Annotated in this window: 100 protein-coding genes, 13 tRNA genes, 6 rRNA genes, 4 pseudogenes and 4 riboswitches (2 of these 127 cut by a window edge); of the genes and pseudogenes, 13 read left to right on the top strand and 110 right to left on the bottom strand. The window is 40.4% G+C overall.

The window, feature by feature from the left end; all coding sequences use genetic code 11:
* The 9 genes from purF to MKX65_RS01860 all read right to left on the bottom strand — a co-directional run.
* Window positions 1-1,062, bottom strand: the 5' portion of a protein-coding gene (gene purF / locus MKX65_RS01900) for an amidophosphoribosyltransferase (RefSeq protein WP_160548540.1). The gene continues 351 nt to the left of window position 1, outside the view; the window shows 1,062 of its 1,413 coding nt (coding positions 1-1,062); its start codon is at window positions 1,060-1,062; its stop codon lies beyond the left edge, outside the window.
* Window positions 1,047-3,266 (bottom strand): phosphoribosylformylglycinamidine synthase subunit PurL, encoded by a 2,220-nt coding sequence (gene purL / locus MKX65_RS01895; RefSeq protein WP_160548541.1) that lies wholly within the window; start codon window positions 3,264-3,266, stop codon window positions 1,047-1,049. Before purL ends, purF begins: the two co-directional genes overlap by 16 nt.
* Entirely contained in the window at window positions 3,250-3,933 is a 684-nt protein-coding gene (purQ, locus tag MKX65_RS01890) for a phosphoribosylformylglycinamidine synthase subunit PurQ (protein WP_340902015.1), read from the bottom strand. Before purQ ends, purL begins: the two co-directional genes overlap by 17 nt.
* On the bottom strand, window positions 3,930-4,184 hold the full coding sequence (gene purS, locus MKX65_RS01885) for a phosphoribosylformylglycinamidine synthase subunit PurS (protein ID WP_119706435.1): 255 nt from the start codon (window positions 4,182-4,184) through the stop codon (window positions 3,930-3,932). Before purS ends, purQ begins: the two co-directional genes overlap by 4 nt.
* A complete protein-coding gene (gene purC, locus MKX65_RS01880; RefSeq protein WP_340902014.1) occupies window positions 4,177-4,896 on the bottom strand; it encodes a phosphoribosylaminoimidazolesuccinocarboxamide synthase in 720 nt (239 codons plus the stop codon). The genes purS and purC overlap by 8 nt, the downstream gene beginning before the upstream one ends.
* Before the next feature lie 70 nt (window positions 4,897-4,966).
* The gene (purB, locus tag MKX65_RS01875; protein ID WP_160548542.1) at window positions 4,967-6,259 is read right to left on the bottom strand and encodes an adenylosuccinate lyase; all 1,293 of its coding nucleotides are present in this window, start codon (window positions 6,257-6,259) and stop codon (window positions 4,967-4,969) included.
* A 3-nt stretch (window positions 6,260-6,262) separates the two neighbouring features.
* Window positions 6,263-7,417, bottom strand: coding sequence for a 5-(carboxyamino)imidazole ribonucleotide synthase (gene purK / locus MKX65_RS01870; RefSeq protein WP_340902013.1), 1,155 nt, complete (start codon window positions 7,415-7,417; stop codon window positions 6,263-6,265).
* Window positions 7,404-7,943, bottom strand: a complete 540-nt coding sequence (gene purE / locus MKX65_RS01865; RefSeq protein ID WP_445677938.1) for a 5-(carboxyamino)imidazole ribonucleotide mutase — start codon at window positions 7,941-7,943, stop codon at window positions 7,404-7,406. The genes purK and purE overlap by 14 nt, the downstream gene beginning before the upstream one ends.
* 72 nt (window positions 7,944-8,015) lie before the next feature.
* A riboswitch (purine riboswitch) is annotated at window positions 8,016-8,117 on the bottom strand.
* A gap of 86 nt (window positions 8,118-8,203) precedes the next feature.
* Complete coding sequence (locus MKX65_RS01860) at window positions 8,204-8,404, bottom strand: NETI motif-containing protein (protein ID WP_160548543.1); 201 nt, start codon at window positions 8,402-8,404, stop codon at window positions 8,204-8,206.
* A 156-nt stretch (window positions 8,405-8,560) separates the two neighbouring features.
* A riboswitch (cyclic di-AMP (ydaO/yuaA leader) is annotated at window positions 8,561-8,689 on the top strand.
* A gap of 113 nt (window positions 8,690-8,802) precedes the next feature.
* Between MKX65_RS01860 and MKX65_RS01855 the strand changes: the two genes are divergently transcribed.
* Window positions 8,803-10,629, top strand: a complete 1,827-nt coding sequence (locus MKX65_RS01855; RefSeq protein WP_340902008.1) for an APC family permease — start codon at window positions 8,803-8,805, stop codon at window positions 10,627-10,629.
* A gap of 463 nt (window positions 10,630-11,092) precedes the next feature.
* Here the strand turns inward: MKX65_RS01855 and rrf (MKX65_RS01850) are convergent.
* The 10 genes from rrf (MKX65_RS01850) to MKX65_RS01805 all read right to left on the bottom strand — a co-directional run bounded on the left by rrf (MKX65_RS01850) (window position 11,093) and on the right by MKX65_RS01805 (window position 27,716).
* A 5S ribosomal RNA gene (gene rrf / locus MKX65_RS01850) occupies window positions 11,093-11,208 on the bottom strand.
* A gap of 78 nt (window positions 11,209-11,286) precedes the next feature.
* Window positions 11,287-14,241, bottom strand: a 23S ribosomal RNA gene (locus tag MKX65_RS01845).
* Between the two features lie 202 nt (window positions 14,242-14,443).
* Window positions 14,444-15,995, bottom strand: a 16S ribosomal RNA gene (locus MKX65_RS01840).
* The 16S, 23S and 5S rRNA genes sit together here, the layout of an rRNA operon.
* Window positions 15,996-16,728: 733 nt before the next feature.
* Window positions 16,729-18,759: a glucose-specific PTS transporter subunit IIBC gene (ptsG, locus tag MKX65_RS01835; protein WP_340902007.1), complete on the bottom strand. Its 2,031-nt coding sequence runs from the start codon at window positions 18,757-18,759 to the stop codon at window positions 16,729-16,731.
* A gap of 192 nt (window positions 18,760-18,951) precedes the next feature.
* Window positions 18,952-19,794, bottom strand: coding sequence for a glucose PTS transporter transcription antiterminator GlcT (glcT, locus tag MKX65_RS01830; protein ID WP_340902004.1), 843 nt, complete (start codon window positions 19,792-19,794; stop codon window positions 18,952-18,954).
* Between the two features lie 155 nt (window positions 19,795-19,949).
* Window positions 19,950-21,281: an NCS2 family permease gene (locus MKX65_RS01825; protein WP_340902003.1), complete on the bottom strand. Its 1,332-nt coding sequence runs from the start codon at window positions 21,279-21,281 to the stop codon at window positions 19,950-19,952.
* A 95-nt stretch (window positions 21,282-21,376) separates the two neighbouring features.
* Window positions 21,377-21,478, bottom strand: a riboswitch (purine riboswitch).
* 94 nt (window positions 21,479-21,572) lie between these two features.
* Window positions 21,573-23,126: a glutamine-hydrolyzing GMP synthase gene (gene guaA, locus MKX65_RS01820; RefSeq protein WP_340902001.1), complete on the bottom strand. Its 1,554-nt coding sequence runs from the start codon at window positions 23,124-23,126 to the stop codon at window positions 21,573-21,575.
* 99 nt (window positions 23,127-23,225) lie between these two features.
* Window positions 23,226-23,327, bottom strand: a riboswitch (purine riboswitch).
* Window positions 23,328-23,362: 35 nt separating this feature from the next.
* Window positions 23,363-25,570, bottom strand: coding sequence for a DUF4129 domain-containing transglutaminase family protein (locus MKX65_RS01815; RefSeq protein WP_340901999.1), 2,208 nt, complete (start codon window positions 25,568-25,570; stop codon window positions 23,363-23,365).
* Entirely contained in the window at window positions 25,570-26,775 is a 1,206-nt protein-coding gene (locus tag MKX65_RS01810) for a DUF58 domain-containing protein (protein ID WP_340901997.1), read from the bottom strand. The genes MKX65_RS01815 and MKX65_RS01810 overlap by 1 nt, the downstream gene beginning before the upstream one ends.
* Window positions 26,775-27,716, bottom strand: a complete 942-nt coding sequence (locus MKX65_RS01805; RefSeq protein ID WP_377058841.1) for an AAA family ATPase — start codon at window positions 27,714-27,716, stop codon at window positions 26,775-26,777. The genes MKX65_RS01810 and MKX65_RS01805 overlap by 1 nt, the downstream gene beginning before the upstream one ends.
* Before the next feature lie 334 nt (window positions 27,717-28,050).
* Here MKX65_RS01805 and MKX65_RS01800 point away from each other — a divergent pair, with 334 nt between their 5' ends.
* Both MKX65_RS01800 and pgmB read left to right on the top strand, forming a co-directional pair.
* Complete coding sequence (locus MKX65_RS01800) at window positions 28,051-30,345, top strand: glycoside hydrolase family 65 protein (protein WP_340901996.1); 2,295 nt, start codon at window positions 28,051-28,053, stop codon at window positions 30,343-30,345.
* A 41-nt stretch (window positions 30,346-30,386) separates the two neighbouring features.
* A complete protein-coding gene (gene pgmB / locus MKX65_RS01795; protein ID WP_340901994.1) occupies window positions 30,387-31,067 on the top strand; it encodes a beta-phosphoglucomutase in 681 nt (226 codons plus the stop codon).
* A 109-nt stretch (window positions 31,068-31,176) separates the two neighbouring features.
* On the opposite strand, the gene MKX65_RS01790 is transcribed toward pgmB, so the two are convergent.
* The 14 genes from MKX65_RS01790 to MKX65_RS01725 all read right to left on the bottom strand — a co-directional run bounded on the left by MKX65_RS01790 (window position 31,177) and on the right by MKX65_RS01725 (window position 47,460).
* Window positions 31,177-35,352, bottom strand: coding sequence for a 5'-nucleotidase C-terminal domain-containing protein (locus MKX65_RS01790; protein WP_340901993.1), 4,176 nt, complete (start codon window positions 35,350-35,352; stop codon window positions 31,177-31,179).
* Window positions 35,353-35,792: 440 nt separating this feature from the next.
* Window positions 35,793-36,083 carry a hypothetical protein gene (locus MKX65_RS01785; RefSeq protein WP_340901992.1) on the bottom strand — a complete coding sequence of 97 codons (291 nt, stop codon included), beginning with the start codon at window positions 36,081-36,083 and terminating at the stop codon, window positions 35,793-35,795.
* 320 nt (window positions 36,084-36,403) lie between these two features.
* On the bottom strand, window positions 36,404-36,697 hold the full coding sequence (locus tag MKX65_RS01780) for a hypothetical protein (protein WP_340901991.1): 294 nt from the start codon (window positions 36,695-36,697) through the stop codon (window positions 36,404-36,406).
* A gap of 21 nt (window positions 36,698-36,718) precedes the next feature.
* A complete protein-coding gene (locus tag MKX65_RS01775) occupies window positions 36,719-38,296 on the bottom strand; it encodes a hypothetical protein (protein WP_340901990.1) in 1,578 nt (525 codons plus the stop codon).
* 33 nt (window positions 38,297-38,329) lie between these two features.
* The gene (locus MKX65_RS01770) at window positions 38,330-39,064 is read right to left on the bottom strand and encodes a pilus assembly protein TadG-related protein (RefSeq protein ID WP_340901988.1); all 735 of its coding nucleotides are present in this window, start codon (window positions 39,062-39,064) and stop codon (window positions 38,330-38,332) included.
* Window positions 39,054-39,440, bottom strand: coding sequence for a TadE/TadG family type IV pilus assembly protein (locus MKX65_RS01765; protein ID WP_340901987.1), 387 nt, complete (start codon window positions 39,438-39,440; stop codon window positions 39,054-39,056). Before MKX65_RS01765 ends, MKX65_RS01770 begins: the two co-directional genes overlap by 11 nt.
* 26 nt (window positions 39,441-39,466) lie before the next feature.
* The gene (locus MKX65_RS01760) at window positions 39,467-39,670 is read right to left on the bottom strand and encodes a hypothetical protein (RefSeq protein WP_119706414.1); all 204 of its coding nucleotides are present in this window, start codon (window positions 39,668-39,670) and stop codon (window positions 39,467-39,469) included.
* Between the two features lie 460 nt (window positions 39,671-40,130).
* The gene (locus MKX65_RS01755) at window positions 40,131-41,069 is read right to left on the bottom strand and encodes a type II secretion system F family protein (protein ID WP_160548006.1); all 939 of its coding nucleotides are present in this window, start codon (window positions 41,067-41,069) and stop codon (window positions 40,131-40,133) included.
* 3 nt (window positions 41,070-41,072) lie between these two features.
* Window positions 41,073-42,005: a type II secretion system F family protein gene (locus tag MKX65_RS01750; protein ID WP_160548007.1), complete on the bottom strand. Its 933-nt coding sequence runs from the start codon at window positions 42,003-42,005 to the stop codon at window positions 41,073-41,075.
* Window positions 42,002-43,342 carry a CpaF family protein gene (locus MKX65_RS01745; protein ID WP_340901981.1) on the bottom strand — a complete coding sequence of 447 codons (1,341 nt, stop codon included), beginning with the start codon at window positions 43,340-43,342 and terminating at the stop codon, window positions 42,002-42,004. Before MKX65_RS01745 ends, MKX65_RS01750 begins: the two co-directional genes overlap by 4 nt.
* Window positions 43,343-43,348: 6 nt before the next feature.
* Window positions 43,349-44,476 (bottom strand): AAA family ATPase, encoded by a 1,128-nt coding sequence (locus MKX65_RS01740; RefSeq protein WP_340901979.1) that lies wholly within the window; start codon window positions 44,474-44,476, stop codon window positions 43,349-43,351.
* Window positions 44,477-44,527: 51 nt separating this feature from the next.
* Window positions 44,528-45,145 (bottom strand): hypothetical protein, encoded by a 618-nt coding sequence (locus MKX65_RS01735; protein WP_340901977.1) that lies wholly within the window; start codon window positions 45,143-45,145, stop codon window positions 44,528-44,530.
* Between the two features lie 225 nt (window positions 45,146-45,370).
* On the bottom strand, window positions 45,371-46,060 hold the full coding sequence (locus MKX65_RS01730) for a hypothetical protein (RefSeq protein WP_340901976.1): 690 nt from the start codon (window positions 46,058-46,060) through the stop codon (window positions 45,371-45,373).
* Window positions 46,061-46,119: 59 nt separating this feature from the next.
* Window positions 46,120-47,460 carry a VWA domain-containing protein gene (locus MKX65_RS01725; protein ID WP_340906133.1) on the bottom strand — a complete coding sequence of 447 codons (1,341 nt, stop codon included), beginning with the start codon at window positions 47,458-47,460 and terminating at the stop codon, window positions 46,120-46,122.
* A 437-nt stretch (window positions 47,461-47,897) separates the two neighbouring features.
* Here MKX65_RS01725 and MKX65_RS01720 point away from each other — a divergent pair, with 437 nt between their 5' ends.
* The gene (locus MKX65_RS01720) at window positions 47,898-49,079 is read left to right on the top strand and encodes an MFS transporter (protein ID WP_340901974.1); all 1,182 of its coding nucleotides are present in this window, start codon (window positions 47,898-47,900) and stop codon (window positions 49,077-49,079) included.
* 355 nt (window positions 49,080-49,434) lie between these two features.
* Here MKX65_RS01720 and MKX65_RS01715 read toward each other — a convergent pair whose 3' ends face one another.
* On the bottom strand, window positions 49,435-51,177 hold the full coding sequence (locus tag MKX65_RS01715) for a methyl-accepting chemotaxis protein (protein WP_340901973.1): 1,743 nt from the start codon (window positions 51,175-51,177) through the stop codon (window positions 49,435-49,437).
* Window positions 51,178-51,380: 203 nt separating this feature from the next.
* Between MKX65_RS01715 and MKX65_RS01710 the strand changes: the two genes are divergently transcribed.
* The 4 genes from MKX65_RS01710 to MKX65_RS01695 all read left to right on the top strand — a co-directional run bounded on the left by MKX65_RS01710 (window position 51,381) and on the right by MKX65_RS01695 (window position 54,668).
* The gene (locus tag MKX65_RS01710; RefSeq protein ID WP_340901968.1) at window positions 51,381-51,608 is read left to right on the top strand and encodes a DUF1858 domain-containing protein; all 228 of its coding nucleotides are present in this window, start codon (window positions 51,381-51,383) and stop codon (window positions 51,606-51,608) included.
* Window positions 51,609-51,621: 13 nt separating this feature from the next.
* The gene (locus MKX65_RS01705; protein WP_340901966.1) at window positions 51,622-52,854 is read left to right on the top strand and encodes a DUF438 domain-containing protein; all 1,233 of its coding nucleotides are present in this window, start codon (window positions 51,622-51,624) and stop codon (window positions 52,852-52,854) included.
* 87 nt (window positions 52,855-52,941) lie between these two features.
* The gene (locus MKX65_RS01700) at window positions 52,942-53,340 is read left to right on the top strand and encodes a YbaN family protein (RefSeq protein WP_340901964.1); all 399 of its coding nucleotides are present in this window, start codon (window positions 52,942-52,944) and stop codon (window positions 53,338-53,340) included.
* A gap of 146 nt (window positions 53,341-53,486) precedes the next feature.
* Window positions 53,487-54,668, top strand: a complete 1,182-nt coding sequence (locus tag MKX65_RS01695) for a DUF4317 domain-containing protein (RefSeq protein WP_340901963.1) — start codon at window positions 53,487-53,489, stop codon at window positions 54,666-54,668.
* Between the two features lie 381 nt (window positions 54,669-55,049).
* On the opposite strand, the gene nikE is transcribed toward MKX65_RS01695, so the two are convergent.
* The 6 genes from nikE to MKX65_RS01665 all read right to left on the bottom strand — a co-directional run bounded on the left by nikE (window position 55,050) and on the right by MKX65_RS01665 (window position 60,893).
* Window positions 55,050-55,868, bottom strand: a complete 819-nt coding sequence (gene nikE / locus MKX65_RS01690; protein ID WP_340901961.1) for a nickel import ATP-binding protein NikE — start codon at window positions 55,866-55,868, stop codon at window positions 55,050-55,052.
* 31 nt (window positions 55,869-55,899) lie between these two features.
* Window positions 55,900-56,730, bottom strand: a complete 831-nt coding sequence (gene nikD / locus MKX65_RS01685; protein WP_340901960.1) for a nickel import ATP-binding protein NikD — start codon at window positions 56,728-56,730, stop codon at window positions 55,900-55,902.
* 20 nt (window positions 56,731-56,750) lie between these two features.
* Window positions 56,751-57,581, bottom strand: coding sequence for a nickel ABC transporter permease subunit NikC (gene nikC / locus MKX65_RS01680; protein ID WP_340901959.1), 831 nt, complete (start codon window positions 57,579-57,581; stop codon window positions 56,751-56,753).
* On the bottom strand, window positions 57,578-58,522 hold the full coding sequence (nikB, locus tag MKX65_RS01675) for a nickel ABC transporter permease subunit NikB (protein WP_119706396.1): 945 nt from the start codon (window positions 58,520-58,522) through the stop codon (window positions 57,578-57,580). Before nikB ends, nikC begins: the two co-directional genes overlap by 4 nt.
* A 19-nt stretch (window positions 58,523-58,541) precedes the next feature.
* Window positions 58,542-60,167 (bottom strand): nickel ABC transporter substrate-binding protein, encoded by a 1,626-nt coding sequence (gene nikA / locus MKX65_RS01670; RefSeq protein ID WP_340901957.1) that lies wholly within the window; start codon window positions 60,165-60,167, stop codon window positions 58,542-58,544.
* A 153-nt stretch (window positions 60,168-60,320) separates the two neighbouring features.
* Window positions 60,321-60,893 carry a helix-turn-helix domain-containing protein gene (locus tag MKX65_RS01665; protein ID WP_340901955.1) on the bottom strand — a complete coding sequence of 191 codons (573 nt, stop codon included), beginning with the start codon at window positions 60,891-60,893 and terminating at the stop codon, window positions 60,321-60,323.
* A 239-nt stretch (window positions 60,894-61,132) separates the two neighbouring features.
* On the opposite strand from MKX65_RS01665, the gene MKX65_RS01660 reads away from it, so the two are divergent.
* Window positions 61,133-62,323: an aminotransferase-like domain-containing protein gene (locus MKX65_RS01660; protein WP_340901954.1), complete on the top strand. Its 1,191-nt coding sequence runs from the start codon at window positions 61,133-61,135 to the stop codon at window positions 62,321-62,323.
* A 436-nt stretch (window positions 62,324-62,759) separates the two neighbouring features.
* Here MKX65_RS01660 and MKX65_RS01655 read toward each other — a convergent pair whose 3' ends face one another.
* From MKX65_RS01655 to groES, 34 genes and pseudogenes are all read right to left on the bottom strand, one after another.
* Window positions 62,760-63,716 carry a hypothetical protein gene (locus MKX65_RS01655; protein WP_340901952.1) on the bottom strand — a complete coding sequence of 319 codons (957 nt, stop codon included), beginning with the start codon at window positions 63,714-63,716 and terminating at the stop codon, window positions 62,760-62,762.
* An 88-nt stretch (window positions 63,717-63,804) separates the two neighbouring features.
* A pseudogene (locus MKX65_RS26990) lies at window positions 63,805-63,912 on the bottom strand (DUF2089 domain-containing protein); the annotation flags it as partial.
* Window positions 63,913-64,099: 187 nt separating this feature from the next.
* Window positions 64,100-64,798: an urea ABC transporter ATP-binding subunit UrtE gene (gene urtE / locus MKX65_RS01650; RefSeq protein WP_340901950.1), complete on the bottom strand. Its 699-nt coding sequence runs from the start codon at window positions 64,796-64,798 to the stop codon at window positions 64,100-64,102.
* Between the two features lie 4 nt (window positions 64,799-64,802).
* Window positions 64,803-65,558, bottom strand: coding sequence for an urea ABC transporter ATP-binding protein UrtD (gene urtD, locus MKX65_RS01645; RefSeq protein ID WP_340901949.1), 756 nt, complete (start codon window positions 65,556-65,558; stop codon window positions 64,803-64,805).
* A complete protein-coding gene (gene urtC / locus MKX65_RS01640; protein ID WP_340901947.1) occupies window positions 65,512-66,603 on the bottom strand; it encodes an urea ABC transporter permease subunit UrtC in 1,092 nt (363 codons plus the stop codon). Before urtC ends, urtD begins: the two co-directional genes overlap by 47 nt.
* 21 nt (window positions 66,604-66,624) lie before the next feature.
* On the bottom strand, window positions 66,625-67,530 hold the full coding sequence (gene urtB, locus MKX65_RS01635; protein ID WP_340901945.1) for an urea ABC transporter permease subunit UrtB: 906 nt from the start codon (window positions 67,528-67,530) through the stop codon (window positions 66,625-66,627).
* 155 nt (window positions 67,531-67,685) lie between these two features.
* Complete coding sequence (urtA, locus tag MKX65_RS01630; protein WP_340901944.1) at window positions 67,686-68,954, bottom strand: urea ABC transporter substrate-binding protein; 1,269 nt, start codon at window positions 68,952-68,954, stop codon at window positions 67,686-67,688.
* A 183-nt stretch (window positions 68,955-69,137) separates the two neighbouring features.
* The gene (locus MKX65_RS01625) at window positions 69,138-69,800 is read right to left on the bottom strand and encodes an urease accessory protein UreH domain-containing protein (RefSeq protein ID WP_340901943.1); all 663 of its coding nucleotides are present in this window, start codon (window positions 69,798-69,800) and stop codon (window positions 69,138-69,140) included.
* 48 nt (window positions 69,801-69,848) lie between these two features.
* Window positions 69,849-70,664 (bottom strand): urease accessory protein UreD, encoded by an 816-nt coding sequence (locus MKX65_RS01620; RefSeq protein ID WP_340901942.1) that lies wholly within the window; start codon window positions 70,662-70,664, stop codon window positions 69,849-69,851.
* The gene (ureG, locus tag MKX65_RS01615) at window positions 70,661-71,275 is read right to left on the bottom strand and encodes an urease accessory protein UreG (RefSeq protein WP_340901940.1); all 615 of its coding nucleotides are present in this window, start codon (window positions 71,273-71,275) and stop codon (window positions 70,661-70,663) included. Before ureG ends, MKX65_RS01620 begins: the two co-directional genes overlap by 4 nt.
* Before the next feature lie 26 nt (window positions 71,276-71,301).
* Window positions 71,302-71,991, bottom strand: a complete 690-nt coding sequence (locus tag MKX65_RS01610; protein WP_340901939.1) for an urease accessory protein UreF — start codon at window positions 71,989-71,991, stop codon at window positions 71,302-71,304.
* On the bottom strand, window positions 71,984-72,430 hold the full coding sequence (gene ureE / locus MKX65_RS01605; RefSeq protein WP_160549458.1) for an urease accessory protein UreE: 447 nt from the start codon (window positions 72,428-72,430) through the stop codon (window positions 71,984-71,986). Before ureE ends, MKX65_RS01610 begins: the two co-directional genes overlap by 8 nt.
* A 10-nt stretch (window positions 72,431-72,440) precedes the next feature.
* Window positions 72,441-74,150, bottom strand: coding sequence for an urease subunit alpha (gene ureC / locus MKX65_RS01600; protein ID WP_160549460.1), 1,710 nt, complete (start codon window positions 74,148-74,150; stop codon window positions 72,441-72,443).
* 4 nt (window positions 74,151-74,154) lie between these two features.
* Window positions 74,155-74,469 (bottom strand): urease subunit beta, encoded by a 315-nt coding sequence (locus tag MKX65_RS01595; RefSeq protein WP_340901936.1) that lies wholly within the window; start codon window positions 74,467-74,469, stop codon window positions 74,155-74,157.
* Between the two features lie 18 nt (window positions 74,470-74,487).
* Window positions 74,488-74,790, bottom strand: coding sequence for an urease subunit gamma (locus MKX65_RS01590; RefSeq protein ID WP_160549463.1), 303 nt, complete (start codon window positions 74,788-74,790; stop codon window positions 74,488-74,490).
* Between the two features lie 349 nt (window positions 74,791-75,139).
* Window positions 75,140-75,389 (bottom strand): annotated as a pseudogene (locus MKX65_RS01585) (fructose-6-phosphate aldolase); the annotation flags it as partial.
* 29 nt (window positions 75,390-75,418) lie between these two features.
* Window positions 75,419-76,111, bottom strand: a complete 693-nt coding sequence (locus MKX65_RS01580; protein ID WP_160549856.1) for an ATP-binding cassette domain-containing protein — start codon at window positions 76,109-76,111, stop codon at window positions 75,419-75,421.
* The gene (locus MKX65_RS01575; RefSeq protein WP_160549857.1) at window positions 76,112-77,755 is read right to left on the bottom strand and encodes an ABC transporter permease subunit; all 1,644 of its coding nucleotides are present in this window, start codon (window positions 77,753-77,755) and stop codon (window positions 76,112-76,114) included. It lies immediately after the preceding gene.
* A 160-nt stretch (window positions 77,756-77,915) separates the two neighbouring features.
* On the bottom strand, window positions 77,916-78,998 hold the full coding sequence (locus MKX65_RS01570) for an extracellular solute-binding protein (protein WP_160549858.1): 1,083 nt from the start codon (window positions 78,996-78,998) through the stop codon (window positions 77,916-77,918).
* 222 nt (window positions 78,999-79,220) lie between these two features.
* Complete coding sequence (locus MKX65_RS01565) at window positions 79,221-79,823, bottom strand: DUF421 domain-containing protein (protein ID WP_340901930.1); 603 nt, start codon at window positions 79,821-79,823, stop codon at window positions 79,221-79,223.
* A 37-nt stretch (window positions 79,824-79,860) separates the two neighbouring features.
* Window positions 79,861-79,986: a hypothetical protein gene (locus MKX65_RS01560; protein WP_263479876.1), complete on the bottom strand. Its 126-nt coding sequence runs from the start codon at window positions 79,984-79,986 to the stop codon at window positions 79,861-79,863.
* A 45-nt stretch (window positions 79,987-80,031) separates the two neighbouring features.
* Window positions 80,032-80,931, bottom strand: coding sequence for an IS3 family transposase (locus MKX65_RS01555; RefSeq protein ID WP_040344397.1), 900 nt, complete (start codon window positions 80,929-80,931; stop codon window positions 80,032-80,034).
* An 11-nt stretch (window positions 80,932-80,942) separates the two neighbouring features.
* On the bottom strand, window positions 80,943-81,254 hold the full coding sequence (locus MKX65_RS26985; RefSeq protein WP_016205489.1) for a transposase: 312 nt from the start codon (window positions 81,252-81,254) through the stop codon (window positions 80,943-80,945).
* A gap of 678 nt (window positions 81,255-81,932) precedes the next feature.
* Window positions 81,933-83,066 carry an IS110 family transposase gene (locus tag MKX65_RS01550; protein WP_160549954.1) on the bottom strand — a complete coding sequence of 378 codons (1,134 nt, stop codon included), beginning with the start codon at window positions 83,064-83,066 and terminating at the stop codon, window positions 81,933-81,935.
* Window positions 83,067-83,484: 418 nt separating this feature from the next.
* Window positions 83,485-84,021: pseudogene (locus tag MKX65_RS01545) on the bottom strand (phospholipase D-like domain-containing protein); the annotation flags it as partial.
* Window positions 84,022-84,168: 147 nt separating this feature from the next.
* A pseudogene (locus MKX65_RS26980) lies at window positions 84,169-84,258 on the bottom strand (hypothetical protein); the annotation flags it as partial.
* A 344-nt stretch (window positions 84,259-84,602) separates the two neighbouring features.
* A complete protein-coding gene (locus MKX65_RS01540; RefSeq protein ID WP_160548787.1) occupies window positions 84,603-85,088 on the bottom strand; it encodes an SEC-C metal-binding domain-containing protein in 486 nt (161 codons plus the stop codon).
* Window positions 85,089-85,162: 74 nt separating this feature from the next.
* Window positions 85,163-86,005 (bottom strand): DUF6398 domain-containing protein, encoded by an 843-nt coding sequence (locus tag MKX65_RS01535; RefSeq protein ID WP_340901919.1) that lies wholly within the window; start codon window positions 86,003-86,005, stop codon window positions 85,163-85,165.
* A gap of 46 nt (window positions 86,006-86,051) precedes the next feature.
* Entirely contained in the window at window positions 86,052-86,336 is a 285-nt protein-coding gene (locus MKX65_RS01530) for an RQC domain-containing protein (RefSeq protein WP_340906131.1), read from the bottom strand.
* The gene (locus MKX65_RS01525) at window positions 86,336-86,641 is read right to left on the bottom strand and encodes a hypothetical protein (protein WP_340906130.1); all 306 of its coding nucleotides are present in this window, start codon (window positions 86,639-86,641) and stop codon (window positions 86,336-86,338) included. Before MKX65_RS01525 ends, MKX65_RS01530 begins: the two co-directional genes overlap by 1 nt.
* Before the next feature lie 115 nt (window positions 86,642-86,756).
* A complete protein-coding gene (locus MKX65_RS01520) occupies window positions 86,757-87,164 on the bottom strand; it encodes an SEC-C metal-binding domain-containing protein (RefSeq protein WP_340901916.1) in 408 nt (135 codons plus the stop codon).
* Between the two features lie 258 nt (window positions 87,165-87,422).
* Window positions 87,423-87,755 (bottom strand): Rho termination factor N-terminal domain-containing protein, encoded by a 333-nt coding sequence (locus MKX65_RS01515; protein ID WP_340901914.1) that lies wholly within the window; start codon window positions 87,753-87,755, stop codon window positions 87,423-87,425.
* A 254-nt stretch (window positions 87,756-88,009) separates the two neighbouring features.
* Window positions 88,010-89,635, bottom strand: a complete 1,626-nt coding sequence (groL, locus tag MKX65_RS01510) for a chaperonin GroEL (protein ID WP_160548777.1) — start codon at window positions 89,633-89,635, stop codon at window positions 88,010-88,012.
* A 74-nt stretch (window positions 89,636-89,709) separates the two neighbouring features.
* On the bottom strand, window positions 89,710-89,994 hold the full coding sequence (gene groES / locus MKX65_RS01505; RefSeq protein WP_066057304.1) for a co-chaperone GroES: 285 nt from the start codon (window positions 89,992-89,994) through the stop codon (window positions 89,710-89,712).
* A 302-nt stretch (window positions 89,995-90,296) separates the two neighbouring features.
* On the opposite strand from groES, the gene MKX65_RS01500 reads away from it, so the two are divergent.
* Together MKX65_RS01500 and MKX65_RS01495 are read left to right on the top strand one after the other, a co-directional pair.
* Complete coding sequence (locus MKX65_RS01500; RefSeq protein ID WP_160548778.1) at window positions 90,297-91,034, top strand: CPBP family glutamic-type intramembrane protease; 738 nt, start codon at window positions 90,297-90,299, stop codon at window positions 91,032-91,034.
* The gene (locus MKX65_RS01495; RefSeq protein WP_160548779.1) at window positions 91,031-91,243 is read left to right on the top strand and encodes a YdiK family protein; all 213 of its coding nucleotides are present in this window, start codon (window positions 91,031-91,033) and stop codon (window positions 91,241-91,243) included. Before MKX65_RS01500 ends, MKX65_RS01495 begins: the two co-directional genes overlap by 4 nt.
* A gap of 27 nt (window positions 91,244-91,270) precedes the next feature.
* On the opposite strand, the gene MKX65_RS01490 is transcribed toward MKX65_RS01495, so the two are convergent.
* The gene (locus MKX65_RS01490) at window positions 91,271-91,930 is read right to left on the bottom strand and encodes a redox-sensing transcriptional repressor Rex (RefSeq protein WP_160548780.1); all 660 of its coding nucleotides are present in this window, start codon (window positions 91,928-91,930) and stop codon (window positions 91,271-91,273) included.
* 27 nt (window positions 91,931-91,957) lie between these two features.
* Entirely contained in the window at window positions 91,958-92,452 is a 495-nt protein-coding gene (gene moaC, locus MKX65_RS01485) for a cyclic pyranopterin monophosphate synthase MoaC (RefSeq protein WP_160548781.1), read from the bottom strand.
* Window positions 92,453-92,591: 139 nt separating this feature from the next.
* Here moaC and MKX65_RS01480 point away from each other — a divergent pair, with 139 nt between their 5' ends.
* Window positions 92,592-94,514, top strand: coding sequence for an ABC-F family ATP-binding cassette domain-containing protein (locus MKX65_RS01480; protein WP_340901903.1), 1,923 nt, complete (start codon window positions 92,592-92,594; stop codon window positions 94,512-94,514).
* 218 nt (window positions 94,515-94,732) lie between these two features.
* On the opposite strand, the gene tsaD is transcribed toward MKX65_RS01480, so the two are convergent.
* The 21 genes from tsaD to MKX65_RS01375 form a co-directional block, all read right to left on the bottom strand.
* A complete protein-coding gene (gene tsaD / locus MKX65_RS01475) occupies window positions 94,733-95,758 on the bottom strand; it encodes a tRNA (adenosine(37)-N6)-threonylcarbamoyltransferase complex transferase subunit TsaD (protein WP_340901900.1) in 1,026 nt (341 codons plus the stop codon).
* Window positions 95,755-96,231: a ribosomal protein S18-alanine N-acetyltransferase gene (rimI, locus tag MKX65_RS01470; RefSeq protein WP_340901897.1), complete on the bottom strand. Its 477-nt coding sequence runs from the start codon at window positions 96,229-96,231 to the stop codon at window positions 95,755-95,757. Before rimI ends, tsaD begins: the two co-directional genes overlap by 4 nt.
* Window positions 96,218-96,925 (bottom strand): tRNA (adenosine(37)-N6)-threonylcarbamoyltransferase complex dimerization subunit type 1 TsaB, encoded by a 708-nt coding sequence (gene tsaB / locus MKX65_RS01465; RefSeq protein WP_340901896.1) that lies wholly within the window; start codon window positions 96,923-96,925, stop codon window positions 96,218-96,220. The genes rimI and tsaB overlap by 14 nt, the downstream gene beginning before the upstream one ends.
* Entirely contained in the window at window positions 96,925-97,380 is a 456-nt protein-coding gene (gene tsaE, locus MKX65_RS01460; RefSeq protein ID WP_160548785.1) for a tRNA (adenosine(37)-N6)-threonylcarbamoyltransferase complex ATPase subunit type 1 TsaE, read from the bottom strand. Before tsaE ends, tsaB begins: the two co-directional genes overlap by 1 nt.
* Window positions 97,381-97,695: 315 nt before the next feature.
* Window positions 97,696-97,771: transfer RNA gene (locus MKX65_RS01455), tRNA-Asp, on the bottom strand.
* A gap of 42 nt (window positions 97,772-97,813) precedes the next feature.
* A tRNA-Met gene (locus MKX65_RS01450) sits at window positions 97,814-97,887 on the bottom strand.
* Between the two features lie 26 nt (window positions 97,888-97,913).
* Window positions 97,914-98,029, bottom strand: a 5S ribosomal RNA gene (rrf, locus tag MKX65_RS01445).
* An 82-nt stretch (window positions 98,030-98,111) separates the two neighbouring features.
* Window positions 98,112-101,045, bottom strand: a 23S ribosomal RNA gene (locus tag MKX65_RS01440).
* Window positions 101,046-101,247: 202 nt separating this feature from the next.
* Window positions 101,248-102,799: ribosomal RNA gene (locus MKX65_RS01435) — 16S ribosomal RNA — on the bottom strand.
* Window positions 102,800-102,909: 110 nt separating this feature from the next.
* A tRNA-Gly gene (locus tag MKX65_RS01430) sits at window positions 102,910-102,983 on the bottom strand.
* 21 nt (window positions 102,984-103,004) lie between these two features.
* Window positions 103,005-103,081: transfer RNA gene (locus MKX65_RS01425), tRNA-Pro, on the bottom strand.
* A gap of 10 nt (window positions 103,082-103,091) precedes the next feature.
* Window positions 103,092-103,168 (bottom strand) — tRNA-Arg (locus MKX65_RS01420).
* A gap of 74 nt (window positions 103,169-103,242) precedes the next feature.
* Window positions 103,243-103,328 (bottom strand) — tRNA-Leu (locus MKX65_RS01415).
* Between the two features lie 61 nt (window positions 103,329-103,389).
* Window positions 103,390-103,474, bottom strand: a tRNA-Leu gene (locus MKX65_RS01410).
* A 30-nt stretch (window positions 103,475-103,504) separates the two neighbouring features.
* Window positions 103,505-103,580 (bottom strand) — tRNA-Lys (locus tag MKX65_RS01405).
* A gap of 36 nt (window positions 103,581-103,616) precedes the next feature.
* A tRNA-Gln gene (locus MKX65_RS01400) sits at window positions 103,617-103,691 on the bottom strand.
* A 6-nt stretch (window positions 103,692-103,697) separates the two neighbouring features.
* Window positions 103,698-103,773 (bottom strand) — tRNA-Asp (locus MKX65_RS01395).
* 27 nt (window positions 103,774-103,800) lie between these two features.
* Window positions 103,801-103,872 (bottom strand) — tRNA-Glu (locus tag MKX65_RS01390).
* Window positions 103,873-103,899: 27 nt separating this feature from the next.
* Window positions 103,900-103,990 (bottom strand) — tRNA-Ser (locus MKX65_RS01385).
* A gap of 4 nt (window positions 103,991-103,994) precedes the next feature.
* Window positions 103,995-104,070, bottom strand: a tRNA-Asn gene (locus MKX65_RS01380).
* 141 nt (window positions 104,071-104,211) lie between these two features.
* Complete coding sequence (locus tag MKX65_RS01375) at window positions 104,212-104,673, bottom strand: SprT family protein (protein ID WP_340901892.1); 462 nt, start codon at window positions 104,671-104,673, stop codon at window positions 104,212-104,214.
* A gap of 103 nt (window positions 104,674-104,776) precedes the next feature.
* Here MKX65_RS01375 and cmpA point away from each other — a divergent pair, with 103 nt between their 5' ends.
* On the top strand, window positions 104,777-104,893 hold the full coding sequence (cmpA, locus tag MKX65_RS01370; RefSeq protein ID WP_119706371.1) for a cortex morphogenetic protein CmpA: 117 nt from the start codon (window positions 104,777-104,779) through the stop codon (window positions 104,891-104,893).
* A 559-nt stretch (window positions 104,894-105,452) separates the two neighbouring features.
* Here cmpA and MKX65_RS01365 read toward each other — a convergent pair.
* The 13 genes from MKX65_RS01365 to MKX65_RS01305 all read right to left on the bottom strand — a co-directional run.
* Window positions 105,453-107,612 (bottom strand): Tex family protein, encoded by a 2,160-nt coding sequence (locus MKX65_RS01365; RefSeq protein ID WP_377057523.1) that lies wholly within the window; start codon window positions 107,610-107,612, stop codon window positions 105,453-105,455.
* Window positions 107,613-107,736: 124 nt separating this feature from the next.
* Window positions 107,737-108,324: a PP2C family serine/threonine-protein phosphatase gene (locus MKX65_RS01360; RefSeq protein ID WP_445677937.1), complete on the bottom strand. Its 588-nt coding sequence runs from the start codon at window positions 108,322-108,324 to the stop codon at window positions 107,737-107,739.
* Complete coding sequence (gene sigB, locus MKX65_RS01355) at window positions 108,318-109,112, bottom strand: RNA polymerase sigma factor SigB (protein ID WP_160549381.1); 795 nt, start codon at window positions 109,110-109,112, stop codon at window positions 108,318-108,320. The genes MKX65_RS01360 and sigB overlap by 7 nt, the downstream gene beginning before the upstream one ends.
* Window positions 109,090-109,563 carry an anti-sigma B factor RsbW gene (gene rsbW, locus MKX65_RS01350; protein ID WP_160549382.1) on the bottom strand — a complete coding sequence of 158 codons (474 nt, stop codon included), beginning with the start codon at window positions 109,561-109,563 and terminating at the stop codon, window positions 109,090-109,092. The genes sigB and rsbW overlap by 23 nt, the downstream gene beginning before the upstream one ends.
* A complete protein-coding gene (locus tag MKX65_RS01345; RefSeq protein ID WP_160549383.1) occupies window positions 109,560-109,889 on the bottom strand; it encodes an anti-sigma factor antagonist in 330 nt (109 codons plus the stop codon). Before MKX65_RS01345 ends, rsbW begins: the two co-directional genes overlap by 4 nt.
* A gap of 57 nt (window positions 109,890-109,946) precedes the next feature.
* Window positions 109,947-110,957 (bottom strand): SpoIIE family protein phosphatase, encoded by a 1,011-nt coding sequence (locus MKX65_RS01340; RefSeq protein WP_160549384.1) that lies wholly within the window; start codon window positions 110,955-110,957, stop codon window positions 109,947-109,949.
* A 12-nt stretch (window positions 110,958-110,969) separates the two neighbouring features.
* A complete protein-coding gene (locus tag MKX65_RS01335) occupies window positions 110,970-111,371 on the bottom strand; it encodes an anti-sigma regulatory factor (RefSeq protein WP_340901877.1) in 402 nt (133 codons plus the stop codon).
* A 4-nt stretch (window positions 111,372-111,375) separates the two neighbouring features.
* Entirely contained in the window at window positions 111,376-111,732 is a 357-nt protein-coding gene (locus tag MKX65_RS01330; protein WP_066060023.1) for an STAS domain-containing protein, read from the bottom strand.
* Window positions 111,729-112,562, bottom strand: a complete 834-nt coding sequence (locus tag MKX65_RS01325) for an RsbT co-antagonist protein RsbRA (protein WP_340901873.1) — start codon at window positions 112,560-112,562, stop codon at window positions 111,729-111,731. The genes MKX65_RS01330 and MKX65_RS01325 overlap by 4 nt, the downstream gene beginning before the upstream one ends.
* Before the next feature lie 299 nt (window positions 112,563-112,861).
* Window positions 112,862-113,212, bottom strand: a complete 351-nt coding sequence (gene ndoA / locus MKX65_RS01320; RefSeq protein ID WP_019156408.1) for a type II toxin-antitoxin system endoribonuclease NdoA — start codon at window positions 113,210-113,212, stop codon at window positions 112,862-112,864.
* Between the two features lie 4 nt (window positions 113,213-113,216).
* Window positions 113,217-113,498: a CopG family ribbon-helix-helix protein gene (locus MKX65_RS01315; RefSeq protein WP_066060032.1), complete on the bottom strand. Its 282-nt coding sequence runs from the start codon at window positions 113,496-113,498 to the stop codon at window positions 113,217-113,219.
* A gap of 199 nt (window positions 113,499-113,697) precedes the next feature.
* A complete protein-coding gene (alr, locus tag MKX65_RS01310; RefSeq protein WP_340901863.1) occupies window positions 113,698-114,867 on the bottom strand; it encodes an alanine racemase in 1,170 nt (389 codons plus the stop codon).
* A gap of 124 nt (window positions 114,868-114,991) precedes the next feature.
* Window positions 114,992-115,343 carry the 3' portion of a LolA family protein gene (locus MKX65_RS01305; protein WP_160549389.1) on the bottom strand. It continues 665 nt past the right edge of the window, so the window shows 352 of its 1,017 coding nt (coding positions 666-1,017); its start codon lies beyond the right edge, outside the window; the stop codon is at window positions 114,992-114,994.

Raw genomic sequence — 115,343 nt, 5'->3', positions numbered from 1 at the left:
CACCATAATGACACGCTTGCCCTCAACCACTCCACGAACGGGAGAAAGCTTCATCTTCACTCCCTGTTCACGCAAAGTTTGAGATGGCTGAATAAACGTACGACCCACATAACGGTTTTTAATTAAACCCATTTCATAAGGAATACCAGATTGCTCTGCATAACCAATCGCTGCGGAAATACTAGAATCAGGTACACCCGTTACGACATCCGCTTCAATCGGTACTTCCAAGGCAAGTTTTTTCCCCATTGCTTTTCTTGCCGTATGAACATTAATTCCTTGAATATTGCTATCCGGTCTTGAAAAATACACATATTCCATCGTACACATCGCTTGGTTTGATGCAATGGAATACATTTCTGAATGAATGCCATTTGCATTAATGGTAATTAACTCACCTGGCAATACATCGCGAACGAATTCCGCACCAACTACGTCAAAGGCACAAGTCTCTGATGCCACCACATACGCGTCACCCAGTTTAGCAATGGATAATGGTCGCATGCCGTTCGGATCAAGAGCAACCATTAACTCATCTTCTGTCATAATCAAGAAGGCGTAAGCTCCTTTTAACATCGTTAAAGCGGTTTTTACACGATCTTTAATCGATGAAAATCCACCGCGACGAATTAAATGGGCTAGCACTTCTGTATCAGAACTCGTTTGAAAAATACTTCCTTGTCCCTCAAGCTGAAGCTTCAGCTGATTCGCATTCACAAGGTTTCCATTGTGCGCAAGAGCAAGACTGCCCGTCTGTGAGTTGAAGAGAAGCGGTTGAACATTCTCGTAACCGCCTCCTCCAGCTGTTGCATAACGAACATGCCCAATTGCCGCACAGCCCGTCATTTCTTCCATCGCCTTGGCCGTAAAGATCTCGGCAACAAGACCTTCCCCTTTTAAGCCCTTCAATCTCTTTTGATCAGAAACGACCATTCCCGTTCCTTCCTGACCACGGTGTTGAAGGCTATGCAATCCGTAATACGTGAGTTGTGCAGCGTCCGGATGTCCCCAAATACCAAAGATACCACACTCTTCATTTAACCCCTTTAGCTCAGCAAGCATGGGATTGCCCCTTTCCAAGCCTTTTCTAGCGTAGAAACTGGTTGTGTAACGACCAATTCATCACCACAAGTTATTTTTAAATCAGAAGTATCTGTTACTGTACCGATATAAGTTGCATCTACTAAACTCTCAAATTGAGCTTGGTTTTCTTTTTTCACCGTTAATACGAAGCGAGATTGTGACTCACTAAATAGTGCCGTTGTTGCTTCGCCTTGAAGGGTAACTTCTGCTCCTAGTTCTGAGCTACCCATTAAGCTTTCAGCAAGTGCTACTGCTACTCCACCTTCAGACACGTCATGAGCAGATGCTACCACTCCTGCACGAATCGCTGAAAGAACTTGCTTTTGAGCTTTCTCTTCTACCTCAAGGTTAAGCTCTGGCGCTTTACCAAAGATATTGTTGTGTGTCAGCTTTTGAAGCTCACTTCCACCAAATTCAGGCTTTGTTTCCCCGATTAGATAGATTAAATCTCCCGCATCTTTAAAGCTTTGCGTAGTAATATGATCGATGTCCTCGATTAATCCAACCATTCCAACAACCGGTGTTGGATAAACAGCCGTTCCACTTCTTTCATTGTAAAGTGATACGTTCCCACCAATTACTGGTGTGCTTAAAACGTTACACGCTTCACTCATACCATCAACCGATTTTTCAATCTGCCAGAAAATTTCTGGCTTCTCTGGATTTCCGAAGTTTAAGCAGTCCGTGATCGCAAGTGGTACCCCACCAGAAGCAACAATATTACGTGCCGCTTCAGCCACTGCGATTTTTCCGCCTGTTTCTGGATCCAAGTAAATGTAGCGAGAGTTACAGTCCGTTGTCATCGCTAGTGCTTTTCTAGTTCCACGAATACGAACCACTGCTGCATCACTTCCTGGCGCAACCACTGTACTTGTACGAACCATATAATCGTATTGATCGTAAACCCACTCTTTGCTTGCAATCGTCGCTTGCTTAAGAAGATTTACTAACGTTTCGTTATGATCTTTAACTTCTGGCACTGTGTTCTCCATCGCTTGGAACTCACGGAAGTACGCAGGTTCTAAAGATGGCTTGTGGTAAACTGGTGCTTCTTCTGCAAGAGCATCAGCAGGAACATTCGCAACAACCTCACCGTTATGAACTAAACGAAGCATTTTATCGTCTGTAACTACACCGATAGCCACTGCATCTAAATCGTACTTACCAACGATATCAGCAATTTCTTGTTCACGACCCTTTTCAACAACGATTAGCATACGCTCTTGAGACTCAGAAAGCATCATTTCGTAAGCGGTCATTCCTTTTTCACGCTGTGGAACAAGGTCAAGATTCATCTCAATTCCTGAGCCTGCTTTACTTGCCATCTCCGCTGATGAGCTAGTAAGACCCGCTGCTCCCATGTCTTGAATTCCAACAAGAGCATCACATTTAACCAATTCAAGGCAAGCTTCTAGTAAAAGCTTCTCCATGAATGGATCTCCTACTTGAACTGCTGGACGATTCTCATCTGATGTCTCCGTTAGTTCTTCTGATGCGAACGTTGCACCGTGGATTCCATCACGACCAGTTTTAGCTCCTACGTACATTACTGTGTTACCAACACCGTGCGCTTGACCTTTTTTAATATCCTTATGGTCAATTAAGCCGACACACATGGCGTTAACAAGTGGATTGCCTTCGTAGCATGCATCAAACTGAATTTCTCCACCAACCGTTGGGATACCGATACAGTTTCCGTAACCCGCGATTCCAGCAACCACTTCTTTAAACAAATATTGAACACGGCTCGATGCGTCTAACTCACCGAAACGTAGAGAATTTAACAATGCGATTGGTCTTGCACCCATAGAGAATACGTCACGGATGATTCCGCCTACTCCTGTCGCTGCTCCTTGGTAAGGCTCGATTGCCGATGGGTGGTTATGACTTTCGATTTTAAAAACAACTGCCTGCTCGTCTCCGATATCCACAATTCCAGCACCTTCTCCAGGACCTTGAAGAACACGTGGACCTGATGTTGGGAACTTACGAAGAACCGGTTTTGAGTTCTTGTAGCTACAATGCTCTGACCACATAACAGAGAACAAACCTGTTTCTGTGTAGTTCGGCGTGCGTCCAAGAATGTCTTCTACCATTTGAAATTCTTCGTCAGACAAGCCCATTTGTGAATAAATTTTCTCTTGTTTAATTTGCTCCGGACTTGGCTCAAGCTTTAACAACATGTGAGTCCCTCCATTGTTTAACGATCGATTGGAATAACTTTACTCCGTCTGCTCCACCTAATAGCTCATCAACAGCTCTTTCAGGGTGTGGCATCATTCCTAGTACATTTCCTTGTTCGTTCATAATTCCAGCGATATCCGCTAAGCTACCGTTAGGATTATTCGTATATGTGAAAACGATCTGCTTGTTTTCTTTTAATCTAGTTAATGTCTCTTCATCACAATAATAGTTTCCTTCACCATGAGCGACAGGAATTTGGATGGTTTCTCCTTGCTTATAGCTACCAGAGAACATCGTTTCGTTGTTTTCCACACGAAGTTCAACATTTTTACAAATGAACTTTAAGCTTTCGTTACGACGCATCGCTCCAGGTAGTAAACCTGCTTCTAATAAAATTTGGAATCCGTTACATACACCGAGTACCGGCTTACCAGCTTCAGCTGCCTTCACGACTTCCTGCATGACGTTACTAAAGCGAGCAATAGCACCTGTTCTTAGGTAATCACCGTAAGAAAATCCACCTGGTAAAAGGATGGCATCAAATCCGTCTAAGCTGGTTGCGTCATGCCATACGTATTCTACTTCTTCTCCTAGTTCATCCTTAATCGCATGATACATATCGATGTCACAGTTTGAGCCAGGAAACACGATTACCGCAAATTTCACTGTGCAACACACTCCTCAATCTCATAGCGATAGTCTTCAATAACTGTGTTAGCTAGGATTTTTTCACATACTTCTTTGACTACTTCTTCTACATCACGATCTGATTTTTCTACTGTTAATTCCATATATTTTCCGATACGAACATCTGATACCGCCTGATAATTTAACGAATGTAGTGAATGAACAACTGCAGTTCCTTGTGGATCTAATACACTCTCTCTTAACGTTACAAACACTTTAACTTTATACATGTTGTGGTCCTCCTAATTTTTCAAGAATTGTTTCATATGCATCCGTTAAACTTCCTAAATCGCGGCGAAATACATCCTTATCAAACTTTTCATTTGTGACTGCATCCCAAAGGCGGCATGTGTCAGGCGAGATTTCATCAGCAAGTAATAATTCTCCTGCAGCATTCTTCCCGAATTCTAGTTTGAAATCGATTAAGCGAATTCCTAGCTCTTTGAAAAAGCTTGATAAAGTCGCATTTACAGTCAGTGCTTTTTCCTTTAATTGCGCTACCTCTTCAGGAGTGGCAAGCTTTAATTCTTCTACATGATCATCTGTGATAAGCGGATCACCTAATGCATCATCCTTTAAATAAAACTCCACTAAAGGCTTTGACAGCTCCTTGCCTTCTTCTACTCCAAGGCGTTTTGAAAAGCTTCCAGCTGCCACATTACGAACGACTACTTCAAGAGGAACAATGTCCACCTTTTGAACAAGCTGCTCAGTCTCAGAAAGGCGCTTTACAAAGTGAGAAGGAATACCTGCGTCTTGAAGCTTTAAAAATAACAAACTAGTAATCTCGTTATTCAAGCGACCCTTCCCATCGATTGTTGCCTTTTTTTCACCATTAAAAGCAGTAGCTGAATCTTTGTACTCAATCCAAACAATTTGTTCATCATCCGTTTTGTACACCCGTTTCGCCTTGCCTTCGTATAATAAGGAACCTTTTTCCATTAGCAATCGTACCTCCTGAATCGGAATATTGGCAATTTTTTGAGTAGAAGCGCCGCTGGGACGCTTCTTTTTATAAACCTAATCTTTCAAAAATGGTATCTACGTACTTAATATGGTAGTTGTAGTCGAAGCAATCATCGATTTCAGCTGGGCTTAACTTGCTAGTAATCAGTTCGTCACTTTCGATAAGTGAGCGGAAATGAACTTGCTTTTCCCAAGCTTCCATTGCTCTAGGTTGAACCGTATCGTATGCTTGCTCACGAGTTAATCCTTTGTCGATTAGCGCAAGAAGAACACGTTGTGAGTAAATCAAGCCAAGTGTACGATCCATGTTTCTCTTCATATTCTCAGGGAAGACCGTTAAGTTTTTCACAATGTTTCCAAAACGGTTCAACATATAGTTGAGTGCGATCGTTGCATCTGGAAGAATGACTCTTTCAGCAGAAGAGTGGGAAATATCTCTTTCATGCCAAAGCGAAACATTTTCGTATGCAGTCATCATGTATCCACGAATCACACGAGCAAGTCCAGTCATATTTTCAGACCCAATTGGGTTTCTCTTATGTGGCATAGCAGAAGATCCTTTTTGACCTTTTGCGAAAAATTCTTCCACTTCACGTGTTTCACTCTTTTGTAATCCACGAACTTCAGTTGCAAATTTTTCAATTGAAGTAGCAATTAGAGCAATCGTGCTCATATAGTGTGCATGACGGTCACGTTGCAAGGTTTGAGTAGAGATTGGAGCTGGCTTGATTCCAAGCTTTTCACAAACATATTTCTCAACGAACGGATCAATGTTTGCATAGGTTCCAACTGCACCAGAAATTTTACCGTATTCGATGCCTTCAGCTGCCTGCTTAAAGCGATCTAAGTTACGTTTCATTTCCTCGTACCATAGAGCAAGCTTTAAACCAAATGTCGTAGGTTCTGCGTGTACTCCGTGTGTACGACCCATCATAACCGTATGCTTATGTTCTTGAGCTTTATTTTTTAAGATCTCAACAAAGTTCTCTAGGTCTTTTAAAAGGATATCATTCGCTTGCTTAAGCATATAAGACAGTGCCGTATCCACCACATCTGTTGAAGTTAGGCCGTAATGTACCCATTTACGCTCTTCTCCAAGTGTTTCAGAAACAGCTCTAGTAAAAGCGACTACATCATGACGTGTTTCTTGTTCAATTTCATTAATACGGTCAATATTGAAAGAAGCATTTTGACGGATTTTTTCAACGTCCTCTTTCGGAATTTCACCAAGCTCTACCCATGCTTCACATGCAAGGATTTCTACTTCTAGCCAAGCCTTAAAGCGATTTTCCTCTGTCCAAATAGCTCCCATTTCCGGGCGTGTGTAACGATCAATCATGTTTTATCCTCCGATCAATTCTTCAATTTTACTCCAAATCCCACTGTCTTCAATTTCTGCTAGCGCATCTTCTACGTTCTCTCGAAGCAAGGTAATATGCCCCATTTTCCGCTTAAACTTCGGTTCGATCTTTCCATAAAGATGAATTTTCCAATCTGTTACGGATGGAATGGCTTGAAGCACAGCTTCTTGATGCTCTCCTAAAATATTTACCATGACTGCTGGTTTTAAAAGAGTCGTACGTCCTAACGGCAAGTTACATACCGCACGCACATGCTGTTCAAACTGTGACGTTTCACAAGCTTCAATCGTGTAATGACCTGAATTATGAGGCCGTGGTGCCAATTCATTGATATAAATATCGTCCTCTTTTGTAAGAAACATCTCAACCGCTAGCGTGCCGACCAACTGCAAGGCCGAGGCTAGCTTTTCAGCAAGCTCTAATCCCTTTCTAGCTGCATCTCCACTTATTCGAGCCGGAACAATGGTCTCATGTAAAATATTGTCTCGATGTATATTCTCTCCAATTGGGAACACTTCAGTCTGCCCACTTGCACTGCGAACAACGATTACTGAGATTTCCTTCTCAAAAGGAATCCACTTCTCTAACACACACGAACCATGTTCTAGTAACTTCTCAGCCAATAGCAGATCCTGTTCTGTCTTGATGACCAGTTGACCTTTGCCATCGTATCCACCAGTAGCTGTCTTTAAAACAGCAGGAAATCCAAGCCTTTTTATATTATCATAAATGTCTTGTACAGAATGGATGACCGCATAAGGAGCCACTTTCACTCCAGCCTTTTCAATAGCTGCTTTTTCAGTGATTCGGTTTTGAGTGACCTCTAGCAATTGGGTTCCTTGTGGTACATAAGCATGCTCTGCCAGCCATTTTAAAGCTTCTGCATCAATATTTTCAAACTCATAGGTGATCACATCACTTACACTCGCAAGTTCTTTGATTGCCTCAAGATCGTTATACCCTGCCACGATGCTCATATCAGATACTTGAGCACAAGGAGAGTCTTCCGCAGGATCAAGGACAGCCACTCGGTACCCTTGAGCTTTTGCCGATAAGGCCATCATTTTGCCTAACTGTCCACCACCGATAATCCCAATCGTTTGTCCTGGCAAAATCACTGGATTAGACAAGCTCATCACTACTTTCCAAAACAGTTTGTTTGGTTGCTTCTCTTTTCTCCTGAAGCTTTAAAGCAATCTCTTCGTTAAATGCTCCTAATATTTGAGCGGCAAGCAATCCCGCATTCGTCGCACCAGCTGTTCCAATGGCAACCGTTGCTACCGGAACCCCTCCTGGCATTTGTACAATCGATAGTAGGGAGTCTAAACCGTTCAACGCCCTTGATTGAACTGGAACACCGATAACCGGTAAAGTCGTTTTTGCTGCCACCATTCCAGGAAGGTGAGCTGCTCCGCCTGCTCCTGCAATAATGACCTTTATTCCACGATCACGAGCCGTTTCTGCATATTCAAACATCAAGTCAGGTGTTCGATGGGCAGATACCACCTTTTTCTCATACGGTATATTTAAATCGTCTAGCACGGAACACGCTAGTTTCATAGTTTCCCAATCAGATTTGCTTCCCATAATAATTCCAATTTGTGCTTCCACTGTACCCCTCCTAGCTAAATAATATAAAAAGCCCACACAGATTCTTTCCATGACGAGGAAAGGAATCTGTCCGGGCTTGTTCATACAAGATGGAAGAGACACAAAAGAAGCGCCTCTTACTCCGGGCATATCACATTTCCTCATAGTCCGATCATTTACGGTAATCGGGTAGAAACTCATGGGCCATATTCCCATTATTATACGAGGGCTATTTCTGAATCTTAATCTCATGTATATATTACATTCTGTTATATAATCTGTCAATGAAATTGTCGAACGTTTATAATTTATGTATAGTTAATGTTCGTGTTTTACTCTATTAACCGCGCTTCGAATACAATTTTCCTGGCGATCGGCTCATAAGTAACCTCTCCCGCCTCTTTTACTTCTTGAAAAACGGGCTTTTCTGTCCGCTTTACAGGAGTATACCCTTCTTTCGCCATACGTTCAAGACAATCACTTAATGTTTCGTTTTCCTCAACTTCGAAAATGGTTTTTTTTGGTTTTGTCATGTTACATGGTCCTTTCAGTGTCCTTTAATAGTAACCTATTATACCCATTAATACGGGGGAATAGAAGTCTACTTATGCTTACTTACGTTCAAAAATAGTTAACAAAATTTTCATTTACATTTTTAAAGGGTGGGAGTATGATAATCAAAGTTTCATATTCTTAAATCGCTGAAACCATTGGTACGGGGGACCCAACTCTTCTGGGGTGAATCCTTTTAAAAGGTAGGGCTACTCATGAGGCCCGAATCCGACAGCTAACCTCGTAAGCGTTTTTTGAGAAGGAAGGTGGAGCTTGTGGAGCAAAATGGCTAATGTCTACAAGTCTTATTTCGTGATGACTTTGTAGGCTTTTTTTGTGGATTTTTTTAGTTAAATCTTACTAGATGGTGGTGTCAAACATGATCTCTTCTATAAAGAGATTACTTATAGGTAGACCTTTGAAGTCTGCCCAGTTAGGTGAACAAAAGTTAAATAAAACAAAAGCTTTAGCGATTTTATCATCGGATGCTTTATCATCCGTTGCCTATGGACCCGAGCAAATCCTGATCGTTCTCGTTTCTATAGGAGCCATCGCTTTTTGGTACTCTATTCCAATAGCGATTGGAGTACTTCTTCTTTTAACCGCTTTGATATTGTCTTACCGACAAATCATATATGCCTACCCTCAAGGGGGTGGAGCGTATGTGGTATCTAAGACCAATCTGGGTGTGAACCCAGGGTTAGTGGCCGGAGGATCCTTATTGGTGGACTATATATTAACAGTGGCTGTAAGTGTGTCAGCAGGTACCGATGCCATTACTTCAGCCTTCCCAGCCTTACATGACTATAATGTGGAGATTGCGATTGTATTTGTTATCTTTTTAACACTTCTAAACTTAAGAGGGGTAACAGAATCTGCCTCCATTCTTGCCTATCCGGTTTATTTATTTGTTCTAGCCTTATTTATCTTAATCGGAGTAGGTCTATTTAACGTGATCACAGGTCAGGTGCCTCCTGAACTGCATACACCCATTGGAACACCAGTAGCAGGAATTAGCTTATTCCTATTGCTTAAGGCCTTTGCGTCAGGGAGCTCTGCGTTAACAGGAGTCGAAGCGATATCAAATGCCATTCCAAACTTTAAAGATCCTGCTCCAAAAAATGCGGCAAGGACACTGATGCTAATGGGTACATTACTAGCGATTTTATTATCTGGAATTGTCGTTTTAGCTTATTATTACGGCATTACTCCAAAGGCAGAAGAAACCGTCGTCTCCCAAATTGCTAGTCAAACCTTTGGTCGAACCTTTATGTATTTCTTCATTCAAGGGACAACCGCGTTAATTTTAATACTAGCAGCAAATACAGGATACTCGGCGTTCCCATTATTAGCTGTAAACATAGCCAATGATAAGTTTATTCCTCGTATGTTTACACTTCGAGGCGATCGACTAGGCTATTCAAATGGAATTATGATGTTAGGTTTTGCTTCTATCTTGCTCATTATTACTTTTCATGGACATACAGAAAATTTAATCCCATTGTATGCCGTTGGTGTCTTTATCCCCTTTACCCTTTCCCAAACTGGAATGATGGTAAAATGGATTCGCGAAAAGCCCTCTGGTTGGGTATCAAAGCTCATGATTAACTCGGCTGGCGCTCTGATAAGTTTCGTGGTTACAATGATGTTTTTTATCACAAAGTTTAGCCAGGTATGGCCGGTTCTTGTTTTTATTCCTGTGATTGTATTGGTCTTTCACAAAATCCATAAGCACTATGAAGCAATTGCGGATCAGCTTCGTGTGACCACTTGCGAAGCAGCACTCCCCATCGAAGGGAACGTCATCATCGTACCTGTAGCTGGCATTACCCATGTTGTGGAGAACTCGATTAACTATGCTAAGTCACTATCAGCAAGCCAAGTCATTGCTGTGCATGTGGCCTTTGATCGGGAAGAGGAAAAACGCTTTGAGGAAAAATGGAAAGAGTGGCAGCCTGACGTACGATTGGTCACCTTACATTCTCATTATAGAAGCATGATTCATCCACTCTCCAAATTTGTCGACACCGTCGAACATAAAGCAAGTGAGTCCAATTACCGAGTAACCGTGTTAATCCCCCAGTTCATACCGAAAAAAGGCTGGCATAACATGCTTCATAATCAATCTAGCCTTTTGATCCGTTCCTTCTTGCTTTATAGAAAAAATGTAGTTGTTTCGACCTTACCGTATCATTTGAAGCATTAGTTTGGGGCGGGGTTGGAAAAAGCACCTGTGAGGGTGCTTTTTTGTTTTATGAGACCGAAGATTGAACTCTGGCATTGGAAATGGAGATGCTCATGGGCACATAGAGCCTTTCTATTTTACCACTTGAGGCAATTCGAGTTACTCATGGGCAAATAGAGACATTCTATTTTACCACTTGAGGCAATTCGTGGTGCTCATGGGCAAATAGAGACATTCTATTTTACCGCTTGAGGCAATTCGAGTTGCTCATGGGCAAATAGAGGCATTCTATTTTACCGCTTCTAAGGTTTATCCTCTCTTACGGGCAGATAGAACATCTCTATATACCCGTTTTAACATTCAACTATTGTATTTGGTCAAATAGAGGCATTTGTTTTAACTATTCAATTCTAATTTCATATCTAAAGAGTAGATAGAAAATAAATACAACAAAAAAAGCACCCAATCAGGTGCTTTTTTCTTTGCCTAGCGACGTCCTACTCTCACAGAGGGAAACCCTCAACTACCATCGGCGCTGAAAAGCTTAACTTCCGTGTTCGGTATGGGAACGGGTGTGACCTTTTCGCTATCGCCACTAGACCAGTATTCAGTTGAAGAAAATCATTCCTTCAAAACTAGATAATGAATGAAGAAGAAAGAAATACGTTTCATCGTAATTTGGTTAAGTCCTCGATCGATTAGTATCAGTCAGCTCCACACGTCGCCGCGCTTCCACCTCTGACCTATCAACCTGATCATCTTTCAGGGATCTTACTAGCTTGCGCTATGGGAAATCTCATCTTGAGGGGGGCTTCATGCTTAGATGCTTTCAGCACTTATCCCTTCCGCACATAGCTACCCAGCGATGCCTTTGGCAAGACAACTGGTACACCAGCGGTGCGTCCATCCCGGTCCTCTCGTACTAAGGACAGCTCCTCTCAAATTTCCTACGCCCACGACGGATAGGGACCGAACTGTCTCACGACGTTCTGAACCCAGCTCGCGTACCGCTTTAATGGGCGAACAGCCCAACCCTTGGGACCGACTACAGCCCCAGGATGCGATGAGCCGACATCGAGGTGCCAAACCTCCCCGTCGATGTGGACTCTTGGGGGAGATAAGCCTGTTATCCCCGGGGTAGCTTTTATCCGTTGAGCGATGGCCCTTCCATGCGGAACCACCGGATCACTAAGCCCGACTTTCGTCCCTGCTCGACTTGTAGGTCTCGCAGTCAAGCTCCCTTGTGCCTTTACACTCTACGAATGATTTCCAACCATTCTGAGGGAACCTTTGGGCGCCTCCGTTACTTTTTAGGAGGCGACCGCCCCAGTCAAACTGCCCACCTGACACTGTCTCCCACCCCGATCAGGGGTGAGGGTTAGAATTTCAATACAGCCAGAGTAGTATCCCACCGACGCCTCCACCGAAGCTAGCGCTCCGGCTTCTCAGGCTCCTACCTATCCTGTACAAGCTGTACCAAAATTCAATATCAGGCTACAGTAAAGCTCCACGGGGTCTTTCCGTCCTGTCGCGGGTAACCTGCATCTTCACAGGTACTATAATTTCACCGAGTCTCTCGTTGAGACAGTGCCCAGATCGTTACGCCTTTCGTGCGGGTCGGAACTTACCCGACAAGGAATTTCGCTACCTTAGGACCGTTATAGTTACGGCCGCCGTTTACTGGGGCTTCGATTCAGAGCTTCGCGTGAGCTAACCCCTCCTCTTAACCTTCCAGCACCGGGCAGGCGTCAGCCCCTATACTTCGCCTTGCGGCTTCGCAGAGACCTGTGTTTTTGCTAAACAGTCGCCTGGGCCTATTCACTGCGGCTCTTCTGGGCTATTCACCCTGAAGAGCACCCCTTCTCCCGAAGTTACGGGGTCATTTTGCCGAGTTCCTTAACGAGAGTTCTCTCGCTCACCTTAGGATTCTCTCCTCGCCTACCTGTGTCGGTTTGCGGTACGGGCACCTGTTACCTCGCTAGAGGCTTTTCTTGGCAGTGTGGAATCAGGAACTTCGGTACTATATTTCCCTCGCCATCACAGCTCAGCCTTTTGATCACGGGATTTGCCTCGTGATCAGCCTAACTGCTTGGACGCGCATATCCAACAGCGCGCTTACCCTATCCTCCTGCGTCCCCCCATCACTCAAACGGTAATTTGGTGGTACAGGAATATCAACCTGTTGTCCATCGCCTACGCCTTTCGGCCTCGGCTTAGGTCCCGACTAACCCTGAGCGGACGAGCCTTCCTCAGGAAACCTTAGGCATTCGGTGGATGGGATTCTCACCCATCTTTCGCTACTCATACCGGCATTCTCACTTCTAAGCGCTCCACCAGTCCTTCCGGTCTAGCTTCAACGCCCTTAGAACGCTCTCCTACCACTGACATCGTGTGACGCCAATCCACAGCTTCGGTGATACGTTTAGCCCCGTTACATTTTCGGCGCGGAGTCACTCGACCAGTGAGCTATTACGCACTCTTTAAATGGTGGCTGCTTCTAAGCCAACATCCTGGTTGTCTAAGCAACTCCACATCCTTTGCCACTTAACGTATACTTTGGGACCTTAGCTGGTGGTCTGGGCTGTTTCCCTTTCGACTACGGATCTTATCACTCGCAGTCTGACTCCCATGGATAAGTCTTTGGCATTCGGAGTTTGTCTGAATTCGGTAACCCGATGAGGGCCCCTAGTCCAAACAGTGCTCTACCTCCAAGACTCTTACTACATGAGGCTAGCCCTAAAGCTATTTCGGAGAGAACCAGCTATCTCCAAGTTCGATTGGAATTTCTCCGCTACCCACACCTCATCCCCGCACTTTTCAACGTGCGTGGGTTCGGGCCTCCATCCAGTGTTACCTGGACTTCACCCTGGACATGGGTAGATCACCTGGTTTCGGGTCTACGACCACATACTCATTCGCCCTATTCAGACTCGCTTTCGCTACGGCTCCGTCTTATCAACTTAACCTCGCATGTAATCGTAACTCGCCGGTTCATTCTACAAAAGGCACGCTATCACCCGGTATTTATCCAAAGGAAAAATACACAGGGCTCTAACTACTTGTAGGCACACGGTTTCAGGATCTCTTTCACTCCCCTTCCGGGGTGCTTTTCACCTTTCCCTCACGGTACTGGTTCACTATCGGTCACTAGGTAGTATTTAGCCTTGGGAGATGGTCCTCCCTGCTTCCGACGGAATTTCACGTGTTCCGCCGTACTCAGGATTCACTCAAGAGGGAACGAAGTTTCAACTACAGGGTTGTTACCTTCTATGACTGACCTTTCCAGATCGATTCGTCTACTTCATTCCTTTGTAACTCCGTATAGAGTGTCCTACAACCCCAAGAGGCAAGCCTCTTGGTTTGGGCTAATCCCGTTTCGCTCGCCGCTACTCAGGGAATCGCGTTTGCTTTCTCTTCCTCCGGGTACTTAGATGTTTCAGTTCCCCGGGTCTGCCTTCATTACCCTATGTATTCAGGTAAAGATTCTATCCCATTACGGATAGAGGGTTTCCCCATTCGGAAATCTCCGGATCAAAGCTTACTTACAGCTCCCCGAAGCATATCGGTGTTAGTACCGTCCTTCATCGGCTCCTAGTGCCAAGGCATCCACCGTGCGCCCTTTCTAACTTAACCTACAGTTAAAAAGTTTCTCTATATAATATAGAGAGAAAACTAAAATGGCGATTACTCGGTATTTCTTGGTTTTCTTCATTTATCATTATCTAGTTTTCAAAGAACGATTATCATAGAGAGATTGCTCTCTCAAAACTAAACAAATCATATCATCAACGGTTGTTAGCTTTGACCGAAGGTCATAAGCCTCAATTTTCCTTAGAAAGGAGGTGATCCAGCCGCACCTTCCGATACGGCTACCTTGTTACGACTTCACCCCAATCATCTGTCCCACCTTAGGCGGCTGGCTCTCTTGCGAGTTACCCCACCGACTTCGGGTGTTACAAACTCTCGTGGTGTGACGGGCGGTGTGTACAAGGCCCGGGAACGTATTCACCGCGGCATGCTGATCCGCGATTACTAGCGATTCCAGCTTCATGTAGGCGAGTTGCAGCCTACAATCCGAACTGAGAGTGGTTTTATGGGATTGGCTCGACCTCGCGGTTTTGCTGCCCTTTGTACCACCCATTGTAGCACGTGTGTAGCCCAGGTCATAAGGGGCATGATGATTTGACGTCATCCCCACCTTCCTCCGGTTTGTCACCGGCAGTCACCTTAGAGTGCCCAACTGAATGCTGGCAACTAAGATCAAGGGTTGCGCTCGTTGCGGGACTTAACCCAACATCTCACGACACGAGCTGACGACAACCATGCACCACCTGTCACTCTGTCCCCCGAAGGGGAACGTCCTATCTCTAGGAGTGTCAGAGGATGTCAAGACCTGGTAAGGTTCTTCGCGTTGCTTCGAATTAAACCACATGCTCCACCGCTTGTGCGGGCCCCCGTCAATTCCTTTGAGTTTCAGCCTTGCGGCCGTACTCCCCAGGCGGAGTGCTTAATGCGTTTGCTGCAGCACTAAAGGGCGGAAACCCTCTAACACTTAGCACTCATCGTTTACGGCGTGGACTACCAGGGTATCTAATCCTGTTTGCTCCCCACGCTTTCGCGCCTCAGTGTCAGTTACAGGCCAAAGAGTCGCCTTCGCCACTGGTGTTCCTCCACATCTCTACGCATTTCACCGCTACACGTGGAATTCCACTCTTCTCTCCTGCACTCAAGTCTCCCAGTTTCCAATGACCCTCCCCGGTTGAGCCGGGGGCTTTCACATCAGACTTAAGAGACCACCTGCGCGCGCTTTACGCCCAATAATTCCGGACAACGCTTGCCACCTACGTATTACCGCGGCTGCTGGCACGTAGTTAGCCGTGGCTTTCTGGTTAGGTACCGTCAAGGTACCGGCAGTTACTCCGGTACTTGTTCTTCCCTAACAACAGAGTTTTACGATCCGAAAACCTTCATCACTCACGCGGCGTTGCTCCGTCAGACTTTCGTCCATTGCGGAAGATTCCCTACTGCTGCCTCCCGTAGGAGTCTGGGCCGTGTCTCAGTCCCAGTGTGGCCGATCACCCTCTCAGGTCGGCTACGCATCGTCGCCTTGGTGAGCCGTTACCTCACCAACTAGCTAATGCGCCGCGGGCCCATCTATGAGTGATAGCCGAAACCATCTTTCAGCTTTTCTACATGTGTAGAAAAGAATTATCCGGTATTAGCCCCGGTTTCCCGGAGTTATCCCAGTCTCATAGGCAGGTTGCCCACGTGTTACTCACCCGTCCGCCGCTAACCTTTGGGAGCAAGCTCCCAAAGGTCCGCTCGACTTGCATGTATTAGGCACGCCGCCAGCGTTCGTCCTGAGCCAGGATCAAACTCTCCAATAAAGAGTAAGATTAGCTCTTAAAGATAAAACGTTGGCTAGTGTATTTTTCAACACTAATCATTTTTGTTGACGTATGATTTGTTTAGTTTTCAAAGAACAATTTCGCTTCGTTAGAAGCAACTATATTAGAGTAACATTTCAATCACTCGAAGTCAACAACTTTTTAAAAGTTTTTTTAGTTTGTTGTCTCGTCATCAGCGACTGTTTTTATATAATACCATCGTGAGCCTAGAGAGTCAACAAGATATCCGTGGTAATAATATCCAAATTAATCTTTACAACAATATCATTCACAATGTTTTTTAAAGGGTAACTACATGAGCACATATACTCCTTAACATTGGTGGACTGGGCAGACCACGTAATGCGAAGCTACCTGTGACGCATTTAATTTAAGGTTCAATAGTTTTTTTGATAAACCAGTAATTTTTTAAGCGGAGATTTTTCGGTTAGACTACAGAATTGAGCTTAGTTCGGGCTATATAAGCGGAGTTTTTCCGATTAAGCAACGTAAATTTACCCAATTTCATGTTTTTTGAGTCAATAGTCGGAATCTTTCCGTCTATTTTAGCTATTTTCAGTCCAATTTCCTAAATAAGAGAAATTTCTCCGCCTATTTATCGATTTGCACCACCTCACAAGTAAACCTGTTACTACTTTCTCCAGTCTTTATTTTACCCACCAAAAAACCAGCCTTCCCTAGGAAAGACTGGTCGCGTTTCTTCTATAATATATTACTTAGTGATTGAAATGATGTTTTGATCCTTAAGTGTTACAGCACCTTGCTTGTTGATGGTTACTTTTTCGCCTTCAGCAAGGTTTGTGAATACTACAGGAGTAATCGTTGATGTTGCATTTTTCTTAATAAACTCAAGATCTACCTTAAGTAATGGTTGACCTGCAACAACTTTATCATTTTCACCAACTAACGCTTCAAAACCTTCTCCTTTTAGGTTTACTGTATCAATACCGAAGTGGATTAGGATTTCGCGTCCGCTATCAGACACAATTCCGATTGCGTGCTTAGTTGGGAATAGGTTAACGATTTTTCCGTTTACAGGTGAGACAACTGTGCCTTCTGTTGGCTCAATTGCAAATCCATCACCCATCATTTTACCAGAGAATACCGCATCAGGAACTTCTGTGATTGGCTTTAGGTTACCTGTTAACGGAGATATAAATGCATCTTCACCAGAAACTGGTGTGCTTACTTCATTTGTTGTTTCAGTAGCTTTTGCTGCTGGAGTTGGTCTTTTTCCAGCCATAATGTCTTTCATTTGACCTTTAATCGTTTCAGAACGAGGACCAAAGATTGCTTGAATGTTATTACCTACTTCAAGTACTCCTGCTGCTCCTAGTTTTTTCAGTCTATCTTTATCAACAGATCCGATATCATTTACAGATACACGAAGACGAGTGATACATGCATCAAGGTGAGAGATATTCTCTTTTCCACCCATTGCTTCTAAAATATCGTATGGAAGGTCGCTAGTTTGTCCAGCAGCTCCTTCTGTTCCCTCTTCTTCCACTTCACGACCTGGAGTTTTTAAGTTAAACTTACGGATCGCAAAACGGAAACCAAAGTAGTAAATAACTGCAAACACAAGACCAACTGGAATAACTAACCAAGCATTTGTTTGTGGATTGATTAGACCAAATAGAATGTAGTCAATTAAACCACCAGAGAATGTCATACCGATTTTTACATCTAAAAGATGCATAACCATAAATGATAGACCAGCAAATACAGCGTGGATAGCAAATAGAATTGGTGCAACGAATAAGAATGAGAATTCAATTGGCTCCGTAATACCTGTTAAGAAAGCTGTTAAACCAGCAGAAGCCATAAGTCCACCAACAACCACTTTTCTTTCAGGACGAGCTTCATGATAAATTGCTAATGCTGCTGCAGGTAAACCGAACATCATGAACGGGAACTTACCAGTCATGAATGTACCTGCTGTTAGGTTTTGAACATTATCTCTGATTTCTGCCATGAAGATACGTTGGTCACCACGTACCACATCTCCAGCTAGTGTTGTATATTGACCAAACTCATACCAGAAAGGTGAGTAGAAGATATGGTGTAATCCGAATGGAATTAATGAACGTTCAATAACCCCAAAGATAAACGCTGATAATGTTAAGTTTGCATGAACCATGTTTTGCGAGAATGCATTTAGACCATTTTGAATTGGTGGCCATACAATTAACATCACAAGACCTAGGATAACTGCAGTAGCAGCTGTGATGATTGGTACGAAACGCTTACCAGCAAAGAATCCTAAATAAGATGGCAATTCAATTTCATAGTACTTATTGTAAAGACCTGCTGCGATAATACCGACGATGATACCACCGAATACCCCAGTTTGTAGAGTTGGAACTCCTAGAATACTTGAGTAGTTTAATCCGTTTACATCTTCAGCCGTTAAGCCTAAAGCTGTACCCATTGTTACGTTCATAATTAAGTATCCGATGATAGCAGCTAATCCAGCTACTCCATCTCCACCTGCTAAACCAACAGCAACCCCAACCGCAAAGAGGACTGGAAGGTTTCCGAATACGATATCCCCCGCACTTTGCATGATTGAAGCAACCATCGCTACTCCATTGTTATCTAAAAATGGAGCTAACTCCAATAATGCAGGGTTTTTAAGCGCTGCTCCTAATGCAAGTAAAATACCTGCTGCAGGAAGTAAAGCAACTGGTAACATCAATGCTTTACCAACTTTTTGTAAAACACCAAACACCTTTTTAAACATGGTAGAACCTCCTAAATAATTTATTTCGCTCATTGTCGCTTCCCAATTTGCAAAAGAAAACAAAAAAGGCATGAGGGAAAAAGGAATCAAAATAGAGCTTACAAGGTTATAATACCCGTAAATCTCCATTTCAATTATCTTCTTCACTCATGCCTGATCGAATCAGTAACACGTATAAAAGATAAGTTCGAATTATTTAACTTTCTTTTGAAGCCTTTGCAAATGCATCGTTAGATACACTGCTTCTGCATCAAATACCGTTTTCTTTAATGCTTGTTGCATCACTTTAATGAGCTTCCACGAGAGATTGTAACACACCGGATACTCCTCTTTCAAGAGGTTTGCAATTTTTTCTGGTTCTTCTACTTTTTCTCCGCTATGAACACGCTCAATGGTGAACCGTATATGTCGAACAAGCCTCATATAATCAATACTTTCCTTATCGATTGAAAGTTCAAGTTGCTCCTCAATCATATCGATCAAACGAGTAACCAATTGAGAGTGCTGATTCACTTCTGATAGATTTCGATTCATCACAGCACTATGAATATGCAGAGAAATAAATCCTACTTCCCCTTCAGGAAGCTCCAGCCCTGTACTCTCTTTGATCAAATTAACAACTTCTTTAGCTATTTCATATTCAAAAGGATAGAGTGCTTTCGTCTCTATTAAGAAAGGATTTCTCATTTCCATTCCGTTCGAAAGCCGACTGACAGCAAACATTAGATGGTCGGTTAAAGCGACATGGATATGCTCATTTAATTCTGCATTCGCTCGTTTCTTTATAAGCTCGATCGCAGAAATGAACACTTCATGAAGATTGCTTTCAACAAATGGAAGGAGTTTTATATAATTTTCTTGTTCCTTTTCATTTCTTAATACAAAAAGCTTTTCCGCTGACGCCTCGTCGATGACATCTCCCGTTTTACGGTTAAATCCGATGCCTTTACCGATCACAACAACCTCTCCATAGTCCGAGTGGTCAGCTATCACTACATTATTATTTAAATTCTTACTAATGATAAGTCCAGACATCATAATTCCCCGCTTTATTTTGAGAGCTTCGACATAATAAGTTTAATCATATATAGGGGACAAAAGCTTGTCAATTAGAATACGCAAACGCATTCATGTTTTTCAAAAAAACGTCATAATAAAAGGGGTTGACTACAAGTAGCCAACCCTAAATCCTATTCAGTTAAGAACATAAAGTATAATACGAAGATAACAAAGAATACATACATCACTGGGTGAATTTCTTTTGTACGCCCTTTTACCATCATCGTAATTGGGTAGAAAATGAATCCAGCTGCGATACCTGTTGCAATGCTATACGTTAGTGGCATAGCAATGATGGTTAAGAAAGATGGTACAGCAATCTCAAAACGATTCCACTCAATTTTTCCTAAAGAAGATACCATGAGTACCCCTACAATAATTAGAGCCGGCGCAGTTACAGGTGATGTAACAACCGATAATACTGGGAAGAAAAATAATGATAATAGGAAAAATCCTGCTGTTACAAGTGCCGCAAAACCTGTTCTTGCTCCTGAAGCTACCCCTGCAGATGATTCAATATAAGAAGTCGTTGTTGACGTTCCAAAAATCGAACCTAGTAATGAAGCAATAGAATCTGCAAACAGTGCTCTTCCTGCATTAGGAAGTTTATTTTCTTTCATTAGTCCCGCTTGGTTTGCAACGGCTACAAGCGTTCCTGCGTTATCAAAGAAGTCAACGAATAAGAAAGTTAATATGATTCCAAGCATCGTTGCAGTGTAGAAAGATGGATCACCAAACGCTGAGAATAGAGAACCGAATGTTGGTTCAAGACTTGGTACAGGACCAACAACCGTTTCAGGTGCATCAATTAAGTTAAAGATCATACCAACGATAACCATAATAATCATTCCGAAGAATACGGCTCCGTTAATACCTCTTGTCATCATGATCACTGTGATTAGAAGACCAAAAATAGCAAGTAGTGTATTTCCAGCGGTTAAATCACCAAGTCCAACCAATGTTGCCTCATTATTTACGATAATGCCTGCATTTTTTAAACCAATAAAAGTAATGAACAATCCGATACCAGCACCCACTGCGTGCTTTAATTCTACCGGAATCGCGTTAATGATTTTTTCACGTAACCCTGAGATGGTTAATAATAAGAAGAACACACTTGAAATAAATACTGCTGCTAATGCATGTTGCCATGGGGCTCCATGTGTTAAGACAACTGAGTAAGCAAAGAATGCATTCAGACCCATACCAGGTGCTAATGCAATCGGGAACTTACCTATGAGTCCCATAATGATTGACCCTACTGCTGCTGCTAATGCTGTAGCGACAAAGACCGCTCCATAATCCATACGCATCGTATCAGGAAGATCCGGTACATCTGCTAGTGTCAACGTAAGTGGGTTGACTACTAAAATATATGCCATTGCTAGGAAGGTAGTTAATCCACCCATAAACTCGCGACGATAGTTCGTTCCAAGCTCTTCAAATTGAAAGTATTTTTTCATTTCTTTCTTTTCCTCCATTTTTAGAAAAATAAAAACGCTCCAACAACGAGGAGCGCCTGACAACAAAGATTCGCGAAATAAAGGCCAAGAAAGAGCCCATTTATCACTCACCTCGTAGTCAAGCTATTTACGGTAGCTCGGTAGAAACTTCTGGGCCATATCCCCAAGATTATACGACGAAAAACGACATTTATTAGTACTTTTTCATCATACCAAGGTCTCGGATTTTCGTCAATATAAAAACGAACATTTTTTCAAATGTCCGTTTTATTGTTCGTATTTTGTTAGATTTTATTCCCACTCAATTGTTGCTGGTGGCTTACTTGTGATATCATAGACGACTCGGTTTACATGGCTAACTTCGTTAACAATACGAGTAGAAATGATTTCTAATACTTCCCACGGAATTCTTGCCCAGTCAGAAGTCATCCCATCAATAGAAGTAACCGCACGAATACCGATCGTATAATCATACGTACGAGCATCTCCCATTACACCTACTGAACGAATGTCAGGTAGGACAGTGAAGTATTGCCAAATATCACGATCCAGTCCAGCCTTCTTAATTTCCGCACGTAAAATCGCATCCGATTCACGAACGATTTCAAGCTTATCATCAGAAATTTCTCCAAGCACACGAATGCCAAGTCCTGGTCCTGGGAAAGGTTGACGCCAAACAACTTCATCAGAAATTCCAAGTTCCGTACCAAGCGCACGTACTTCATCCTTGAATAGTGTGCTAAGTGGCTCAATTAATGTGAATTGCATGTCTTCAGGAAGACCACCCACATTGTGATGTGACTTAATCGTTTGAGCTGTAGCCGTACCACTTTCAATAATATCAGTATATAGTGTACCCTGTGCTAGGAAATCAATTCCCTCAAGTTTTGCCGCTTCATCATCAAACACATAAATAAACTCATTACCGATGATTTTACGCTTTTGTTCTGGGTCACTTACTCCAGCCAACTTCCCTAAGAAGCGCTCCTTCGCATCCACCTTAATCACGTTCATGTTAAAGCCTTCTGCAAAAGTTTTCATTACACTTTCAGCTTCCCCTTTACGAAGTAAGCCGTGGTCAACGAAGATACATGTTAATTGGTCACCAATTGCTTTATGAATAAGTACCGCTACAACGGATGAATCCACCCCACCACTTAGTGCACAAAGAACTTTTTTGTCCCCCACTTGCTGGCGGATTTTTTCCATTTCAACTTCGATAAAGTTTTCCATCGACCAGTTTCCAGCACATTCACAAACACCGAATACGAAATTCTTTAACAGCTCATTTCCATAAACAGAGTGGCGAACCTCTGGATGGAATTGTACCCCGTATAACTTACGATCCGCATCACTCATAGAAGAAATCGGACAAGACGGACTAACTGCATCGACTGTAAAGCCTGGAGGAGCTTCTACTACTAAATCTCCATGGCTCATCCAAACGATTTGCTCCTGTGGAAGGTCAGCAAATAATTTCGAATTGTTTTCAATTTGAATAGCCGCTTTTCCATACTCACGGTGCTTTGCTGGCTCCACTTTCCCATTAAAATGAGTTGTCATTAGCTGCATGCCATAACAAATTCCTAGGATTGGCAAGCCAAGTTCAAAAATCTTCTCATCGCAACGGAATGATCCTTCATCGTACACGCTGTTTGGACCACCAGATAAAATAATCCCCTTTGGATTCATTTGACGGATTTCATCTGCAGTAATCGTATGCGGGTGCAGTTCACTATACACACCAAATTCACGAATCCTTCTAGTAATCAACTGATTGTACTGACTTCCAAAGTCCAATACAACGATCATTTCCTGACCTGATAAACCTACCTTTTCAGACATTCAATTCACCTCATAATTATTATTCCAAATAAAAAAGCTAGAATTCTTCCCCCAAAAAAAATTTTGAAGGCAGAATTCTAGCTTGATATCTCTAACAACCATAGAAAGCTCCGCCTTCATAGTCAAATCATTTACGGCGATTTGGTAGAGACTCTCGAACCATATTTTCGAGGATATATGAAGAGATACATTTTTATAATATTAGAGATTATTGTAACAACATGTCGTTTTATCGGTCAAGCAATTGTCTTTTTAATTAAATTTTCCCACAATTCTCGCGTTCGGTCCCAGCTTCCTTCTTCAAGCGTCCCTTTGTACACATATCTCTCGTATAGAGAAGTAAGTGTCCCCATATCTTTCGAGGAAAAGAAGTAATCAACATACTCGGCGTAGTCTCGGAGTGTTTGATGTTCCTTTCTCTTAATCCCATATCGATCGAGCTGCTTCAACAAGGCCAAATAGGCTCTTTGGAAGTCATCATCTTTTTTCCTGAACCTAAAAATGAGAACCAGTACATATGGAAGCCATTTTAACCTTAGTTTATAGGCAATGTAGGCAACTAGTCCCATCACACTCAAAGTGATCAGTCCCCGTTTCCAGTGTTTAACAAAACCTGCCTCCATTTTAGACCATAATTCCTTCCAAGAAAAAGAGCTTTCAGTGGAAGCTGCTTCTTCAGGAGCTTCTTCTGGTCTTTCTACTTCAGGCTGTTCCTCCGTTTCAGGTGTCTCTACCTCCGTTGAGTTCTCAGTGGTTGAATCAAAATTTAGTTGAACATTACTTGAAAAACCTTGCGTAGGCTCAAAAGGAACCCAACCTACCTCAGGAAAATATACCTCAACCCACGAGTGCGCATTGTTATTGGTAATCGTATAGCCTCGTTTCCCTGATACCGTTGGCCCTTGATACTCCCCTTCTGTATATCCCTTAACCCAGCGAGAAGGAATACCTACTGAGCGTAATAAAACAACCATGGAGGTGGAATAATTATCACAATATCCTCTTAGCGTTTCAAATAAAAACTGATCCACGTAATCCTCATCCGCCCCTGGTACAGCCACATCAATCTGATCATACGTAAATCCGTTCTGCCCAAAATATCTTTCTACTGCTCTAGCTTTATCAAACCATGTTTCTTGTTCACCTGTAATTTCAAGCGCCAAGTCCTTCACTCGTTGCGGCAATGTTTCAGGAAGTTGCGTATATTGATAGATAAACTCTGGACTTAACCCAGCTTCCTCTAAGCTCTTGGTCGCCTTCATTGCCGTTACACTATATCTCGGAATATCGTATGAGACAGTGTATTCTTCCAACGGCGCTGTTCGATCAGCTTCTAAAGTATATACCTTTTCGAGTCCTTCATTGACCCGGAAAGAGTAGCTTACATTCTCGGTACTAACAGATTTCAACCCTAACGGATAAATAATATGAGGATAACTTCGAACAGAAGATACATTTGCTGTTAGCTCCTTTACCTCTAATCCTTCCTGATTAAAGGAGCTAATTGGGAACACATCATTTTGAGTGAATGGAACTGGATCATCAAAGCTCGATACCTCCCAGCCCTTTCCCGTATAAATATCCTTTGTTTCTACTCTCCAGTAATGCCTTTGGTCCACTTCCGTCTCGTAAACAACGGTATCATCTCCAATAAACGGACCTCCTAGACTCGTATCATCGGTACCATAACCTACCCTTTGTCCACCCGCTCCTCCTCCACTATCTTCTGAATAGGAAGTCAGGTACGGAACAGGATCCGGCCAAATCGGTTCCGCTTTTGGCCCACCGAAACCTAGGGCCACACTGGCTCCAATCATTAATAATAGAGGGAGCCCCCACTTACCTTTGGAGGATACCCCCTTCACAATAGCTTCTCTCTCAACCAAACGGTGAAATGTTAACATTCCCATCACTGCAAAACCAACAACTACAGTTCGAACAATCGCACCGTCTGCTTCGTAAGGGGTAAACGTGTCTAATACGGTAATGTAAACAAGCGTCATAAAAAAGAAAATAAACATTTGTCTACGAATAATCAGCCAATAGTGGATCAAATAAGCCATAAGCCAAAGCAAAATAAAGAACAGAAGGCTTCTAAATTCAAAGGTTAGCGCATTCCATTCCATCTGGAACGAATAACTGATATTGAGGATCAAATCATCCCAAAACTGTGAGAACCATGATAATTGAAAAAATGACCCTTCAAAATAATAGCGATGAATAAAATAAAGGATATAAACGACCTTCAACAGTGCTCCTAATAACATCTGAACCTTCGTAAAGGAAATCACTAAGCATAACAACAAAAACCCGAGAAAGATATAAACATTTCCTGTATCGGTTAATTCGTCAACTGGCCGTAACCACTCCCACAGTAATAAAAACCCAAGCAAGTAAAGAAAGAGAGTGGTCGTCGTTTCTTTTTTCTTATTCCCTTTTATCATTACCTGCTCACCTCCGAAAACACCTCAGAAAAATGCCCTGCATGAACAAGCACCACTCGAACGCCTCTAGCATTTGCGGAACTTTTCAAAGAAATTTCTAACGGATTCAAGGACTCTCCTTGGTTTTTCACCAAATAGAGGGTCACTGCTCCTTTTTTCACAGAGAAAAAGCTTGCTTTTTCAATTAGTGGCTTGGTTAGTTGAGAAGTCACCAGCATAAAGGAGACGGTTTGGTTTCCAAGAAAGCTTTCTCCCCCAAGTACTCTATCTAAGGGTACTTGACTCTCTGCTTTAATTTTAGCCAGATGATAAAAAAGGCTCTGTTGATGATCTTCCCCACTACGGACAGGAAAGAATTGGCGATCCTTACCCAAGGTTAATAGCCCCACCTGTGCTCCTTTTCGAAGAATTCCCTTTACTAAAGATGCCGTAAAGGAAACCACCGTCTCAAACCCTGCGGATGGTACACAGTCCATAATCAGGCAAATATCATGTGATTGACGCTGTTCAAATTCCTTCGTCATAAGATCATTCCGCTTCGCACTTGCTTTCCAATTGATCCAAGAGAACTTATCTCCCGGCTGGTATTCTCGGAGACCAATCGCCATCGTCGTATCTCTCTGCACTCGTTCTTTGGAAGCGGTCATCCCTTGGTCAAACTGGTTTTCATGCGGACGATAGACCAGCTCCTCTATTTGAGGATAAACAATGAACCGATCCGTTAAGTCAAAGTCTACTTCTCTCTCTATTAAACCTAAAGGATCTCCAAGCTTCAGGCGAACACTCTGAAAAATATGTTCCCCTCGAGGTAACTGTGGAATCTCGTATTCAAATGTAAACTGCTTTTTAAAGCCCGGGAATAAAAGCAGTTTTGCGTTTTGATTGCCACGAAGTTGTTCACTTAATAGATCCTCTGCAACCAGGTAAAACAGTGGAAAAGCATTGGTTCTCGTCAAATGAATTTTCACCTTTAAGGTTTCGCCTGCACTGTATTCAAATCTAGAAAACTCTCTACTAACCTGAAACTTTCGAGTAGAGTAGGCGGCCAAAAAAAGAGCGTACAAAGCAAACGGGACAAAGCTATAAAATAAAAACCAGCTAACAAATCCACCTTGGAACATGGCATACGAAAACGTGACAGCGATTAGAAACAGCAAAATGATCAGTTTCCAAATATGTTGTATCGATAGAAAAATTTGTCTCATTACTTCACAAGCCTTTTCACAGGAACAGGAACTCTTTCCACCACTCGTGACATAACATCCTCCGCCGTAATTCCTTCAAACTTCGCCTCTGACTTGAGGATAATCCGGTGCGCAAGTACATATGGCGCTAAATACTGGACATCATCAGGTAACACATAATCGCGATTATGCATAAATGCATACGCCTGTGCGGCCTTCATTAACCCGATCGATCCACGCGGACTCGCACCTAAGTACACACTGCTATGCGTTCGTGTGCGATGAGAAATATCCACGATATAGCGCTTGATCGTATCATCTACCACTACATTTTGTATTTCTTCCTGAAGCTGTCTTAATTCCTCTAGGTCGATAACAGGCTGTAATTCCGAAATGGGTGATCTCTTTTCCGCTCGAGCCAGAACTTCCATCTCCTCTTCTAACTCTGGGTATCCCATTCTCATTTTTAAAAGAAATCGGTCAAGCTGAGCCTCAGGAAGCGGATACGTGCCTTCGTACTCGATTGGATTTTGCGTCGCCATAACAAAAAATGGCCGTTCAAGCTTATGTGTCACGCCATCAATAGTGACACTACTTTCTTCCATTCCCTCTAACAGAGCCGATTGCGTCTTTGGACTCGTTCGGTTAATCTCATCGGCAAGAATGATATTCCCCATAATCGGACCTGGTCGGAATTGAAATTCCAATTCTTTTGGATTATATATCGATACCCCTGTCACATCGGATGGAAGAAGGTCCGGAGTAAACTGAATCCGACGAAATTCTGCGCTCACAGACTTCGCCAACGCACGGACCATCATCGTTTTCCCGACACCTGGCACATCCTCTAGCAGTACATGTCCTTCAGCTAGTAATGCTACTAGACTTAACTCCGCAACATTTCTTTTCCCAATCATTACTTTTTCTATATTTTGAAGAATTCGGTTTATCACTGGATTCATTTGACTCACTCCTATAACAACCTCCTGTTAATAGCAAAAATTTCATACCTTCTACATATATTCGAGATATATTTGTCAATTTCCTGTAAAAAACGAATATTATTGATCAATCCCGCCTTTTTTAATAGACGTTTATCCTATGACAGAAGTTTCAACCCTACACCATTTGGAAAATATTGATAAAATCGTAGAGTAAAAAGTTTGTCAAAAAAATATAACAATTTTATAAGGCATTTTTCTATGAAATCCTTTACAATATAGATGTGTAGCTCTTTGCATTTTTTTATCGTTTGGTGCAAACGTTTGCGCATTTAAAATATTTTGAGGTGATTACATGAAAAGATTATTTAGCATCGATCCATGGAAGATCGTTGAAACAACCGTAAACAAAGAAGACTTTCGACTAGCAGAAAGTATGATGAGCCTTGGAAATGGTCATATGGGAATGCGCGGAAACTTTGAGGAAACATATACAGGAGACTTTCACCGCGGCTCCTACATCGCAGGAGTTTGGTTTCCAGACAAAACAAGGGTTGGCTGGTGGAAAAATGGCTATCCTCACTATTTTGGAAAGGTAATTAACTCCATCAACTACATCGGCATCCGAGTAGCGATCGACGGAGAAGAAATGGATTGTTACGAAAACCAGGTCACAAGCTATTATCGAGAGCTCGACATGCAGCACGGCGTGTTAACCCGTCGCTTTACTATCAATCAAAACGGCAAGGAAACCGATGTAGAGGTCGTTCGTTTCCTATCGATTAGCCATCCAGAGCTTGCTGTCATCAAGTATCAGGTAACCCCGAAAAATTATTCCGGGAATGTAACGTTCACCCCTTACTTAGATGGAGATGTGAGAAATGAAGACTCCAACTATGACGAAGATTTCTGGTTGGAAGTGGAACGAGGCGTTAGTCACAGCAACGGTCATCTAGTCATGAAAACGAAGGATAATCCGTTTGGCACTCCTACCTTCCATGTCGCAGCTAGTATGCGTCTTGTAGTGGAGGGAGAAATTTTGTCTCATTCTACAGCTGAGCGTGAAGAATATGTTGAAAATACGATTTCTGTTCAAGCTTTAGAAAATACACCTGTCTCATTGATCAAATATGTCGCTGTCACAACTGACAGAGATTATGAAGTGGCACAGTTGATAACGAAGGCAGAGGAAGTACTTACCCATTCGGATGAATTAGGCTATGATTCCCTTCTCCAAGAACATAAAGAAGCTTGGCTTAAGCGTTGGAGCATTGCGGATGTTGAAATCAATGGAGATGACGAAGCACAGCAAGGCATCCGATTCAATTTGTTCCAGTTGTTCAGTACCTACTACGGTGAAGATGCACGTTTGAATATCGGACCAAAAGGATTTACGGGAGAAAAATATGGCGGCGCCACGTATTGGGATACCGAAGCATACGCTTTACCACTCTATTTATCTACTGCAAATCCAGAGGTAGCTCGTAATCTATTAGTATATCGTCACAACCAACTGGATGGTGCTTATCATAACGCCCAGCAGCAAGGTCTAAACGGCGCCCTCTACCCGATGGTTACGTTCAACGGAATTGAGAGTCATAACGAATGGGAAATCACGTTTGAGGAAATTCACCGTAATGGTGCCATCGCCTACGCCATCTACAATTATGTCAATTACACAGGTGACAAAGACTATTGGAACGAATATGGCATAGACGTACTTACAGGTATTTCTAGATTTTGGGCAGATCGTGTTCACTACAATAAAAAGAAAAATGTCTACATGATGCATGGCGTAACCGGTCCAAATGAGTATGAAAATAACGTAAACAATAACTGGTACACCAATACGATTGCTCGTTGGACCCTTCGATATACATTAGAAGTCATTGATGCACTTAAAGCGAGTGGTCATGAAACACGTGTATCCGATCTTCAAATCACAGAAGATGAAATGGCCAAATGGCAGGAGATCATCGATAAAATGTATCTTCCATATGATGAAGAACTGGATGTATTCATTCAACATGACACGTTCCTTGATAAAGACTTAAAAACGGTAGACGAGTTGGCACCGGAAGATCGTCCACTAAATCAAAAATGGTCATGGGATAAAATCTTGAGAAGCTGCTTCATCAAACAAGCAGACGTTCTTCAAGGCTTGTATTTCTTAAATCACGAGTACACTTACGAAGAAAAGGAAAGAAACTTTAACTTCTATGAGCCAATGACCGTTCATGAATCGTCTCTTTCTCCTTCCGTCCATGCCATTCTAGGCGCAGAGCTTGGAAAAGAGGAAAAGGCTTACGAGATGTACCATCGTACCGCGCGTCTAGATTTAGATAACTACAACAATGACACAGAGGACGGTCTTCATATTACTAGTATGACGGGCGCTTGGCTTGCGATCGTTCAAGGCTTCGCAGGAATGAGAACTGCCCATGAAACTCTTTCATTTGCACCATTCGTTCCAAAATCATGGTCTTCTTATTCCTTCAAAATCGTGTATCGTAACCATCTCTTAACGATCCATGTGTCAAAAGATGGTGTGACGATTGCACAAGAAGGACCAGAATTATTCATGAAGCTTTATGGCGAGGAACTAGTGCTACCAGAAAACGGAACAACGACCGTTACTCTTAAAAAATAAGGACATGAGGGGCTTGCCCCTTTTTTATAGGGAGAGATCTTATGAAATTAGATGCGTTTATTTTTGACCTTGACGGAGTAATCACCGACACTGCTGAGTATCACTTTTTAGCTTGGCAAGCCCTTGCTGGTGATATAGGGATTACCTTTACCCGTGAAGATAACGAGCTGTTAAAAGGCATCTCACGAATGGAATCATTAGAGAAAATCCTTGAGATTGGTGGACGATCTGGTGATTTTTCAGCAGAAGAGAAAGAAGTGCTTGCTTCAAAAAAGAACGACCATTATTTATCGCTCATTACAAAAATTAGCCCGTCTGATATCCTGCCTGGAATCAAAGAATTACTAGTTGCGATTAAAGCAAACGGACTAAAGCTAGGGCTAGCTTCAGCAAGTAAAAATGCCTTTACCGTTATGGAATCACTTGGTCTGAAAAATAACTTTGACGTCATCGTTGACGCCAAAACGGTTATAAACGGAAAGCCGCACCCAGAAGTGTTTTTAACAGCGGCTAAACTACTGGGAGTTGAGCCTGAATCTTGCATTGGAGTCGAGGATGCCGTTGCAGGTGTGGAAGCCATTAAGGCAGCGAATATGTTTGCTGTTGCGATCGGACCTAAGGAATCCTTTCCTTTAGCAGATGTGGTCTATAGCGAGACAGGAGCGCTTTCTTTTGAGAAGGTTAAGGAGCTTTTTGAAAAAGAAAACGGTGATTTTGAGTAGGAAATTGAGTGTTTTTAATAAAGTGGCTTACATTTTTCTAGTCTTGCTCAGATCACCCCTCTAGACATACTAAAAGGCAGGTTGCCCCAACAGCAACCTGCCTTCTCTATTACTTCTTGTTTTTCTTTAGTACGTCAACAGTAGTTGCTTTGCTTTCATTTCCAGCAGCATCTGTTGCGGTTACGGATAATTCATTTTTGTGTTTTTGCTTTGTTACTGTTACTGATAATTTTCCTTTACTATCAGCGACAACCGTACCAAGCTCCTTGTCACCCATCCTCACTTTCACCGTGGCTCCTGCTTCAGTTGTTCCAGTAACCACGGTGTCATTATGAATGACTGAATTCACTTTTGGTGCATTAGGAGCTGTTACATCTAGAACCGTCACTACTGCGGCCTCACTCTCATTACCAGCCGCATCTGTCGCCTTTACTGAGACTTGTGTACCAGCTGTTAACTTTGAAATGACAATGCTAAAACTTCCATTTTCTGATGAAGCTGTTCCCGTTCCAATCACCGTTCCATCAGCAGACACTTCAACAACCGCACCTGCTTCTGTCGTTCCTGTGACCTCAACCGATTGGTCCGTAACATCGTTCACAACAGGAGCATCTGGTGCCACACGATCAGACACCTCTTGAACGATTCTCCCTTCAACTACCGGTGAAACAGGACTGTATTTTTCCAGATAGGAAGTAAATACTTCAAAGTCAACAATGTATAACTCAGCGATACGACCTTCATCCTTCGCTGTTTTAAACATCGTGTAACCATCTCCACCATCAGCAGTGAACGCATTTGTCGCAACACGGTATGTTTGATCCAACTGCAGCTCTTCATACCCATTAGCCGTCATCGCTTCCACATACCACACTCGCTCACCAATTGGCTTAGCAACGTCATATTTGAATTTCAGACCGGCTACTTGCATGAATGCACCCGCACCAGGTGCACTCACACTGTGCTCTAAGGCAGCGAGGATTTCTTCTCCGGTTAAATCAAGTGTAACTAGGTTGTTTCCGAACGGTAATACCGTTAATACTTCACCAAGAGTAATATCACCGGTATCAATGGAAGCACGAATTCCCCCACCATTTTGCATCGCAATATACGTTGGAATGAATTCATTCGCTTTTGCTACCATTCCATCTGTAATTAAGTTTCCTAAGTTGGTTTCCTTGCTGCGCACATCATCACGTACCCCATTTAACGCAACAGATGTGCTACCGACTACCTGCTTTTGAAGCTCAGTTAAAGGCACTTTGTACTCTTCTACCTTTGCCTTCGCTGCAGCATCTTCATCATAACCGCTTAACGCTTTTAATTCGCCAGCGTAATCCGCGACCACACCATTTTCATCAAAAGTGACATCAAGCACACCAAGGTATTTCAAATATTCATTGGCTTGAACGATTAACGTTGGCTCTTCTTTTTCAATAACAACTGGTTCAGTTAGCGTGGTATGAGAATGCCCACCAACAATGACGTCAATTCCATCCACTTTACCAGCTAGCTTAACATCTGGCTGATAACCTAAATGCGAAAGCGCAATAATCTTATCTACACCTTGTGCTTCAAGCATATCCACTGTTTCATTTGCTTTTTCAACCGCATCTTCAAATACAACATTATCACCAGGATTGGCTAGGAATGCCGTATCTTCCGTTGTTAATCCAAAAATACCCACTTCTTCCCCATCCACTTGTTTAATAATCGCTGGGAAAATCTCACCTTGTTCATTCGTTCCACCAATTGAATCATTGAACAATGGCCCGAGTTCAGAATCATTTGTCATGTTCACGTTAGAAGACACGATTGGGAACTCCGCTTGCTTGATAAAGTTCGCTAAAGTTGCTGAATCCTTATCAAATTCATGATTTCCAAGAGTCATAGCATCAAAGCCCAATTGATTCATAAAATACAAGTCAGCTAAACCTAGATATTGCCTAAAATACAAGGTTCCTGAGAACACATCCCCTGCATTCAGCAATAAGCTATTTTCCTTTTGAGCACGCAGCTCATTCACTGCAGTAATAAGTCGTGGGAATTGCTCCACATACGCATGTGTATCATTCGTGTGAAGAAGTGACAAGGTGAACGGCCCTTCTTCTACCGCTAAATCTAATTGTGCCACTAGTGCGTCATGATCACTAGCACGTCCATGCTCTTCCATATATGGAGAGTTAAAGTTCACGATATCAAGTTCTGCTGCTGCAGCTAAATTATTGGATACTAAAATATGATCAAGAACCTGTGCATTTCCTTGGTAGTTGTATGTGTATCTCTCATTTGCAGGTAACGTTTCAACTAAGTTTGTTAAAACATCGCCTTTTAAAGCGGAAAGTGGTGCTGAGAATTCAAAATCGTTCAAGTCTCCTAAAACGACTACATTCGCATCCTCATTTTTTTCTTTGATGTCAGAGACAAAGCCATTAACGATGTTTGCAATTTCCACACGTTGCGCTTCACTTTCAAGGTAAGGTGGTTGATTTTTCCCGAATAATGGTTCGTCTCCACCTTTTGAGTTGAAATGATTGTTGATGACAATTACTTCTTCACCTTGGAAAGTAAACTCAGCGGCAAGTGGTTTACGGCTACTATTGAATGCCGAATTTGTTGGGTCAATACGACCCGGGTTTAATGTTAGGGAGCCGTCTTCGTATCCAACCGCTGTTGTCGCATCTCCCTTTGGTGCCTCGTTTAGAGTCACTCGGTCAGGGTTATAAAGATATCCTACGCGGATGTTTCCACCAGGAACTCCACCGTCCTTACCGTTTTCAGGAGCGATTTCTGTCCATGCGTACGTTGGACCGCCAAATCCAGCAATCGCATCGCTTAGTGCTTTGTAGTTCGCGTCTGCTTTGACCACACCGTTATTGGTTTCTCCGCTTTCATCAAGTACCTCAACTAAGCCGATAATATCTGGTGAACCTAGGTTGTCTACCATCGACCTTGCTAGCTTATCTCGCTTCACTGTGTCTGAAGCAACGAAATTCTCGATGTTATAAGCTGCAACTGTTAATTTATCTTCCTCTTCTTGAATCGTAGTTACTTCATTTATTCTTTCACTTTCTACTAGTTCTGGAAGATCAGCTGCTTTTGTGAGAATCTTAAAGTTACTAAAGGTATAGCTCACCACTCCTGTGACAGTTCCGTCAAAAGAGTCACCCGCTTTTGTGACATAACTGCGATCATCAAGCTGAAGAAGCATTTTTTCAGGATTTTGATTCTCTTTTGGTAAAAGAGGAATGCCTTCCTTGGTATACGCTTTTCCTTCCACTTGACCCGTAATGATAGGAACTTCTCCATATTTCTGCGGACCAGTTACGGATGGGTTTTCAATAGACACGAGCATGCCTTCAAGACTCTCATAAAAATCAATGCCATCTTCAGCTGGATCGAACGTTTCAAATTTGTCATTATCGATGACAGATGATGGTGGAATAACGTCCTTACCGATGACGATCGGAGCAGGAAGTTCATTACCACTAGAAACTTTCGTAATCTTTCCTGATTGAGCGTTAATTTCTGTCATTGCTAAGTCCGTTTCTAGCTTTTCTGCGTATCCATCCAGAACCCACTCTTTAACAAGACCAGAAACGGTTACACTATCGCCGACAGCAACACCATGAGATGGCTTGTAGACTAGTAATCCTTCTGCTGTATTTGGGTTGTCATCTGGATTTGGATCCTGAATATAGAAATTACTACCGTCTACAACGTAAGTTACTACGCCCGGTACATCTACTACATTTTTATCTTTATATGGTGAAGTATGAGATTGACCTTGGATGTCGCGAATTTTTAAGCCTTTTTCGCCTGTTACAGGGTCTTCCTCATCTGGAGGTGGAGTTGTGCCGTCGAATGAGATGGCTGAAGGTGACTTTAAACCTGGAACTGAAAAGTATAACTCCAGTGAACCAGTGATAACTACCTTTTCCCCAATAATTGAGGGATTAGTAAGCAATCCAAATGTTGGACGATACGATGATGTAAGCTGAACTGGCAATATTTTTGTAGCATCTCTTTCATCAGGGCTATCTGCAATAGCAAAATTCAAATCATCTTTAAAAGGCGCCTCAAAATCATATGTAGCCTTTCCACCGCTGCCACTTATTGTATAACCTACAATATACCCAGCAACTGTTGCTGTCCCCGTATTATTCGCAATCGCCTCCGCAACCGTAATCGGTTCAGCCGCTTGTGCCCGATATGGGAGAACCATGCTAATTAACATGACAATCATGGTTGTTACTGCAAAAAGCTGTTTCCTAAGCCTCTTCAAGTGTGTTCCTCCTCTAAATCTCTTTTATAGTTAACCTCAAATAAGTACTCCCAACTAACCAAACCAACCAATTCATTATTCCTCCTTTCTCTTGGAAGGAAGTACTTGAGGTATTACTATCAACTTACCATTTTCATCTCTTTTATCGTTCTTTTTAACGAAATCTTAACCCTATCTATACAAGCAGCTAACAATATTTACATCAGTAAATACTTCATTTCCAAATTTACACTACTATTATACTATTAATCACTCGTTCTATAATCAGAACAAATACCTATGTCCAACCTCCTGTCATGTAAGAAATTTACTAATAAAATGACCTTTGACACATATCTTTGCTCACACAAAAAAAAGCGACGCTTTAACACGTCGCATTAACTCACATCCTATCTAGAGGAAATCCTGAGATTGATCTTAATCTACTTATCTTTTTCAGCCTAAAATAATCCTAATGCTAGCCTCCATGTGAAAAATACAAGGGCAAAGGCTACGCCCCAGTAAATAGCCTTCTTGGAAATTGTTTTTTCGTTACCTGTTGAGGCTTTTAGCTCTACTGCTGATAACGCTCCACCTAAAAGTAGAAGGATGACAAAGCCTATTAACGTGTATTTCTCTTCTGAAACATCTATTCTCCAATTTTCTTGTACATTATAGGCATAGATAATAAATGCAGCTACAACGACAAGTTGATATAGATTTGTAATTTTTGAGAATTTTTTCTTATCCATAAGATATTACCTTCCTGAAAGGTTTCATCTACTTTAACCCTATTTAAAAAAGGCTCCATCCTTAAGAATAATATTCCTAAAGCATAGAGACCCTCATAATAAAGTTTATGTTATAGATGTATAAATTAAAATATCACCATTGCTACTCGCCATACGAGGGAAAACAAGGCTATTAAAGACCCACCATGATTTGCCCCCCTGGTTCCACTCTCTTCTGGAGCTGAGTATCGTTATGCTTTTATAGCTTGTAGAAACTCCACCAACTAGAAGGACATTGAAATAGGATGTCTTATTCTTTGATGTTTATGCTTATTTACCTCTTAGAAAATAACCATACCAACTCTCCAAACTAAAAAGAAGCAAGCTATTACCAGTCCTCCTAATATTGTCTTTGAGTCAATTCTACCTTCTTTATCTGTCTTAGTTGCAGCCATCATCACACCTAAAAGTACTAATCCAACTGCCAAAAGAATAATAAACCATAAAATATTATCCTTTTGCCCAACGGGGTTTATATAACCATTTTCCTGAACTTTGAACAAATATATAACTAAAGCAACAGAAACTAGAGTTATATAAGACCAAGCTATCTTCGAAAAGGTACTTTTTTTCATATAGTAATCTCCTATCCATAATTATTGAATGGGTGCAACAGTGTGATTCTTCGGGTTTTGTACTTCCGTTTGTTCTTGATTAGTTGGATTTAAACCATCCTGGTTTAAACTACTATTATTTTCTTTTGTCTGATTATTTCTAGATGGATCAGGTTTTTTGGGTTCTTCTATTGGTTGATTTGAATTACTCTTGATAGTATCCTCTACATAATTATATATCTCAGGAAGCTTTTTGGTTATTTCTTCCGTTGTCTTTATTACAATTTCGGCAGGTGCTTCAACTGTAAATACCTTTTCCCATAGCGGACCGAATACCTTAAGTGATATTACGGTAACTCCTGCACCAATTGCAAAAGTTTCTAGACTTAACCATCCTTCTTCACCTTTAAGTAGATCCCCAAGCATATTTTCCATTCCACCATAAATACCCAGACCTGTTACTACTTTCCAAGTTAAACTAGCACCATTCATTAGAGCCCCTAATAGTCCCCCAGAAATAGCACCAATACCAGCATCAATTAGAATACTAGTTAGAGAAATCGGTTCTTGGGAAGTATATAAACTAATAAGACTTCCCATTGTTGATGAAAATGCCCCTGCCACAAAGCCAATCCCTGCTTTTTTGGCAATCGGAGATTGTTTTAACCAATTCCATCCTCCAGCAATAACCTTCCCGCGAACCCAAGGAAAAGCAGTTGTTCGCACCCAGTTCATCCCAGCAGTAAATTTCGTACGAACAAAATTCACCCCAGCCGTAAACTTGGTTCGGATGAACGGAAAAGCAACGGTTCTCGCCCAGTTTACACCCGCTTGCCATTTGCCGGTGATCCACGGAACCGCTGTATTTCTAACCCAGCCTTGGACAGCTGGCCAGGCGGTTGCTCGTAGCCATCCCCAGGCAGAAGCAAAGGCACCAGAGGCCATACCCAAATATCCAAGAACTCCTCCAACTGTCGAGCTTCCTAATGCCCCCCAAAAGCTGTAGTCATCTCCCGCTATCCACTGATAAATAAAACCTCCAGCGATGGCTCCTACTGCGATGACCGCTACAACAGCAAGAGAAATCGCTCCAACGACACCAAGTGCCGCCAAACCAGCCAAAACAGCCACTATGACTACCGTTGCAATCACTGCAGCAATAAGGGTCTGTGCCCATTTATTACGATCTAGCCAATCTCCGGCCTCGTTCCATTTCTGATCAATCCAGTCTCCCGCTTCATTCCACTTTGTATCAAGCCAGTCTCCGGCTTCATTCCATTTTGTATCAAACCAATCAGAAACATCCGAAAAGACTTCCTCTGATGAATCTAGGAAATCATTCCACTCGTTGCTGATATCTTTCCCAATTTCACCCAATTGGTCTTTCCAGTCTGATCCAACATCTACTACCTTATCCCAGGCTTCTTCCCACCAAGGAACATCCTCTCCACCTCCACCGGCGGATTCATCTGATCCATCGCTAGGATCTGTTTCATTAATTCCTCCATTGTCGGTGATTACATCATCTACATCTGCGATGACCGACTGCAAAGGAATGAATAACAACATCCACAGGGTACAAAGAGTGAATAGTATTCTTAGGTTTTGTCTATCACGCACCTATCCAGTCCTCCTCATCTTAGTTTATAAGATTTAACTACAAGATATGTCGAATCCAGCAGGTTCGCCAATTCGTGCTGAAGACTCTGAGCTGATAGCTGGCACACCCTCATCTGATACAGTTGTGTATTTCCCCTTCCTGTCGGTTTCCACATACATCCGAAACTGATCAGGTATAAATTGAAAATCTATGACTCTGTCATTATCGTTTTTCTCAGCAAACTTTTCCGCTTCTTCTCTAGCCTCATCTAAGTTGTCCCGTACTGCTTTACAGGACATATCACTTACTTCCGCATCGCTAAAAAAGAACTTCATCGCTTCCTCTGCCTCTACACTCACACTATGGTTAAGGAGCCAACGCTCAATGGATCCCGGCATATTTTTGCCTTTCTGCCTCTCTACCATTTCAATAAAAGCCCTTAAGAGCTCATCTGTTGTAGGTGCTGGAGGAGGCGTTTCTCCTTCAGCAGGCGGTTCCCCTGGTGCATTCGCTGCTTCTAAAAAATCCTCCCAGCGTTCCCCAAGCTCATCGAGTTCCTCTTGCGTTTCTTCCTTCAATTCTTCCCTCATGGAGATGGTTGAAGATTTTGCTGCCGCGAGCGCCGCAGCATCTGCTCCCGTTTGCGTGACGCGCTTGTTCACAAAGATCGTGGAAAAATCAAAAAAGATGATGGCCAAAAAAAGAGCAGCGAGAACCATGCCAACCATAAACACGGTTGTTCCGCTGCCTTTTTCATTTTTCAAATGCGCATTTAGTCTAATCCTCATCTGGCTTTTCCTCCATAGGCATGACCGCATCAACGGTAAAAGTAAAGTCAATATCCGCTATTAGAGGAAGCTTAACAATAGGAGCCTTTACATCAAGGATGACCTCAGCTTCATCTGTACCAGGTCCTCCCCTAACATCAACAATTTTGATGCCAGCTGCTGACTTTCTAGCTACTGCCTGCCACTCGCCATCATGAATAGCAGCAGCCCTCGCTCCATCCCTAGCAGCCGATTCTGCTACTACTAACGAAAAAGAAATGAGCCCTATCTGCCATATAAGGAGGATCGATAGGAGCATAAGCGGAAACAACGCTAAAAATTCAATTGCTTGTGAGCCACGCTCATTTTTTACATATGCTTTTAGCAATTTCCTCATGGTTTACTCTCACTCTCTATGAACTCTTACATTCCACTAATCCATTCAGATAGTTTTGCAGTTATCGCTTTCCCGATTGAAGTATCTCCGTCAATTCCAGCGGCAATCACACCCATAATCGCTAAAACTACTAAACCTAATGCGACCCATTCAAGCGCTTGAGCTCCCACTTCATTATTAACATAACGATTATAAACACCTGTGACCTTTTTCCATGTTTTCTTCATCATTATTTTTTCCTCCCTAGTAATCTTTGTTTTTTTATTAATTAAAGGCTCTTTTCTCATAAATTGTTGTTTTAGAATTAATTTTACCCGTTGATTCCCGCACTTATCGGTTGGCGGTCTACGTTAAGCATGCGATCTGAAAAATAGATGGAGAAATTCCGCTTAATAGTAATTAGCATAGAAAAATAGCTTAAATAGACGGATAGATTCCGACTATTGACTCGAAAAACAGCGAAAATAGGAGACTTTGCATGTTTAACCGGAAAACCTCCGTTTATATACCCCCGAAACGAGCTCCATTCTGCACTTAACGGGAAAATCTCCGTTTATTTCGCTGGTTACAACCGCCTGTGGGTTCTCTCCTGCTCCATAGTTCCTTAGGAGTCAAGTGCCCTCGGCTCCAATAAACTCATACAAGATAGTAAATATTGAAAAAGCAACAAACTTTACGAAAACAGCCTAATTAAAAAAAGAATGAATCCAATCCAAATGCTTCTGGATTATAAATTATATTTAAGGCGAGCAATCCAACAATGAGTCCTAATACCGCTGGAGCGATAAAAAAGGTCGTGACCAATGTAATTTGCGGACTGGCCTTCGCTGCTTTTTCCTTTGCCAAGAAACCTCTTGTCGCACGTAAGTCTTCCGCCTGCAGTCGAAAGGTTCTCGATACGGGCACCCCAAGAGAGGTTCCTTGAATGAGTGCATTAACTAGAGAGTGTAATTCTCTAGAAGAATTCCTTTCTATCAAACCTTGGTAGGCACTTAGACGCGGAACCCCCAGTTCTACCTCTTTGTTAAAGCGGTCGATCTCCTCACTTAAAGGGCCTTTAAATTGTTTTGTCACTTGCTTGAGTGCACCATCCAGACTCACACCAGCGGATAACGTAACACTGACCGTATCAAGAAAGTCAGGCATCATCATGCTGATCAGCTCTTGGCGGTTTTTTGCCTTAATATACAGCCAAACACTTGGTCCTAAAAAACCACCAAAGATGGTTAGAAACATAATGGGAATTCCTAAAGGAAGCCCTAAAAAACCGTAAATGGTACCAAATCCTAACCCCATCATACCGAGCACGAAACGGAATCCGTAAAAGTCTTGAATTTGGAGTCCAAGTGGATATCCGGCCTGACCTAATAGCTTTTTGTGCTTTTCGATATCGGCAAAGTAAGGGTATTTAATTCCTACTGGTCCCGCTTGCTTTCCCCATCTTACAATCGGAGCAATCACTCGATCGATCAATCTACCCTTTTGCCTACTTTTCCCCTTTACATATCCATTGTTTTGTAAGAGGTTCTCTCGTTTCGCAATGAAAAGATACACATATATAAAGCTTATAAACAAGAAAAGCAGGATGATAATGAGCATCACCATTGAAAATAATCCGATAAATCTCATAGCTTACACCCTTATATTCGTAATTCTCTTAATAATAAAGAACGCAATACTAACAATTCCTGCGAAAATAGCAGACAAAATCATTCCAAATGGAGTAAAAAGAACATTCAAGAATCCCTTAATAAATAAATTCATCATCATGGCCATGAGAAACGGCATAAAAATCAGGATATAGGCAATCGAACGACTCTCCGCCGTTACGGTACGAATTTCTTTATGAACTCGACTGCGTTCCTCTAGCGTTTCCGCCATCGTTGATAACACTTCTGCTAAGTTTCCACCGACCCGTTGCTGAATCAGAATCGTACTAACGAAAATGGTAATATCGTTACTCGGAACTCTCTCTTTAAACCCATTCATCACATATTCGAGACTATCACCAAGCTTCAGCTGATAATCCATCTGTTGAAACTCATTCTTACTCGGTTCCTTCACATCACGTCCGACCATTTCCATCGCTTGTGGAATCGTCTGGCCCGCTTTGATACCGTTAGACATCATCCGGCAAATCTCAGGAAGTTGCTCATTAAAGGTATCCATTCGTTTCCCTTTTCGAGAATTTAAAAAGAATTTAGACCCTAAGGCAACAATGACGTACGCAAAGAGAAATCCAATAAATACATACAGGCCTAAAATGAATACATTGATAAACGTTAATAGTGCTAATAATAGGATATAAATTCCAGTGTATTCAGATGGCTTTAGCTTTAAGTCTGCCTGAACCAATTTCTTTTGTAGAGATTCCGATAGCTCAGAGGAGTCAAATTTATCTCCAATCAAGAGAACAAAGCTTTTTCTATCTGCTTTCTTTTCCTGTTCAAACCATGAATCGACTCGCTTAACGGTGTCACGAGCTTTTCTCCCATTGACAATGTAGAAAATCCCGGTGATAAACGTAAAAATACTGCCTGACAACAACATCCATGCCGTACTCATCTCAACAAACCTACAGCAAAGAGTGACTTAGGTACTTGAACCCCGTGTGAAACGAAACGATCATACATTTTAGGCACATAACCGGTTGGTTTAAATTCACCTTTAATCGTTCCATCGGCTAATGTGGCCTGTCGCTCAAAATGGAAAATATCACGCATGGAGATTTCGCCATCTTCTTCCACCAGCTCAGAAATATGAACAATCCTTCTCTTCCCATCAGAAAACCTAGAGGTTTGAACAATTAAGTCCAGAGCACCAACGAAATAGCCTCTAATCACCTCTACCGTTAGTGGCAAACCAGCCATGATGACCATGGATTCCAGTCGACCCAGTGCATCCTTTGGACTGTTCGCATGGATGGTAGTCAATGATCCTTCATGACCGGTATTCATCGCTTGTAGCATATCAATCGCTTCTGAACCACGAACCTCCCCGACAATAATTCGGTCTGGACGCATCCGCAGAGCATTTTTAACCAAGTGACGAATCGTTACTTCCCCTTTCCCTTCCATATTCGGTGGCCTAGCTTCCAAGCGAACCAAGTTATCGTACGTAAAGCGAAGCTCCGCCATATCCTCAATCGTGACAATTCTCTCTCCACTCGGGATGGAATCAGAAAGAACATTCAAAAGGGTGGTTTTCCCACTACCGGTTCCACCAGATACAAGGATATTGGCTTTCGCCTTCACAGCGGCTTTTAAAAAGAGTGCCATCTCTTCTGAGAAGCTTCCAAAATTCTGAAGATCATCAAGTGAAAAAGGATCTTGTTTAAACTTACGAATTGAGATCGAGGGGCCATCCACACTGATTGGCGGGATAACCGCATTCACACGGCTTCCATCATGAAGTCTAGCATCCACCATGGGCGAGCTTTCATCAATTCTTCGACCCAATGGAGCAATAATGCGGTCGATAATATGACGCACATGCTGGTTATCCTTAAATTTCACATTGGTCTTTTCGATCTTCCCTTGTCGTTCTATAAATACCTCGTCTGCACCGTTGACCATGATTTCGGTAATACTGTCATCTCGAAGCAAGCTTTCAAGGGGGCCATAACCGACAGATTCATTGATGATTTGTTTGATGATCTGCTCCGTTTGATCCGCCGTAATAATCACTTTTTCCTCATTAATCATCTGCGTAACAAGGCGTTCAATGGTCTTCTTTCTCTCAACCGGCTGAAGTGTCGTAATGCTTTCTAAATTCGCTTCTTTAATCAGTCGATTTTTATAGTGTCTGACCCACCGATCGACCTGTGATTGGCCAATATTCCAATCAGCTGGTGTTTGTTGTTTCATAGGTGTTCGAACCGCTGCTTTTTCAATCCACGACATGCTTCATCACCCCTTTGTTCGCTTAACGAACTCATCCACGTATTTCTTCATGTCCTTTGTTACCTTGTTCGTTCCTTTATCCTTCTTCTTCTTAAAAAATGACTCACCCATATTCACGTCCGCCTGGATAGAAAAGAAGTCGGAACGCACGAGTCCATTCACATCACGATCAATAATCTTTTTAATATGTGATTCGTTAAGCTCTGATTTGGAGTGAACACGGTTGACAATCACAGAGAGCTCTTCTTTTCTTCCAATTTGAAACCGATTGAATAGCTCGCTTGCATTTCTGAATGCTCTCATCCCTAAACTGTCTGGCGTTAACACATAGTGAATATGGTTTGCTTCATTTAATCCTGTGAATGTCAGGTTATTAATAACAGATGGCAAGTCAAGAATCACAACATCATAGTTATATCTCGCTACACGGATTAATCTTGTGATTAATTCATCCGGAATGGCCTCCGCTTTCGTTGGATCCACTGGTCCCGAAATGAACGTTACTTGTGTTTCTTCATGTACGGTAGAAATGTTCAGAAGATGCCTCATATCCATCTCATCCATAACCGGAATTAAATCATAGTAGGAACGAAATGGCTGCGCGCCAAATAAGACATCCATATTTCCAAATTGCGCATTCAAATCAATCACTAAAACCTTTAAATCTTGGTGAATGCTAAATGATTGGGCAGCCATCGTCGCTAATAAGGTCTTCCCACTTCCACCCTTTGCACTGTAAAACGCATGAACTTGACCTGCTCCATAGCCTGCTTCCGTTTCTTTTTGAAACGTTAACTGCTGGTTTGTCACTTTCATCAAATCTAGCAATCTCTGTTTTTCTTCAGGAAAAAGAATGACGTCCTTTGCTCCACCAACTAGCCAGTTCCTTGCCTGTTCGAAATCGTCTTCACTAGAAAGACCAATAAGAACGGTTGTTGAAGAAATTTGTAGTTGTTGTGGATAAACTCCACCATCTAAATCAACAAGAACATAATGGTAATGTTGATTATCCTGAAAGCTCCTCTTCCACTCAGGAACAGCTGTAATTTCCATATTCATTTCTTCCATGAGTTGGTTGACTATTTCTATCCACGCATGGTTTCTCGAAATCATTAATCCTTTAAATGTACTCACCGTTTATGCACCTTCCCCAACGCAATGGTCCCTATCATATTGATTCCCTGGTCACCCTGCTGAAGCTTGATTCACTCGTAACACACGAAGCTGCACAGCGGAGTTTTGAAAATGAATGACCCGCTCAGCTTCCTCAATGGATAGAGCAATCTTTACTCTCGGGGCTCCTTCCTTAACCTCTTCTACCTGAACGACACGAATATTATTTAAAAAGCGTTCCGTAACTAAATTGTCATTTTCATCATTTCTAGCCACAACTAAATCAACTAAATCCCCTTCAGCAACCTCTTGATCAATAAGGACGGCTTCTGTCGCATTTAGCCATACCACACGCTCATTTTCAGGAATATCGAGTTTTTTTCTTACTAAGGAGCTTGTCAGCAAGGCTCCTTCCTCTATTTCCACTACCGAAATCGCTTCTTTTAATTCCTTTTCATCGGTAATAAACGATTCATAGGCACTCGTTTCTGGGAGCTCTACCCAAGTAATATCCGATTCCTTAATTTCTCTGTACGATCCGATATTTTTAGCTGCAGCTGCAACGGCTACGGTTTTACCTAGTTTTTTCTGCGCTTCTGTAATTTGCATCAAGATGACGCCTGCAGTGGCAACCGCTAATAAAAAAGATAATGTTAAAAAAATAATGGCCTTTCTCTTGGCATCAATCATTCTGGTCACTCCGTTACATTGGATGTCATCATATCTTAAGGCTCTTTTCAAAACTTATTGCTTTTTGAAACATCAATTTAATAATTGTGCTGATTTTCCATAGAAAATAGCATTAATTTAATAAGAAAAGAGCCTGCAAACTAAATTTTTTAGTGTAAAATAACTATTTCCACGTTAAAATCGGTTTTTAGATTTTAACAACAATCTTTACGAAAACAGCCTTTCTTAAATAAAAATATCAATGGTTTCTGACTGTACGGGAAGGCTAATATCACTTAACGTGATGGTATGAACATGGCTTTCCTTTACAGATACTGGCTTACTAGAAGCCATATAGATCGTTTCAGCAGGAAAATATTCGATTACCTTTGTTATTAATTCCTGCTTGCTTCCCTTAATGGCTTTCTTCGTTCCTTCACTTCCAAGCAAATAGTACATTTTAGTCGATGGGTTTTTTAATTGAAGATAGCGAGATGGGCTGTGTGAATGGAGATCTGACGTAATTCGAAAGTGTTGTCTCACTCCTCGTAAGGACATCATCACGTCTTCATAGGTACTCTCTTGAAGCTTTGTTAATAGAAAAAAGACATATCCCCGATTTTTGGTCCCATCAACAAGAAATAGCTTCTGATTGGGATAAATCCAATTTCGAATTCTCTTTATATCTCCTTGATTGGTCACATAAGGATCGTATATGTAGAGCAACTCATCAGATCCATTCATATAGCTACGTAGCTGGTCAATTCCTTCATCCATATTTACGCTAATGGCATTGAATTTTTGGGGAATAAAGGCTCTCTTTTTCGTCAAGTTTTCCTCCAAAGAGCGCCCCCCTTTCCCCGTAATCTTTTTAATCAAAACCTCAGGAAATAATTCGGTTGTAAAACCTAATGTCTCATCAAGTAAAATCTTCATCTTGATCCTCTCAACCTTCTTTTTCTAAATTTCTAGTTTTCTAGTCTTCAGGAGTTTGATCACTTCAGACTAGAAATCACTTCCTGATGTTTCGTGTTATTCTTTTCTCTTGCTTCCTCTTCTAGCTGGTTAATGTACTCTCTAATCGCTGTATGTCTATCATCAAGTATGCTTCGTAATTCTTCCGCTGCTTCAGGGGTAATTTTCTCTTGGTCCTCTAGTCGAGACACCGCCTCAAACAAGATATCTTTTTCCGAATCAGAAACGTCCATAAAGCTAGAGCCAAGATCTTCTATCCCTTGACCAATTTCTACTTTTTTCATATTTACCTTGTAGCCAACCTTTGCTTTTTCAAAGTTCCGTTCATAGCTGGCCCTTGCATCTTGTAGCAATGCTTCAATCGTATCGTTCAATTCCACATTCGAGTTAACGGTATAATACGTTCCATTTCCAGCTAATGCCGTTTCTTTTAACTGCTTCTGGCCCGCATCATCCACATCAAAACCGATAATATTCACTTTGACCTTTAAATCCGAGTTTGCTAGTTTTCTAGCCTCTTCGATTGGGTTTCCATCACACGTCTCAATCCCATCACTTACAACAAAAAGGATGTTTTCAGACTTATCATCCGCTGATTTCTTTAAATCCTCATATGCAGCTGTAATGGATGCTGCAAGTGGTGTCCACCCACTTGGCTTAAACTTTGTTAGTGCCTGTTCAAAGCTAGCCTGATCATATGTATTGGCATCGTACATCATTTCTGTGCTCGAACATGATATTGCCTTGTCATTGTCACTCCCTGTACCCTGGTGTCCGTATACTCTAAGAGAAACTTTACTTGAAGCAGGTAGTCCAGAAGCATAGGTAGCAATAGCATGTTTGGCTAAGTCCATCTTCACTCCACCGGAAACTTGAGCATTCATACTTCCACTTGAGTCTAGATGAATAGCTACGTTTTTAAAGGATGGTTGTTCCTTTGATAAATCGTATGCACCATAGTCAGGAGTAAAATTTTTCAAGGAATCAAAAACGAGAGAATAATCTGCACCTATATAATGAATCAATCCATTATAAATTTCTTCTGCCTCTAAATCCTCCACCACTAAATCCTCTATGGCAGAACCCATTGGAAGTTCAGAATCAACATTAGAACCTGCTAAAGATGCATATAAGTCCTCTGAGTGGAGACCAGCTGGTTGCTGAACCATCTCTTCAGCTACAGTAGGTTGTTCCGGATACGTCACCGCTTCAACGACTTCCTTCTCTTCTTCTTTATTACTATCCTCACTAGCCGTTGTCGTTTCCTTATTCGGCTCTTCTTCCTGCTTTGTTTGCTCCTCGTTTGAACAAGCAACGGTACAACATGTAACGACTAATAATAGGAGGAAATGCTTAAACACTTTCAAAGACAAACCGCTCCTTCATAATTTCCTATATTTTGAAGTAATTTTTTTCCTATATTATTTAGTAACACGTAGTGAAAACCCCGTCAAATGACCCATAGCGCTTTGTCGATTTTTGTCTGGTACTATCAAACTATCAAAATCTCAACTTCAAGACTTTTAACAGATACAAAGAACTAGAATCTTTATGAATCAGATGGGGTTTTCCTCCTTTTCTTATTAAAAAAAGACCCGTCCATTAGGAATAAATCTTCATTTTACAAAAAAAGTTAAAAATTACCCTGTCCCAGCGCGAGAAATTTGTCGAATGAAATCACACATAGTATAAAACCACTAAGAATATCCGAAGTACTTTTAAGACTTTTATCACCTGCAATCTTAGAGTTATAATAAAGAGGAAAGAAACAAATGAAACCTATTGGAGTGTATTGATTTTGGAAGTTAAGAAAGCGTTGCCTATATTATTTGCAGTTATGTTTCTAGTCATGGTAGGGTTTGGGATTATTATCCCTGTCATGCCGTTCTACGCGGAAGAATTGGGAGCTTCCCCTACTCAGCTTGGCTTATTAATGGCGGTATACTCGCTTATGCAGTTATTCTTTGCACCTTTTTGGGGGAGAATTTCTGATAAAATCGGTCGGAAACCAGTCATTATGATTGGAATCTTTGGACTGGCGGTCAGCTTCTTTTTAATGGGCATGTCCTCCTCTTTATGGATGTTATTTGTAGCGAGAATCATTGGGGGAGTTTTATCAGCAGCTAACATGCCAACCGTGATGGCTTATGTGGCAGATATCACTTCACATGAGAACCGGGGTAAAGGGATGGGAATCATCGGAGCTTCCGTAGGACTCGGATTTATTTTCGGACCAGCCATTGGTGGGATTTTTTCAAAAGAAAGCTTACACACGCCCTTCTTTATTGCAGGTACATCATCTGTCCTAACCTTCTTGCTTGTTTTGTTTGTTTTAAAAGAGTCACTATCAAGTGAGCAGCGTAAAGAAAACCTACATAAAAAGAAAGAGTCCATCTTTTCAGCCTTAAAAGGACCAACATCCATTTTGTATATCCTACAATGGTTTGTCACCTTATCCTTAGCAGGCTTGGAAGCCACATTCGCCTACTTTGCTTTTGAAAAAGCCGGGCTCGAGTCAGCTCATCTTGGTTACGTATTTATGATTATGGGGCTTGCGGGTGCCATCGTTCAGGGTGGACTAGTAGGAAGGCTAACAAAAAAATGGGGAGAAGGAGCGGTTATCCAACTCGGAATTTTGATCTCTGCCATCGGTTTTTCTTTAATTTTACTCATTGATAACTTTGTAACCGCAGCAATTTACTTAACTGTTTTTGGGATTGGGAATGGATTTATTAGGCCAAGTGTCTCATCATTGCTAACGAAGACATCAAGTGCTGGACACGGAAGTACGACCGGATTGCTCTCATCCTTTGATTCGCTAGGCCGTATCATTGGTCCACCACTTGGAGGATGGCTATTCTCGGTTGCTATTCCACTTCCATATGTGTCTGGTGCCATTCTTTCACTTTTAGCCCTAATTCTATACCAGGTATATAAACGAAAATCACCTCAATCAGATACGAGAGCTCCCCTTTCTTAAGTATATAAAAAAGTAAAACTCGCCATAGCATTTTGGCGAGTTTCTTTATGTTTAGCGTAGTGTGAAATAAGATTGTCGTTAATCAAGAAACCAGCAAAAGTAGAATAAGCGGAGATTTTTCCGTTATATCCAGAATCGAGCTCGTTTCGGGGTAAATAAGAGGAGGTTTTCCGCTTATGCAAAGGAAAATACCCCATTTTTGGGATTTCCGAGCCAATAGACGGAATTTCTCCGTCTAATTAGGCCATTTTTAATAGTAATTTTTAATTAAGCGGAATTCCTCCTTCTATTTATTAGCTCAGGTGCTCTACCTGATCCCCCAACCCAAAAGTGCTCCCCCTCTAGACCCAAGTTTCTAAACCTTAAACCGCTCACTTTCCTCTTTAAGCTCTACAGAAGCTGAGTTCAGTTCCTTCACCCACTGGTTGATCTCTTCCGTCGACCCAGTCATCTGTTGAGAGGACGCCGATACTTCTTCAATACCGGCTGCATTTTCTTCTGCAATGGCGGCAATTTCTTCAATCGACTTATTCATGCTGTCCTGTTGCGTAACAACTCGATTCAGCTGCTGACTTAAGTCCGTAATTTTCCTATTCATTCCATCGATTAACTGCGAAATTTCCTTAAAGGTATGGCCCGTATCTTTTACATTCTCTTGACCCGTTGTTACCACTTGTAATCCTTCTTCAAGGGTATCAACCACTTTTCTTGAGTTATTGTCTACTTTTCCAACAATCTCTTGAATTTCATCAACTGACTTTGATACTTCCTCCGCTAGTTTTCGAACCTCTGAAGCCACAACCGCAAAGCCCTTTCCTTGCTCTCCTGCTCTTGCCGCTTCAATCGCTGCATTAAGTGCTAGCAAATTGGTTTGGTCTGCAATCGAACGTATCAGAGTGACTAACGAAGATACTTGTCTAGTTTGTTCAGCTAAGTCCTTTACCTCCGTGACGGAACGTGTGACTACCTTGTGGATATCATTCATACCAGTGACCGACTGCTGCATTAATTGGTAACCTGATTCCGTGTATTGAGTCACTTCATCATTCAATTGTGCCAATTCTTTCCCTTTGGAATCTGCTTCTTCAATTACCCCTGAGAATTGCCTCATATTCTCAGCCAGTTCTGTTGATAAGGTTGCTTGAGTCTCCGCTCCAGTAGCCATTTCCTCCATCGTTAAAGCAATTTGGCTCGAACCTTCCAATAATTCAGTAGATGCAGCATGTAACGCTTCGCTTTTTCCATTGATCGTTAAAGAGGTTCCTTGCATATTATGAGCCATCTTTTCAAGTATTGTACTCATTTCTGTCATGGAATGATGTAATCTACTAATTTCATCCTTTGATCGAAGGGTAAGAGTGTCTAAGGTTTCTTTTGCCTGTAAAAGATTCCCTTGCGTTATTTCTTTGGATACATCCGTTAAAATCGTTAAGGGACGAAGTTTTTTTCCAAGGTAAACATAAACTCCCCCAAGAGAGGTTAACAGGATCACAAGAGATACACCCAGTTGAATAGGAATTGACCCTTTAATGACGGAGTCGCTGATGGCATGGACTTGGGTCGCTTCCATATCGACGCCTACAATCCCTAGCACCTTACCAGTCTTGTCCTTTATAGGAGCGAAAGCCGACATATATTCCCCAAACTCGGGATCCTTAACAATATCTGTGCTACTAACCCCACCAAGTGTAGCCCCTTTTATATCTTCATATGTTGTGGCTGTCGTTGGTTCACCAATCGGAACCGCTTCACCCTCTGGTAGACCATCAATCATGATTTGTAGCGAGTGATCCTCTTCTACCCTAAGGGTGTAAACATACATGGCACCCATTTTTATTCGGTAATCATTTAACTCTTCTTGAAGAAGGCTATACGTTTCATTTTCTACTGGATTTGATAAAAAATTTGCATAATCTTCCGCGTCAATCACCTTTGCGACCCTTTCCGCATGGATGATTCCATTCGTCTTGAGGGTTTTATCAATGGACTGTTGAGAATTAAAGTAAATGATGGCAGCGTTTATGATAAAAATGCCAATGATCAAAGTAAAAAGCATGAACGTAAATGTATTCTTTAAAGACTTGTCCTTCCTTTTCATAAAAATCCCCCTTATAAAGTCCTGGTAATATATTCATTATATCTAAATTTAATAGAAATAATAGATAGATTACTAACATATACCTAGTACTAATTATTCATTATAAATGAGAAAGATTTTCATTCGTGATGCACATCACATTTGTTTCAAGACAGATATGATACATTAACCACATAAGGCACTAACTTACTGGGGTGATGAACATGTCAAAAACCATTCATTTAAATCAAACCCTTTATGAAATATGCACTCAATATCCGGAAGTAGTATCCATCATGCAGAGTCTAGGTTTTGAAAACATATCCAAACCTACTATGCTTCAAACCGTCGGTCGTGTCATGACCATACCTAAAGGCTGCCGAGTGAAAGACATTCCTTTAGACACCGTAATCGCAACATTTCAAAGTCATGGTTTTGAGATAAAAGAGTAATGGAGGGCTACCAATGAGTGAGTTAATTAATAATCGTGAACAACAGACATTAAATAAAACACAACGACAAGAACTATTAAAAGCAATTATCAAAGATTTACACATGGGACGAAGTGTGGAGGAAGTTAGAGATGAGTTCGAGAAAGCGGTCGGAACGATATCGATCGAGGAGATCTCACAGCTTGAGCAAGCTCTTATGGAAGAGGAAGGCATACCAGTGGAAGAAGTTCAACGCCTATGTTCGGTTCATACAGCCATTTTTAAAGGATCGATTGAAGAAATCCACCGCAGCCAAAAACCAGAAGATCAACCTGGACACCCTGTTCATACCTTTAAGCTAGAAAATAAAGAAATTGATATGCTTGTAAACTTCAAAATCCAACTACATTTTGACCGTTTCAAAGTAGAGGATAGTAGTGATAACGTATTTAAGTTAATAGAAGACTTAAATTTGTTAATCGACCTTGATAAGCATTACAGTCGTAAGGAGAATTTGTTATTTCCTTTCTTAGAGAAATACGGTATTTTTGGTCCTACCAAAGTAATGTGGGGAGTGGATGATCGAATTCGAGAATCGATAAAAACGGCTAAACAAGTCTTAACCAACTATACCAATCATGATCATCAAACAGCCGTAAATAGCATTGAATTCGTGATCCGCGAGGTTTCTGAGATGATCTTTAAAGAAGAAAATATCCTATTCCCTATGGCACTTCAGCATCTAACCGAGGATGAATGGGTTAAGATCGCACACGAAAGTGATGAGATTGGCTATTGTTTAACAAGTCCTACTGTCGAGTGGAAACCAGAAAGAAAGGCACTTGCAAGTTCAGCTATGTCAGAAGGCTTCATTCGAATGGAAACAGGTTTTTTATCGATCGAGCAACTCGAACTCATGTTAAATCATTTACCTGTCGATATCACCTTTATCGATCAGGACGATGTGGTACGATACTTCTCTCATGGGAAAGAGCGTATTTTCGTAAGAACGAAAGCAGTCATTGGAAGAACCGTTCAAAATTGCCATCCTCCGAAAAGTGTTCATATGGTGGAAGAAATTTTACAGGACTTTAAATCAGGGAAAAAAGATAGCGAAGACTTTTGGATTAAAATCAAAGATAAATATGTTTATATCCGATACTTTGCTGTCAGGGATGAGAAGGGAACGTATATGGGGACACTGGAGTTCACCCAAAATATCGCCCCGATTAAAGAAATTGACGGGGAAAAACGCATATTAGGCTAAATACTTTTTCTGAAAAAAGGAGATAGATGTCTGGAGATATACCACTATTTGTGTTATAGCTTATAGTATATCTCTCGGTAAAGTAAGGTGATTACCATTAAAAATATAAAAAGCATTCTATTTTTCCTTATTGGATTTATCTCCTTAGGAATTGGGATTTCAGGGATTATCCTCCCGGTACTGCCAGGCCTTCCATTTTTGTTATTTGCCTCTTATTGCTTTGCTAAAAGTTCTAAAAGGATTGAAAATTGGTTCAAGAATACCGTTCTTTATGAAAAATATGTGGTCCGGTTTCTCCAGAAAAAAGGACTCACACGGAAAGAGAAAATACGGATCAACTTGATTGCTGATACCTTCATCCTATTTTCCATCCTTTATGTGGACATCCTTTTCGTTCAAATCATATTAGTGGGAACAGCCCTCTACAAGCATTACTATTTTATCAAGAAAATCAAAACGATTGACAAGCATGAAACCACTTCCTAGAGGAAGTGGTTTTTCTATGATATAACTTGGATTAAACAGCCTTCCACATCACAAATTATGTTAAAATAAGTGAATGTCCAAAAGAGGATGAATACTTATATATCACGTTGAAATGCAATTAGCGTAGCTTAGGAGTGGAATAAGTAATGAACAAAAAAGACGTAGCAAACATCCGAAAACAATTCAAAATAAATAATGATTTACTTAAAATCAGCGATATTTACAATGTCTATATTATGAAAGACTCAAGTGATATTTATCATCACGAAAGTCAACCTTTTGCCATGCTTGACCAAGATCAACAAGAATTATTTATGGGTAATTTTAAGAAGTTACTTGCTGGTCAAATGGATGAGAAACTTTTCGAATTAAAATTTCAACGGAATGCTGAAAATAGTAGCCAGCTCATTTTGCATCAGGGGTTACTAAGCAATGATGTGGAAGACTGGAAAGAGCAAATGCTGAAAATCGTAGGCAAAATGCTCTTGAACAGACAATACGAAATGGATATTGTCGTTACATTTATACGTGCAGAATATTTAAAACCTACAAAACGCCGAAATGAAGAAGCTGAGGAAAGCGAACGAGATAGGGTTTACTCTCATCCCTTTATTCTTTGTAGCATAAATAATACCCAGGAGCCGAAAAAAGAGCTGCTCTTTGATTATGTAGAAAGAGAGTTCAAATACCATTTTGTTGTGGATCCCATTATTAACTTGAACGCCCCCATCGCTGGCTTTCTATTCCCTGCCTTCACTGATAATTCAGCAGATGTGAACCATATTCTTTATTCAGCAGGAAAAGTGCATGAACCTGATTATTCATTCATCGAGGACGTGTTAAATGGTGAAGAAATCATGACGGCACAAGATGATAAAATCGTTTTTGAAGAGATTATTAAAGATGTTACAGGAGATCAGCTAAATACCTCCACACTTGCGAATGTGTATGAAGAGATTAATCGAATGATCGTCGAAAACGAAGAGGAAGAGCAACCAAAATTAGATACCAAAGACGTGGAACGTGTGTTAACGATGAGTGGTATTGAAGATATAAACACGGAAAAAGTAGAAGCAGCGTTCCAAAAAATCATAGATGATGACAAATATGAGATCAAAGCAAGTAACATCTTACCGAAGTTCAGTTCGAAATCCATTAAAATCAGCACAAAAATCGCTAATATTTCCATTAGCCCACAAGATTTACGGTACGTCAAACAAGTCCATCTTGCTGGGAAACGATACCTGATGATTGAAGTAGAAGAAGATACGGTGATTGAAGGATTTACGATGATTCCAGAGGCTTTTGGTGGGAGCTCAAACGAGTAATAAATTCGTGAATCTTAGCTAGATACTGGTGTATAAATATAAAACGATACTTTTCGGTTGGGAATCAGGTTATGAACCCGAGCTGATAAATAGACGGAGATATTTCGCTTAATTGGTAACTAGGATAAAAAATAGCATAATTAGACGGAGAAATTCCGCCTATTTACTTGAAAAACATTAAAATGGGGAGGTTTTGTTATCCATAAGTGGAAAATCTCCCCTTATTTACCCCGAAACGGGCTCCATTCTGCATCTAACCGGAAAAACTCCGCTTATTATACTGCTGGCTACTCGATTTAGAATAAGACATCTTATTTAGGAATTTTGTAATGGCAATACTTTTTTTCTGAAGATTTTCAGTAACTTAATAGAGGGGAATCTTTACACCCTATTCTCCCAAGTCCTAATCGTACGAAAGCGCGGATGTTCAGAAAGAACAGAATCCCTTAACCGTTTCACTACAGGGTGCTTGGAGGCAAAGAATTCGTCTTTTGAATCGTAGAGTTCTAGTAATTCCCCTTTTTCAAGCATGCCTATTTGATCTGAAATGGAAAATGCTGCTTTAATATCATGTGTGATAAATAGATACGCTAAGCCGTAGTCATCCTTTAAGTCGCTTAATAATTGTAAGATTAAGCTTTGCGTGACCATGTCTAAACTGCTTACGGATTCGTCAAGAACAATCAACCTCGGTTTCAAAGCGATGGCTCGAGCAATATTTATCCTTTGCAATTGTCCACCACTAAATTGGTGCGGGTATTTTTTTAAATCCCTTTCACTTAAGCCTACTCTTTCCAATAGTTCAATCACATTTCTTCTTTGTTCCTCTATGGTTAGTTTTTCATAGTTCTCTAATGGCTCACTGATTATCGCTTCAGCTGTCATCCGAGGATTAACCGATGAATAGGAATCTTGAAAAACTACTTGGAGATCTCGACGGATTTTTTGTCTAGTGTGTTTATCAGCCTTGTAAATATCATGTCCTTGAAATAAAACCTGACCTTGATCTGGACGTTGAATTCCAAGAATGACTCTTCCTAACGTGCTTTTACCAGCGCCACTAGTACCTATTAATCCTAAGCAGGTTCCTTCCTGAATATCAAAGGAAATATCCTTTAGAACTTTTGGTTGATCCTTGCCTTTAAAAAATCTTTTCGAATGAAAGCTTAGATTCACTTGCTTAACCTGTAATAAGCTCATTGGTTTCACCTCCTGGAATTTCAGACAGTATTCACAACGTATAAGTATAAGGTTGTTTTTTAGAATATAAGGTAGGCCTTGTCCTTAATAGCTTCTTAGTGTATTCATGTTGTGGGTTATCAAATAACTCTAGCACATTGGCCTTTTCTACTATTTTCCCTTGTTTCATCACGATGACATGATCAGCCATTTCCGAAATCACTCCAAGATCATGAGAAATAAGTAAGATCGATGTTCCATGTTCCAAACGGATTTTTTCTAACAGACGAAGAACTAATAATTGGCTGTGAAGATCAAGGGCTGTAGTCGGCTCATCTGCAATGATAACAGACGGTTTTAAACATGCTGCCATAGCAATCATCACTCTTTGGAGCATACCTCCACTTAGTTGAAAAGGGTAGAGTTTTAATAATTTCTCCGGTTCTGGCAGATTGACACTTTCCATCACATCAACCGCAAGCTCTCTAGCATCCTTTTTATTCAATGGAGTGTGAGCCTGAATGGTTTCTATAAATTGATGACCAATTGTAAAAACAGGAGTAAAAGCATTCATCGGATTTTGCATAATAAAAGCAATATCCTTCCCTCTGATCTTTCGCATCTCCTTGTTTTTCAAGCCATTCAATTCTCGATCGTGTAGGGTTATACTCCCCGTCATTTGTATGTTTTTTCTATCATGAAGCTGTAAGATAGACATACTTGTAACGGTTTTACCACTCCCACTCTCTCCAACTAAACCAAGGATCTCTCCTTTTTTGATTCCAAAATTAATGTCCTCCACCAGTTTGAAAGAACCTTCTTTTGTTCTGACTTCTACATGTAAATCTCGAACATGTAAAATGAATCGCTCTTTTGATTCCATTTTTCAACCGTCCTTTTTTATTAGCAACTTTTCACCCCATATCGTTCTGCTAGTGCTTCTCCTAATAAGTTAAAGGTAACAACCACGATCATAATCATCAAACCTGGGTAAAGCATCAAAGCTGGATTCGTTCTGATATATGACTTTCCTTCTAGAATCATAGCTCCCCACTCTGGTGTAGGAGGTTGGACCCCTAATCCTAAAAAGGACATCGATGACAGATTCATAATGGCCCAGCCCATTTCTAATGTTCCCATTACCGCTAGAGAAGGAATGACATTCGGAATAATATGCTTTTTCATAATGGTCCATGTAGAGGACCCGCTGATTTTAGCTGCCGTAATATAATTCTGTTCTTTCAGGCTTAGTACCATGCCTCGGATGACCCTAGCGTAATAAACCCATTGTACGAGTATCAATCCTAAAATGACTTGTTTTAGACCCGCTCCCCATATACCAACAAAACCAATGACAAGCAATAGGCTTGGAATCGCCATTAAGCCATCACCAAATCTCATTAGTAACTGATCCACCCAACCACCTTTATACCCTGCTATGATCCCAATAATTAATCCGATACTCAAAGCCGAAATAAAAATAAGCATGGCAAAACCGAGAGAGATGCGAGCACCATAAAGAATACGGGAAAATGTACATCGGCCTAAATGGTCTGTTCCTAATGGGTAATCCCATGAAGGTTGCTGAAGTTTGTGAGCTAAATTCACTGCGATAGGGTCATTGGGTGCAAGCCAAGGAGCAAAGAGCGTAATCATAAATAATCCGAACAATATAAAAGAAGAAATAACAATCACTTTTTGGCTTTTTAATTGATATTGAAGCTTTGCAATCATTGATATTGCCTTCCTTTTCTAGAAATACGTGGGTCAATATACATTTGGACCAGGTCGACAATTAAGTTGCTTATAAGGAAGACACCCGCTGCCAATAATACATAGGCTTGAATAACAGGAACATCACGGTTAAAAATGGCATCAATAAAATACCGTCCAAAGCCTGGCCATGAAAAGACGGCCTCTACAATGATCGCCCCAGTCAATAAGTTTCCTATATTCATTCCCAGTCCCGTAATCATTGGAGAGATAGCCATTCGTAATACGTGCTTTCCCATGATCATTTTTTCATGAAACCCTCTCGTTCTAGCAAAAAGCACATAAGACTCTTGTAAATTTTCTAGAACACTTGCACGTAATAGTCTGGTATATAAAGCAATTAAAGGGAATGCCAAGGTGACTGAAGGTAAAATCAAATGTTTCCAAGTACCGGTACCTTCTACCGGAAAAAGGTCTAATTTAACAGAAAAGAAGAAAATAAATAAATATCCCAGCCAAAATGATGGAATGGATGCTCCAATAAAAGAGAGGAATCGACTAAAATGGTCCATTCCACTGTTTTTCTTTATACCTGCTAAAAAACCTAAAGGTACACTTACTAAAATAGCGATCAAAAGACTCCCTATCGTTAATTGAATCGTTGCTGGCAATCGAGAGGAAATCTCTTCCCAAACAGGCTTATTCGTAACATAAGATATGCCAAAATCAAATTGGCATATCTTAATGATGGTATTCACATATTGAATAAGAAGAGGTTGATCTAATCCGAACTCATGTCTTTTTTGTTCCAACATTTCGTCAGTTGCCTGGATATGTGCTGTAGCAAAGTAAGCCTCTGCAGGATCTACTGGTGATAGATTGATCATTCCAAATGTGACTAAAGTGGCTATAAGAAAAATTGGAACAATGGTGATGATTCGTTTCAAGACATAAGTCCCCATAAAAACCTCCTCCTGTTGTTTATTCTTTTACACTAATTCCTGTAAATGGATGTTCATCTCGGTTCGCAGGGAATGTAAAATCAGAAACATCTTTTTGATAAATAGCTATTTTCTTAATATACGAAATAGGTACAATTGCACCCTGCTCTTGCAATGAGCCTAAAATCTCTGTGTATAGTTGTTGACGTTCTGCTTCATCTGTTGTTTTTGTTACTTGAGCAATCTGGTTTAGTATCTCTTCCTTATTAGGATAAGCTGAGATCGCTTCGTTAAACCCAAATCCTTCTGTAGCAACGACGTTTACAAAAGAATGTGGGTCATATGGTGCCCCATAGTTACTAAAGAAGTTCATTTCAAACTCATTCGCTTTAAATCTTTCTACTTGAGTGGTAAGCTCAACTCCGGCAATATTTAGCTTTACACCTAATCCTGCCCATTCTGATTGCAAGGTTTCAGCCATTGTTTTTTGAATCGACTCAGCTGAGTTATACATTAACTCTATTTCTAGTGGTTTCCCATCTTTTTCACGAACCGTTTTTCCTTTTGGCAACTTCCAGCCGGCTTCATCTAATAATTGCATCGCTTTTTCAACATCATAATCAACCTTGGTTGCAGCCACCTCTGAAGTGTAAGAGAGGTTTGTCGGTAAGATATAGTCTGCCTTCTCTTCTAAGCCAGATGTCACTCCCTCAACCAAAGCTTCTTTATTAAATCCATAGTGTAAAGCTTGACGGACACGTTCATCCGATAGTTGATCTTTATTCGTATTCATCACAAGCTGCCTAGTAGCAACTGGTTCAGATATGCTAGTTTCATAGGAACCAGTCGATTCTAACTGATTAAAAGAATCTATACTAATAACCCCCTCACCATAAAGAAGGTCTAAATCCCCTTTTTCAAAGGCAAGTACGCGTGTTTCTGCATCTGGGACAACTTTAACCTTAATTTGCTCAACACTCGGGACTTCTCCCCAATAATTTTCGTTACGTGTAAAAATAGCGTATTCATCGACTTTATATTCTTCCAATACCCACGGACCTGTCCCAACTGGCTTTTCTACACCTTTAGAAGTATCACCATCCTCAGGGAAACCCGCTTCTCCAAGGAAACGTACAGGGCGTACAACAGCTAACTCCTGAATAGTAGGGTAATAGGGTTCTGTTAATGTTAATTTAAACGTATACTCGTCAACAACCTCTGTTTGAGCAATCTTTGAAATAAATCCTAACCAACTGTGTAAATCGACATTATTAAGTATAGCATCAAAGTTCTTTTTCACAATCTCTGCATTGAAACTCGTGCCATCCGAAAATTTGACATCTTTACGTAAATGGAACAAATATTCTTTCCCATCCGCAGAGATATCCCAAGTCTCTGCTAAATGTGGCTTTAGCTCTCCGCCATCACCATAACTTACTAAAGGCTCATATACCATCGATGTAGAAAATAATTGTGATGGATTGTACATATGTGGATTCAGTTCACCTATATCTCTTGGCCAAGCGAAAGTAATCACATTTTCACTTTCACCTGCAGTACTCTCATTTTCTACTGAATCATTTGAACAACCAAGTAATGCTATTGATAGAATAAGAATGATCACAGACATCATTAAAACGGGTTTCTTTGTTATGCGGTTTGACATACTATTTGCTCCTCCTAAGTTGATAATGATAACCATTATCAATAATAGAGTTGGAGTTACTCATTGTCAATATAATTTGGAATTGTCACAAAGTATTCCTATCCATCCCCTAATATAAGAAATATAGGTAGATTCTAAGCTAGGCCTGGCAAACTAAATTTGTACTTGTGTACGAGAGTAATATATTGCCATATTGATTTCGCATAACTTGTCCGAAGCATTTTCATAGATTTGAGAAATATCCGTCGTAAAGGAGACAGAATCCCCCTCATCAATCGTAAAAGGTTCTTCCTCTCCAATTTTCACCGTTAACCTTCCGGAAAGGACCGTAATAGACTTCAGTGTACCCGCTCCACTTTGTTCAGAAAAATGCTTACACCCCGGTAACAAACGAACCCTATATAGTTCAAATGGAATACCAGGAGATGAAAAGGTATTGTAAACTTCAAATAAATCATCATCATCCGTAAAAAAAGGTTGTTCTTCTACTTTATTAATTTTAATTGAGGGATTCGTCGTTAAGAAAGAAGCAAAAGGAATCTGAAGTCCTGCTGCAATTTTCCAAAGAGTCGAAACAGTAGGGTTAGAGGTGCCACGCTCAATTTGCCCAATCATTGGTTTACTAACACCTGTTAGCTCAGCCAAATCTTCTAACGTCAAATGACGCTGTTGCCGGAAATACCGCAGTCGTTCCCCAATTTGGACAGTTAATAAATCTTTATCCATTTACTTTTGCTCCTTCATTTCAGTTCGCAATATGTTATTATAATATTTTTATCACTAGTCAGAAAATTGTCAATACACGGACCTTTTATTACAAATATTTATTTAATTTTTCTAAATATTTTAAAAAAACCGTTGCACAACCTGGATGTTATATTGTACTATTTATAACAATATATTATATACCGATTTAATTTTACTTTAATCAACTAACACAATATTAATAGAAGGAAGCGACCACCATGCATTATTCATTTGCACCCCAAACTAAAAACTATGCATCATCTGCAGTTAGAGACATTCTTAAGGTTACTCAACAAGGACACGTGATCTCCTTTGCTGGTGGATTACCAGCAGAAGATATCTTTCCTATTGAACAAGTAAAGATTGCTTACGAGAAAGTATTTGCTTCAGGAAATTCTTCTTTGCAATATGGGTTAACAGAAGGATTTGTTCCGCTTAGAGAAGCCATTAAAGAAAAGATGGCGGATAGAGGAATTTCATCTGCTGTTGACAATATTCTCGTAACAACAGGCTCTCAGCAAGCCATTGACTTGTTCTCACGGATCATGCTGACTCCCGGAGATGTTGTCCTTACAGAGGATCCAACCTACTTAGCTGCTCTCCAGGTTTTTAGATCTTACGGGGCAAATGTCATTTCCGTTAGCAGCGATGAAGACGGGATGTTACCTGAAGACTTAAAAGAGAAATTGGAAACATGGAGTCCTAAATTTGTTTATGTCATTCCAACCTTTGCTAATCCGGACGGGAAGGTCTGGAGCGATGAGAGACGTCGAAAGCTATTAAGCCTTTGCCAAGAAAATAATGTCCTTATTTTAGAGGACGATCCATACGGGGATATTCAATTTCATCCAGAAGAACGATATTCTCCAGTAGCCTCCTTTGACTATGATCATAGCCATGTAATCTATACGAGTACATTTTCAAAGTCTGTGGTTCCTGCGTTACGTACAGGCTGGGTAACTGGACCATCGGAAGTCATCAATATGATGGTACAAGCGAAGCAGATGAATGATTTACATTCCAGTTCGATCGACCAGCAAGCTCTTTATTATTTATTACGTGATTTCAACCTTGCTTCTCATATCGATTTAATCAGAAGTGTCTACTATGAACGCATGACGATCATGAGAGATTATTTAAATAAATTAGGGCCCGATTTATTCAAATGGAAGGAACCAAAAGGCGGAATGTTTATTTGGGTAGAAGGGAATGAGCATTTAAACACAACGGCTCTTTTAAACCAAGCAGTGGAAAAAGGAGTTGCCTTTGTTCCAGGGGCACCTTTCTACGTGAATGAGCCAAAGAACAACACATTCAGACTAAACTTTAGCCATTCAACTCCTGAAACCATTGAACTTGGAATGGACCGGTTGATCAGTGTTTTACTGAAGCCTGAGGTAGTGAAATAAAAAAGTATAACTCGCCATAATTGGCGAGTTATATTTATTAGGAAAACAAAAATCCCATTTACTTGTGGTACATTTTACCGTCATGCATTAAAATGAGGTTCTCTTGAATTTCTGAGTGAAATGGGTGTCTTATCCTTAATCGAATAACCAGCAAACAAGCGGAGATTTTTCGGTTAAATACAGAATGGAGCTCATTTCGGGGAAAATAAGGGAAGGTTTTCCGCTTATGCTAAGCAAAATCTCCCCTTTTCAAACTTTTCTAGCCAATAGGCGGAATCTCTCCTTCTATTTAGCTTATTTTTAATCATCATTTCTAATTAAACGGAATTTCTCCGTCTATTTATCAACTCGGGTGCTGTTTCTGCTAAACCATAGTGACCAACCGATAAGTGCGGACCCTCTTGAACCCAGATGCGGGAATCAGCTTTTATGAAAATTAACTACTACACCCACCTCCACAACTAGAGCAGCTGGAACCTCCTGAATCTCCACCACCACCTGAATCGTGTGAATCACTACTACAAGCAAAGCCAGAACATGAAGATCCTCCACCGAAAGGAGCTGCTTTTTGGTACTCTTCAGGAACGACTTCGCTCATCTGCTCATGAAATTCTTCCTCATCGTACAATGAATAATAGACAGCTGCCCCCGCTGCCAATGAATACATGTGGGCGTTACTAGTTGAGGGATATGGAGCAAACTCCTTAGAGTCCGTGTATTGCTGCTCAGCCTCATGAATCTCACTTTTCATTTTACGAATTAAATATCTTTTCACATCCAACCAATCTTCATTTTTTCTAAAATATTTTGATAGTAACTCCTCTTCAGGCAATAGGACGAAATCATCTAAAATCTCACGCTTAATAGGGTTCTGTAAAAAACTCCCCCAGATCGCTCTACTGTTCGTGGTTACTTCAAATAGACTAATATATACCCAATCAAAAAATGCTCGTTCTCCTGGAATGGGTGTGCTATCCATATTAGGTGTGTGATGCAGTGTATCATTGTAAAAGTCTTTGGAAAACTTCTCATAATCCCTTGTAAACATTAGCATCTCATGCCAAATTTCATCCACATGATGACTAAACATCGGGACTGTTTTTAACAGACTATTCATCAAGAAATACCGCTTTAACTCAAACATTCCCCAGTCAAACTCATGATCCTTCCATTTCGGATGACTCTGTAAGACACGATTTTTCACATTGTCTATATAAAAGTTGGGCAATGATTGGTCCAGCTTTTTTACAATCGGAAGCCCTTCTACTACCTGTAAACCTAGCTGTTCTGGGATTGGGTCATTCCTTAAGGATTTTTTCTTTCCTTTAGAAAACAACGTACTTCCTATCAGTAAAAAAAGTCCGATCATCATAAAACCAATAAAATATTCCATGGCCCTCTCCCCTTTCCAAATCATGTTTATTCTCTTTATCACCTTATGTATACGATTTAATCTTAAGTAAGTTTCAATCTTATTCATATTATAAAGGCTTAATAGCTTCCTCAGGGGTGATTTCGCCATTTTCTAACATGGTGACAACTTTTTTCTCATTAACTTCATTTTTCTTTTGTACATATCCAAGGGATGATTATTTAATTCTGTCTAACACGTGTATATTTAGGATATCAACTTTCTTTTTCCACCTAACAATTTGTCTATTTTTATGAGTTTTTAGATAAAAAAATCACCTCAGCACTTAAGTCTGTGGGTGATTCCTTTTTTGAATTTAATTTTCAAAACCCCTTTAAAGATTATTATTGAACCTCTTTTCCTTCTTAAACACTCAAGTACCGATATACATCTTCATCCTGTATCTTATCTACCGAGCTCTCATACACGATTGATCCGTGATCAACGACATAAATGTAATCTGCTACACTTTTCGCATAGTCCAAATTTTGTTCTACTAAAATCATGGATGTTTTACTATTTTCTTTAATATCCCGAATAACTCTTTGAATATCTGCAACAATATTAGGCTGAATTCCTTCTGTTGGTTCATCTAATAGCAAGAAAGATGGGTTAGAAACCAAAGCTCTCGCAATGGCTAGCTGCTGCTGTTGACCTCCACTTAGGTCCCCACCATTTCGATTCTTAAATTCCTTTAAAATCGGAAAATATTCATAGATATCTTCTCGAATTACATTCTTCTTTGTCCCACCACTTGCTTCTAGACCGATTAATAAGTTTTCATAAACCGTAAGCTTCGGAAAAATCTCTCTACCCTGTGGAACATAACCAATCCCCTTTATGGCACGATACGAAGGACTTTTCTTGGTGATATTATCATTTTTAAAAAGAATACTGCCACTTTTCGGTGATAAAATTCCCATAATGGCTTTTAATAATGTTGTTTTACCAACACCATTCCGTCCCATAATACAAACCACTTGGCTTTCCTTTACCTTCAGCTGTATATTCCTTACCACCATGCTTTCACCGTAACCAACCTCTAAATTTTCCAGTTCTAGCATTATATTAATCCTCCTTTCGTCCAAGGTATACTTCACGAACCCGAGGATCATTTTGAACCTCTTCCATGGAACCTTGACAAAGTAATTGTCCTTCATGCATCACCGTCACGATATCTGCATACTCTTTTACAAAATCCATATCATGCTCAACAATTAATACGGTTCGATCCTTTGCAATTTCACGAATCATTTCTCCTGTCTTCAGTCTTTCAACTTTAGACATTCCTGCAATAGGTTCATCTAGTAACACCAGACCTGGATCCTGTAATAAAACCATCGCAATTTCCAACCATTGCTTTTGCCCATGTGATAGAGCACCCGCCTGCTGATCCTTTTCTTCTATTAATCCGGTTAAATGAAGCATCTCCTCTATATCTTTTTGTTGATTTTTTGTTATTTTTGCTGTAATTGTTGCCCAGAGTCCCTTATCCTGCTTTAGGGCAATGATTAAATTTTCATACACAGTTAAGTTTTGAAAAATAGAAGGAGTTTGGAACTTTCGAGATATTCCTATATGGACGATTTTAAAATCCTTTAGTTTCACTAGATTTTGATCCTCCATATACACAACCTTCCCTTGACTCACTTGCGTTTTCCCACAAATAACATCTAATAAAGTTGTCTTACCTGCTCCATTTGGTCCAATCAAGAAATGAACTTTATTATCTGTTACCTTAAAATCCAAATTACTAATTGCTTTGAATCCACTAAATTCAACTGTAATTTTTTTCGACTCTAGCACTGTTTGGCTGTTTATCATGTAAACCAATCCACCTTTTTTGGAATTTCTTAAATAGTCCCATCAAACCGTCTGGTAAAAACACAACGACAATCACGAACATAAGTCCTAAGAAATATAACCAAATATCCGGGTAGGACTCACTAAAGGTTGTTTTTGCCCAGTTTACTAAAATCGCTCCTAGCACTGGACCAATCAGTGTACCTCGTCCCCCTAATGCAACCCATAGCACCATTTCAATAGAAGGAATAATTCCCATCATGGTTGGTGAAATAATACCTACCTGAAGAACAAATAACATCCCAGCTAATCCCGCAATTCCAGCCGATAAAGCATAAATAAAAGTTTTGAAGATGGCAGGATCATATCCTAAAAACCGAAGGCGATTTTCCCCATCTCGAATACCGATTAACACCTGCCCTAAGCGTCCATTAATCAGCATTTTACTAGCAAAATAAACAATTGCCAGAACAGCAGCTGTAATAAGATAAATAACAGTCTGCGTTGTTGTAGATGCTAGCGAAAATCCAAAAATGGTACTGAAACTTGTCAAGCCATTTGTTCCACCCGTTAAACCTTGTTGGCCTACAAAAAGAGTGACAACAACTACGACTAATGCTTGAGATAAGATGGTGAAATAAACTCCATTAATACGATTACGGAACGTTAACAGTCCAAGTAGCAATGCAATTACTAAGGGAATGAATATTCCTAATAGGATGGCTAGGATTGGATTTTGAAATGGCACCCAAATGAATGGAAGCTCTTGCACACCACTCCATGCCATAAAATCAGGAAGTTTAGTAGTACCGGAGGCCTCTAACTTTAAATACATTCCCATAGCATAGGCACCAATCCCAAAGAAAATCCCGTGTCCTAAACTCAGTACACCTGTATAACCCCATAACAAGTCCAAACCAATAACTAAAATAGCAAAAGCTAAGTATTTACCGAGAAGATTCAGACGGAAATCTGTTAGAAATAAGGGCGCTATAAGTAACACGATAAAACCTAACAATAGAAGATTTTTTTTATTAAATATCGATTGATTTATTATTTTCCCCATAAAAATCACCGCTCCTTATCTCTATTCGTCAAGTGCTCTAGATTGAGAACTGACAAGTCCAGAAGGTCTCCATTGTAAAAATGCGATAATTAGCATAAATACCAGCACTTTCCCGATTGTAGCAGAAGTGAAGAATTCAAAGACGGTATTGAAAAATCCAATTCCAAATGCACCAACCACTGCTCCCACAAGAGCACCAACTCCGCCAACCACTACTACCATAAACGCATCGATAATATAATATGTACCAATGGTTGGACCAATTGGACCTAATAAGGTTAAGGCACAGCCCGCAATACCAGCAAAACCTGAACCAATCGCAAAAGTCGCTAAATCCACCCTTCTTGTTTGAACACCTAAGCATTCTGCCATTTGTCTATTTTGCATAACAGCACGAACTCTTCTACCATTAGTCGTTCGATAAAAATAAAGAAAAATTGCAACAAGACATAAGATTGAAAGACTTAAAATAAAAAGGCGTGAGTATGGCAAAACAAGCGTACCTATCGTAAGTCCACCATTTAAAAAACTAGGACTCTGTACACCAACATTAGGTGCACCAAAGATCGATCTTGCTAATTGTTGAAGCATTAAACCAACACCATATGTTGCCAATAAGCTATCTAAAGGACGTTTATATAAAAATCGAATCAACGATACCTCTAGTAAAATACCGAATCCTGCAGCAATAAAAAAAGCGATAGGAATGGATAACAAAAAGTAAAGATCAAAAAATGGTTCAGGGACATACTTTAAAAAAAGAGATTGAATCACATATGTTACATATGCCCCAATCATAATTAACTCTCCATGAGCCATGTTAATAACCTTCATTAAACCGAAGGTAACGGCAAGCCCTAGAGCAATTAATAATAAAATGGAACCAAGGCTTAATCCATTGAAAAGGGTTAATATTGTACCACTCATATCCTTGCTCCTTTCTACAAAACAATTTTGATAGTTATAATTTCTAAAGATTGAAAAAAAAGTAGATAGAGGCTATTCAAACCTCTATCTAATTTAGTTCGTTCAACAAGTACCTTATGTTATAAATCTTTAAAAATATGAATCTAATAAAATGATTACTGACCTAAGCTTTCAGCTAACCCGCTTGCCCAATCAAATCCCTTTAGGAATGGATCCGGTTTTACTGGTTCACCTGAATTCCATAACTCTTTAATTTGTCCATCCTCCTGTACTTCACCAATTCTTACAGTCTTATAAACATGCTGGTTTTCACCGTCAACCTTTACAAGACCACCTGGTGCCTGGAATTCTAATTCCTTAGCAGCTTCTTTTACAGCATCCACATCTGTTGTTCCAGCTTTTTCTACTGCAGCAGCCCATAAATAAACTCCAAAATAACCGGCTTCAATTGGATCTGCTGTTACACGATCTTCTCCATAAGCTGCTTTGTAGGCTGCGACAAACTCACTGTTTTCAGGAGTTTCAGTCGATTGATAGTAGTTCCAGCTCGTTAAATGACCTGCAATCACATCTGCACCAATCCCTCGGACTTCTTCTTCAGCAACACTAACTGAAAGCACAGTAATATCTTCTGACGTAATACCTGCATCCTTTAATTGTTTAAAAAATGCAACATTACTATCACCATTTAACGTATTGAAAATCACATCTGGTTTTTCACTTTTTATTTTCGCAATAACAGTGTTATAGTCTGTATGCCCTAGTGGTGTATATTCCTCACCCACTAAATCTGCATCCGCATCTTCAAGTTGTGCTTTAATTGCTGCATTTGCTGTTCTTGGGAATACATAATCTGATCCTAATAAGTAGAATTTTGTACCACGATTTTCTAGTAACCAATCAACAGCAGGTACAATTTGTTGGTTTGGAGCTGCACCTGTGTAAAAGATGTTTGGAGAGCTTTCCATCCCTTCATATTGAACTGGGTACCATAGTAACCCATTACTTTCTTCTACCACCGGAAGCATGGCTTTACGGCTTGCAGACGTCCAGCCACCAAAAATGGTTGCAACCTTATCTTGCTGTAATAATTTCTTCGCTTTCTCTGCAAATGTAGGCCAATCTGATGCGCCATCCTCAATAACCGGCTTAATTTGCTTACCCAAAACGCCTCCGTTTGCATTAATTTCTTTTATTGCTAATAATTCTGCATCATGTACAGATGTTTCACTGATCGCCATGGTGCCACTTAAAGAATGCAAGATTCCTACTTCAATCACATCTTCTTGTGAATCAGAAGAACCTTCAGTTGATCCCGAGCTTCCCTCTTCCGGAGCAGATGCACCATTACTACCTGAACACGCTGAAATGATCGTTGTAAAAGCTACCATTAGTAAAAAAAGATAAAACTGTTTTACTTTCATTTTTTCAACCCCCATTTTTATATGTAAAATTTTCTGACAATTCAATGATACCAACCTTACAAACGTTGTTCCATTACCATGTGAGGTAATATAACATAGTTTTTATTTTCCCCAAAAACCAAAAAGCACTTGATGCCTAATTAGACAACAAGTGCTTTTTCTTACAACCTCTTAACCTCAACCTTAAGAAATCCATAACTTAAACAAACCTTCTGAGATTCCTAAATTATACATATAATAAACTCCAAATGCGGCACTTATAATTCCTGTAGCCTGAATAAACCGCCTATTAATAGTTGCCTTCCTTGACGATAAAATAAACGGAATTCCAAGAATGGTAGTAAAGCATAGCATCCCTACTACTGTTCCCACACCAAAAATCCCAATATAAAGGGCACCTTCCCAAATCGAGCTTACCGTACTCATCGTTAAAATAATCATAGCAGAGCTTCCTGCTAAACCGTGAATAACCCCCATAAACAGAGACTTCCCGTATGAAACTTCCTTGTTTCCTTGTTTATTCATTGCCCCTTCGTGATCCTTATGTTTTTTAGCCATAAAGGATGCTACCCCGAAGTAGACAAGCATGATCCCAACCAAAAACTCTAGTGACATCGACCATACTTCCGGGATCTCTCCCTTTAGTAAAATAATCGTAATCCCCACAATAAATAATGTCGCCGTGTGGCCAATCCCCCAAAATACTCCTGTTAAAGACGATCTTAAAAGCCTTTGACTTTGACTCGCAATCGTAGACACAGCGATCACATGATCCGGCTCAATCGCATGCTTTATACCTAGAAATAAGCCAATCCACAAAATAGACAACAACCCTACATCTTCCATGATAATCCCCCAATAATTAAGACCTTTTTAAGCATTCTCTGATGTTTTTTAATATTTCCGCCAAAGAATTGATTCCTTATTTAATAACACACGCCTGCTGTACGTCTGGGCTTCTGCTATGATTGCTTCAATGATTCCAGAATGATTGGCTAATACTCGCAGAATCCCCCCTTGATCAGGTACTGCTGATAATCCTAAATGAACATCAGAAAAGGTTTCAATAAGATGAGAATAAAGCTTATCTAAAAACTTTTTATTCACCTGCTCATGAATGAGGATGAATGTTCCTATATGAGTATATCCTTCCATTTGCATAATTCCGTTCATTTGATGATCAGGCTCTAATAAAAGATGATCAAATAACACGAGCTGTCCATCTCTAAAAATCTTAAGTTTGGACCGAATCCAATCATATTTAAAAAAACTCCCATCTTTTGCCCAGCCAGGAGTAATGATATCGCTATATAAAAAACACGAATCACTTTCTATTTCAACCTCTGTTTCTTGTATAAACCGAGCGTCTTCATACGCAATCAAAGGATCTGGAATGTACTCTAGTACACTTCCAAATCCAAGTTTTATTTTTGTTTGCTGACGTACAGGTTCAGTAGGAGTTTTATACACCTTTGTTGACGATTGTGTAGTAACCAGGAGATGAGCACTGTCATCTACCTGTATTTGAGTGAAATAAGAATCTCCATTAACATACCCTCCACCCACATGAATGAGATAGATAGAAGGCGAATCTCCCTCTAGGTAGATTGGACGCGCTATTTTTAAAGCACCCTCATAATAGCACGATGAGATAATCGTTTTTTCATTCTTTTTAGAGGCGAATAGATCTAAAACTCCTGTGTAGCTCATGAACCCAATCCCATTAATAATGCGTTCTTTTTAATCCAATCAACGACCTTATCTAAACCAGTTCCATCCTTCAAATTCGTGAAAATATATGCTTTTTCTCCTCTCGCTGCAATCGTATCGCTTTCCATAATCTCTAGACTTGCGCCCACATACGGAGCTAAATCAATCTTATTAATAATAAATAAATCTGATTTAATCATCCCCTGCCCACCTTTTCTAGGGATTTTCTCCCCTTGGGCAACATCTATGATATATATGGAAAAGTCAACCAACTCCGGACTAAAGGTTGCGGCTAAATTATCTCCACCACTTTCCACAAAAATCAATTCTAAATCCGAATGCAGTTCCATTAGCTCATCAATAGCCGCAAAGTTCATAGATGCATCCTCACGAATAGCTGTATGAGGACATCCGCCAGTTTCCACACCAATCACACGGTCCTCAGGCAATACTCCATTTTTAATTAGAAAATTCGCATCTTCTTTTGTATAAATATCATTTGTCACAACCGCCATACTCAGCTCTTCATTCATTGCTCTCGTTAATTTTTCGACTAGCATTGTTTTACCGGCCCCAACTGGACCACCAACTCCAATTCGTATCGGTTCCATCTTCTTCTCTCCTTCATAACGTTTATTTAAGACATAAATAATCGTACAGGCAGCCTCTCATGACGCATTTGCGCAATTTCCAAGCCCGGACTTACCGCACCTAAATCATCCTTTGTTAGTGTCATAATTCTATTTTTGGCCTCGTGAATCTTCACTTGCATTTCGACCAATAGCTTTTGACCATCTGTTTGACCTAGTGGCACACCTCGAACGGCGTTTTGAATAAGTGATGACACAGAGGCAAATAGGTAGGCTGAGAGAATTTTCTCCTTATCTATTTGCAAGTGATGGGCCACAAACGCAAACACAAGTGCCGAATGACCGTAGCCCTGTTTATTTTTTATAGAATGGAAATACTCCCCTAAGGTAGTTGAAGAGTATAAATCCATACACAGCTTCGCCATTCGTTCCCCAATTCTGCGATTACCCTCTCTTGTTTCCTTCGCAAGACTCGATACAAACAATAGACGATCAATTTCGAGCAGCTCATTCATATCTCTGCTAGATTCCAAGATTTCATATGATAGTCTACAAGCAAGTCCATCTGAGAAGACTAATTGTTTATCCACAAAGGTAGAAATCGCAGTTTTAAAGCTGTCCTTATCTACAATCACTTGCTCTTGAATATATGTTTCTAATCCAAATGAGTGCGAAAATGCACCAGAAGGAAAATTAGAATCACATAATTGTAGTAAAGGCATTAAATCATTATCCATGACTATGTCCTATATGACGAAACGCCTGACCCACTTTTCTATTTTCTCGTTTATAAGGTACCTTTACCTGTTTAAGTAATTCCTCGACAAGGTAATCATACTGAACCAACATTTCATCACCTTCAAATTGGGCTGGAAGATGGCGATTTCCTAACTGATGTGCAATATCACCCATTTGTCCAATCGAAGTTGGCATGATTACCAGCACATCATCCTCTTTCACCGAAATAACAATCATATTTTTTTCATCCATATGAAGAATATCACCATCAACCAAATCTTTATTATCCTTTAGACGAATTCCAATTTCTCTCCCATGGTCTGTAACAACTCGTTGGATTCTTTTGACCAATAAATCACTTTCCAAATAAACACGTTCAACATGCGGAGTTCTTTTTTCCATTGTCGATACATTACCTAGCACTTTTTCAATGATCATTTTATCCACCTCAAAATAAGAAATAACGCTGGGCCATCGGAACAACCTCAGCAGGTTCACATGTAATTAATTCCCCATCCACACGAACTTCGTATGTTTGCGGATCTACTTCAATATTTGGTGTTGCATCATTAAATATCATTGATTTTTTGGATATGTTCCGTATTCCTGAAACACACTTTATTTCTTTTTGAAGTCCTAACTTCTTATGAACACCGTTTTCGTATGCAGCCTTAGAAACGAATGTGATGGATGTTCGATACTTCAAGCTTCCATGACTCGCAAACATCGGGCGATATAAGACAGGCTGAGGAGTAGGAATACTCGCGTTTAGATCACCCATTATACTATGAGCAATCATCCCACCTTTTAGAATAAGATCTGGTTTCACCCCAAAAAAGGCTGGATCCCACAAAACTAAATCTGCAAATTTACCAACCTCCACTGATCCCACATATTCCGAAATACCATGTACAATCGCTGGGTTAATGGTGTATTTGGCAATATATCTTTTCACCCGAAAGTTATCTCCTACTGAGAGGTCCTCTTGCAGCTTGCCTCGTTGCTTCTTCATTTTATCGGCTGTTTGCCACGTACGGGAAATCACCTCACCCACACGTCCCATTGCCTGCGAGTCTGATGAAATCATACTGAACACACCTAGATCATGTAATATATCTTCAGCGGCAATGGTTTCCTTTCTAATTCTTGAATCCGCAAAAGCAACGTCCTCCGGTACACTCGGATCCAAGTGATGACAAACCATCAGCATGTCTAGGTGTTCTTCAAGTGTGTTTACTGTAAATGGACGGGTTGGATTTGTAGATGAAGGAAGAATATTTGAATATCCAGCGGCTTTAATAATATCAGGAGCATGTCCACCTCCAGCACCCTCAGTATGGTAGGTATGGATCACCCGACCATCAATAGCAGCCAAGGTATCTTCCACAAACCCTCCTTCATTTAAAGTGTCTGTGTGGATAGCCACTTGAATATCAAATTGATCCGCTACTTTTAAACTAGTATCAATCGTTGCGGCAGTTGTTCCCCAATCTTCGTGAAGCTTTAAGCCAATAGCTCCTGCTTCTATCTGTTCAATAAGAGGTTTTTCATCTGAAGAATTTCCCTTGCCTAAAAATCCTAGGTTCATAGGGTATTCTTCTGCAGCAAGAAGCATCCCATGAATATTCCATGGCCCCGGTGTACAAGTGGTTGCATTAGTGCCTGTTGCAGGACCTGTACCTCCACCTAACATGGTCGTGATTCCTGAGGAAAGGGCCGTCTCAATCTGCCCAGGAGCAATGAAATGAATATGAGCATCAATCCCACCCGCAGTTACTATTTTTCCCTCTGCAGCAATTACTTCCGTAGAAGCACCAATAACAATATCAACATTATCCATCAATAACGGGTTTCCCGCTTTACCTATAGCAGCGATATAACCATCCTTCACACCAATATCAGCTTTATAAATGCCTGTATAATCGAGAATAATGGCATTGGTGAATACTAAATCGACACTCTCGGCTCTAGTTGCTAAGGGATGCTGCCCCATTCCATCCCGGATCACCTTGCCACCGCCAAACTTCACTTCGTCTCCATATGTTGTATAATCTTTTTCGATCTCAATAAATAGTTCGGTATCTGCCAAACGGACGGCATCCCCAACTGTTGGGCCAAACATATCAGCATACTGCTTTCTCGACATTTTAAAGCTCATTAGTCTACCTCCTAACTACCGAACCATTTGTTTGGTTATTTAAACCGTAGACCTTTTGTTCGCCCGAAAACGGAACAAGCTCTACTTCCTTTTGATCACCAGGCTCAAAACGTACAGCAGTACCAGCAGGAATATTAATGTGCATTCCAAAAGCTTGTTCACGGTCAAAGTGTAAACCTGAATTGACTTCAAAGAAATGAAAATGCGATCCTATTTGAATCGGGCGGTCTCCTCTATTGAGAACTTGGATTTTCTTCGATTGTTTGTTTTCGTTGCATACAATCACTTCTTTTTTCAACACATACTCACCAGGGATCATTCGCTACTCCTCCTCTTATTAACGTATGGGGTCATGTACCGTCACAAGCTTTGTCCCATCTGGAAAAGTTGCCTCCACCTGAATATCATGAATCATTTCAGGAATACCCTCCATTACATCTTCCCTCGATAAAATCGTGGCACCATACTGCATTAACTGAGCCACAGTCTTCCCGTCTCGCGCACCTTCAAGGACTTCATATGTAATAATTGCGACAGCTTCTGGATAATTAAGCTTCAACCCTCTCTTTTGCCTACGCCGTGCTAAATCAGCCGCTACAACCACCATCAATTTCTCCATTTCCCGCGAAGTAAGCTTCATTTATCTCACCCTTTCATTCAACAGCTCCCCCATTCGCACATTAGTTAACATGCGACGTGAGGAAAGTTAACATATAAATAAGGTAACATATGTTGGATTTTTTTACAATATTTTAAAAAATAAAAAAACGAGACCCAGGGACGAGTAGGGCTGGTATATAACTCAAAAAAACTTTACCCTCTTGGTCATACGAATTCTCAGATTACGAAGAATGTGTATCCCTAAGTTATCCAAGAAAATAAAAAAAGAAGCCTCCCAAAAGTTCAGTGAACTTGTGAAAAGCTTCTTTTTCTATATTATAAGCATACCAATCAAACCAAATGCTATCTTATTTATTATTCACTTTTTCCTAATCTGCCGCAAATTTCCCCAGACCTCCATCGGTTAGTGGATGCTTAGAAAGCTGCTCAATGACACTATAAAGAACCATTGCAATGTGAGCACCAGACATAGCTACAGGAGTTACATAATCGGGATGTCGATCAGAAGCCGCAATAATTTGTGAGTCTAAGTTTTGAATGCGGATTACTTCAGCGACCTTGGTTATTATTTGTACCCTCTTCAGAAATATATCAATTGCCTAAAAATGGGGAAACATATGGGCCTTCATTAAGCTGCTCTTCCACATTTATATTAAGGAATAACCGTTAGGCGATTCAACCTTTGATATACTTTTTACAACACCCTTTTCAACCAGAACTGTACGATCTGCCAATGCAGCCGCATCTGCTTGATCGTGGGTGACAAAAATTGACGTACTTTTTGTTTGTTTGAGGATTTCCTTCAGTTCACTTCTAATTTTCATTTGAAGACTTCCATCTAGATTACTGAAAGGTTCATCAAAAAGTAATAGAGAAGGTGCTGGAGCTAAAGCTCGCGCAAGTGCCACCCTTTGCTGTTGTCCCCCACTTAGTTCATATGGATATCGTTTTTTATAATCCAAAAGGTTCACTAGCTCCAACATTTCGTTTAATCTTTCCTGCTTTTGCTTTCTCTTCATATGACGAAGACCAAATTTTATATTATTTTCAACCGTCATATGTGGAAAAAGAGCATAGTCTTGAAAAACCATACCTATTCCCCTTTTCTCTGGTGGAATGAAAGTATGCCCATCAACCATTTTCTGACCATTGATTACTATCACACCAGACTTAGGTGTTTCTAATCCTGCAAGTAATCTTAATATTGTACTTTTTCCACTACCACTCTCACCAAGAATTGCGATGATTTCCCCTTGATTTAAATGTAGAGAAAAGTTATTGATAGCTGGCTGACTTGCACTTCCATATTGATAGACGAGATTTTCAATTTGTACAAACATTTAATTATGCTCCCCTCGATCAAGTACTTTATGAAAAATAAAGATACAAATCCCGCTAACTAAAATGATTAATAATGATGCAGATGCAGCTTCACTGATCATTTCGTCATTGGCGTAGCGAAAAGCTCTTGTAGCTAGAGTCTGAAAATTAAATGGCTGAAGTAACATCGTTAATGGTAATTCTTTTAAAATATCAACAAAGACAAGAATAAATCCACCAATAATGGCCCCCTTCACCATAGGAATGTCTACCTTTAAAAAAGTACGAAATGTTGAGAAACCAAGAGTTCTTGATGCTTCTGTAAAAGTAGTACCAACTTTTTCAAAACCGGCTTCAATCGAATTATAACCAACTGCTAAGAAGCGAATTACATAAGCAGTAATAAGCATCACGATACTCGTGCGCAACACAAAGGTTGTATCGAAACCAAGCTGCTTAAATAGAGTCCCAAGATTACGGTCTATCATTAGAAAAATAGAAATAACGCCAATTGCTATAACTGCACCAGGGACTGAATAGCCTAAAACTGTCACTCTTGAAAGAACTTTAGGTAACCCCCCCCTGTGAATACGTGAGTAATTAGCTATGATTAACCCTACTTTAACAATGATTATTGCAGCTATTGAAGCAGCAAGAAGGGAATTTTTGACTAGTGTATAAAATTCTGTTGTTAAGATTCTCTCATATGTCATTAACATCCAAAAGATTAATTGTACAAATGGGATAAGGAATGCAAGACTAAAAATAGTAAAACAATAACTAAAAGCAAACCAGGCTTTTACCCCTTTTAACTGCTTTGGCTGAATAGGTCTAACTTTTGTTGTGGAATAACTAAATTGCTTTCGACCACGTATGACCTTTTCAATTATTAATATGAAAATAACAACGACCATCAATGTTCCTGCTAATTTAAAGGCAGAGTCTTTATCTCCCATTGCAAACCAAGTCTGAAAGATTGATGTAATAAATGTTTGAATGCCATAATATTTTACAACCCCATAATCATTAATTACTTCTAACATAACAATTGTTGCACTACCAAAGATGGCTGACTTGGAAATAGGTAGTACCACTCTAACAAACGTTTCAAAAGAATTTGCTCCTAGCAATCGAGCGTTTTCAATAATGGAGGAAGATTGATTTTCAATAAAACTTTTTGTAATGACATAAACGTATGGAAAGAGAAACATTGTAAAGATAAAAATCGTACCTTCCATTGACATCATACTGAAATATTTTTGATCTACTTGAAGCTCAAAGGTGTTGCGAAGGATTGATTGAATAAATCCTGTATAATTAACCATCCCTTGATAAGTATATGCACCAATAAAAGGTGGTATCGCTAGAGGCAATATTAAACCCCATCTAAAAAAGTTTCGAAGCGGGAACTTATAAACCGTAACCATCCAGGCTAAACTGGTGCCAATAATGATTGTTGTAAATCCAGTAAAAACTAATAAAATGGCCGTATTATAAAAAATATCAAAAAGTAAATATTCTTTTATATGAAACCAGTTCTCATTTGACTCTCCAAAAAAATGAATTGCAATGAGGATATTAGGTAATAGAATAATAGAAATAAAAACGAAACTTAATATTGCCCACATATTTATTTGTGTTTTTACTTGTTGAACGAATTTCATGACTACACATCCCTACATTAATACAAAACCATTCCACTGGGCTCCTACCATTTAAGTATACAGAATACTTAATTGCAAGTGAATATCATTCTCAAAAAAAAGAAAAAAGAAAAAGAAAAGCTGTACTATAAAATATATAGCACAGCTTCTTTATAATAAATTATTTCCACCCTACTTCATTAAGCAGTTGAATTGCACGACTATTGTTATCTCCAAGGATTGTTAAGTTAATATCTTGCTCCTTAAACTCCCCCCAAGAAGTTAAAGTTTCGGAAATTGCTGCTTCTGTATTTACTGGATATTCATTGTTTCCTTCAGCAAATAGCTCTTGTGATTCTACACTTGTTAGGAATTCGATAAACTTAACTGCATTATCTACATTCTTTGCATGTTTAACTACTGTTGCACCACTAATGTTAATGTGTGTTCCATTAGTTTCTTGATTCGGGAAGAAAACTCCGACTTGTTCTCCAACTTTTACTTCTTCTGGGTCAGTAGAGTTTAATAGTCTTCCAACATAATAAGTATTTGAAATTGCAACATCACCTTCACCAGCAACAACAGCTTTAATTTGATCTGTATCTCCACCCTCTGGTGTTCTTGCCATATTAGCTACTATTCCAGCCGCCCAATTTTTTGCCGCTTCTTCACCATTTAATTCGATAAATGAAGATAATAGAGATTGATTATAAATGTTTTCAGAAGAACGAATTAGTATACGCTCTTTCCAAGTATCTTCAGTTAATGCTTCATATGTTGAAAGCTCAGATGGATTAACTCGATCCTTTGAATAAACAATTACACGAGCACGTTTTGTTAAACCAAACCAATGGTTTTCATCATCACGAAGCTTTTCTGGAATATTTGTTGTTAATACTTCACTTTCAATCGCTTGAGTTAACCCATCAGCCTTTAAACGGGCTAGATTACCAGCATCTGCAGTAATAAATACATCTGCTTCTGTTGCTTCTCCTTCATCCTTTAAGCGCTGAACAAGCTCATCTTTACCTGAAATTACGTTTACCTCAATTCCAGTTTCCTCAGTGAATTTTTTGTAGAGCTCTTCATCTATATCATAGTGTCTTGTAGTATATAAGTTTACAACACCCGCTTCTTCTTCACTTGTTGCTTGTTCTGTTGTTTCCTCTGTTTTTTCTTCTTCTTTTGCTTGGTTGCACCCTACCAATCCAAGAACCAAGACAGATAGAAGTAGTGAAAATAATATTATCTTTAAGTGCTTCATTTTGTTTTTCCCCCTTAAATTTATGTAATTTCACCTACAAAGAGAATGAAAATCATTCTCACTAGTATATAAATATGATATTAATAATGATAATCATTGTCAATAACTATTGTGAAAATAATTATTATTTTATTCATGTGATTATCAAGAGCGTTCAAAACCAAATAGCTAGATTACTACATTATATAATCGAGTATTTGTATGCTCCTATCCAAACAAATTTTATTTGGGACTTATATGTATGCCTTCACTTTCTCGCCAATCTGCGTAGAGTATACTCTTTACATTATTATACCCATTGATAGTTAATTTGTTATCTAACCACTGTTGATTAAATCCGAGTTCATGTAAATTATCCAATAAAATTTCCCCATCTATAATTAACGATGTTGGGAGGTCTACTGAACTTTCTGGAAGATTAAGATCTTGCTTTTCTGGTTTTTGATACTTGGATTTTAATAATATACTTATTTGCCCATTTGCTTCCAATATACCGTATTTGACTTCACGAACTGAAAAAACATTATTTTGTCGAAGTATACTCAAAACTTGATTTACATCCAATTTGTTCTTTTTAAGTAACTTTCGATCCATGACACCATCCCGAATGATGATGTTAGGATCCCCTAATAAGAGAGAACGTGTTGTTTTATTTTTTAGAGTTATAAACTCTATTCCCAACATAAGAACCGTCCACAATCCGATAGCATATAAAAAATGAAAAATCCTTACCCTATCTTCATAAATGGTATTTCCTAAAAAATCACCTAGTACTAAAACAAAAACTAAGTGAAACGGACGGATTAACCCCCGAATTTTGGACAATAACTCTCTTATTCTTTCATTTCCTCAGTTTTTTATTTTATAGATTTCTTTCATTATTCTTCAAAAAGGCCATGTTGCTTGACATGGAGCCTCTGCGGGCATGATTCTCCTGCCAAGAAGCCAGCTGTTTTACAACATTGGCATCGCCGAACGAGGCTATCATGCCCGCCACTCCAAATCAAGCTGATGCTTTGAATGAATACATCCATTACACCCGAACCTCCTTGATCACCAATGAATCTTGTTTTTGATAGAATTCCTTTGGTGACAAATCTAGTATACTAGAATGCATACGTCTCTCGTTGTAGAACTCCATAAAATTCATGACTTCTTGATATGCTTCTGTGTAGGTTTCAAACTGCCATCTGGATAGGCAATCGTCCTCAAAAATGCGATGGAAAGACTCAATATGAGCATTCATATTTGGTGTTCTTGGTGGAATTCTTTCGTGCTCAATTTTGGAATCTTCACAAAACTTTTCAAAAGTATGGGAAATAAACTGCGGTCCATTGTCTGTTCGGATTACAGGTTTTTCCAATTCATCATATTGTTGGCGTTTTAATAATGCCCTTTTCAGTGTCTGTTTGACATCATCTCCAGTGCAGCTTAATCCCATATGATAGGTAATGATGCCCCTGTCATAAACATCGATGATGGACATGACAAAGAAAAAGCGATCCTCACCTTCGATAAAGCCATATTTAATGTCAGCTTCCCATAGCTGATTAGATCTTGTAATAATGCGATTTCTTGCTAGTTTCCTAGGGTATGAGACTTTCTTTTGGCGCTGTGGGCGTAAGATGCCCAATTCTTTACAAATCCGGTATACTTTTTTCTTGTTAATTTTAAGTTTGTATTTTCGCCTTAAGACCTTAGTGAGTTTGCGATAACCATAGTTATAGCAATCACCGGCAATCTCTTCTAGTAGAAATTCTTTAATCTGTTCGTCTGATATCTTTTGACCGTCCTCTTGGATCGAATAACCTGGTGCTGGACGTCCCTCACTTACTTTTTTCTCCTCAACACGATAATTCTTTTGATAATAGTATGTGGATCGAGGAATACCTATGATTTTAAGCACCTTTGAAATCGAGTAGCCTTTTTGAATCCATTTGTTAGCTACTTCATGCTTTTCAGCAAGTGAGGGTTTTTCTTTTTTATAAGATCCCTCAGGATCGCTATTTCAAGGTCTTTTTCACCTAATAACATTTTAAGTTTTTCATTTTCTTTGGATAATTCTTTGGAGTCTATATCTGGCAGCACAGCCACATCTACTTCACCAAATTTACCATCTTTGTATTCACGAACCCAGCGACTAACCATATTGGGATTCAGATCATACCGGCGAGCTACAAGGGTATTCTTCCCTGTGTCTTGGGCTTCCTTGATGACTTGTAATTTAAATTCTTTAGAATGTTTTATTCGTTTCATGATGTCAGCCTCCTTGGTACATTAAGCAGTATAATAAATATTACTCTTATTGTCCAAGTTCATTTTGGGGCTTATGAGCGGAGTTAACTGATAGATGGATGTTCTGCCTGTTATGATAATGATAAAAAATAAGGTAACAAAACCTACGATCGTTTTGATAGTCAGTAAACCAATATTAACTTCTTCCAAATTTTCTTCCTCCAAATAAAATTTTAATTAGTTGTAAGATCTTTAAGTTTAGATAAAGAAAGTAATTTTACAAAACAACTAAGTTTCTTATAGAATGTCTCGTTTAACGAGTTTAGCCATATACCCTAAGGTACAACTAAAAAAACGACTAATATCAACCATTCCCAAATTAAAAACTCACATTCTTTAGCCAACTATTTAATTCAAAAAGGTACAGTTTATCTTCTAATAAACGTATTTCCTTAAGATTCAATTAGATTATCTTTTGATACCACCTCAATAATTAATTTAAAAGGTAACAGATATTTATGATTTTAAACTTTTTACTACCTTTTTAGCATTACCCTTTTCTGTGAAAATAAATATGGGTTTAAACAAGATCAGTTGTGTTAATGATATTATTAATGCAATTTTTGCAATAGGAAAGCAGAGGTACCTAAATTTATGGTATCTCGAATATCTTTTTTAACTTTTGTCTATACTGCTAATTTATGTTGACTCATGGTAGGGTTCTTTGTTCTTTAGCATGTGATAGATGATTGTAAGCATTCGATGTCCAATGGCAACGAGTGCTTTTTTCTTTCCTCTTCTTGCAGCTAGTGACCAATATTTAGCGGATAACCTGGTGTTTTTACTTCGTGATGCTGCCCACGCAGCTTCGCAAAGTGCTGACTTAATATGAGGGTTTCCTTTCACCGTCCGTGTGCTTTTTCTTTTCCCTGCACTTTCATGATTTCCTGGTGATAGTCCTGCCCAGGAAGCAATATGTTTGGAAGTAGGAAATTGTTCCATATTTACTCCGATTTCTGCAATTATTGTAGCTGCTGTATCTTTTTTAATACCTGTCATCGTGACAATGATATCCACTTCTTCTTTGTAGTCTTTTAAGATTTCATCTATCCTTTTTTCAATATCTGATATTAACTCTTCTAGATAGACAATGTGCATCCAAGATTGTTTGATAAGAAATAATTGGTGGTCATTTATCGTACCAAACAAGGAGTCCGTAATTGACTGTTTTTTATGAGCCATTCGACCATGAATTCTTTGTTCAACGTCTTTTTGATCTAAGTAACCATTAGACATTAGTTGTTCTAAAAGTTTCCTGCCGGAAACTCCAAATACATCTGAAATTACTGTACTTAATTTGATATTTGAAGTCTCAAGTACCTTTTGGATTCGATTCTTTTCAGATGTCATATGACCAATCCATTTCTTGCGGAGACGAGTTAGATCCCTTAGATTTCTTATGTCCTCTGGAGGAACAAAGCTCTTCTCTATTAATCCATGTCTTAATAATTTGGCAATCCATTCTGCATCTGACACATCTGTCTTTCTACCGGGAACGTTTTTGATTCTTTGTGCGTTTGCCAAGGTAATATCAAAAAAATCTTCTAAGATGTTATAAACAGGTTTCCAGTAAACGCCAGTGCTTTCCATCGCAATATGAGTTACCTGTTTTTCTTCTAACCACTTTAGAAGCCGAAACAAGTCTTTAGTCATAGTAGGAAATGTTTCAGTTTCTTTTACCAGGTCTGCCTCTGATTCACCCATTAGGACACAGGCTACAATAGTCTCTGAGTGAACATCCAAGCCAGCACACCGTTTGTACAATGTTTCCATTTGTTCAACCTTCCAGAATTATATTCCACAAACAGTGGAATGAATTTGAAATTAAGCATTTTTCTGTTCGTAGTCATCTCTCATAGGAGAGAGCTAACAATGGGTTGTGCACCAAATTCATTCCAACAGTTTTTTGTACAGGGTAAGACCACCAATAAGAGCCACGTCATATACTCACTGTTTGTGGTATCTACATTATGGAGTGGGGAACCAATTTTCATTCCTGGGTTAAGAGCGAAAGATCATGATTGTTTTTTGTAATTAATTTCAAACTGATATAAGAAAAAAAAACATTTTATATGAAGTTTTCTTCTAACACGGATTTTTTACTTTTTCAAATAAATCAGAAACATTTCAAAAACAATGAATTTTTTAAATATAGCTTTAAGATAGGACAATAATAACAGTATATATCAACTTATAATAATGGAGAAAGCACGCGAGCTCCCTGTTCTACAATGCGCTCGGTCAGGGTTCGTTGCAGCAAGTCTTTAATTCTTAATGGTACAGAATTAGTAAGATCCCTTTCGAACTGCTCTGTGAGTTCCCACGCCACTTCAGCACTGTACAAGACTTGACTTACCTCATAATTGAGGCGAAAACTTCTCATATCATAGTTTGCTGTGCCTACTTCTGCAATTTCATCATCGATGATCATTAGTTTCGCATGTAGCATTCCTTTGTTGTACTTGTAGATTTGGACTCCAGCTTCTATAAGTTCCCCGTAATAGGTACGACTTGCAAACCCCACGATTTTTTGGTCAATGTGGTGAGGAACCAGCAATCTTACGCGCACACCACGAGCCACAGCTGTCTTTAATGCCATGATAATATCTATTTCTGGTACAAAATAGGGTGTTGTTATATCAATAGTCTTTGTCGCCTGTGTTATACATATAAAGTAAGCTTGCCGAATAACTGGAGTAGAGATTCCAGGGTTTCCTTCCAACGTATGCCCATGCACAGTGAAATGTCGTAAAGCATCGGCGATTGTCGATGCTTTATCACTATATGTATCAGGCAATTTATCAGACTCATTATGAGAAGAGTTCAATCTTTTCCGATGAATTAGCTGGGGATTTGATATGCTTAGGTACAGCCAGAAACCAAGGATAGGCAACACGAGGACGATTATTATCCAATTCAAAGCCTCCGCAGGCCGACGAACTTCCCAAATCGCTTTGAATAACATGAAGAACGTATGAATATTTACGCTCATATGACCGCAAATACGGAAGAAAAGGCCTCCCACCAGTTCAGTAAACTGATGAAAGACCTTCTCTGATAAGATGGTTTTTGTGAAAAAAATGAACATTTTTTGCTTCCTATGAGCAAAATTATGAGCATTTATCTTTATTCCACTTAAAAACCCCTATATACAAAGCTTTCTTTATTAAAACAATCATACAAGTTTGCACTACAATAGAATTTCTTTTGTATCATCTAATTTTTTAATACTAATGGGTTCGGATATTTCAAAAGCCAACACTGCTGGACTAAGGAGGAATATTAATTTAAATTTAGTATAACAAATAACTACACACCACAGCACTTTTTGTATTTTTTCCCACTCCCACAAGGACAAGGATCATTTCTTTTAGGCTTTTCCACTGGCAATTCAATTTTATTGCTATTTATTTCCGGACTTCCTTGTAAAACTGCCTTTCCCGCTTCCTTCATCTCCTTATATCGCTTTTTTAATAGCTCCATTGCTTCTGCACTATCTTTTAATGAACCCTTAACAATCTCATCCACTTGTCTCTTAGAAATACCATAGATATCAAGAATCTCATACCTTTTCCTTTTCAAAGATAATCTTATAGCAAACTCAGAATCATTATTTTCGCTTTCTGTAAAGATAAGAATAACATCATCACATTTGCAACTTGGATTCATACAATACTGATCATGCATAATATATTTTATATCATTTACTTCAGTTCCTAAGACAAGCCCTTTTTTCTCTTCAAACACATCAAAATAACTAAAGGTATTACCACTTAAAATATCAGATTTTCCCATAGTTTCCACTTTTTTATCATTCCTATTTTCAGTCTATTAAAAAATGCATTCAAAGAATGATCCACTATTGAACATTATCTGTATGACCAGAACCATTCTTGATATAAATCTATCCATTTAAAATTCTTATGTCCTTCATCCAATTTGATGCTAGCTAATGGCAGTATTACTTTTTTTCTACCCAACCTGCCTTCAACAAGAATTCCATAATTTTCGTCTACTTTCATCTCTTGGTCTAAATGAATACAGCTGACTTCAAATTCTGCGATTTCTAAAGGGCCAACTTCCTCTTCATATATCGCAGTAAAAGGAAATATCATATGTTGTAATAGATATTCATAAAAACTCATTAAACTTGTCTCTTTTACATTGAGTAATTTGTCCATATAACTTGCATTATATTTATTACCTCTCTCTAAACCGCTTATTCCTAATATTTGGGCAGCTTGAATTTCCCATTCTTCGATTTCAATCTGCTGATCATTCAAAATATCTTGAGGAACGATTAATCCATTTACTATTGAAAGGTTATTAAAAGGACTACCTTGAACAACTGACTCTATCGAGAAATTACTATCAAAATAGGTCATATTAAACATATCTCTAATTTTCTTCGACTTTTGCGAAGTCGTACTTTGCTTGGTGCCAAAATACTCAAAAATTTCTGTAGCAGACACATATGGTTGACTAGATTTATCAAATAAAAAATTAATCGTTCCCAAAGCATGGATTACTGCCGCAGCCCATATTTCAATACGGCCTGACAGGAATGGAATGTCTCTTTTTCTAGCCATTTTGTTTATTAATTTTTCAATTACTCCCTCATATTCTTCATTTAAAAATTGCTTACTAAACTCAATTGTTAATTTCAGTAATTCTGCCTTCTTTTCCTCTATCTTTTCTTTTGGTTTAGTCATACTCCACAACCTCTATTCTATTAGTCTGCTCTTAAAGTAGATTTTCTTAATTAATAGGAGAATTCGTTATCCTTTTCGTTATGACACTTTTTACATCTAAATCATAATCGATCATCCAGTCAATTTTTTGCATAATTTCATCTAGATTTTCTGATTTATAATAACCATAGACAGGACACTTATCCAGCTCCAGCTGTAATACTTTCTTCTCCCGTGAGTCCTTTAAGATTTTGGCAAGAAGTGTTCTTCCACCTTTAGCAATAATTTCATCAGCTGCTCTCAATATGACTTTTATTTCTTCATCAGATAATCGATCAGCCTTAGATTTCATCAAAATGGTAAGTCCTCCTCATCAACCCAGTGATCAGAAACAATCAGTTTTTGTTGTTTTTTGGGCTTTTTTTTTAATTCTTCACTGAGGGCAGGCTTAAATGTAATGACCCTATTGAACTTCTCCTCATATAGATCACGAATCCATACTTTTACAGGTGCTTTCCATAGCTGATTAGGCGTGGGGATATTTTTAATTAAGCTCTTAGCTGTCATCCCCAACTCCTTAGCCATTTGTAGATCAGTCTCATTCAATTTGCATCGTTTTTTGGCCTCTGCCCAAGCTTGTGAATTCCTTTTTGCCACCAACACCAAATCCTTCTTTTTAGACAATAAATTGTGAAAGATATTCTGCAATATAACTCATTATCCTTTTGTCCACCCACTAAACTTTTAACATTTTTTATCACTGTTCAGATTTTCAACTCCCACAACATTTCTTAAATTTCTTCCCGCTCCCACATGGGCAAAGATCGTTTCTCCCCACCTTTTGACGGGTTTGGAGACTAATGACCTCTCCTTTTTTATTGGGCAAAGGCGGTAATGCCTTCTTTTCCTGAGCGAATAGCTCTTCCGATGTATATCCCTTTAAATACCATTCCCTCGTATTATTCATAAGAAGAACAACGGCATCCATCAGTCTTTGCACTACTTCTAAGCTTTCGAATGTCAGTTGAGTCTGTAAATATTGAAGAAGCTGACTAGGTTGATTGCCTAATTTCGCATGCATAATACAGTCCTCAACAAACTCCTTCGCCTCTTGTTTTGACATCCGATACTCTTTCGTAAATAGAGATAAAGGTTGAGAATAACCTTTTGGACACTCCACATAGTCGTTTCACCTGCTTCAAGGAGCTGTTTCTTCGAGAATGGATAGTAATCAATATTCTTTCTAGATGCCTGCTCCTCTAAAATAACTAAAGGGTCTAGCAGTAATCTTTATCCAATCCGTATTCCGCTTAACATCTGTAAGTATCGTTTCGTCTTGAATAATTTTCACTAGAGAAGGCAATAATTCCAAAGGGATTATGACGATTGTATTACCATTTTGAAAACTAGTAAACATAAAACCAGTTTTATGGAGATACTACATCTCCTCGATTTCTAGATTGTTTGCGCTCATAACTCCATTATTGGCAATGATATTTTTTATTAAAAATAATCGTCGCTCATCGAACTGACTGATAATATTTCTGAAAAGAACAGGGATTGCCTCTGCCAAAGATTGAATTAACTCCGCCTTTTTCATCGAGCTTATATTTTTAATTTGCAGCTTTTTCCGGATGTCTTGAAGATCTGCGACTTTTAATGCGGATAGCGCTTCCTTTAATGAAGCTATTCCTATTATTTTATTCTTTTGATTCTTGTTTTTATTTACCCCTTTCACATTGCGTCCACCTCTGACAATATCAAAAGCCACGGCAACTCCTTACTAGCCATCTTTTTCATCGCATTTTTATTTTTTCATTTTATCACGCATGTGCTTAATATGAACACTTGAAACGGGGCCGACTACTCTAAAAGTAACTTTCTTATCCCTCCAACTAAACTTTCATATATAAAAAAGAAGCTTCCCATAAGTTGGCTCAACTTATGAGAAGCTTCTATAATTTGTTAACATTCCACTCTCATCTTACATAAAGCCCTTATATATCAAGGGTTTGAGGGCGTTTATTACATCATGCCGCCCATTCCACCCATGCCGCCCATGTCAGGCATTGCAGGAGTATCTTCTTTAATGTCAGCAACAACTGCTTCAGTTGTTAAGAACATTGCTGCAACAGATCCAGCGTTTTGAAGAGCTGAACGAGTTACTTTAGTTGGGTCAACGATACCAGCTTCGATCATGTTTACCCACTCGCCAGTCGCTGCGTTGAAGCCTGTTCCTACTTCTTCACGCTTTAAGCGCTCAACGATAACAGATCCTTCAAGACCCGCATTGTGTGCGATTGTACGAACTGGCTCTTCCATCGCACGTAGTACGATGTTCACACCTGTTTTCTCGTCACCAGTAACCTCTAGAGCAGCAACCTTGTTGTATACGTTAAGTAGGGCTACACCACCACCAGAAACGATACCTTCTTCAACAGCTGCACGAGTTGAGTTCAATGCGTCTTCGATACGAAGCTTACGCTCTTTTAATTCTGTTTCAGTAGCAGCTCCAACTTTCACTACTGCTACACCGCCAGCTAGCTTAGCTAAGCGCTCTTGTAATTTTTCGCGGTCAAATTCAGAAGTGGTTTCTTCCATTTGCGCACGGATTTGGTTTACACGACCTGCGATTTGTGCAGAGTCTCCAGCACCTTCAACGATTGTTGTGTTTTCTTTTGAAACAACAACCTTAGAAGCGCGACCTAGAGATTGGATCGTTGCAGACTTAAGGTCACGACCTAGCTCTTCAGTGATTACTTCTCCACCTGTTAAGATAGCGATGTCTTCAAGCATAGCTTTACGACGGTCACCGAAACCAGGAGCTTTAACAGCAACTGCATTGAATGTTCCGCGAAGCTTGTTCACTACTAAAGTAGCTAACGCTTCCCCTTCAACATCCTCAGCAACAAGTAATAATGGCTTACCTTGTTGAACCACTTGCTCTAAAACAGGAAGGATTTCTTGGATGCTTCCAATTTTCTTATCCGTAATTAAGATAAATGGATTGTCTAGAACAGCTTCCATTTTATCAGAGTCTGTTACCATGTATGGAGATGCATATCCACGATCGAATTGCATACCTTCTACTACATCAAGCTCAGTAGTGAAGCCCTTTGATTCTTCGATAGTGATAACGCCGTCGTTACCAACGCGCTCCATTGCTTCAGCAATTAATTGACCAACTTCATCGTCAGCAGCAGAAATAGCCGCAACTTGAGCGATAGAAGCTTTGTTTTCGATTGGCTTTGAAATAGCACGAAGCTCTTCAACCGCTACTGCTACTGCCTTATCCATCCCTTTACGGATACCCATTGGGTTAGCTCCAGCTGTTACGTTCTTTAAGCCTTCACGGATCATCGCTTGAGCAAGAACCGTTGCAGTTGTCGTACCGTCACCAGCCACATCATTTGTTTTGCTAGCTACTTCAGCAACAAGCTTCGCACCCATGTTTTCGAATGCATCTTCAAGTTCGATTTCTTTTGCAATCGTTACACCATCGTTTGTAATAAGTGGTGAACCGAATTTCTTTTCAAGAACCACGTTACGTCCTTTTGGTCCTAATGTTACTTTTACCGCATTTGCAAGTGCATCTACCCCACGAAGCATCGAGCGGCGTGCGTCTTCACTAAACTTAATTTCTTTAGCCATTGTAAAATACCCTCCTCGAGTTTTTTCAATCTATTCTGTCTTCGTTTAGTTTTTAAATAAGAAAATCTCTACTCTTATCCAAGAATAGCAAGAATATCGTTTTCACGTAGAATTAAGTACTCTTTTCCTTCGTACTTCACTTCTGTGCCAGCGTATTTTGAGAAGATAATGCGGTCGTCCACAGAAACTTCAAGAGCTACACGCTCACCGCTTTCAAGTACGCGGCCAGTGCCGACAGCAACTACTTTGCCTTCTTGAGGCTTCTCTTTAGCAGAGTCTGGTAGTACAATACCGCTTGCCGTTTTTTCTTCCGTTTCAACTAGCTCAATTACAATGCGATCACCTAGTGGCTTTAACAAGTGAAACAACCTCCTCAAATATATGAAAGATTTTTATTATTAGCACTCACTTAACTAGAGTGCTAACACAACTATTATATTAATGAATCTCTACCTTTTTTGCAAGCGAGAAACCGCTTTTTTTTATAAATTTTTTGTAAAAGTCCCCCCATAACTTGTTAATTGTACAACCTTACTAAGTATGTACTTTTCCACCTATTCTATCCATATAATGCTAAAATACGGACGATAATTCTTCTTATTTGATACAACCTGATGTTTACGAGTAGAATAACTATATTGGATGGAAAAGGAGACTTGTTTTGAAACGTGAATATTGGATTATATTAATTGCTTATATTGCTATGCAGCTTTCAAGCTTTATTGGTGTCCCTATCACCTCTCTGATACTAGAACTGATTGGTTTTGAAACCCATCACTCTCAAGGGTTCGCAGGGGTCACTTGGCTTGTCATAAGCTTTTCGCTCACACTTGTGATTGTCCTGATGTTGTTGCGTAATGAGATGGTAAACACAAATGAAGTAAGAAGCGGAGCCAGCTTAGGTCGATCGATCCTTTGGTCTATCACAGGTGTCTTTCTTGCCCTATTTGCCCAAGCCTTTGCTGCAAATATTGAACGTTTGATTGGTATTGATGTTGGTTCTGAAAATACGCAACAGATTCTACGCATCATTGAGTCCTTTCCTATTATGATTGTCGTGAGCTCAGTGATTGGTCCTATATTAGAAGAAATTGTTTTTCGTAAGATCATTTTTGGGGCTTTTTATAAGCGATTTAACTTTTTTCTATCAGCCTTGCTTAGCTCCGTTATTTTTTCTTTTGCCCATATGGAGCCGGAGCACACTCTACTTTATTCCGCAATGGGATTCACCTTTGCGTATTTGTATGTAAAAACCAATCGGATTCTCGTTCCGATCGTTGCTCACGTATCGATGAATACGTTCGTTGTTCTTGTGCAATCCGTATTTAAGGAAGACTTAGAAAAATTAATCAAACAAGCAGAACAAATGCAAAGCTTTATTGGAGGATTCTTCTTATGAGACAGTCACCTTTATTTTCAGGAATTATATACATCATCTTAGGTGCTCTGTTCACAGTGTTTGCCATACAGGACTTACAGCAAAATGGAGAGTGGGGCTTTTTCACCTACCTGCTTGTCTTGCTAGCGACCTTTGATATTGGTTCAGGCATTCGGATGATTCTTTTACATTTTAAAATTAAAGAGATCAAGAAAGAGCAAAAGAAATAGCCGCTCCACTAAGGGGCGGCTTACTGTTTATTCTTCTACCATTTCTTCATCCATTGAATAATGCTTTAAAAAGTACACCAGTGACTGTAACTCAATAGCCAGATCAATATGGTGAACCCTGATGGATGAGGGAACCGTTAATCGGGCCGGGGTAAAGTTTAAAATGCCTCTCACCGATCCTTGAACCATTCGATCGGTAATGGATTGTGCAACCGGTGCTGGAACCGTTAATATCGCGACCTGAATGTCTTCTTTTTCAATAACTTCTTCTAGATCATCCATATGGTAGACGGGCACTTCACCAATTTTTGTGCCTACCTTCTCTTCTATCACATCAAATGCAACCGCAATTTTGGTATTATTATTCTTTAAGAAGTTATAGTTTAAAAATGCTGTCCCAAGATTCCCGACCCCAATTAACGCAACCTTCGTTAATTCATCTTGGTCGAGTGTTTTACGGAAAAAGGATAATAAATAGTTTACATTGTAACCGTATCCCTTTTTACCTAAGGCTCCAAAGTATGAAAAATCTCTTCGGATTGTTGCAGAATCGACCTTCACCGCCTCACTTAGTTCAGCCGATGAAACGCGTTGCTTTCCTGATGAGTGTAAACTATTTAAAAAGCGATAATACAATGGTAGTCTTTTCGCCGTTGCTTGTGGGATTTTCATTGATTCATTACTCATCGTTCTTCCCCTACCTTCTACCTTTAACTAATATAGTCTCTCTTCTCTCTTAAAGTCACCGTTTTTACCACCTGTCTTTTCAACCAGGTATGTTTTCCCGATAACCATTCCTTTATCTACTGCTTTACACATATCATACACGGTAAGCGCGCAAACAGAAGCAGCTGTTAACGCTTCCATTTCTACACCTGTATTCCCTTTTGTCTTTACACTAGCAGAAATATGTAGAGTATGGCAATTGTTATCTGATTCCCAATCAAAAGAAATATCAACACCTGTGAGTGGAATAGGGTGACACATTGGAATAATATCCCATGTTTTTTTACTAGCCATAACAGCTGCAACCTGTGCGACTGCTAACACATCCCCCTTTTTCATTTGGTTATGTGTGATTCGATCATATATCTCTTGATTAACTGTGATACTAGAGTGGGCAATGGCCGTCCGTACCGTTTCGGGCTTATCACTCACATCTACCATTTTTGCTCTGCCTTCTTTATTAAAATGAGTGAACTCTGACATCTATTATACACCTCTTTCAAAATCATACACTATTTTCCTCATTTTGTGTGAAAACATTGTAACATAGTTCACAACTCATATCATTGCTCATCCGTATTGAATGCGATACACTAACCGTAGAAGTATAGAGGTGAAATCAATGATACTACTACAAGTAAACCAGCTTTCCAAGTCTTATGGGGCTGACCTTATTTTATCGAATATAAAACTAGAAGTTCAAACAAGAGACCGTATTGCCTTAGTAGGTAGAAACGGGGCCGGGAAATCTACATTACTCAAGATTATTGCCGGTCACCTTTCCTATGAATCAGGTGATTTAATCAAGCCCAAACATGTAACGATCGGGTACTTGGCTCAGAACACAGGTCTTGTTTCCGGATTATCCATTTGGGAAGAAATGCTTACCGTGTTTGAACATGTCATGAAACAAGAGCGGGAACTTCGTAAGCTTGAGGAAAAAATGGCTGATCCTACCGTATTTGAAGATGCTACTTTGTACGAGCGAACAATCAAGGAATATGACCATCTCCAAAATGAGTTTAAGGAGAATGGGGGCTACCAGTACGAGTCAGATATACGTTCTGTCCTACATGGCTTGAACTTCCACTCATTCGATTACTCTACGAAAATTGATAGCTTAAGTGGTGGCCAGAAAACTCGTTTAGCTCTTGCGAAGTTGTTATTAACCAAGCCTGATATTCTTATCTTGGACGAACCTACCAACCATTTAGATATCGATACGTTGTCTTGGCTAGAGCAATATCTTACTGGCTACTCAGGTGCCATCTTAATCGTATCCCACGATCGCTACTTTTTAGACAAAGTGGTCAATCAAGTGTACGAAATTTCTAGGAATCAAATCAGCAAATTCTCAGGAAACTACAGCTCTTATCTTGAACAAAAAGCCGAAAACTACGAGCGTGATCTCAAACAATACGAGAAACAACAAGATGAAATAGCCAAACTACAGGACTTTATTCAAAAAAATCTTGCTCGTGCATCGACCACCAAGCGAGCCCAAAGTAGAAGGAAGACGCTTGAGAGAATGCAAGTTATGGACAAACCTCTTGGAGATGAAAAGTCCGCCTCCTTCGGTTTTGATATTGAAAAGCAAAGTGGCAATGAAGTGTTAAATGTCCACTCCCTAGCAGTTGGTTATCATGATGAACGAATAGCTGAGGAACTTTCCCTCCGAATTACTAGAGGAGATTCCGTTGCCTTAGTTGGACCAAATGGGATTGGAAAATCAACCTTACTCAAAACCATCCAAGGTACGTTACAACCGTTAGAAGGACAAGTTCATTACGGCTCCAATGTTAGCATTGGCTATTATGACCAGGAACAAGCAGCTCTTACTTCAAACAAGCGAGTGTTAAATGAGCTTTGGGACGAATACCCTCTGAAAAGTGAAAAGGAAATCCGCACGGTACTAGGGAATTTCTTATTTACCGGCGACGATGTATTAAAAACGGTTTCCACTCTAAGCGGTGGGGAGAAAGCACGTTTAGCACTAGCTAAGCTCATGATGCAAAAGGCGAATCTTCTTATACTAGATGAACCTACCAACCATCTGGACTTAGACAGTAAGGAAATATTAGAAAACGCGCTTGTGGATTATCCAGGTACGATTCTTTTTGTTTCTCATGATCGATACTTTATTAATCGCATTGCTACAAAGGTGATTGAGCTTAGTAAAACCGCGGCTGTTGAGTATCTTGGGGATTACGATTATTACGTGGAAAAGAAGCTAGAACAAGAAGAGCTTAAAGCCATTGAACAAGCAGAAAAGGCTGCCGCTACCATAGCTGCTTCTCCAGAAAAAAATACGTATCAAATCGATAAGGAAGCCAAGAAATTAGAGCGCCAACGAAAGCGACGCATCGAAGAAATTGAGGGCTTAATTGAAAAGCTTGAAGAAACGATTGAAAAAAATAATACATTGCTTTGTGATCCAGAAATTTTTCAAGATCACGAAAGAGTGCTTAAAATTAATGAAGAAACGGAAACAGCCAAACTCCAATTAGATGAGTTACTAGAAGAATGGAGTGAACTGGCTGAATAAGCGTAAAGAACCGGGAGGAAGAATCTATCCCGGTTTTTTCCTTTCCACAATTTTGTTCACAGCTAAATTGTTTTTATATGAGCTTTCCACAGGGTTTCCCACATTATCCACAATTTTAGTTTATTTTATCCACATTACCCACAGTGAAACTTGTCGAAATAGTGTTTATACACAAAAAATAGCCCCTATCATGTGATAGGGACTTTTTCCTAAAGTTATTAGTTGTGGATAGATAGGTCTAATCCAGGATTGGCGTTTAAAGTAAAGTCACTTCTTTGACCTTTTTCATACATAACACTTCCCGCAGCAGCTATCATGGCTGCGTTATCTGTGCATAAAGAAAGTGGAGGAATAATTAATTCTACACCTTCATTAGCAGCAAATTCTCTCTCTAGCGCGCTACGCAGTCCTTTATTCGCAGCCACTCCTCCTGCTAGTAACACTTGCTTCACAGAATATTGTTTCGCCGCACGTACCGTCTTAGTTACCAACACATCGATCACACTTTGTTGAAAACTTGCAGCAAGATCTTCAGGTGCAATCACTTCTCCTCGTTGCTCTGCATTGTGGACAGTGTTGATAACTGCTGATTTTAATCCACTGAAGCTAAAATCATAGGACCCTTCCTCTAACCAGGCTCTCGGTAAATCTATAATAGGTGAGCCAACCGCCGCTAATCGGTCAATATGAGGTCCGCCTGGATATGGCATTTTTAACGTCCTAGCGACTTTATCATATGCTTCACCCGCAGCATCGTCTCTCGTTTCTCCAATCACCTCAAAATGGCCATGTTCCTTCATATAAACAAGCTCTGTATGTCCACCAGAGACAACCAGTGATAACAGTGGAAACTCCATTTCCTTTATCAAGCGATTCGCATAAATATGACCAGCGATATGGTGAATTCCTACAAGAGGAATACCGTGAGCAAAGCTCAGCGCCTTGGCTGCGTTCACCCCTATTAATAAGGCTCCGACAAGTCCTGGCCCTTCCGTTACAGCAATCGCATCAATATCTGAAAACTGTAATTCAGCCACTCGCATCGCTTCTTCTATGACAATCGTAATTTGCTCGACATGATGACGAGAAGCAATCTCAGGAACGACTCCACCGAAGCGCTTATGGCTTTCAATTTGCGACGCAACGATATTTGCTATTATTTCATGTCCATCTTTTACAATCGCAACAGCTGTTTCATCACAGCTTGTTTCGATCCCTAATATATATTGATTTTTCTCACTCATATTGTCACCCACATGACTAATGCATCCTCATAGTTATCAGTATAATAATTCTTGCGTATTCCACCGTTCATAAAGCCGAGCTTACGGTACAACGATTGTGCCACTGTGTTTGACACACGTACCTCCAGTGTCATCGATTTTGCACCCCTTTTTTTTGCAACCTCCATGATCATACGAAGGATCCCTTCTCCAAGCTTTTGCCCACGAAATTCAGGTAAGACCGCTATGTTTGTAATATGCGCCTCATCAACAATCAACCACATGCCACAATAACCTACAATTTGTCCTTCCTTTTCTAAGACCAGATAGACAGCAAATTGATTTAAATTCAACTCATTCTCAAATGACTGCCTTGTCCAAGGCGTTGCAAATGAAAGCTCCTCAATTTTTAAAATTTGATCGATATCTTCTTCCTTCATATATCGAAACACAAAGGAATCAGATAATGAGTGAGTCTCTTCATTTTGCATCATTTTCTTTCTTCCCTTCTAGCCATTTCGCTTCAGCTTCAGCTAACCGAATATAATTTGGCACAAAGCTGTGCACATCAACGGGTTCTCGATTGACCCCTAAATGAGCTAGCTCACCAGGACGTGGATTATGTTCAGTGTAGTGAGCAAATCTTGCTTGATCTCCCATAATACTCACTAGTACTTCCTTGTGAATAGGGACATCATTGCCAACAAATAAAACAGGCTCTGACATCTCCTTTAACTGCTCTGCCCAATCTTTAGCTAATACCAGTTGGTCTTTTTTAACTTTTTCGAGTGCGCCATTTTGGAAGCGATATAGACCGGTATAGACTTGTCCTCTTCTAGCGTCAAATAATGGAGCCACATTGCCTGGGAAGTACCGTGCAGCTGATGCCGCTAACACTTCTATGCTTGAAACCCCAACAAGCGGAATTTGTAAGGTCCACGCTAATGTTTTCGCGATCGTTACTCCTATACGAACTCCCGTATAAGAACCAGGACCTTCAGCGACGACAATTTTCTCTAGGTCTGCTGGCTTAACTTCACATTCCCTGCATAGGTTTTCAATCGCTGGCATCACACGGATCGAATGATTCTTTTTAATATTCGTTATATACTCCCCAATCACTTGTTGGTTATCTATTAAGGCAATCCCCAGTGGATAATTGGATGTATCTATAGCTAGTACTTTCATTAGGCAAATAGCTCCTTACAAAGCATTTCATATCGTTTTCCTTTTGGCGTTATCGTTAAGTTACGAGAATTCTCTTCCCCATGAGAAATCTTGATTTGTAGAAGTTCTTCCGGTAGTTGGTCTTCAATCAGATGAGCCCACTCCACAACCGTTACTCCCTGTCCTTCAAAATATTCATCAAAGCCCAAGTCTTCGTCAGAATCCTCCAATCGATACACATCCATATGGTAAAGTGGAAGTCTTCCGTTATATTCTTTTATTATAGTAAAAGTAGGACTACTAACGTTTTTGTTAATATCCAGTCCCACTGCGAGTCCTTTAGTAAACGTCGTCTTACCTGCACCAAGGTCACCTTCTAATGTAATCACATCTCCTGGTTGAAGCTTCTGTGCCAGTTCCTTTGAAAATTGTAAAGTCTCTTCCGTACTGTTTGTTCTTACTATGTATTCGTTCATTGAATTCATCACCCAATCTTTTATAAAAAAACCTTAGGACAGATTCCTAAGGCTAGTCTCTTATAAGTGTACATGATTTTAAAAAAATGAGCAAAAAGGGGATATGTATGTACATGGGATCGCAAATATATCTCGAGAATTGCAAGTAAATACACCAGTAACGTTCATTTTTATGGAGCTTTAAGTGTACGCAACCAAATTCCACACTGTTTTCTATCTATAATCGCCAAAATTATCGTCTTTTATTAGGAAATCCCTCGAAAAAACAAAAAAACGAATCCATTTGGTTCGTTTGGTTCTACTAAAATATGAAAATGGCGGTCCCGACCGGGATCGAACCGGCGATCTCCTGCGTGACAGGCAGGCATGTTAACCGCTACACCACGGGACCAGAGTTTTTTTCAAGTGAAACTTGAAAAATAACTTTCAATAATTGCGGGGACAGGATTTGAACCTGCGACCTTCGGGTTATGAGCCCGACGAGCTACCAGACTGCTCCACCCCGCGACAATAATAATTAAATCTGTAATACAGCCTAGCGACGTCCTACTCTCACAGAGGGAAACCCTCAACTACCATCGGCGCTGAAAAGCTTAACTTCCGTGTTCGGTATGGGAACGGGTGTGACCTTTTCGCTATCGCCACTAGACTCGTATTCAATTGAAGAAAATCATTCCTTCAAAACTAGATAATGAATGAAGAAGAAGAAAGAAATACGTTTCATCTTAAATTTGGTTAAGTCCTCGATCGATTAGTATCAGTCAGCTCCACACGTCGCCGCGCTTCCACCTCTGACCTATCAACCTGATCATCTTTCAGGGATCTTACTAGCTTGCGCTATGGGAAATCTCATCTTGAGGGGGGCTTCATGCTTAGATGCTTTCAGCACTTATCCCTTCCGCACATAGCTACCCAGCGATGCCTTTGGCAAGACAACTGGTACACCAGCGGTGCGTCCATCCCGGTCCTCTCGTACTAAGGACAGCTCCTCTCAAATTTCCTACGCCCACGACGGATAGGGACCGAACTGTCTCACGACGTTCTGAACCCAGCTCGCGTACCGCTTTAATGGGCGAACAGCCCAACCCTTGGGACCGACTACAGCCCCAGGATGCGATGAGCCGACATCGAGGTGCCAAACCTCCCCGTCGATGTGGACTCTTGGGGGAGATAAGCCTGTTATCCCCGGGGTAGCTTTTATCCGTTGAGCGATGGCCCTTCCATGCGGAACCACCGGATCACTAAGCCCGACTTTCGTCCCTGCTCGACTTGTAGGTCTCGCAGTCAAGCTCCCTTGTGCCTTTACACTCTACGAATGATTTCCAACCATTCTGAGGGAACCTTTGGGCGCCTCCGTTACTTTTTAGGAGGCGACCGCCCCAGTCAAACTGCCCACCTGACACTGTCTCCCACCCCGATCAGGGGTGAGGGTTAGAATTTCAATACAGCCAGAGTAGTATCCCACCGACGCCTCCACCGAAGCTAGCGCTCCGGCTTCTCAGGCTCCTACCTATCCTGTACAAGCTGTACCAAAATTCAATATCAGGCTACAGTAAAGCTCCACGGGGTCTTTCCGTCCTGTCGCGGGTAACCTGCATCTTCACAGGTACTATAATTTCACCGAGTCTCTCGTTGAGACAGTGCCCAGATCGTTACGCCTTTCGTGCGGGTCGGAACTTACCCGACAAGGAATTTCGCTACCTTAGGACCGTTATAGTTACGGCCGCCGTTTACTGGGGCTTCGATTCAGAGCTTCGCTTGCGCTAACCCCTCCTCTTAACCTTCCAGCACCGGGCAGGCGTCAGCCCCTATACTTCGCCTTGCGGCTTCGCAGAGACCTGTGTTTTTGCTAAACAGTCGCCTGGGCCTATTCACTGCGGCTCTTCTGGGCTATTCACCCTGAAGAGCACCCCTTCTCCCGAAGTTACGGGGTCATTTTGCCGAGTTCCTTAACGAGAGTTCTCTCGCTCACCTTAGGATTCTCTCCTCGCCTACCTGTGTCGGTTTGCGGTACGGGCACCTGTTACCTCGCTAGAGGCTTTTCTTGGCAGTGTGGAATCAGGAACTTCGGTACTATATTTCCCTCGCCATCACAGCTCAGCCTTTTGATCACGGGATTTGCCTCGTGATCAGCCTAACTGCTTGGACGCGCATATCCAACAGCGCGCTTACCCTATCCTCCTGCGTCCCCCCATCACTCAAACGGTAATTTGGTGGTACAGGAATATCAACCTGTTGTCCATCGCCTACGCCTTTCGGCCTCGGCTTAGGTCCCGACTAACCCTGAGCGGACGAGCCTTCCTCAGGAAACCTTAGGCATTCGGTGGATGGGATTCTCACCCATCTTTCGCTACTCATACCGGCATTCTCACTTCTAAGCGCTCCACCAGTCCTTCCGGTCTAGCTTCAACGCCCTTAGAACGCTCTCCTACCACTGACATCGTAGATGTCAATCCACAGCTTCGGTGATACGTTTAGCCCCGTTACATTTTCGGCGCGGAGTCACTCGACCAGTGAGCTATTACGCACTCTTTAAATGGTGGCTGCTTCTAAGCCAACATCCTGGTTGTCTAAGCAACTCCACATCCTTTGCCACTTAACGTATACTTTGGGACCTTAGCTGGTGGTCTGGGCTGTTTCCCTTTCGACTACGGATCTTATCACTCGCAGTCTGACTCCCATGGATAAGTCTTTGGCATTCGGAGTTTGTCTGAATTCGGTAACCCGATGAGGGCCCCTAGTCCAAACAGTGCTCTACCTCCAAGACTCTTACTACATGAGGCTAGCCCTAAAGCTATTTCGGAGAGAACCAGCTATCTCCAAGTTCGATTGGAATTTCTCCGCTACCCACACCTCATCCCCGCACTTTTCAACGTGCGTGGGTTCGGGCCTCCATCCAGTGTTACCTGGACTTCACCCTGGACATGGGTAGATCACCTGGTTTCGGGTCTACGACCACATACTAAAGCGCCCTATTCAGACTCGCTTTCGCTACGGCTCCGTCTTATCAACTTAACCTCGCATGTAATCGTAACTCGCCGGTTCATTCTACAAAAGGCACGCTATCACCCATTAACGGGCTCTAACTACTTGTAGGCACACGGTTTCAGGATCTCTTTCACTCCCCTTCCGGGGTGCTTTTCACCTTTCCCTCACGGTACTGGTTCACTATCGGTCACTAGGTAGTATTTAGCCTTGGGAGATGGTCCTCCCTGCTTCCGACGGAATTTCACGTGTTCCGCCGTACTCAGGATTCACTCAGGGAGGGAACGAAGTTTCAACTACAGGGTTGTTACCTTCTATGACTGACCTTTCCAGATCGATTCGTCTACTTCATTCCTTTGTAACTCCGTATAGAGTGTCCTACAACCCCAAGAGGCAAGCCTCTTGGTTTGGGCTAATCCCGTTTCGCTCGCCGCTACTCAGGGAATCGCGTTTGCTTTCTCTTCCTCCGGGTACTTAGATGTTTCAGTTCCCCGGGTCTGCCTTCAATACCCTATGTATTCAGGTAAAGATTCTATCCCATTACGGATAGAGGGTTTCCCCATTCGGAAATCTCCGGATCAAAGCTTACTTACAGCTCCCCGAAGCATATCGGTGTTAGTACCGTCCTTCATCGGCTCCTAGTGCCAAGGCATCCACCGTGCGCCCTTTCTAACTTAACCTACAGTTAAAAAGTTTCTCTATATAATATAGAGAGAAAACTAAAATGGCGATTACTCGGTATTTCTTGGTTTTCTTCATTTATCATTATCTAGTTTTCAAAGAACGATTATCATAGAGAGATTGCTCTCTCAAAACTAAACAAATCATATCATCAACGGTTGTTAGCTTTGACCGAAGGTCATAAGCCTCAATTTTCCTTAGAAAGGAGGTGATCCAGCCGCACCTTCCGATACGGCTACCTTGTTACGACTTCACCCCAATCATCTGTCCCACCTTAGGCGGCTGGCTCCTTACGGTTACCCCACCGACTTCGGGTGTTACAAACTCTCGTGGTGTGACGGGCGGTGTGTACAAGGCCCGGGAACGTATTCACCGCGGCATGCTGATCCGCGATTACTAGCGATTCCAGCTTCATGTAGGCGAGTTGCAGCCTACAATCCGAACTGAGAGTGGTTTTATGGGATTGGCTCGACCTCGCGGTTTTGCTGCCCTTTGTACCACCCATTGTAGCACGTGTGTAGCCCAGGTCATAAGGGGCATGATGATTTGACGTCATCCCCACCTTCCTCCGGTTTGTCACCGGCAGTCACCTTAGAGTGCCCAACTAAATGCTGGCAACTAAGATCAAGGGTTGCGCTCGTTGCGGGACTTAACCCAACATCTCACGACACGAGCTGACGACAACCATGCACCACCTGTCACTTTTGTCCCCCGAAGGGGAACGCCCTATCTCTAGGGAAGGCAAAAGGATGTCAAGACCTGGTAAGGTTCTTCGCGTTGCTTCGAATTAAACCACATGCTCCACCGCTTGTGCGGGCCCCCGTCAATTCCTTTGAGTTTCAGCCTTGCGGCCGTACTCCCCAGGCGGAGTGCTTAATGCGTTTGCTGCAGCACTAAAGGGCGGAAACCCTCTAACACTTAGCACTCATCGTTTACGGCGTGGACTACCAGGGTATCTAATCCTGTTTGCTCCCCACGCTTTCGCGCCTCAGTGTCAGTTACAGGCCAAAGAGTCGCCTTCGCCACTGGTGTTCCTCCACATCTCTACGCATTTCACCGCTACACGTGGAATTCCACTCTTCTCTCCTGCACTCAAGTCTCCCAGTTTCCAATGACCCTCCCCGGTTGAGCCGGGGGCTTTCACATCAGACTTAAGAGACCACCTGCGCGCGCTTTACGCCCAATAATTCCGGACAACGCTTGCCACCTACGTATTACCGCGGCTGCTGGCACGTAGTTAGCCGTGGCTTTCTGGTTAGGTACCGTCAAGGTACCGGCAGTTACTCCGGTACTTGTTCTTCCCTAACAACAGAGTTTTACGATCCGAAAACCTTCATCACTCACGCGGCGTTGCTCCGTCAGACTTTCGTCCATTGCGGAAGATTCCCTACTGCTGCCTCCCGTAGGAGTCTGGGCCGTGTCTCAGTCCCAGTGTGGCCGATCACCCTCTCAGGTCGGCTACGCATCGTCGCCTTGGTGAGCCGTTACCTCACCAACTAGCTAATGCGCCGCGGGCCCATCTATGAGTGATAGCCGAAACCATCTTTCAGCTTTTCTACATGTGTAGAAAAGAATTATCCGGTATTAGCCCCGGTTTCCCGGAGTTATCCCAGTCTCATAGGCAGGTTGCCCACGTGTTACTCACCCGTCCGCCGCTAACCTTTGGGAGCAAGCTCCCAAAGATCCGCTCGACTTGCATGTATTAGGCACGCCGCCAGCGTTCGTCCTGAGCCAGGATCAAACTCTCCAATAAAGAGTAAGATTAGCTCTTAAAGATAAAACGTTGGCTAGTGTATTTTTCAACACTAATCATTTTTTGTTGACGTATGATTTGTTTAGTTTTCAAAGAACAATTTGATTTGTTGGAGCGGGTGATGAGAATCGAACTCACGACATCAGCTTGGAAGGCTGAGGTTTTACCATTAAACTACACCCGCATATTATTATTTTATTATAAATGGTCGGGAAGACAGGATTCGAACCTGCGACCCCTTGGTCCCAAACCAAGTGCTCTACCAAGCTGAGCTACTCCCCGTTATTCAAAATGGCGCGCCCGAAAGGAGTCGAACCCATAACCTTCTGATCCGTAGTCAGACGCTCTATCCAATTGAGCTACGGGCGCTCTTTTTAAAGAAGCAACTTTTACATAATATCATAACCATATTTTAATGTCAAACATTTTTTGTAGTTTTTTCTTGGTGCGGCCGAGAGGACTTGAACCTCCACGGGGTTGCCCCCACTAGGCCCTCAACCTAGCGCGTCTGCCATTCCGCCACGACCGCTCATTAAGAGCGATAGTATCTATTATACATGAATCCTCCCAGTCAATCAACTGGAAATGAATGGTGCGGGTGAAGGGAGTCGAACCCCCACGCCTTGCGGCGCTAGATCCTAAGTCTAGTGCGTCTGCCAATTCCGCCACACCCGCATAATATTATGCTATACCACTTAGTAAACATGGTGAGCCATGAAGGACTCGAACCTTCGACCCTCTGATTAAAAGTCAGATGCTCTACCGACTGAGCTAATGGCTCGTACAAATTAAGATAAAATTGCCTTAAAATAAAAAATGGCTGGGCTAGCTGGATTCGAACCAACGCATGACGGAGTCAAAGTCCGTTGCCTTACCGCTTGGCTATAGCCCAATAATATGGCGGTCCCGACCGGGATCGAACCGGCGATCTCCTGCGTGACAGGCAGGCATGTTAACCGCTACACCACGGGACCTTTATTAATAGTATAATAATTTAAAAGTGACCCCTACGGGATTCGAACCCGTGTTACCGCCGTGAAAGGGCGGTGTCTTAACCGCTTGACCAAGGGGCCATATTTTTAAAAGATGATGAAAGTTACTGGCGGAGAAGGAGGGATTTGAACCCTCGCGCCGGTCACCCGACCTACACCCTTAGCAGGGGCGCCTCTTCAGCCTCTTGAGTACTTCCCCAAAATGGCTCCACAGACAGGACTCGAACCTGTGACCGTTCGGTTAACAGCCGAATGCTCTACCAACTGAGCTACTGTGGAATAAGAAAAGTGTTCATGTCGTAATCTCGACTCTTTACATTATAATGAGACGAGCTGTGAAAGTCAAGGGGGAATTTTTATTACTTTTTCCCGCTCGATGTCAGTCACGGAATAATAATTTAACATCTTTTTCTCCAACTGTCAAACATGAATTTCAATAAGTTTCCCCCGGCACTTTCCACAAACATACTTTGAAGTATTGATCCTTCTTTTTCTATTATATTGTTGAGCGCATCCGGTGCATTGATATATACGAACGGTCTTTTGGGTTCTAACTTCAGGGCGGTTCGGGAGAGTAGAACAAAAACGGGGTGCACCCACTTTTTTAAGAAGGGTTTTAAAGTCATGATCTCGGTGCTGATAGCCTTTTCCCTCTAGATGCAAATGATAATGACATAATTCATGCTTAATGATGCCGATTAATTCTTGTTCCCCCAGTTGTTCTAGATAACTTCGATTAATCTCAATGTTATGAGACCTTAACATATAACGTCCACCTGTTGTTCGAAGACGGGAATTAAAAAAAGCAGTATGTCGAAATGGCTTGTTAAAGAATTGAATGGAAATTTCCTCAACTAAATTTTGTAACTCATTGTCACCCATACTCCCACCTCACTTCTAACTAAACAAAAATTCTATGAACATGACAACCCATTATAGCATACATTGAATATACCCCTTGAAATTTGTGCTAGGAGGTATGTCTATGCCTACTTGGTTTCAAAATCAGATGCAGAAAGCATTTTTAGAGAAAAATGCCTATCAAATAAAACTACTTAACCAATGTTGGTTTTTTTACAGAAAAAAACACCGTTCCTCTTGATAACGAATTTACACTAGCGGTGCAAACTTTATAAAACACATATGAAAACGCACTTGAATTCACAATATCATTCACAGTGCGTTTTTTATTGACCATTTCGGCAAAATTTTATTGTTTATTTTGTCTTGATTCACACAGGAAATCACAGGGGATGAAGTAATTATTGGATGGTGTGTTAATAATAAGCGGAGTTTTTTCGGTTAAACTACAGAATAGAGCTTGGTTCGGGGTATATAAGCGGAGTATTTCCGACTAAGCAAAGCAAAATCGCCCGATTTCACGTTTTTTAAGTCAATAGCCGGAAACTTTCCGTCTATTTTAGCTATTTTCAGTGCAATTTCCTAAATAAGAGAAATTTCTCCGCTTATTTATCAAACTCGCTATAGCAGCTAATGAACTTGTGTAACTTTCGGGTACTTTAGAAAAAAGGAAATTCAAAAAAGGATTAGAGAGAGTTTGCATCTCTAATCCTTTTTTACTGTGTAATATTTGGTCTACTTTTACCGTTTGCACCTCACAAGTAAACCCGTTAACATCGTGAACGGTGTTTCCTTAGGCTTTACGGTTGCAGCATCGTTAAAGCGACTCTGCCTTTTTGTTGGTCTACACTATCCACCCACACGGTGACTACGTCTCCAACGGAAACAATATCGAGTGGGTGCTTGACAAAGCGATTGCATAGTTTAGAAATATGCACAAGACCGTCTTGCTTTACTCCAATATCAACAAATGCTCCGAAGTCCACTACGTTTCGAACGGTTCCTTGAAGCTCCATTCCTACTTTTAAATCTTCAAGCTTTAGTACATCTTTCTTTAATAATGGTGCAGGAAGCTCGTCACGTGGATCTCTTTCCGGTCTAACTAACGCATCAAGAATATCCTTTAATGTTAATTCTCCGATCTCAAGCTCTGCCGCAATAGCTTTGATGTCAACAGATGATAAGGTTGTTTTTAGCGCTTCTGAACCTAGGTCAGCTGAGGTAAATCCTAATTTACTTAGGAGATTTTTAACTGCTTGATAATTTTCCGGGTGAATACCTGTACGGTCGAGCGGTTCTTTTCCATCAATCACACGCAGAAACCCAATGGCTTGCTCATATGTTTTTGCACCTAACCTCGGAATTTTCTTTAACTGTGTTCGATTGACAAACTTACCTTCTTCTTCACGTTTCTTGACGATATTGGTTGCTACTGTTTTTGAAAGTCCAGCTACATATTGAAGCAATGAAGCAGACGCAGTATTAACATTCACACCTACTTGGTTCACAGCGGTTTCCACAACAAAAGTTAATGATTCAGATAATCTCTTTTGAGATACATCATGTTGATATTGGCCTACTCCAACCGATTTTGGATCGATTTTAACTAATTCGGCTAATGGATCTTGCAAGCGACGGGCAATAGATACCGCACTTCTCTCCTCTACCTGAAAATCAGGGAATTCTTCACGAGCTAAATCGGAAGCAGAATAAACACTCGCACCCGCTTCGTTAACAATTAAATAATAAATCTCTCTTTTTTGATCTTTGAGCATATCTACTACAAACTGCTCTGTTTCCCGGGAGGCAGTCCCATTTCCCACTGCTACCATTTCAACTTCGTATGTTTCAATGATTTCTTTAAACTTTTTCTCTGCTTCTTGTTTCTTCGATACAGGTGGATGAGGGTAAATCACATCGATTCTAAGAACCTTCCCTGTTTCATCCACTACCGCTAACTTACAGCCTGTTCGATACGCTGGGTCTACACCTAGAACGATCTTTCCTTTTAAAGGTGGTTGGAGAAGAAGATTTCTTAAATTCTCAGAGAATATATGAATCGCTCTTTCTTCTGCCTTTTCAGTTAGCTCATTACGAATTTCTCTTTCTATTGAAGGTTGAATTAATCTCTTATAGCCATCTTCAACTGCCTCAGTCACTGTCTCAACAACGAAGGATCGAGAATTCTTAATCCACTTTTTTGTTAAGTAGTCCATGTTACGGTCCACATTCGGCTTAATCGCTACCCGTAAAACTTCTTCTTTCTCCCCGCGATTGAGAGCAAGCGTACGATGGGGAACCACTTTGCTAATAGGCTCTGAATATTCATAATACATTTCATACACTTTTTTCTCGTCTTTTTCCATATCCTTAACACTAGCTTCAACCAATCCAGCTTTAGCAGTCTCACTTCGTATCCATTTTCGTGAATCTGCATCGTCTGAAACCCACTCAGCGATAATATCCTTCGCCCCGTTTATCACTTCTTCAATAGAGTGAACCTCAAGCTCGTCCGACAAAAATTCACTTGCCTTTTCTTCGATTGAACCATTTACAGGGAAGGTTACTAACCATTCCGCAAACGGCTCTAATCCTTTTTCTTTCGCTACAGTTGCCTTTGTACGGCGTTTCTGTTTATACGGACGATACAAATCTTCAACCTCTTGAAGCTTGATCGATTTTTCTATCTGGCTTTTTAACTCAACCGTCAGTTTGCCTTGTTCTTCGATAATCCGAATAACCTCTTCTTTTCTTTGCTCAAGGTTTTGTATGTATTGCCAACGTTCCATAATGTCACGAATTTGTACCTCGTCTAATGCACCCGTTTGTTCTTTACGGTATCTCGCAATGAACGGTAGAGTGTTTCCTTCTTCAAGTAACGAAATAACATTGTTCACTTGTTTGAAACTTAAATTCTGCTCTTTGGCTACCGTTTGTAAGAGTTCCTTACGCTTATCTATTGTTTGATCCAATGTACTTTTCCTCCAAAACGAATGTCTTTTTTCTTATTTTATCAAAGATTTCAAGTGTATCACAATGAATGATATGTACAAAAAAGAGTTACCCCATTATGTACAGGTAACTCTAATGCAATGTCCCTATAATAAATGTTGAATCATCCATTTTCGAAGTGAACCTCTCCCGTATTTGATTCGCAATACATTCATTCGATAACCCGGAGCTTAGTAATGATTTTATTCCGTTAGGCGTGATGCCGTCCGAATGAATAAGAAATTTCGAGTTTGCTTGATAAGAGTATCTCTTTGTATTAAATCTTACCGGTTTACCAGATAGATATCCGGAGACCGGAAGAGGATAGGTTAGTTCACCTTGATCTGAATATAAAAAGAAACGGATATTCCCTACACAGCTATAGTGAAATTCCTTCGTCTGAAAAAATACCTTTAATACCGCTACCGCTGCTCCTCTTTTTTGAAAAAGAGCCTGATTGCATTTTTTCATCAACACCTCAACATCTTCCTCATGATATTGTTGGACAACCTCAACCACTGCTGAAGATGCCTCATTTGCAAGTGTTCCACTGCCAAGACCATCCGCGACGACACAGGTAAAATATTCATCTTGGAGAACAAAGTAATAGCTATCTCCACATACATACTTACCTTCCTTAGTTGTTTGGTGAACAATCACTTCTATTGGTTTCGTCACGATAAGCACTCCGAACTGTTATGATCTGAGCGGATGGCATCTTGAAGTTTTTTTATTGCCTTTCTTTGCAATCTTGACACATGCATCTGAGAAATACCTAATTTCTCCCCGGTGTCTTTTTGACTTAGATTGTCCAAATACGTGTATTGGATAATCTCCCTTTCTCTTTCCGTCAAAACATGTAGAACCTTGTCTAATACAAGCTTTTGATTCACCTTTTCATAACCCTCATCAATGTTTCCCACCACGTCCAATAACGTGACAGTCCCTCCATCTGAATCAGCCTCAATAGAATGGTCAACAGACAATGCCTGATAACTTCTTCCCATCTCCATCGCTTCTAGTATATCCTCTTCGGTTTCTTGTAAGGCTTCAGCAATTTCACATACTTTTGGCGAACGCTGGAGAGTGGTGGTTAATTCCTCAACCGTTGCTTTAATTCTTGGACCTAGTTCTTTTATTCTTCTGGGAACATGGATACTCCACGTTTTATCTCTTAAAAAACGCTTGATTTCTCCAACAATGGTAGGTACAGCAAAAGCTTCAAAGCTTCTCCCAAATTCCTCATCGTACCTTCGCATCGCTCCTAACAGACCAATATTCCCGACTTGAACAATGTCCTCATGATAGGATTTTCCTTTTGAGTATTTTCGGGCAATTGTTTCAACTAAGCTTTTATAATGTAAAACCAATTGATTTTGAGCTTCATCATCCTGGTTTTGCTGATAAGCTTTTATATATCGATGAATTTCTTCTTTTGATAGTGAATTAGGTTGAGATTTGTTCTGCATTCCTCTCCACCTGCTCCCCTTCTAGGTATTTGGTCATAAAAACCGTCACACCCTCATTCTGATGAATGACCACTTCATCCATCAGCGTTTCTATCAAGTAAAGCCCAAGGCCTCCTTCACGCATAAACTCAACTGGTTCATTCCCACGATAAGGACCTACTTTTTCTCGAGCCGATTGAAAATCGAAACTCTTTCCACTGTCAGCCACGATCACTTCGAGTCGATCGCCATATGATCCAAAACCTACTGCAACCTCTCCAAGTTTTCCAGTTTTGTAGGCATGCTGAACAGCATTTGTTATGGCTTCACTTGTAGCAATTTTCAAATCTTCAATTTCATCGAATGAAAAGCCCATCCGACTGGCAATGGCAGATAATGTTAATCGAATCACACCTACGTATTCTGGCTTAGCAGGGATTTTCATTTCAATGTAGTCACAAACTTCTTTCATTTTGGTTCACCCTCAATCTGGCTAATATTCATAATATCAGCTAGTCCGGTGATCTCAAAAAGCCTCTTTAACCGATCAGAAAGTCCAACTAACTGAAATTCCCCATTGCTTGAGCGCACATTTTTAAACGTCCCCACAAATACCCCTAAGCCTGTGCTATCCATATATTCTACTCCAGAAAGATTAATAATCATGTTCACTCCGTTTCTCTCAGACAGAGGAAACAGGGTTTCTCTTAGCTTCGGTGCCGTATAAACATCAATTTCACCTGTTACACTGACAGCAACACGACCATCACATTCCGTGATATCTAACTTTATGTTCATTATACCCACCTCTTTACAAGTCAACTGCTCTTATTCGTTACCCTGAAAAATTAGTACTTAAACCTTTCTTTTCAAGATTATTAAAGTAAAATCATCTCGCAATTGAAAGTGTTGGAGCTTTTCTAGCTCTTTATATATGTTGGTTACAATCTCCTGTACAGGCAAATGGATATATTTATTTATATACGAGATTAAGGTTTCTTTTTCGACAAACCCTTCTTCTGAGCGACATTCTGTCACACCATCTGACATCAAGATAATCATGTCTCCAACATTTATGGCTTGTTCATACTGCAGATATTTCGTCCGCTTCTCTACTCCTAACAGCAAACCCTTTGCCTCAATTTCAGTGAATTCTCCCGATTGCGCACGGTAAAGAAAGCCCGGCTCATGTCCAGCGGAAGAATAGGCAAATGTATGCTCGATTGGATGATACACACCATAGAACATAGTAATAAACATACTAGGATCCACATTTTGTTCAACGACCCGATTTAGATTTTCTAATACTTTACTCGGTTCTTGTTGATTATCCGGTTGACTGTCCATCGCATATTTGATCATGGACATACACAATGCTGCCGGGATTCCTTTCCCAATGACATCTGCAATAGCTATACTTATATTATTTGTTTCATCTTGAACAAAGTGATAATAATCTCCATTCATATGCTTGGCAGGAACACTAATAGCACCTATATCCAGCCAAGGCACAGAAGGGACATGGGTTCCTAATAAGGTTTGTTGTACATTTGCAGCAATCTCCATTTCCGTTCTTAGTTCCTGCTGCTTATGGCGCAAGCTTTGAAGCTCTCTATAAGCAAGACCGTAGCCTAACATCACTTCTAGTAACATATCAAAGGAGAGCGATACTTCTTCTGGTAACTCTGGATACATTTCATTCATAAGAGTTTTATGTAAACTGATGATTTCCTCAGGGGAGATTCGATGCTCAATAGACTTTCTACTGAACTTTTGGCCCTGATACAACACTTGTTCAGAAGGGTCGTTTATGTATTTTTCAAGTATGTGCCGGTATTTTGCCTCCATCAATTCTCGGAAATCCATAAAATGCTCCCCCTAACGCACCCACTTAGTTGCCGTTATCTCTGTACCATTACCTGGTGTTGAGTTAATCCCAAACCCATCCATCAAGCGTTTGACTCCTGGCAATCCAGCCCCTAAACCACCTGATGTTGAATATCCATCCTCCATTGCTTGCCTTATATCCTTTATACCAGGTCCATTGTCTATGGCTACTACCTTCAATCCCGCTTTGCCGTTTTCATATAGTTTTTCAATGCAGATTTGGCCCTGACCAGCGTATAAATAAATATTTCTAGCTAATTCACTAATAGCAGTGGTGATTCTAGCCTGATCTACCGTTCCAAATCCAAGCTCTTTTGCCACATTTCTACCTAGCTGCCTAGCTGCAACAATATCCCATTCATTAATGATTTTTACGCAGGATTGGATCCCCATTTGGTTATTCCCCCAATTCCTGATGTAATTTCTCCAAACCTTTTTCTAGATCCAAAGCTGTTAGGACATCATCTAAACCAATTCCTAATTCAATAAGAGTAATCGCCACCGCTGGCTGAATACCTGTAATGACAACTTTAGCACCCATAAGTTTAGACATATTAATTACATCACCAAGCACCTTCGCGATGAAGGAATCAATAAAATCAATGGAAGTGATATCAATTACAACACCATTAGCGCTCGTTTCGTGTATTTTATGAAGCAAATCTTCCTGAAATTGAAGGGCCGTTTGATCGTCCAATTCCCATTGAATTGATACTAGTAAGCAATTGTGTAATTTTAGAATGGGTATCCTCAATTTTCTCCCCCCGTGCTGATAATCTTTTTATTCATAATTTCAAGAGCAGACTCAATGCCCTTTTTCAGTGTATTTTTTGTTGTAATTTGATTTAAATTAATCCCAAGATTGACGATTGTCTGTGCTATTTCTGGACGAATCCCTACTAACATACACTTGGCCCCAACTAGTCTAACTGCATCGGCAGCTTGAATAATATGATGAGCGACCATTGTATCTACAACCGGAACACCCGTAATATCTATAAGAACAACTTCTGAACGATTTCTTACCACTCCATTTAACAAGCTTTCCATAATCTGTTTTGCCCTCTCCGTATCTATCGTCCCAACAAGAGGCATGACAGAAATGCCATCAAACACGGGAATTAAAGGAGCGGACAATTCTTGAAGAGCAATTTTTTGAAGTGAAACTGTTCGCTCCCAAGTCGAGGAATATACATTAACAATCTCATTTGTCATTGGACTTATCCAGTTATCAAAGTCATAAATGATTTCCATACGATTTTCTTCATTTACATGACCTGATGCATTCATTCCTTCAAAAGCAATTCTTGCAAATTCCCGTAATCCGTCAGTAACAAAGGTTAAAGGCCACGCAAGTCTAACTACTTTTTCAGCAAACTCTACAAGCTTTTCACTATACTTTTCATCAGAATCTTTTAGATTAGAAACAATTAGATCAATGAACTCTCGGCTTGTCCCTACGAATACTTGGTCAGAAACCACCTTCAGAACCCGCTCATCTGATTTTTCCTTCATGCTCTCAATCCACTTTGTTAATATCTCTTCCCGATTCGTTTGAATATACTGTTCAATAGCTTTGTTCATTATATCCTCCCAATTTTAACATGTTAGGTTTCTTCAAAACGGATTGTCTTTAAACTGTAACGTAAGCTTAAAACCAAATTTTGAACCTATCCATAATGATAACAATTTTATGCGAAAGCTTAAACTAATTATGACAATATTGCGACTTTGTTATATACCCTTTTTTCGAGTAGCTAAACATAGTGCAACCAGGCCGTTTTGGATAGGCACAAAAAAAGGATAGCACTCGGCTATCCTTTTTTTGCACAGTATGATTTCTTTTTCATACAATAAAAAAACGCCCTTAGTAGAGCGTATTTTTAGAATTCAATAAGACCTAGGCTAATTTGTAAAGCTTCGTCCACTTTCTCCATCATTTCGTCATCGAGATGAGTGATCTTATCGGTCAGACGTTGTTTATCAATTGTACGAATTTGTTCCAACAGGATAACTGAATCTCGTTCGAAACCATAGCGTTTCGCATCAATTTCAACGTGAGTAGGCAGTTTCGCTTTCTGAATTTGAGCTGTAATGGCTGCAATAATCACTGTGGGACTGAACCGATTCCCGATATCGTTTTGGATCACAAGAACTGGACGAACGCCACCTTGCTCGGAACCAACAACTGGGGATAGGTCTGCAAAATAAACGTCACCACGTTTGACAATCAAAGGATTATCCCCCACTTACTAGACGTTCAACTGTATGTTCTGCCTCATACTCTGCTTGAAACGCTTCTGAAGCAATCGTTAAGTTGATCTTCGCCATCTCCATGTAGCCTCTTCGCATGGATTCACGAATTTGTCTCTTTTTCCGCTCACGCAAGTACATTTTAGTAGCTTGATAAATGAATTCGCTTCTGTTCACATTCTCCTGTTTCACAAAACCATCCAATTCGGTTAAAAGATGTTGCGGTAATTTCACCATAATTTCTGTTGTTGCGCTGGACTCAGACACAAACATACACCTCCACCATCACTACACACCATTTTATCTCTACCATATTTTATAATAACACCAATCCACCACAATGCAAAGGGGAATAAGTCATACTTCAGTATTATCCACCAAAAAAATACCCTTTTATTCATGAAGTCTCCAAAGATTCATAAATCTGGATCTTTTTCTATAAATCCTTATTCTAAAAGGGATACCACTATACATATGAATGCAAAATATCGTTTCTTTGCTCAATCGTTTTTCCATATTTTTTATAAATTCTAGGCACACGACTTGAAATGATACAAGGAACTTCATAATTAATTGTTTCTAATTTGGTTGCAATTTCATTCATTGAAATGTATTCCGTTTGTTGCTCTCCAATAAGCGTAACAAGGGTTCCAATGGGAAGTTCTTTAGGCAATCTAATCATGCATTGGTCCATGCAAATTCGACCGACAATCGGTACTCTTTTCCCTTCAACTAGCACCTCTTGCCCGTGTAGCTTTCGAATCCAACCATCCGCATAACCAATTGGCAACGTGCCAATCCACTCAGGCCCCTGAGCGGTATAAGTGGCACCATAGCTAACCGAATCCCCTTTTTCTAACTTTTTTACATGAATAAGTCTGGTGTGAAGTGAAAATGCGTCCTGTAACGGAAAGGGTAACACGGACTCCATTTCTAGGGATGGAGTCAACCCATACATCCCAATACCAAACCGAATGGCATTAAATGAAGCTTCACCAAAGCGAAATGATGCTGCACTGTTGCTTGCATGGACAAGGTCTGGCTTTACCTTTAAATACGATAAAAGCTCGTGAAAACGCGAGAGTTGTTTTCGAAAATAACTCTCTTCTAACTCGTCCGCTGTAGCAAAGTGAGTATAAATTCCCTCAAAAAGAAAACATCCACTTGATTCTAGTAGCTCCTCAATGGATGTCAATTCTTCCCTTGAACGAACACCAATTCTTCCCATACCTGTATCAAGTTTTATATGAATAGATAATTTTTCTCCCTCACCTAACATTCCCTTTGCTTGTTGTAACCACTCATATCGAAATACAGTTAATGTAATATTATTTTTAACGGCGACCGATGTATCCTCGGGACGACTGGCTCCTAATACAAGGATAGGGGCTGTTATTCCTTTGTTCCTTAGAGCAATGGCCTCATCTAAAAACGCAACGGCCAAGTAGGTGGCACCAGCTTCTAAAGCAGCTCTCGCTACTTGTACATCTCCGTGACCGTATGCATTGGCCTTTACAACCGCAATCATTTGAACGTGATTCGGCAAAAGTTTTTTTAACTGTGAAACATTATACATGATTTTATCTAAATGAACTTCTGCCCATGTATCTCGATAAAACAAAGTATTGTGACTCATTTCTACACTTCCTTCTACTTCCGGTCTAACATATACATACGATTATCGAATCCTAGGCGGTGATTGTCAACTTACTTATCCATACAAAAAGAACAGGCTTCATCATGAGAAGCCTGTTGATTCATTATTTACTTATATCCCCTTGCACTTGAACCGATCTAGCTAACATAGCCATTTCTTCTTCGGATAAGTCATTGGAGGCAAGCATGTAATCTACCCCTTGATACGTCCATGAAATGGTATTTCCTGACATAGCACCAATTGTGAAACCAAGGTCAATCGGTTCACCAGAAACTGTTGTTGATGTAACCGACGCTTCGGCAACAATGGCTTTTTCCTGTACAAGCGTGAAGCTCTTTTCACCATCATATGTTAAAATCACACGTTTTCCATTCTCAGTTTTCACTTCTTTTTCTTCGATTAAGTCCACACCAGCAATCTCTTCTGTTGGATACATCACCGTGAACGCTTCATCT

Origin of the sequence: Robertmurraya sp. FSL R5-0851 (assembly GCF_038002965.1) — a bacterium.
GTDB lineage: Bacteria > Bacillota > Bacilli > Bacillales > Cytobacillaceae > Robertmurraya_A > Robertmurraya_A beringensis.
This window is presented reverse-complemented; position numbering and strand designations above follow the sequence as displayed.

Excerpts from the sequence above, each read along its gene's own strand:
- purL (WP_160548541.1), bottom strand. The coding sequence starts at position 3,266 with ATGTTGTTAAAGCTTGAGCCAAGTCCGGAGCAAATTAAACAAGAGAAA.
- purS (WP_119706435.1), bottom strand. The coding sequence starts at position 4,184 with ATGTATAAAGTTAAAGTGTTTGTAACGTTAAGAGAGAGTGTATTAGAT.
- purC (WP_340902014.1), bottom strand. The coding sequence starts at position 4,896 with ATGGAAAAAGGTTCCTTATTATACGAAGGCAAGGCGAAACGGGTGTAC.
- purB (WP_160548542.1), bottom strand. The coding sequence starts at position 6,259 with ATGATTGATCGTTACACACGCCCGGAAATGGGAGCTATTTGGACAGAG.
- purK (WP_340902013.1), bottom strand. The coding sequence starts at position 7,417 with ATGAGCTTGTCTAATCCAGTGATTTTGCCAGGACAAACGATTGGGATT.
- purE (WP_445677938.1), bottom strand. The coding sequence starts at position 7,943 with ATGGAAAGAATCTGTGTGGGCTTTTTATATTATTTAGCTAGGAGGGGT.
- MKX65_RS01860 (WP_160548543.1), bottom strand. The coding sequence starts at position 8,404 with ATGACAAAACCAAAAAAAACCATTTTCGAAGTTGAGGAAAACGAAACA.
- MKX65_RS01855 (WP_340902008.1), top strand. The coding sequence starts at position 8,803 with ATGATCTCTTCTATAAAGAGATTACTTATAGGTAGACCTTTGAAGTCT.
- ptsG (WP_340902007.1), bottom strand. The coding sequence starts at position 18,759 with ATGTTTAAAAAGGTGTTTGGTGTTTTACAAAAAGTTGGTAAAGCATTG.
- glcT (WP_340902004.1), bottom strand. The coding sequence starts at position 19,794 with ATGTCTGGACTTATCATTAGTAAGAATTTAAATAATAATGTAGTGATA.
- MKX65_RS01825 (WP_340902003.1), bottom strand. The coding sequence starts at position 21,281 with ATGAAAAAATACTTTCAATTTGAAGAGCTTGGAACGAACTATCGTCGC.
- guaA (WP_340902001.1), bottom strand. The coding sequence starts at position 23,126 with ATGTCTGAAAAGGTAGGTTTATCAGGTCAGGAAATGATCGTTGTATTG.
- MKX65_RS01815 (WP_340901999.1), bottom strand. The coding sequence starts at position 25,570 with ATGATAAAAGGGAATAAGAAAAAAGAAACGACGACCACTCTCTTTCTT.
- MKX65_RS01810 (WP_340901997.1), bottom strand. The coding sequence starts at position 26,775 with ATGAGACAAATTTTTCTATCGATACAACATATTTGGAAACTGATCATT.
- MKX65_RS01805 (WP_377058841.1), bottom strand. The coding sequence starts at position 27,716 with ATGAATCCAGTGATAAACCGAATTCTTCAAAATATAGAAAAAGTAATG.
- MKX65_RS01800 (WP_340901996.1), top strand. The coding sequence starts at position 28,051 with ATGAAAAGATTATTTAGCATCGATCCATGGAAGATCGTTGAAACAACC.
- pgmB (WP_340901994.1), top strand. The coding sequence starts at position 30,387 with ATGAAATTAGATGCGTTTATTTTTGACCTTGACGGAGTAATCACCGAC.
- MKX65_RS01785 (WP_340901992.1), bottom strand. The coding sequence starts at position 36,083 with ATGGATAAGAAAAAATTCTCAAAAATTACAAATCTATATCAACTTGTC.
- MKX65_RS01780 (WP_340901991.1), bottom strand. The coding sequence starts at position 36,697 with ATGAAAAAAAGTACCTTTTCGAAGATAGCTTGGTCTTATATAACTCTA.
- MKX65_RS01770 (WP_340901988.1), bottom strand. The coding sequence starts at position 39,064 with ATGAGGATTAGACTAAATGCGCATTTGAAAAATGAAAAAGGCAGCGGA.
- MKX65_RS01765 (WP_340901987.1), bottom strand. The coding sequence starts at position 39,440 with ATGAGGAAATTGCTAAAAGCATATGTAAAAAATGAGCGTGGCTCACAA.
- MKX65_RS01760 (WP_119706414.1), bottom strand. The coding sequence starts at position 39,670 with ATGATGAAGAAAACATGGAAAAAGGTCACAGGTGTTTATAATCGTTAT.
- MKX65_RS01755 (WP_160548006.1), bottom strand. The coding sequence starts at position 41,069 with ATGAGATTTATCGGATTATTTTCAATGGTGATGCTCATTATCATCCTG.
- MKX65_RS01750 (WP_160548007.1), bottom strand. The coding sequence starts at position 42,005 with ATGAGTACGGCATGGATGTTGTTGTCAGGCAGTATTTTTACGTTTATC.
- MKX65_RS01745 (WP_340901981.1), bottom strand. The coding sequence starts at position 43,342 with ATGTCGTGGATTGAAAAAGCAGCGGTTCGAACACCTATGAAACAACAA.
- MKX65_RS01735 (WP_340901977.1), bottom strand. The coding sequence starts at position 45,145 with ATGATTGATGCCAAGAGAAAGGCCATTATTTTTTTAACATTATCTTTT.
- MKX65_RS01730 (WP_340901976.1), bottom strand. The coding sequence starts at position 46,060 with ATGAAGATTTTACTTGATGAGACATTAGGTTTTACAACCGAATTATTT.
- MKX65_RS01715 (WP_340901973.1), bottom strand. The coding sequence starts at position 51,177 with ATGAAAAGGAAGGACAAGTCTTTAAAGAATACATTTACGTTCATGCTT.
- MKX65_RS01710 (WP_340901968.1), top strand. The coding sequence starts at position 51,381 with ATGTCAAAAACCATTCATTTAAATCAAACCCTTTATGAAATATGCACT.
- MKX65_RS01705 (WP_340901966.1), top strand. The coding sequence starts at position 51,622 with ATGAGTGAGTTAATTAATAATCGTGAACAACAGACATTAAATAAAACA.
- MKX65_RS01695 (WP_340901963.1), top strand. The coding sequence starts at position 53,487 with ATGAACAAAAAAGACGTAGCAAACATCCGAAAACAATTCAAAATAAAT.
- nikE (WP_340901961.1), bottom strand. The coding sequence starts at position 55,868 with ATGAGCTTATTACAGGTTAAGCAAGTGAATCTAAGCTTTCATTCGAAA.
- nikD (WP_340901960.1), bottom strand. The coding sequence starts at position 56,730 with ATGGAATCAAAAGAGCGATTCATTTTACATGTTCGAGATTTACATGTA.
- nikC (WP_340901959.1), bottom strand. The coding sequence starts at position 57,581 with ATGATTGCAAAGCTTCAATATCAATTAAAAAGCCAAAAAGTGATTGTT.
- nikB (WP_119706396.1), bottom strand. The coding sequence starts at position 58,522 with ATGGGGACTTATGTCTTGAAACGAATCATCACCATTGTTCCAATTTTT.
- nikA (WP_340901957.1), bottom strand. The coding sequence starts at position 60,167 with ATGTCAAACCGCATAACAAAGAAACCCGTTTTAATGATGTCTGTGATC.
- MKX65_RS01665 (WP_340901955.1), bottom strand. The coding sequence starts at position 60,893 with ATGGATAAAGATTTATTAACTGTCCAAATTGGGGAACGACTGCGGTAT.
- MKX65_RS01660 (WP_340901954.1), top strand. The coding sequence starts at position 61,133 with ATGCATTATTCATTTGCACCCCAAACTAAAAACTATGCATCATCTGCA.
- MKX65_RS01655 (WP_340901952.1), bottom strand. The coding sequence starts at position 63,716 with ATGGAATATTTTATTGGTTTTATGATGATCGGACTTTTTTTACTGATA.
- urtE (WP_340901950.1), bottom strand. The coding sequence starts at position 64,798 with ATGCTAGAACTGGAAAATTTAGAGGTTGGTTACGGTGAAAGCATGGTG.
- urtD (WP_340901949.1), bottom strand. The coding sequence starts at position 65,558 with ATGATAAACAGCCAAACAGTGCTAGAGTCGAAAAAAATTACAGTTGAA.
- urtC (WP_340901947.1), bottom strand. The coding sequence starts at position 66,603 with ATGGGGAAAATAATAAATCAATCGATATTTAATAAAAAAAATCTTCTA.
- urtB (WP_340901945.1), bottom strand. The coding sequence starts at position 67,530 with ATGAGTGGTACAATATTAACCCTTTTCAATGGATTAAGCCTTGGTTCC.
- urtA (WP_340901944.1), bottom strand. The coding sequence starts at position 68,954 with ATGAAAGTAAAACAGTTTTATCTTTTTTTACTAATGGTAGCTTTTACA.
- MKX65_RS01625 (WP_340901943.1), bottom strand. The coding sequence starts at position 69,800 with ATGGAAGATGTAGGGTTGTTGTCTATTTTGTGGATTGGCTTATTTCTA.
- MKX65_RS01620 (WP_340901942.1), bottom strand. The coding sequence starts at position 70,664 with ATGAGCTACACAGGAGTTTTAGATCTATTCGCCTCTAAAAAGAATGAA.
- ureG (WP_340901940.1), bottom strand. The coding sequence starts at position 71,275 with ATGGAACCGATACGAATTGGAGTTGGTGGTCCAGTTGGGGCCGGTAAA.
- MKX65_RS01610 (WP_340901939.1), bottom strand. The coding sequence starts at position 71,991 with ATGGATAATGATTTAATGCCTTTACTACAATTATGTGATTCTAATTTT.
- ureE (WP_160549458.1), bottom strand. The coding sequence starts at position 72,430 with ATGATCATTGAAAAAGTGCTAGGTAATGTATCGACAATGGAAAAAAGA.
- ureC (WP_160549460.1), bottom strand. The coding sequence starts at position 74,150 with ATGAGCTTTAAAATGTCGAGAAAGCAGTATGCTGATATGTTTGGCCCA.
- MKX65_RS01595 (WP_340901936.1), bottom strand. The coding sequence starts at position 74,469 with ATGATCCCTGGTGAGTATGTGTTGAAAAAAGAAGTGATTGTATGCAAC.
- MKX65_RS01590 (WP_160549463.1), bottom strand. The coding sequence starts at position 74,790 with ATGAAGCTTACTTCGCGGGAAATGGAGAAATTGATGGTGGTTGTAGCG.
- MKX65_RS01580 (WP_160549856.1), bottom strand. The coding sequence starts at position 76,111 with ATGTTTGTACAAATTGAAAATCTCGTCTATCAATATGGAAGTGCAAGT.
- MKX65_RS01575 (WP_160549857.1), bottom strand. The coding sequence starts at position 77,755 with ATGAAATTCGTTCAACAAGTAAAAACACAAATAAATATGTGGGCAATA.
- MKX65_RS01570 (WP_160549858.1), bottom strand. The coding sequence starts at position 78,998 with ATGAAGCACTTAAAGATAATATTATTTTCACTACTTCTATCTGTCTTG.
- MKX65_RS01560 (WP_263479876.1), bottom strand. The coding sequence starts at position 79,986 with ATGATAGCCTCGTTCGGCGATGCCAATGTTGTAAAACAGCTGGCTTCT.
- MKX65_RS26985 (WP_016205489.1), bottom strand. The coding sequence starts at position 81,254 with ATGAAACGAATAAAACATTCTAAAGAATTTAAATTACAAGTCATCAAG.
- MKX65_RS01550 (WP_160549954.1), bottom strand. The coding sequence starts at position 83,066 with ATGGAAACATTGTACAAACGGTGTGCTGGCTTGGATGTTCACTCAGAG.
- MKX65_RS01540 (WP_160548787.1), bottom strand. The coding sequence starts at position 85,088 with ATGGGAAAATCTGATATTTTAAGTGGTAATACCTTTAGTTATTTTGAT.
- MKX65_RS01535 (WP_340901919.1), bottom strand. The coding sequence starts at position 86,005 with ATGACTAAACCAAAAGAAAAGATAGAGGAAAAGAAGGCAGAATTACTG.
- MKX65_RS01530 (WP_340906131.1), bottom strand. The coding sequence starts at position 86,336 with ATGAAATCTAAGGCTGATCGATTATCTGATGAAGAAATAAAAGTCATA.
- groL (WP_160548777.1), bottom strand. The coding sequence starts at position 89,635 with ATGGCTAAAGAAATTAAGTTTAGTGAAGACGCACGCCGCTCGATGCTT.
- MKX65_RS01495 (WP_160548779.1), top strand. The coding sequence starts at position 91,031 with ATGAGACAGTCACCTTTATTTTCAGGAATTATATACATCATCTTAGGT.
- MKX65_RS01490 (WP_160548780.1), bottom strand. The coding sequence starts at position 91,930 with ATGAGTAATGAATCAATGAAAATCCCACAAGCAACGGCGAAAAGACTA.
- moaC (WP_160548781.1), bottom strand. The coding sequence starts at position 92,452 with ATGTCAGAGTTCACTCATTTTAATAAAGAAGGCAGAGCAAAAATGGTA.
- MKX65_RS01480 (WP_340901903.1), top strand. The coding sequence starts at position 92,592 with ATGATACTACTACAAGTAAACCAGCTTTCCAAGTCTTATGGGGCTGAC.
- tsaD (WP_340901900.1), bottom strand. The coding sequence starts at position 95,758 with ATGAGTGAGAAAAATCAATATATATTAGGGATCGAAACAAGCTGTGAT.
- rimI (WP_340901897.1), bottom strand. The coding sequence starts at position 96,231 with ATGATGCAAAATGAAGAGACTCACTCATTATCTGATTCCTTTGTGTTT.
- tsaB (WP_340901896.1), bottom strand. The coding sequence starts at position 96,925 with ATGAAAGTACTAGCTATAGATACATCCAATTATCCACTGGGGATTGCC.
- tsaE (WP_160548785.1), bottom strand. The coding sequence starts at position 97,380 with ATGAACGAATACATAGTAAGAACAAACAGTACGGAAGAGACTTTACAA.
- MKX65_RS01375 (WP_340901892.1), bottom strand. The coding sequence starts at position 104,673 with ATGGGTGACAATGAGTTACAAAATTTAGTTGAGGAAATTTCCATTCAA.
- cmpA (WP_119706371.1), top strand. The coding sequence starts at position 104,777 with ATGCCTACTTGGTTTCAAAATCAGATGCAGAAAGCATTTTTAGAGAAA.
- sigB (WP_160549381.1), bottom strand. The coding sequence starts at position 109,112 with ATGCAGAACAAATCTCAACCTAATTCACTATCAAAAGAAGAAATTCAT.
- rsbW (WP_160549382.1), bottom strand. The coding sequence starts at position 109,563 with ATGAAAGAAGTTTGTGACTACATTGAAATGAAAATCCCTGCTAAGCCA.
- MKX65_RS01345 (WP_160549383.1), bottom strand. The coding sequence starts at position 109,889 with ATGAACATAAAGTTAGATATCACGGAATGTGATGGTCGTGTTGCTGTC.
- MKX65_RS01340 (WP_160549384.1), bottom strand. The coding sequence starts at position 110,957 with ATGGATTTCCGAGAATTGATGGAGGCAAAATACCGGCACATACTTGAA.
- MKX65_RS01335 (WP_340901877.1), bottom strand. The coding sequence starts at position 111,371 with ATGGGGATCCAATCCTGCGTAAAAATCATTAATGAATGGGATATTGTT.
- MKX65_RS01325 (WP_340901873.1), bottom strand. The coding sequence starts at position 112,562 with ATGAACAAAGCTATTGAACAGTATATTCAAACGAATCGGGAAGAGATA.
- alr (WP_340901863.1), bottom strand. The coding sequence starts at position 114,867 with ATGAGTCACAATACTTTGTTTTATCGAGATACATGGGCAGAAGTTCAT.